Source organism: Vibrio paracholerae (assembly GCF_037672085.1).
In the GTDB taxonomy this organism is placed as follows: domain Bacteria; phylum Pseudomonadota; class Gammaproteobacteria; order Enterobacterales; family Vibrionaceae; genus Vibrio; species Vibrio cholerae.
The window spans coordinates 173,014-278,143 of record NZ_JBBHLM010000003.1 but is presented as its reverse complement, the minus strand read 5'-3'; the positions used below and the strand labels follow the sequence as shown (position 1 = coordinate 278,143).

Here is a 105,130-nt window from a genome sequence, read left to right as displayed (position 1 = left end):
ATGAAATGACCGAGATCAGCGACCGGACGTTACGTGCTAAAGGCCCTGCGTTGTTGTTTGAAAATCCGCTAGGTTACGACTTTCCAGTGCTAACCAATTTGTTTGGCACGCCAGAACGCGTTGCGATGGGCATGGGGCGACAGCAGGTTCAAGAGCTGCGCGATGTCGGTCAGTGGTTGGCTTATCTTAAAGAGCCAGAACCGCCTCGTGGTTTAAAAGAGCTGATTGAAAAGCTGCCCGTTTTTAAACAAGTGCTCAATATGCCAGTTAAGCGCTTGCGTCGTGCTCCTTGCCAAGAAATCGTGTGGCAGGGTGATGAGGTTGATCTCGATAAAATCCCTGTGATGAGCTGCTGGCCGGACGATGTTGCACCACTTTTAACTTGGGGTTTAACCATTACGCGTGGCCCACATAAAAAGCGCCAAAACCTTGGGATCTATCGTCAGCAAAAAATCGCCCGTAATAAAGTCATCATGCGTTGGTTAGCCCATCGCGGAGGGGCATTAGACTTGCGGGATTGGATGGAAAAACATCCCGGAGAGCCTTTTCCTGTCAGTGTGGCGTTTGGTGCCGATCCGGCGACCATTCTCGGTGCGGTAACGCCAGTCCCAGATACCTTATCTGAATACGCGTTTGCTGGACTGTTGCGTGGCAGTCGTACTGAAGTGGTCAAGTCGATCAGTAACGATCTGGAAGTGCCGGCGAGTGCTGAAATCGTGCTCGAGGGCTATATCGATCCTAACGAATTTGCAGATGAAGGTCCCTATGGCGATCACACAGGTTATTACAACGAGGTTGAGCGCCATCATGTGTTCACTGTCACTCATGTGACCATGCGTAATAAGCCGATTTATCACAGCACCTATACAGGGCGTCCGCCCGATGAACCCGCCGTGCTTGGTGTGGCGCTTAACGAAGTCTTCGTCCCTATCTTGCAAAAGCAGTTTCCTGAAATTGCCGATTTTTATCTGCCGCCAGAAGGCTGCTCGTATCGCATGGCGATAGTGACACTTAAGAAACAGTATCCGGGACACGCTAAGCGGGTGATGCTGGGTGTGTGGTCATTCCTACGTCAATTTATGTACACCAAGTTTGTGATTGTGTGTGATGAACAAGTGAATGCGCGCGATTGGCCACAAGTGATTGCCGCTATGGTCAATCACATGTCGCCTCTGCGCGATACTCTATTTATTGAGCATACGCCGATTGACTCGCTGGATTTTGCTTCACCAGTGGTCGGCTTAGGCTCAAAAATCGGTTTGGATGCCACCGTCAAATGGCCTGCAGAGCTAGTGCTTTCTAACTCTGACCTGAGTGACAAGACAACGGAACTTTCACTGGAAGTGCTAAAAGCCTGCTTGAGTGATGAAGCGGATGTGTTGGATGTTGCATTACCGGAGGCGGCGAATGGTAAGTTGGTTCTTCTACTTATTAATAAGCAGGAAGCTGGGCAGGCACAGCAACTGTTACAGCGTGTAGTCGATAAACTCAATGGTGACTCGCCGCTTAAGTTTGTGATCTTGTGCGATGATGACGTGAATATCCATGACTGGAATGATGTGATCTGGGCAATGACCACACGCATGGATCCGGCACGTGATAGCTTACGAATCGTTGGCCAAGATTTGATCTGCTTTGATGCAACCAATAAACTGCCTGACGAAGTCGAACGTGAATGGGGTACTCCGATTCGAAAAGATCCTAAGCTAGTCGCGAAAATCGATTCGTTATGGGATGAGTTAGGCATTGTATGACATATACCGTCCGCATCGTGCCTAATGATAGACAATTTATAATTCACTCAGGTGAAACGGTGCTTGATGCTGCGCTCAACCAGCAAATAGCCTTTCCCCACCGCTGCCGAATCGGCGCTTGTGCCGCTTGCTTATGTAAGTTGGTTGAAGGTGAGGTGGAGTATGAACTCGAACCGTTATTGACCGAACAAGAAAAAGCGACAGGGTGGATATTTGCCTGCCAAGCCTGCGCAATTACTGATTTAGTGCTGACTTTTGAAGAGTAAGCCAGAGGAAGTTCAATGATAATTCAATGTCAAGTTAAGTCTGTGCAGCCGCTCGCGACGCATACTTACCAAATCCTATTACAACCCGAGCACGCAGTGGCTTACCAAGCGGGGCAGTATTTAATGGTGGTGATGGGCGAAAAAGATAAGCGACCATTCTCACTTGCCAGTAGTCCTTGCCGTAGCAATGGCGAGCTTGAACTGCATATTGGTGCAGCGGATCACAGCGCCTTTGCCCACCAAGTCGTGGAAAAGTTTCAGCAAGCACATCTTAATCAGACATGGGTTGAAGTGGATGTGCCACATGGCAATGCCGCATTACAAGAAAGTGAGCGACCTCTACTCTTAATCGCTGGCGGGACCGGCTTTAGCTATGTGCGTTCGATCTTAGATCATTGCCTCTCGCAAGGTAAAACTCAGCCTATCTATCTGTATTGGGGCGCGCGTGATGCTGCTCAGTTGTACGCACTGAATGAGTTGCAAGAGCTTGCCAAGCAACATGCTCATTTGCAGGTTGTTCCAGTGGTCGAGCAAGCACAAGATGGCTGGGCTGGAAAGGTTGGCAATGTACTGCAAGCGATTAACAACGACTTTGCAAGTTTAGAAGCGTTTGATATCTATATAGCAGGTCGTTTTGAGATGGCTGGAGCCGCACGTGAGCAATTTACTCAAAACAAACAAGCTCGACGCGATCGAATGTTTGCCGATGCTTACGCCTTTATTTAACGCTCAGTTATAAACAAGATACAAGACAAAGCCCAACGCTAAATCGTTGGGCTTTTTTATGACTTTCTCTTTATAGATGGACTAGAACAAAAGCTTAAAAAGAATAACTCTGTGGATAAGTTGTAATCAAACTCTGAGTAAAGTGGGATAAATAAGCCCTTGCGCGCAAATGCAGCGGTTAAGCGTTATTTCTATCAATTTTCTCAAAAAACACTTGCCAGTGTGAAGCGGATCTCTATAATGCGCCCTCGTTGACGCAGCAAGGGCTCACAGCCAAAACGATGCCTCAACAGGCCAGAAAAGAAAATTGAAAAAAGTGTTTGACACGAAATCGATTCTCGCTAAAATGGCCGCCTCTTCTGAAGCAGACCGCCAAGAAGAACGCTCTTTAACAATATAAACCAATCAATCTGTGTGGGCACTCGTTGATGATAATCAAAAAAGATTTATCAATGAACTGAGTGACCATTTGAATGAGCAATCATTCAGCACAGTCAATTCAACATTACTTCGCTTTTTATTAAGCAAAGAATGTAATCAGTATTCATTGAGCCGAAGCGAAAGCTTCACAAAACTTTTAATTGAAGAGTTTGATCATGGCTCAGATTGAACGCTGGCGGCAGGCCTAACACATGCAAGTCGAGCGGCAGCACAGAGGAACTTGTTCCTTGGGTGGCGAGCGGCGGACGGGTGAGTAATGCCTGGGAAATTGCCCGGTAGAGGGGGATAACCATTGGAAACGATGGCTAATACCGCATAACCTCGTAAGAGCAAAGCAGGGGACCTTCGGGCCTTGCGCTACCGGATATGCCCAGGTGGGATTAGCTAGTTGGTGAGGTAAGGGCTCACCAAGGCGACGATCCCTAGCTGGTCTGAGAGGATGATCAGCCACACTGGAACTGAGACACGGTCCAGACTCCTACGGGAGGCAGCAGTGGGGAATATTGCACAATGGGCGCAAGCCTGATGCAGCCATGCCGCGTGTATGAAGAAGGCCTTCGGGTTGTAAAGTACTTTCAGTAGGGAGGAAGGTGGTTAAGTTAATACCTTAATCATTTGACGTTACCTACAGAAGAAGCACCGGCTAACTCCGTGCCAGCAGCCGCGGTAATACGGAGGGTGCAAGCGTTAATCGGAATTACTGGGCGTAAAGCGCATGCAGGTGGTTTGTTAAGTCAGATGTGAAAGCCCTGGGCTCAACCTAGGAGTTGCATTTGAAACTGACAAGCTAGAGTACTGTAGAGGGGGGTAGAATTTCAGGTGTAGCGGTGAAATGCGTAGAGATCTGAAGGAATACCGGTGGCGAAGGCGGCCCCCTGGACAGATACTGACACTCAGATGCGAAAGCGTGGGGAGCAAACAGGATTAGATACCCTGGTAGTCCACGCCGTAAACGATGTCTACTTGGAGGTTGTGACCTAGAGTCGTGGCTTTCGGAGCTAACGCGTTAAGTAGACCGCCTGGGGAGTACGGTCGCAAGATTAAAACTCAAATGAATTGACGGGGGCCCGCACAAGCGGTGGAGCATGTGGTTTAATTCGATGCAACGCGAAGAACCTTACCTACTCTTGACATCCAGAGAATCTAGCGGAGACGCTGGAGTGCCTTCGGGAGCTCTGAGACAGGTGCTGCATGGCTGTCGTCAGCTCGTGTTGTGAAATGTTGGGTTAAGTCCCGCAACGAGCGCAACCCTTATCCTTGTTTGCCAGCACGTAATGGTGGGAACTCCAGGGAGACTGCCGGTGATAAACCGGAGGAAGGTGGGGACGACGTCAAGTCATCATGGCCCTTACGAGTAGGGCTACACACGTGCTACAATGGCGTATACAGAGGGCAGCGATACCGCGAGGTGGAGCGAATCTCACAAAGTACGTCGTAGTCCGGATTGGAGTCTGCAACTCGACTCCATGAAGTCGGAATCGCTAGTAATCGCAAATCAGAATGTTGCGGTGAATACGTTCCCGGGCCTTGTACACACCGCCCGTCACACCATGGGAGTGGGCTGCAAAAGAAGCAGGTAGTTTAACCTTCGGGAGGACGCTTGCCACTTTGTGGTTCATGACTGGGGTGAAGTCGTAACAAGGTAGCGCTAGGGGAACCTGGCGCTGGATCACCTCCTTACACGATGATTATCGTGATGAGTGTCCACACAGATTGATTCGGTTTAGATTTGAGCATTAAGTGGGTCTGTAGCTCAGGTGGTTAGAGCGTACGCCTGATAAGCGTAAGGTCGGTGGTTCGAGTCCACTCAGACCCACCACTAACGATGGGGTTATAGCTCAGCTGGGAGAGCGCCTGCCTTGCACGCAGGAGGTCTGCGGTTCGATCCCGCATAACTCCACCATCTTTAAGCGTTTTCGCTGAGAATGTTTAAAAATGGTTTTCATCAGAAAATCTTGCTCTTTAACAATTTGGAAAGCTGACAAAACAACAATTTATTGTTGTTTGTAAAGTTCTCAATGTTTATCGAAAGATAAACACCAACAACACATTCAAGTGTGCTTGGTATCGAATAAGACTTCGGTCTTGTTCAAATTTGAGTCCGGCAAAATCTGTCTCGCACTCATGTAAATTAAACGCGAGACAACTTAGGTTGTTTAAACAGCAATCCGAAACTCCTTCGGGTTGTATGGTTAAGTGACTAAGCGTACACGGTGGATGCCTAGGCAGTCAGAGGCGATGAAGGACGTACTAACTTGCGATAAGCGCAGATAAGGCAGTAAGAGCCGTTTGAGTCTGCGATTTCCGAATGGGGAAACCCAACTGCATAAGCAGTTACTGTTAACTGAATACATAGGTTAACAGAGCAAACCGGGGGAACTGAAACATCTAAGTACCCCGAGGAGAAGAAATCAACCGAGATTCCGGTAGTAGCGGCGAGCGAACCTGGATTAGCCCTTAAGCACTCGGTGAAGTAGGTGAACAAGCTGGAAAGCTTGGCGATACAGGGTGATAGCCCCGTAACCGACGCTTCATCGAGCGTGAAATCGAGTAGGGCGGGACACGTGATATCCTGTCTGAATATGGGGGGACCATCCTCCAAGGCTAAATACTCCTGACTGACCGATAGTGAACCAGTACCGTGAGGGAAAGGCGAAAAGAACCCCTGTGAGGGGAGTGAAATAGAACCTGAAACCGTGTACGTACAAGCAGTAGGAGCACCTTCGTGGTGTGACTGCGTACCTTTTGTATAATGGGTCAGCGACTTATATTCAGTGGCAAGGTTAACCGTATAGGGGAGCCGTAGCGAAAGCGAGTCTTAACTGGGCGCTCAGTCTCTGGATATAGACCCGAAACCGGGTGATCTAGCCATGGGCAGGTTGAAGGTTGAGTAACATCAACTGGAGGACCGAACCGACTAATGTTGAAAAATTAGCGGATGACTTGTGGCTAGGGGTGAAAGGCCAATCAAACTCGGAGATAGCTGGTTCTCCCCGAAAGCTATTTAGGTAGCGCCTCGGACGAATACTACTGGGGGTAGAGCACTGTTAAGGCTAGGGGGTCATCCCGACTTACCAACCCTTTGCAAACTCCGAATACCAGTAAGTACTATCCGGGAGACACACGGCGGGTGCTAACGTCCGTCGTGGAGAGGGAAACAACCCAGACCGCCAGCTAAGGTCCCAAAGTATTGCTAAGTGGGAAACGATGTGGGAAGGCTCAGACAGCTAGGATGTTGGCTTAGAAGCAGCCATCATTTAAAGAAAGCGTAATAGCTCACTAGTCGAGTCGGCCTGCGCGGAAGATGTAACGGGGCTAAGCAATACACCGAAGCTGCGGCAATATCTTTTAGATATTGGGTAGGGGAGCGTTCTGTAAGCCGTTGAAGGTGGTCTGTAAGGGCTGCTGGAGGTATCAGAAGTGCGAATGCTGACATGAGTAACGACAAAGGGGGTGAAAAACCTCCTCGCCGGAAGACCAAGGGTTCCTGTCCAACGTTAATCGGGGCAGGGTGAGTCGACCCCTAAGGTGAGGCCGAAAGGCGTAATCGATGGGAAACGGGTTAATATTCCCGTACTTCTGACTATTGCGATGGGGGGACGGAGAAGGCTAGGTGGGCCAGGCGACGGTTGTCCTGGTTCAAGTGCGTAGGCTTAAGAGTTAGGTAAATCCGGCTCTTTCTAAGGCTGAGACACGACGTCGAGCTACTACGGTAGTGAAGTCATTGATGCCATGCTTCCAGGAAAAGCCTCTAAGCTTCAGATAGTCAGGAATCGTACCCCAAACCGACACAGGTGGTCGGGTAGAGAATACCAAGGCGCTTGAGAGAACTCGGGTGAAGGAACTAGGCAAAATGGTACCGTAACTTCGGGAGAAGGTACGCTCTTGATGGTGAAGTCCCTTGCGGATGGAGCTGACGAGAGTCGCAGATACCAGGTGGCTGCAACTGTTTATTAAAAACACAGCACTGTGCAAAATCGCAAGATGACGTATACGGTGTGACGCCTGCCCGGTGCCGGAAGGTTAATTGATGGGGTTAGCGCAAGCGAAGCTCTTGATCGAAGCCCCGGTAAACGGCGGCCGTAACTATAACGGTCCTAAGGTAGCGAAATTCCTTGTCGGGTAAGTTCCGACCTGCACGAATGGCGTAATGATGGCCACGCTGTCTCCACCCGAGACTCAGTGAAATTGAAATCGCTGTGAAGATGCAGTGTACCCGCGGCTAGACGGAAAGACCCCGTGAACCTTTACTACAGCTTGGCACTGAACATTGAACCTACATGTGTAGGATAGGTGGGAGGCTATGAAGACGTGACGCTAGTTGCGTTGGAGCCGTCCTTGAAATACCACCCTTGTATGTTTGATGTTCTAACTTAGCCCCATTATCTGGGGTGAGGACAGTGCCTGGTGGGTAGTTTGACTGGGGCGGTCTCCTCCCAAAGAGTAACGGAGGAGCACGAAGGTGGGCTAATCACGGTTGGACATCGTGAGGTTAGTGCAATGGCATAAGCCCGCTTAACTGCGAGAATGACGGTTCGAGCAGGTGCGAAAGCAGGTCATAGTGATCCGGTGGTTCTGTATGGAAGGGCCATCGCTCAACGGATAAAAGGTACTCCGGGGATAACAGGCTGATACCGCCCAAGAGTTCATATCGACGGCGGTGTTTGGCACCTCGATGTCGGCTCATCACATCCTGGGGCTGAAGTCGGTCCCAAGGGTATGGCTGTTCGCCATTTAAAGTGGTACGCGAGCTGGGTTTAGAACGTCGTGAGACAGTTCGGTCCCTATCTGCCGTGGGCGTTGGAAGATTGAAGGGGGCTGCTCCTAGTACGAGAGGACCGGAGTGGACGAACCTCTGGTGTTCGGGTTGTGTCGCCAGACGCATTGCCCGGTAGCTAAGTTCGGAATTGATAAGCGCTGAAAGCATCTAAGCGCGAAGCGAGCCCTGAGATGAGTCTTCCCTGACAGTTTAACTGTCCTAAAGGGTTGTTCGAGACTAGAACGTTGATAGGCAGGGTGTGTAAGCGTTGTGAGGCGTTGAGCTAACCTGTACTAATTGCCCGTGAGGCTTAACCATACAACACCCAAGGGGTTTTGTAGTGGACTCAAAGCTAAGCGCATAAGAATGTGTGTGAGAGAATGAAGACAGCTTTCCAGAATTGTTGGTTATCACTTTTTAAGAAAAAGTGAAATCAAAAAAGAATTTTGCTTGGCGACCATAGCGTTTTGGACCCACCTGACTCCATCCCGAACTCAGAAGTGAAACGAAACAGCGTCGATGGTAGTGTGGGGTCTCCCCATGTGAGAGTAGAACATCGCCAGGCTTTAACTTGTTGTTTTTAGATGTTTAAGAAAAATCTAAAGGCAAAAAAAGTAGACGAAATGTCTAACCAGACAGCGGAGCGGTAGTTCAGTCGGTTAGAATACCGGCCTGTCACGCCGGGGGTCGCGGGTTCGAGTCCCGTCCGCTCCGCCACTTATTACGAAACCCAGTCTTAGGACTGGGTTTTTTGCTTTCTGGAAGTTATTGAAAACCAGATTTAATTACCGCTTATCGTCTGTTCCTGTGTTCATCTTCTACGAAGTTTAACCATTCAAGACTCTCCGACGCTTCTCGTCGCTCTCTTTATCTTTCTCTTTTTGCGTTTATCCAACGAGTGCGCTTTATCCTCTTTATCGTCGAGAATATCCATCGGAATTACTCAATAAAGCCTCAGCCAGTAGATAGTTGTTTCGGATGGCTACATAGAGCAATAAAAAAGCCGATGCGGATGCATCGGCTGATAGTGAGAGTGTAGATCATAAGATTTGTTTGAGAATTCGATCGGCTTTTAGACGCATTATACGGCGTATTAAGCGTTGTACCTTTTCTGGGTAATGCTCGGGTTTTTCAATTTGCTTATAAGTGCAGATTAGCTGAGTATGCTGCAGAATATTGTCAATTTCAGCTTCAAATTTGGCGGTGAGGTGATGGTAGTCGTCACGAATTAAAATCGCGTTTTCGAGATCGAGCTTCCAAGCGCGTGGATTGAGGTTATTACCTGTGATGAGCATATAGCGTTTATCAACCCAAATTCCCTTGAGATGAAAGCTGTGATTCTCGTGCTTCCAGAGATGAATTGAGAGTTTGCGGCTTGCAATATGTGCTTCATTGGCTTTTGCAAAGCGGCGTAGATTAAGTTCATACAAATAAGGTAAACCACCAATAGCCTTGAATGGTTCTTCTGGTGCAATGTAGAAATCATTTGCGGTTTTATCACCAATCACGATATGTACTTTCACTCCACGTCGCAGAGATTTTTTTACCTCTTTAGCAATACTTGGTGGAAAGTTAAAGTATGGCGTACAAATAAACACTTCATCTTTAGCTGATGCCAATAGCTGGATAATACTTTGGTTCAGTCGATTTCTACGCCGACCGAGGCCAACTAAGGGGGTAACAGCGACTTGATCTTCATCCACTTTCTGTTTGGTGAATTGATAACTGGCTTGAGCAAGTGATGCTCGGAATTGGCGGATATCAGACTTAATCTCTTTCGTGGTGGGCTTGCTACCGCAAGCGAGATTATTCACAGCTTGATGAGCCAGCATTTCTTGTTGGATAAAATGCACCATGCTGTCGGCAAGCTCTGCATTCTCTAAGGTGTGGTAGCGATCGAAACGGTAACGGCCATGAAATTGTAGATAGACATTATTGAGGCTTGCACCGCTATAGATGACTTGATCATCAATAATAAAGCCTTTTAGATGTAGAACGCCAAAGACTTCACGCCCTCTAACGGGTATACCATAAACAGGAATACAGTGTTCATGTTGCTGAGCAAAGTCACGATACATGGCTGCATTGCCTTCGGATTCTGCCGCTCCGATCAATCCTCGCTGTGCACGATGCCAGTCAACACAAACATGAATCTCGAGTCCTGGGTTACGCTGCTTGGCGGTATAGAGTTCAGTAAGAATTTCACGGCCAGCATCGTCATTTTCTAAATAGAGTGCAACGAGGTAGATACGTTTGCGTGCCTGACGAATCGATTCAACCAAATGAGTTCGAAATTCTGCAGCCGAGAGCAGTACGCCAAATTTGTCAGGATCTTGCGCAATCGCTGGTAGTTGTTCGATTGGGTTTCTCCGAGCAATCATTGAGATGCATTACCTTGTTGTGTGCAAAATTGCGAGCAGTGGATATTACCAAAACTGGTTAAGAAAAGGCTAGAAATGGCGACCATTCTTGACATTACTTCGCTTGATATTGCATCGGAATGAGATCCTTACCAGATCTTGAGTACCGCTCAAAGAGTTGGTTGAGTTCTGCGGGTAAAGCATTAGGCGCTATTTGAAAAAAATGGCCTTGCTGATAGAAATGTTCGAGATGGCTATAAGCAAAACAAAAGGTTGTTGGACTTAGCCATTGCTTTTGACAGTAGTGGAGCAGTTGCTTGCCAATCCCTTGTTGACGGCTCTGGACTTCAACGGCCATACCAGTCAGTAGGCGATATTGACCAATCATACGAAAACGTACCACTCCCACAATCTCACGATCCTTGAGAGCAACAATCACCTGTTCATCACTTTTGGGTTTGCTACCCGGATAGTGGTTTTTATAAAAGCGTTTGATAAGCGGAAGCTTAATGGGTTCAAATTGCTGAAACTCTAACATTGGTCTTTCGTGCTTGTCGGCCATCTGAGGTAGAATATGGCCAGTTTAAGTTATCCAAAGACGACCATGCAAATTCAACTCGGTGCGAACCTCAAACCCTACCACACCTTTGGCATTGAACAGTCAGCTGCTCAATTGGTCGTGGCGGAATCGATTGACGATCTTAAGGCGCTCTATTGCTCTGCTGAATGGGCTAACCTACCTAAGCTTATTATAGGCAAAGGCAGTAATATGCTTTTTACTTGCCACTATACAGGTATGGTAGTGGTTAACCGCCTCAATGGTATAGAGCATCAACAAGATGATGATTACCATCGGCTGCATGTGGCCGGTGGTGAAGATTGGCCTTCACTCGTAAGTTGGTGTGTGGGTCAGGGGATCGGCGGTTTAGAGAATCTTGCTTTGATCCCTGGCTGTGCTGGCTCTGCACCAATCCAAAATATTGGTGCGTATGGCGTTGAGTTTAAAGATGTCTGTGATTACGTCGATTACTTATGCCTAGAGACTGGCACAGTGAAGCGTTTGACGATGGAAGAGTGTCAATTTGGGTACCGTGACTCGATTTTCAAACATCAGCTTTACCAAAAAGCAGTTGTGACTGCGGTAGGGTTAAAATTCGCTAAAGCTTGGCAGCCGATTATCCAGTACGGCCCACTGAAAGATTTGTCCTCGGACTGTGCTATTCACGATGTGTATCAGAGAGTTTGTGCTACGCGAATGGAAAAACTGCCGGATCCTGCTGTGATGGGGAATGCGGGCAGTTTCTTTAAAAACCCTGTGATCAGTGAGCAAGCCTTTGCTCGACTGCAAATTGAGCATCCTGATGTGGTGGCATATCCGGCTGAACAAGGGGTCAAGGTGGCGGCCGGATGGTTGATTGATCAAGCGGGTTTGAAAGGTCACCAAATCGGAGGAGCGAAAGTTCACCCTAAACAAGCTCTGGTGATCGTTAATACGGGTAACGCGAGTGCGAAAGATGTACTCATGCTGGCGGCTGATATTCAGCAGCGCGTGTTCAACTGCTATGGCATTGAACTTGAACATGAAGTGCGATTTATTGGCGAAAGTGAAGAAACCAATTTAAAGCAATGGACGAGTGAACAAGCATGAAAGAACACAGCGCTAAACTAGCCATACTCAAACAGTTAGCCGATGGCGATTTTCACTCCGGTGAAGTGTTGGGTGCTCAGCTTGGGATCTCGCGAGCAGCCATCAGTAAGCATATTCAGGGCATCCGTGACTGGGGTGTGGATGTGTTTCGTGTACAGGGTAAAGGGTATCAACTTGCTCAAGCGATGACGTTGCTCGATCAATCGGTAATCCAATCGCAAGTGAATAATCCTGTCGAGCTGCATCCGATTATTGGCTCGACCAATCAATATCTGCTCGATCATGTCGAGACGCTGGTATCGGGAACGGTCTGTTTAGCAGAATATCAAGCCAGTGGTCGGGGCCGGCGTGGTCGGCATTGGGTTTCTCCATTTGGCGCTAATCTTTATCTCTCGATCTATTGGCGTTTAGATGCCGGTATGGCAGCCGCAATGGGGTTGAGTTTAGTCGTTGGTGTGGCCATTGTTGAAGCGCTGGAAGCCATGGGAGTGGATGGTGTTAAACTCAAATGGCCAAACGATCTCTATTATCAAGATAAAAAGTTGGCGGGCATTTTAGTCGAAATGTCTGGTCAAGCTGGTGCGGCAGCACATTTAGTGATCGGCATGGGGATCAACCTTGCTATGCGCGATAACGAGGGCAATATCGATCAGCCTTGGATAAGTCTTGCAGAAGTGACTGGCCAAAGCCGGATTGATCGTAATGCTTTAGCGATTAATCTGATTGCTGCGCTAGATCGCACCTTACGCCAGTATGAAATTTCAGGTATGCAAAACTTTGTTGAGCGTTGGAATCGTTGGGATAACTTCATCGGTCGCCCAGTTAAACTGCTGATGGGGGCGAATGAGGTGCTCGGTATTGAGCGTGGGATTGATGAACACGGTGGCGTATTATTAGAAACCGAAGAGGGGTTGAAAAGTTTTATTGGTGGTGAGATATCCCTGCGTAAAAACGACTAGAGCAGAATAAAAGCCAAAACTAGAGCAGAATAAAAGCCAAATAAAGAGGCGCAAGCCTCTTTTTCTTGAGCGCTATTTACGAAGCAGAACTTCTTCTACCGTATGGTTAAGCCCTTTGCGTAAAATCAAATGTGCACGACCTTTGGTCGGTAAGATGTTCTCAACCAGATTTTTACCGTTGATGGTTTCCCAAATGGAACGTGCTTTCTGTTCAGCTTGGGCTTCAGTGAGTGCAGTGTAGTGGCTGAAATAGGAGCCGGGCTTTTTAAATGCACCTTGGCGAAATTTCATAAAACGCTCGACATACCATTTTTCTATCAGTTGACTATCGGCATCGACATAAATCGAAAAATCGAGGAAATCAGAGATAAACACTCGATGTGGGTCATGAGGGTAGTCCATACCACTTTGCAGTACATTTAAGCCTTCAATGATCAGCACATCCGGGCGGTCGACCACTTTCATTTCATCGGTAATATCATAAGTGAGATGTGAATAAACGGGGGCGGCCACATTGGGCTGGCCAGCTTTAACCTCAGAAACAAATTCCACCAAACGGCGAATATCATAAGATTCAGGAAATCCCTTCTTATGCATAATGCCACGCTCAGTCAGTACCTTATTGGGGTATAAAAAGCCGTCTGTAGTGATCAGCTCGACCTTCGGATGATTCTCCCAACGTGATAAGAGAGCTTTCAGTAAGCGAGCCGTTGTACTTTTACCGACGGCAACGCTGCCCGCAATCCCAATCACAAAAGGGGGCGCTGATTCGGTGTTACCCAAAAACTGATGCAGCACACCATTACGACTTTGACGCGCAGCCACATACAAATTCAGTAGACGAGCGAGTGGGAGATAGATTTCAACCGCTTCAGTCATCGAGAGATGGTCATTAATGCCCTGTAACTCTTTTAGATCGTTTTCAGAGAGCGTCATAGGTACTGAATTGCGCAATTGGGCCCAGTGTTGGCGATCAAAGGTTAAATAAGGGCTCATAATCGGTTCAATCATGCGGTTGAGAATAAGGAAAGCGAAAATACAATAAGCACAAGATAAAACAAAATAGAAAGATGCGAGAATTAGCGATTGCGCTCTAATTTGACTGAAAAAACAACGAACAAGCAAAATCCTTTGAAAATTGAGTTTTTTTTCAAGATAAGGGTTGCAACCCCTAAGTTCATTCACTAAAATGCGCACCACTTATGCCGACTTAGCTCAGTAGGTAGAGCAACTGACTTGTAATCAGTAGGTCACCAGTTCGATTCCGGTAGTCGGCACCATTTTCTCCACTAGCAGTGAAAATGGTCAAAAATTTGGAGGGGTTCCCGAGTGGCCAAAGGGAGCAGACTGTAAATCTGCCGGCTCCGCCTTCGATGGTTCGAATCCGTCCCCCTCCACCATATTCTTAAGGAAATAGCTCTCAGAGTTACGTGTTGCGGGCATCGTATAATGGCTATTACCTCAGCCTTCCAAGCTGATGATGCGGGTTCGATTCCCGCTGCCCGCTCCACTCATTTTAGAGTGCTGATATAGCTCAGATGGTAGAGCGCATCCTTGGTAAGGATGAGGTCGGCAGTTCGATTCTGCCTATCAGCACCAGCTCTAAGCCTCTAAGCAAAATATTCCTTTTGATATATACTTTACTACCGATATTTTTTGGTTGCGTGGTCATCTCAAAAGCCACCTAAATCCGTACCTAGAGGGACAACTCATGTCTAAAGAGAAATTTGAACGTACGAAACCGCACGTAAACGTTGGTACTATCGGCCACGTTGACCACGGTAAAACAACTCTAACTGCAGCTATCTGTACTGTACTTGCAAAAGTATACGGCGGTAAAGCTCGTGACTTCGCGTCAATCGACAACGCACCAGAAGAGCGTGAGCGTGGTATTACAATCAATACTTCTCACGTAGAGTACGATACTCCAAACCGTCACTACGCACACGTAGACTGTCCAGGACACGCGGATTATGTTAAGAACATGATCACTGGTGCAGCACAGATGGACGGCGGTATCCTAGTTGTAGCGGCAACTGACGGTCCAATGCCACAAACTCGTGAGCACATCCTGCTGGGTCGCCAGGTAGGTATTCCTTACATCATCGTATTCATGAACAAGTGTGACATGGTTGACGATGAAGAGCTTCTAGAGCTGGTTGAAATGGAAGTTCGTGAGCTGCTGTCTGAGTACGATTTCCCAGGTGATGACCTGCCAGTAATCCAAGGTTCAGCACTAGGCGCGCTAAACGGCGAAGCACAGTGGGAAGCGAAGATTGTTGAGCTAGCAGAAGCACTGGATTCATACATTCCAGAGCCAGAGCGTGCAGTAGACATGGCATTCCTGATGCCAATCGAAGACGTATTCTCAATCCAAGGTCGTGGTACAGTAGTAACAGGCCGTATCGAGCGCGGCATCCTGAAAGTGGGTGACGAAGTAGCGATCGTAGGTATCAAAGACACAGTAAAAACTACGTGTACAGGTGTAGAGATGTTCCGTAAGCTGCTTGACGAAGGTCGTGCAGGTGAGAACGTTGGTGCACTGCTACGTGGTACTAAGCGTGAAGAAGTAGAGCGTGGTCAAGTACTGGCGAAGCCAGGTTCAATCACACCACACACTAAGTTCGAATCAGAAGTATACGTACTGTCAAAAGACGAAGGTGGCCGTCATACTCCATTCTTCAAAGGTTACCGTCCACAGTTCTACTTCCGTACAACTGACGTAACAGGCAGCATCGAGCTTCCAGAAGGCGTAGAAATGGTAATGCCAGGCGACAACATCAAGATGGTTGTAGACCTGATTGCACCAATCGCGATGGACGAAGGTCTACGCTTCGCTATCCGTGAAGGTGGCCGTACTGTAGGTGCTGGTGTTGTAGCTAAGATCATCGCTTAATTATTTGACTAAGCACTACTAAAAAGGGCATCATTTGATGCCCTTTTTCTGCGCTGTGCAATAATGTGTCGATTTCTTGATCAAACGCAGTCAAAGTTGGGGGTTGAGAGAGTATTTTCTCGCTCTTTAGTAGTATGGAATCAGCGCATTGCGTTGACCGAATGGATTTGCCCTGCAACAGCGGGGCCGTTGTCGTCTAGAAGTCAGATTTGTGACAGGTTGGTTTATGAAAGCAAACAACGCTGAAGCTCCTGATAGCTCAAATGCAGCAGACACTCTAAAGTGGGTAGCCACTTTTGTTTTGCTGATTGCCGCTGTTGTGGGTAATTACCTGTATGGTGAACTGTCTGTGGTGGCTCGCGCCGCAGGTGTAATTGTTTTGATTGCTGCAGCATTTGGTGTTGCAGCGACAACAACAAAAGGCAAAGAAGCGATCGTTTTTGCTCGCGAATCTCGTATGGAGGTTCGTAAAGTAGTTTGGCCAACCCGCCAAGAAACTATGCAAACCACGCTGATCGTTTTGGCAGTAAGTATTGTAATGGCTCTGGCGCTTTGGGGTATTGACGGCATTATGGTCCGTCTAGTGGCCTTTGTGACCGGAGTATAGTAGAGGGTTTAATACATGAGTGAAGCTCCCAAAAAACGCTGGTATGTAGTTCAAGCCTTCTCGGGATTTGAAGGACGTGTTGCTCAGTCACTTCGTGAACATATCAAAATGCACGGTATGGAAGAGCTGTTTGGTGAAGTGTTGGTACCAACAGAAGAAGTGGTAGAAATGCGCGCTGGTCAACGCCGCAAAAGTGAACGTAAATTCTTCCCAGGTTATGTGCTAGTGCAGATGATCATGAATGATGAATCTTGGCACTTGGTACGTAGCGTACCTCGCGTGATGGGGTTCATCGGTGGTACATCAGATCGTCCAGCTCCTATCACAGATAAGGAAGCCGATGCGATTCTAAACCGTCTTGAAAAAGCCAGCGAAGCACCGCGACCAAAAACTATGTTCGAAGCAGGTGAAGTCGTACGTGTTAACGATGGTCCATTTGCGGACTTTAACGGTACAGTTGAAGAAGTTGACTATGAAAAGAACCGCGTGAAAGTGTCGGTTTCTATCTTTGGTCGCGCAACACCTGTTGAACTTGAATTTGGTCAAGTTGAAAAGCTTGATTAAAAAAGCGTCTCTTTAGGCTTGTCTGAGGCGTGGATTATGACTATAATTTCGCGCCTTTTTACGGGTTCTTTATGAAAACCGGGGAGCTGATCAATCGATTAGCGCTTGTACCCATAATTTAGGAAATATCATGGCTAAGAAAGTTGAAGCTTATGTAAAGCTGCAAGTTGCAGCTGGCATGGCAAACCCAAGTCCACCAGTTGGTCCTGCTCTAGGTCAACGCGGTGTTAACATCATGGAATTCTGTAAAGCGTTCAACGCACGTACAGAATCTCTAGAGAAAGGTCTACCAACACCAGTTGTTATTACTGTGTACAGTGACCGTTCTTTTACGTTCGAAACTAAGACTCCACCAGCATCTGTTCTTCTGAAGAAAGCAGCTGGCATCAAGTCTGGTTCTGCTCGTCCTAACACTGCTAAAGTGGGCACAATCACTGACGCTCAAATCCAAGAAATCGCTGCAACTAAAGCAACTGATATGACTGGTGCTGATATCGAAGCGATGAAGCGTTCTATCGCAGGTACTGCTCGCTCAATGGGCCTAGTGGTTGAGGGTTAAGACAATGGCAAAACTAACTAAACGCATGCGTACTATCCGCGCAAAAGTGGATGTAACTAAAGAGTACGACATCAACGAAGCTGTTGCGCTGCTGAAAGAGCTGGCAACTGCGAAATTCGTTGAATCAGTTGACGTTGCCGTTAACCTGGGTATCGACGCTCGTAAATCTGACCAAAACGTTCGTGGTGCTACTGTATTACCACATGGTACTGGCCGTGAAGTCCGCGTAGCGGTTTTCACTCAAGGTGCTAACGCTGAAGCGGCTAAAGCTGCTGGTGCGGATCTGGTTGGTATGGAAGATCTGGCTGACCAAGTGAAAAAAGGCGAAATGAACTTCGACGTAGTTATCGCATCTCCAGATGCAATGCGCGTTGTTGGTCAACTAGGTACTATCCTAGGCCCTCGCGGTCTGATGCCAAACCCGAAAGTAGGTACTGTAACTCCTAACGTTGCTGAAGCAGTTAAGAACGCGAAAGCTGGTCAGGTTCGTTACCGTAACGACAAGAACGGTATCATCCATACTACTATTGGTAAGGTAACGTTCGAAGCAGACCAACTGAAAGAGAACTTAGAATCTCTATTGGTTGCTCTGAAAAAAGCAAAACCATCTTCTGCGAAAGGTGTTTTCGTGAAGAAGGTAAGCATCTCTACTACTATGGGTGCTGGCGTTGCTGTCGATCAGGCTACTCTGAGCGCACAAGTTTAATGCATTTGCTTAGGCGTAGAATTTATGTATAATTCTGCGCCTAATATTTGTGGTTGGGGCTGAATATTTACCCTTGTGGTGAAAGGCCAGTCTCCGTCCAAGACCGTAGGCGTTATTTTCGGATAACTTAATAAAACCTACGTAGATGGTGCCCGAACTGACAGAAAGATCTACTTTTTAAGTTGCCTTTCTTCTGGGACTGCACCAAAAAAGCTCTCACTGTTGCTGATAATAGTGAGCGGTGTAACGACAACCAGGAGTTAATCCAAGATGGCTTTAAATCTTCAAGACAAAAAAGCAATTGTTGCTGAAGTCAACGAAGCGGCCAGTGGTGCACTTTCTGCAGTTGTTGCTGACTCTCGTGGTGTTCAAGTTGCTGCGATGACTAATCTGCGTAAACAAGCTCGTGAAGCGGGTGTTTACCTGAAAGTTGTTCGTAACACACTGGCACGTCGCGCAGTAGAAGGCACAGCTTACGAATGTCTGAAAGACGTATTCGTAGGCCCTACTTTGATCGGCTTCTCTAACGAGCACCCAGGTGCTGCAGCACGTCTTTTCAAAGACTTCGCTAAAGAGAACAAAGCATTCGAGATCAAAGCAGCTGCATTTGAAGGCGTACTGACTGACCCTGAAGTACTAGCGACACTACCAACTTACGACGAAGCGATTGCACGCCTGATGATGTGCATGAAAGAAGCTTCTGCTGGCAAGCTGGTTCGTACAATCGCTGCTGTCCGCGATCAAAAAGAAGCTGCATAAGCAAAATCGCTTTTGCCTTTTACTGGTTGCTAAATAAACTTATTGTTGACTTAAAAGAGAATTGTTATGTCTATTACTAACGAGCAAATCCTAGACGCTATTGCAGAAATGTCTGTAATGCAAGTTGTTGAACTGATCTCTGCTATGGAAGAGAAGTTCGGTGTTTCTGCTGCTGCTGCAGTTGTTGCTGGTCCAGCTGCTGCTGCTGCTGTTGAAGAGCAAACTGAATTCAACGTAATTCTGTCTGCTGCTGGCGCAAACAAAGTTGCTGTTATCAAAGCAGTACGTGGCGCAACGGGTCTAGGTCTGAAAGAAGCTAAAGCTCTTGTAGACGGCGCTCCAGCATCTGTTAAAGAAGCTGTATCTAAAGAAGAAGCAGAAGCACTGAAGAAAGAGCTTGAAGAAGCTGGTGCAACTGTTGAAGTTAAGTAATTCCTACTTAATTTCTTAGCCGAAAGGCTAATGGCTGGTGGTTTAATAACCACCGGCCTTTTTGCGCTGTAGGGTATGGGCGAATTTTCCCGCTGTTTAAGCGTTCCATATTCATGCAAATGAGTTCATTTCAACGCAATGAATTCACACTACAGTAAACAGCGATTAGTCACTGTCCTCACCCTTTTTAACCTGAAAGGCGGACAGTTTGGGTCACTTATCAGCGAGCTGAGGAACCCCATGGTTTACTCTTATACCGAGAAAAAGCGCATCCGTAAGGACTTTGGTACTCGTCCACAAGTGTTGGACATTCCATACCTGCTATCGATCCAGCTCGATTCGTTCGAAAAGTTCATCGAACAGGATCCTGAAGGACAATACGGTCTTGAAGCCGCTTTTCGTTCTGTATTTCCAATTCAGAGCTATAACGGCAATTCAGAGCTGCAATACGTTAGCTACCGTCTTGGTGAGCCAGTTTTTGACGTTAAAGAATGTCAAATCCGTGGTGTAACTTATTCAAAACCGCTACGCGTGAAACTGCGCCTAGTGATCTTTGATAAAGACGCGCCAGCGGGTACTGTCAAAGATATTAAAGAACAAGAAGTCTACATGGGCGAAATTCCGCTCATGACAGAAAATGGTACCTTCGTAATCAATGGTACTGAGCGGGTTATCGTATCCCAGCTGCACCGAAGCCCAGGCGTGTTCTTCGACAGCGATAAGGGTAAGACCCACTCTTCAGGTAAAGTTCTGTATAACGCACGTATCATTCCGTACCGTGGTTCATGGCTCGATTTTGAATTCGATCCAAAAGACAACCTGTACGTACGTATTGACCGTCGTCGTAAGCTACCTGCATCGATCATCCTGCGTGCTCTAGGAAAAACTAGCGCCCAGATCTTGGACATCTTCTTCGAAAAAGTGAATTTCGAAGTGAAAGATCAAACTCTAATGATGGAGTTGGTTCCAGAGCGTCTGCGTGGTGAAACTGCGACTTTCGATATCGAAGCGGATGGCAAGGTTTATGTAGAGAAAGGCCGTCGTGTGACTGCTCGTCACATCCGTCAACTTGAAAAAGATGGCGTGAACTTCATTGAAGTTCCGGTTGAGTACATCGTAGGTAAAGTATCTGCGAAAGATTACGTGAACGAAGCGACTGGCGAACTGATCATTACCGCGAACCAGGAAATCAGCCTGGAAGCGCTAGCGAACCTGTCTCAAGCGGGTTATAAAAAGCTAGAAGTCCTGTTTACCAATGATCTGGACCACGGTCCGTTCATGTCAGAAACCCTGCGTGTTGATAGCACGACAGATCGCATTTCTGCACTGGTAGAAATCTACCGCATGATGCGCCCTGGCGAGCCACCAACGAAAGAAGCGGCGGAATCGCTGTTTGAAAGCTTATTCTTCTCTGCAGAGCGTTACGATCTGTCGACTGTTGGCCGCATGAAGTTCAACAGCTCAATCGGTCGTGAAGATGCGGAAGAGCAAGGCACGCTGGATGAAGTTGACATCATCGAAGTGATGAAAAAGCTGATCTCGATTCGTAACGGTAAAGGCGAAGTGGACGATATCGACCACCTTGGCAACCGTCGTATCCGTAGTGTCGGCGAAATGGCAGAGAACCAATTCCGTGTTGGTCTGGTACGTGTTGAACGCGCAGTGAAAGAACGCCTAAGCTTGGGCGATCTGGACAACGTGATGCCACAAGACCTGATCAACGCGAAACCGATTTCTGCTGCTGTAAAAGAATTCTTTGGTTCTTCTCAGCTGTCTCAGTTTATGGACCAGAACAACCCGTTGTCAGAAGTGACGCATAAGCGTCGTATTTCTGCATTGGGCCCTGGCGGTTTGACTCGTGAGCGCGCTGGTTTTGAAGTACGTGACGTACACGTAACCCACTACGGTCGTTTATGTCCTATCGAGACACCTGAAGGTCCAAACATCGGTTTGATCAACTCGCTGTCTGCGTTTGCACGCTGCAACGAGTACGGTTTCCTAGAAACTCCGTACCGTCGCGTAGTGAACGGTGTTGTGACTGATGAAGTGGATTACCTCTCTGCGATTGAAGAAGGTCAATTCGTTATCGCTCAGGCTAACGCGAAACTGACAGAAGAAAGTGGTTTTGCCGATGAGCTGGTTACTGCACGTCAAAAAGGCGAGTCAGGTCTTCACCCACGTGAACACGTTGACTACATGGATGTTGCGACAAACCAAGTCGTATCGATCGCGGCATCGCTGATCCCGTTCTTAGAACACGACGATGCGAACCGTGCTTTGATGGGTGCGAACATGCAACGTCAGGCGGTTCCAACTCTGCGTTCAGAGAAACCACTGGTTGGTACAGGGATCGAACGCAACGTAGCGGTTGACTCTGGTGTAACAGCGGTTGCTAAACGTGGCGGTATGGTTCAGTCGGTTGATGCTTCTCGTATCGTAGTGAAAGTTAACGAAGAAGAGTTGATCCCAGGCGAAGCGGGTATCGACATCTATAACCTGACTAAGTACACCCGTTCGAACCAGAACACTTGTATCAACCAGCGTCCATGTGTGATGCCGGGTGAACCTGTAGCTCGTGGTGACGTGTTGGCTGACGGTCCTTCAACTGACCTTGGCGAACTGGCTCTTGGCCAAAACATGCGTATCGCATTCATGCCTTGGAACGGTTACAACTTCGAAGACTCGATCTTAGTGTCTGAGCGCGTAGTTCAAGATGACCGCTTTACCACTATTCACATTCAAGAGCTTTCTTGTGTGGCGCGTGATACTAAGCTGGGCGCAGAAGAGATCACGGCTGACATCCCTAACGTGGGTGAAGCGGCTCTGTCCAAGCTTGACGAATCTGGCATCGTTTACATCGGTGCAGAAGTGAAAGGCGGCGATATTCTGGTCGGTAAAGTGACACCAAAAGGTGAAACTCAGCTGACTCCAGAAGAGAAACTGCTGCGTGCGATCTTCGGTGAGAAAGCATCAGACGTTAAAGATACCTCTCTGCGTGTACCGAACTCAGTAGCAGGTACGGTTATCGACGTACAAGTCTTTACTCGCGATGGCGTAGAAAAAGACAAGCGTGCGCTTGAAATCGAACAAATGCAGCTGAAAGAAGCGAAGAAAGACCTGACTGAAGAGTTCCAAATTCTGGAAGGCGGTCTTCTGGCGCGTGTTCGTTCTGTACTGCTGGCAGGTGGTTACACCGAAGCGAAACTGGGTTCAATCGAACGTAAGAAATGGTTAGAGCAGACGCTAGAAAATGAAGATCTGCAAAACCAGCTAGAGCAACTGGCAGAACAGTACGACGAATTGAAAGCAGACTTCGATAAGAAGTTTGAAGCGAAGCGTCGTAAGATCACTCAAGGTGATGATCTGGCTCCTGGCGTACTGAAGATTGTTAAGGTTTACCTAGCAGTGAAACGTCGCATCCAGCCGGGTGATAAGATGGCGGGTCGTCACGGTAACAAGGGTGTTATCTCTAAGATCAACCCTGTTGAAGACATGCCATACGATGAAAACGGTCAGCCGGTTGACATCGTACTGAACCCACTGGGCGTACCATCACGTATGAACATCGGTCAGATCCTAGAGGTTCACTTGGGTCTGGCGGCGAAAGGTATCGGTGACAAGATCAACCAAATGATCAAGGAACAACAAGAGCTGGCGAAGCTGCGTGAGTTCCTGCAGAAGGTTTATGATCTGGGCGATACTCGTCAACGTGTTGATATCTCAGAATTGACTGATGACGATGTACGTACACTGGCGCATAACCTGCGTGCAGGTTTACCAGTGGCGACACCAGTATTCGATGGTGCTCCTGAATCGTCTATCAAAGCTATGTTGGAACTGGCGGATCTGCCAGCTTCAGGTCAGTTGACTCTGTTCGATGGCCGTACGGGTGACGCGTTTGAGCGTCCTGTTACCGTGGGTTACATGTACATGCTGAAACTGAACCACTTGGTTGACGACAAGATGCACGCTCGTTCTACAGGCTCTTACAGTCTGGTTACTCAGCAACCTCTGGGTGGTAAAGCTCAGTTCGGTGGTCAGCGCTTCGGTGAGATGGAAGTGTGGGCACTGGAAGCATACGGTGCTGCGTATACCCTGCAAGAGATGTTGACCGTTAAATCGGACGACGTGAACGGCCGTACTAAGATGTATAAGAACATCGTAGATGGCAATCACGCGATGGAACCTGGTATGCCAGAATCGTTCAACGTACTGTTGAAAGAGATTCGCTCGCTGGGTATCAACATCGAGCTAGAAGACGAATAATAAACCCTAAGGTTTCCCCGCAAGGGGAAGCCTACCGGTTTCGGTAGGAAGGTGCTCGTTGCCAATCGCAGCGAGTTCCTTTTAACTCCTTACAGGAGCTGAATGTGAAAGACTTATTAAACTTTCTAAAAGCACAGCATAAGACCGAAGAATTTGATGCGATCAAAATCGGTCTGGCTTCACCAGACATGATCCGTTCATGGTCTTTTGGTGAAGTGAAAAAACCTGAAACCATCAACTATCGTACGTTCAAACCTGAGCGTGATGGTCTGTTCTGTGCGCGTATTTTTGGCCCGGTAAAAGACTACGAATGTCTTTGTGGCAAATATAAGCGTCTGAAACACCGTGGTGTGATTTGTGAGAAGTGTGGCGTTGAAGTCACCCAAACTAAAGTTCGTCGTGACCGTATGGGCCACATCGAGCTGGCTTCTCCAGTTGCGCACATCTGGTTCCTGAAGTCTCTGCCATCTCGTATCGGTCTACTGATGGACATGCCTCTGCGTGACATCGAACGCGTACTGTACTTTGAAATGTACGTAGTGACTGAGCCAGGCATGACTGACCTTGAACGTGGTCAAATGCTGACTGAGGAAGAGTACCTCGACCGTTTGGAAGAGTGGGGCGATGAGTTCACCGCGAAAATGGGTGCTGAAGCGATCAAAGATCTGCTTGCATCGATGGATCTGCCTGCAGAAGCAGAGCAGATGCGCGAAGAGCTGGATACCACTAACTCTGAAACCAAACGTAAGAAACTGACTAAGCGTCTGAAGCTGGTTGAAGCGTTCGTTGCATCAGGTAACAAACCTGAATGGATGATCCTGACTGTATTGCCAGTTCTGCCGCCTGATCTACGTCCACTAGTTCCACTGGATGGCGGCCGTTTCGCAACGTCAGATCTGAACGATCTGTACCGTCGCGTCATCAACCGTAACAACCGTTTGAAGCGTCTGCTTGAACTGGCGGCACCAGACATCATCGTACGTAACGAAAAACGTATGCTGCAAGAGTCTGTAGATGCGCTGCTGGATAACGGCCGTCGTGGTCGTGCGATCACTGGCTCGAACAAGCGTCCGCTGAAGTCTCTGGCTGACATGATCAAAGGTAAGCAAGGTCGTTTCCGTCAGAACCTGCTGGGTAAACGTGTTGACTACTCAGGCCGTTCGGTTATCACCGTAGGTCCATACCTGCGTCTGCACCAGTGTGGTCTGCCAAAGAAAATGGCTCTTGAGCTGTTCAAACCATTCATTTACAGCAAGCTGGAAACTCGTGGCCTAGCAACGACGATCAAAGCGGCTAAGAAAATGGTTGAGCGCGAAGAAGCGGTCGTATGGGATATCTTGGATGAAGTGATCCGCGAACACCCAGTGCTGCTGAACCGTGCACCAACACTTCACCGTTTGGGTATCCAAGCGTTTGAACCGGTTCTGATCGAAGGTAAAGCGATCCAACTGCACCCACTGGTGTGTGCGGCGTATAACGCGGACTTCGACGGTGACCAAATGGCGGTACACGTTCCTCTGACGCTTGAAGCGCAGTTGGAAGCTCGTACCCTGATGATGTCAACCAACAACATTCTGTCGCCAGCATCAGGTGATCCAATCATCGTACCGTCTCAGGACGTGGTACTGGGTCTGTACTACATGACCCGTGAAAAGATCAATGCGAAAGGCGAAGGTATGTACCTGACTGGCCCTGCTGAGGCTGAGAAGGCGTATCGTACTAAGACGGCTGAGCTGCATGCTCGCGTTAAAGTACGTATTACCGAAACCATCAAGCATGAAAACGGTAAGTTGACCACTGAAACTAAGATGATCGACACGACCGTTGGCCGTGCCATGTTGTGGCAAATCGTACCGAAAGGTCTGCCATACAGCTTGGTGAACCAGAAGCTAGGTAAGAAGCAAATTTCTAACCTGCTCAACGAGGCATACCGTAAGCTGGGTCTGAAAGACACTGTTGTTTTCGCTGACCAAATCATGTACACCGGCTTCGCATACGCGGCACTGTCTGGTGTATCGGTTGGTATCGACGATATGGTTGTACCTGCGGCTAAATACACTGAAATTGCTGAAGCGGAAGAAGAAGTACGCGAAATTCAAGAGCAGTTCCAGTCTGGTCTGGTGACCGCTGGCGAACGCTACAACAAAGTGATCGATATTTGGGCATCAACCAACGATCGCGTAGCGAAAGCGATGATGGAAAACCTCTCTTCTGAGCAGGTGATTAACCGTCAAGGCGAACAAGAAAAACAAGAGTCGTTCAACAGCATCTATATGATGGCCGACTCAGGTGCTCGTGGTTCTGCTGCTCAGATCCGTCAGTTGGCGGGTATGCGTGGTCTGATGGCGCGTCCAGATGGCTCGATCATCGAAACGCCAATCACGGCAAACTTTAAAGAAGGTCTAAACGTTCTTCAGTACTTTATCTCAACGCACGGTGCTCGTAAGGGTCTGGCGGATACGGCACTGAAAACAGCGAACTCGGGTTACCTGACTCGTCGCTTGGTAGACGTTGCGCAAGACGTTGTAGTTACAGAACACGACTGTGGCACCTTAGAAGGCGTTGTGATGACACCGCACATCGAAGGTGGTGACGTTAAAGTTGCGTTGACTGAGCTAGCTCTGGGCCGTGTGGTTGCGGAAGATATCCTCAAACCAGGTACAGATGAAGTACTGATCCCACGTAATACACTGCTGGATGAAAAGTGGTGTAAGGTGATCAACGATAACTCTGTTGACCAAATCCAAGTACGCTCGGTGGTAACTTGTGACTCTGACTTCGGTTGTTGTGCGCAGTGTTACGGTCGTGACCTTGCACGTGGTCACTTGGTGAACCAAGGTGAAGCGGTTGGTGTTATCGCGGCACAGTCAATCGGTGAACCTGGTACACAGTTGACGATGCGTACGTTCCACATCGGTGGTGCGGCATCAACAGCAGCAGCAGAAAACAGCATCCAAGCGAAAAACAACGGTTCTGTGAAACTGCACAATGCGAAGTTCGTAATCAACAAAGATGGCAAGCTCGTTATCACTTCTCGTGCTTCTGAGCTGACTATCATTGACGAATTTGGTCGTACCAAAGAGAAACACAAACTGCCATACGGTTCTACGCTAAGTAAAGCCGATAGCGATGCAGTTGCAGCGGGTGAAACTGTTGCAAACTGGGAAGCGCATACTATGCCAATCATCACTGAAGTGGCTGGTCGCGTACAGTTTGTGGATATGATCGATGGCGTAACCGTTTCTCGTCAAACGGACGATCTGACCGGTCTGTCTTCAAGTGAAGTGACTGAAGCCGCAGCGCGTCCTGCAGCAGGTAAAGACATGCGTCCAGCCATTAAGCTGGTTGACGCAAATGGTAAAGATGTCCTGATCCCAGGTACTGATATGCCAGCTCAATACTTCCTGCCAGGTAAAGCGATTGTGAACTTGGACGACGGCGCTGAAGTGAATGTGGGTGATACACTGGCTCGTATTCCTCAGAAGTCTGGCGGTAACAAGGACATCACCGGTGGTCTACCACGCGTTGCTGACCTGTTTGAAGCGCGTAAGCCAAAAGAGCCTGCGATTCTGGCTGAGCACTCAGGTACCGTATCGTTCGGTAAAGAGACCAAAGGTAAGCGTCGTTTGATCATCACTCGTGACAGTGGTGACACTTACGAAGAGATGATCCCGAAACATCGTCAATTGAACGTGTTTGAAGGTGAGCGCATTGAGCGTGGTGATGTGATTGCAGACGGCCCAGAGTCGCCACATGACATCCTGCGTCTGCGTGGTATCCATGCAGTGACCACTTACATCGCGAACGAGGTTCAGGAAGTTTACCGTCTACAAGGCGTTAAGATTAACGATAAGCACATCGAGACTATCGTTCGTCAAATGCTGCGTAAGTGTACGATCACCTTCGCGGGTGACTCAGAGTTCTTGCCTGGCGAGACAGTTGAGTACTCACAAGTTAAGATCGCGAACCGTAAACTGGTTGATGAAGGTAAAGAGCCTGCTCGTTTCGAGCGTGAGCTGCTAGGTATTACCAAAGCATCTCTGGCGACTGAGTCTTTCATCTCAGCAGCATCGTTCCAAGAAACCACTCGCGTTCTAACGGAAGCAGCGGTATCTGGTAAGCGTGACGATCTGCGCGGTCTGAAAGAGAACGTGATCGTTGGCCGTCTGATCCCAGCTGGTACAGGTTTTGCGTACCACCAAGATCGTCAAGCCAAACGTGCGCAACAACAGCAAGGTCCATCGGCTGAACAAGCCACTGACAACCTCGCTGCACTATTGAATGCAGGTTTCTCTTCTGACGACGAGTAAGTCATCAAGCTATGAAAAAAGGCACCTTAAGGTGCCTTTTTTATTGGTCTATTTTTACATTCATCTTCGAGCGGAAATCACCGATTGAAAACGAGTGTTCTGCTAAGCACCCGGAGGTACAGCAAGGCTATCCGCAATTAACTGGATCAATTGATCTTCAAGAGAAAAGCGTAGCTCAAGCACTTCGCCAACTTTTGATAAGTCACGATCTAGATCGAGCAGCTCATCGTATTCAGTCACCGTTGCGTACTGATCATTAAAATTGAGCAGCGGTTCGGTGGTAGCAACGATTTTGCCGTAGACTTGATTGATCTCATCGGTCGCTTTAAAACCGGTGGCGTGCCACTTATCCATGACCATGTCATAGATTTTGAAATGGCCTTCAGAGATGTAATCCACTAATTCTTGGCAAAAATACAGCAGAGCCTGTGGAGATGGGAGTTCAGAAACCGCAGCTTTGGTTGTACAAGGTTGCAGTGCCGCCAGCTTACAATATTCAACGATCACATGCTGTCGTTTATCCAGCCAATGGTCAATGATATCGCTCGAACCACCCCATTGTTCTTGGACGTTTTTGAATTTTCTTAGCATGACCATGTCCTCATGATCGGATCGTCACTGACGATCGTTCCTTTGCCTTTTTAGTAATATCAATAAGATATCACTACTGCCCTCACAAAAAGTTATAGTCAATAATTCTTGTGCTGACAAATTGTGGTGTGAATTTAGATTGCCAGTAAAATGATCCGACTGCAAGCAATCAGGAGAAGCAGAGTGGAAAAGAGTGACGGCAAGAACGCTTATTGGTGTGTTGTTTCAGGCAGCGATCTTTGGCTGGTGGATGGCCAAATTCCTTATGGCAGCGCAGAGCAGTGGGATCTGCCACAAGAGAAGGCGATCTTGGTGGATCGTTACCAAAACTCCCCTGTCTACTGGCTGAATGCTGCAGATATTGAGCAGGATCGTCCGCTCAGTTCATTACGTGAGTTATTGGGTGTGGATGAGGCGCTGTTTCTTGCTGCAAGTAAAGCGGTGCAATATGGCCATATGAGCCAAACCATACGATTTTGTCCGCAATGTGGGGGACGTAACTATCTCAATCATCAGCAACTGGCAATGCAGTGCCACGATTGCCGAACGTTGCACTATCCGCGTATTTTCCCCTGCATTATTGTTGCCGTACGTAAACAGCAGCAAATTTTGCTGGCGCAGCACCCTCGCCATCGCAATGGTATGTACACCGTGATTGCCGGCTTTGTTGAGGTAGGGGAGACGCTTGAACAGTGTGTTGCGCGTGAAGTGTTGGAAGAGACAGGTATCGTCGTGACCAATATTCGCTACTTTGGCAGCCAACCTTGGGCATTTCCGTCGAGTATGATGATGGCGTTTTTAGCCGATTATGACACTGGTGAGCTTAAACCCGATTACAGTGAATTGAGTGATGCCAATTGGTTTGGTATCGAAAACCTTCCTCCTGTTGCACCGCGAGGGACGATTGCCCGCGCTTTGATTGAGCAGACGTTGGCCGATATTGCCCAAGATCAGGCTTAAAAGGCAAAAAAAACCCTCCGGTTAAGGAGGGGGTAAGTAAGATGTCGTTATGAGATGCTGAGTCGAGGACTCAGTTTATGATTATAGTTTTCGCTAGCGAACAAATTTTTAACACCGTTAAGGGTTGGACGCAATTTAAGCATTGATTTAAAAGTTAATAACTTGATCCCGCTTGCAAAGCCAACCGCTTTTGTGGGACAAACGATGTTAGAATACGCGCCAAAGTAAAGAAGCCGAAAAAGTGGGAATCACCATGACTGAATTAAAAAATGATCGCTACCTGCGTGCTTTGCTCAAGCAGCCAGTCGATTACACTCCTGTATGGATGATGCGCCAAGCGGGGCGTTATCTCCCTGAATACCGTGCCACTCGTGCTCAAGCGGGTGATTTTATGGCGCTGTGCAAGAATGCAGAGTTGGCTTCAGAAGTGACTTTACAGCCGCTGCGACGTTTTCCGCTTGATGCTGCGATCCTGTTTTCTGATATTTTGACGATTCCTGATGCGATGGGACTTGGGCTGCGTTTTGCGGCGGGCGAAGGACCGGTTTTTGAGCGTCCTATTACCTGTAAAGCTGATGTCGATAAGATTGGCATTCCCGATCCAGAAGGGGAATTGCAGTATGTGATGAACGCCGTGCGTCAAATTCGCAAAGATCTGCAAGGTGAAGTGCCGCTGATTGGTTTCTCTGGCAGTCCTTGGACGCTCGCCACTTATATGGTTGAAGGTGGCAGTTCAAAAGCCTTCACCAAAATCAAAAAGATGATGTACAGCGAGCCTGCCGTGCTGCATGCGCTGTTAGATAAATTAGCTGACAGTGTGATCAGCTACCTGAATGCTCAGATTAAAGCCGGCGCACAAGCGGTGATGGTATTTGATACTTGGGGCGGCGTGTTAACACCGCGTGATTATCAACAGTTCTCTTTGCAATACATGCACAAGATTGTCGATGGCTTGATTCGTGAAAACGAAGGCCGCCGTGTACCAGTCACTCTGTTTACCAAAAATGGTGGCATGTGGCTGGAGCAGATCGCGGCTACAGGTTGTGATGCTGTGGGTTTAGATTGGACAATCAATATCGCCGACGCTAAAGCGCGTGTGGGAGACAAAGTGGCACTGCAAGGCAACATGGACCCTTCCATTCTGTATGCTCCTGCCCCACGAATTCGTGAAGAGGTGGCGAGTATTTTGGCTGGATTTGGCCAAGGTGGTACTGGTCATGTGTTCAACTTGGGGCATGGTATTCATTTGGACGTGCCGCCTGAAAATGCCGGTGTGTTTGTTGAAGCGGTGCATGAGCTTTCGAAGCCGTATCATCTATAGTAAACGTGAAAAGCGTCTGCAGGTCAGACGCTTTTCACATCTTGAGCCCGACTGTTTTATACTTCGGTAATCCAGACAGAAAGACGAAGCGAATCATGATGAAAACTAAGGATCGCATAGTGCATACGGCACTTGAGCTGTTTAATCAGCAAGGTGAACGTAACATCACGACTAACCACATCGCTGCTCATATTGAGATCAGCCCAGGTAATTTGTATTACCACTTTCGCAATAAGCAGGAGATAGTGCGTGATATTTTTGCGCTCTACTCGGCGGAGCTGATTGAGCGTTTTACCCCGCTACAAGGTCAGTATGAGAGCCTTTCTCTACTCAAGCACTATTTGGATTCGATTTTCACTCTGATGTGGAAATACCGTTTTTTCTATGCCAATTTGCCGGAAATCTTGCAGCGCGATGAAGAGTTGCATGCGGACTACATTCGAGTTCAAGAACGATTACAGACCAATTTGATTGATATTGTGCGCAATTTTGTCAATCTGCAACTGCTGGAGTTGAATGAGGATGAGATGCCGAAACTGGTGCGAACTCTGCATCTGATTGCGTCTAGCTGGCTTGGTTATCAATCGGCGATGTCACACAAAACTCAGATCACTGAAGAGGTGATTCATCAAGGCATGTTGCAGATGATCTCGGTCGTTAAACCTTGTGCCACTAAGGCGGGGCGTGAGCAGCTTCAACTGCTTGAAGAAGGTGTGCGAGCTATGCATGCCTGAGCATGAGTTATAACCAATCTGTCTTGGGCATGGAGTCGATTCGTTGCTAACTTCCTGAACATTCCCAGCCAGAAAGGAAGCTTTACGTGGATTACGATGTATTTAATGGGGATGCTGATGGCATTCTTTCTCTTGTGCAATGGCGTCTAGCGCATCCTAAATCGACTCAGCTAGTCACGGGGGTTAAGCGCGATATTGCCTTACTCGATCGACTGACGGTAACGGCTGGTGATGAGCTGGTGGTATTGGATATCTCCATGGCTAAAAATCAGTTTGGCTTGCAGCGAGCTCTGCAAGCGGGAGCTCATGTATTTTATGCCGACCATCATCAGCCCGGCGATATTCCTGCCCATTCTGCACTGCAAGCACATATTGATACTGATGCAAATCTCTGTACGGCATTGATCATTGATCGTCTACTGAAAGGACGTTTTCGTGACTGGGCGATAACAGCAGCATTTGGCGATAACTTACACCGCGTGGCACACACTCTGGCTGAGGAAGCGGGATTCGATGCCGCGCAAACCGCAGAGCTTAGTGAATTAGGCACGCTGATTAACTACAATGGCTATGGCCGCACCGTATCTGAACTGCATTTCGCGCCCGATGCGTTGTATCAAACTTTACTCGCTTATCAAACACCGTGGGCTGTGCTGGCCGATCTCAACTCACCCTTCTACCAGCTACGCAGCGCTTATCAGCAAGATTTTGCTTTTGCCCTTGAGCAACCGACTTATTATCAGAGCTCAAGTTTAACCGTGGTGATATTACCTGATTGTGCAGCAGCGCAGCGCGTGAGCGGTGCATTCGCCAATCATCTTGCCAATCAGGATGTGCAACGTGCGCATTTGATTGTGACGTGTGCGGATGAGCAGCACTATACACTCTCTTTACGTGCTCCCTTGAGTGATAAGCGGGGAGCTGGCGCTTTGTGTGCTCAATTCCCTTCTGGTGGGGGGCGAGAATCAGCAGGGGGAATCAATCAACTCCCCCATGCGTTGCTCGATAAAGTGATTGAAGTTGTCGAAGCGTTTTACGCCTCTTAGCGTTGTAGCCACTGCGAAGGGTTTTCCGCGCGGCTATTACGACGGATTTCAAAGTAGAGGGCAGGGCGAGATTGACCGCCGGTATCACCCGCAAGGGCAATAGTTTCTCCGGTGGTAACTTTATCGCCCTCTTTTTTGAGCAGAGTTTGATTGAAACCATACAACGTCATGTCGCCTTTACCGTGATCGAGTAGCACGACAAGACCATAACCTCGCAGGTACTCGGCAAACACGATCGTTCCCGGATAAACCGCTTTGACCTCTTGGCCATAATTGGCATCAATCACTAAGCCTTTCCAGTCAATTTGCCCAGTTTGGCGCTCACCGAAGTTGTGTAACACACGTCCTTTCAGTGGCCACGGCAGCTTGCCACGCTGGCTGGCGATACCATTCATTAATACCGCGTTACGTTTAGCTGCTTTAGCAATTTCAGCTTTAAGACGAGTCTCATTACGCTGTAGTTCAGCAAGATACGTTTTATTACCAGAAATGCTGCTCTCAATTTTTTTTACGGTTTGCTTACGTTCACTTTGTGTTTTGGCCAGCTTATCTCGTTGCTGAGTTTGTTCAGCAAGCAGCTTTTCGATTTGCTCACGCTCTGTTTGTCTTTGTTTTTGGTTGCTGTTGAGCTCAGTTTGAGTTTTTTCTAGAGCCTCGATAGCTTGTGCGCGGCTTTTTGCCAAATGTTGATAGTACTGACTGATTCGGTCTTCATCGGCACTGCGATGAAAAAATTGACCATTCGTCAGTGAGCGTTTAGTGAGATAGTAGGTTTGCAGTAGGCGTTCGAGTTTATCGGCCTGTTGCTGTTTCTGAGTTTCCAGCGCCTGAATATTACTATTGAGCTGAGCAATGTTGCGATTGGCATTCTCCAGATCGTTTTTGGTTTTCGTGATCTGATTTTCGATACTGTTGATGCCAAGCTCTTGTTGTTTAAGGGCTTGTTGTAGTTGATCGAGTGATTTTTGTTGCTCGGCCAGTGATTGTTGTTGGCGAGATATTTCACTTTTTACCCCCGTTAACTCCTGTTGCGTAGCCGCAAAGAGCGGCGGCGTAACCATAAATAGCAGGCAGGCCAGCAGACGACGGGTCAAGGTTTTTCCTAGAAAGTCACTGAAAATCGCGTGCGGATCCTTTGCTGTCATTGAGTTTGGTCTAGTGTTAGTGAATAAAAACGGGTGCTTCAGTATACCCAAAGCTTGGCATCAGGCGAGCCTGTGATGTCAAAAGTTTGCAATTCTCATCGCACTCGGTGGGAAAAGCGTATAAAAAAGCCCTGAGTATTCAGGGCTTTCATCATCATCGAGTCAGCTTAGCTGTACAGCACTTGGCCTGACATGTCTGCTGGAATATCCAGATCCGACAGCGCCAACATGGTTGGAGCCAGATCCGATAGCTTTCCGCCTTCTTTTAGGCTGATCGCTTTGTTGCCGACATAGATAAGTGGTACAGGTAGGCTAGTGTGCGCTGTGTGTACGCCGCCCGTTTCTGGGTCAATCATCATTTCCGCGTTGCCGTGGTCAGCGGTGATCAGCAGTTGACCATCCACTTCTTTGATGGCTTCAACCACACGACCAATACACTCGTCTACTGCTTCACACGCTTTCACTGCAGCTTCGTAAACACCAGTGTGACCGACCATGTCGCCGTTTGGATAGTTACAGATGATCGCATCGTATTTGCCTGATTTGATCGCTGCAACCAGCTTGTCAGTCAGCTCTTTAGAGCTCATTTCTGGTTGTAGGTCGTAGGTGGCCACTTTGGGTGAAGCTACCAGTTGACGTTCTTCGCCTGGGAATTCATTTTCAACGCCGCCGTTGAAGAAGAAGGTTACGTGTGCGTATTTCTCGGTTTCAGAAATACGTAGCTGAGTTTTACCCGCTTTTGATAGCCACTCACCGTAAGTGTTTTCCAGTGATGCTGGACCAAATGCACACTTGAGTGGGATGTCTGCTGCGTATTGAGTCAGCATCACAAAATCCAGCGTTGGGAAGGCTTTGCGGCTAAAGCCTGCGAAATCAGGTACGAAAGTACGGGTGATTTGACGCGCGCGGTCAGCACGGTAGTTCATGAACAGTAGAGCATCGCCATCTTGCATCGCGGCAGACTCTTGACCCGCTGCACGGATTTCCGTTGCTTTCACAAACTCATCGTTTTCTTCACGAGCGTAAGCGGCTTGCAGTGCTTCAACCGCTGAGTCATAAGTAAACTCACCTTGCGCCAGAGTCAGCAGGTCATAGGCTTTTTCAACGCGCTCCCAGTTGTTGTCACGATCCATGGCGTAGTAACGGCCCACGATAGAAGCGATACGGCCTTTGCCCAGTTTGGCAAACAGATCTTGGAAGCGTTTCAGTGAGGCTTCTGCGCTACGTGGTGGCGTGTCACGTCCATCAAGGAAGCAGTGCAGGTAGATTTTTTCTGCGCCACGTGCGGCTGCCATTTCTACTGCTGCGTAGATGTGGTCTTCATGTGAGTGCACACCACCTGGAGACATCAGGCCCATCAGGTGCACCGCTTTGCCTGCAGCAACCGCTTTATCAATCGCAGCCACCAAAACTTCGTTTTGCTGGAATTCACCATCCATGATCGATTTGGTGATGCGAGTCAGGTCTTGGTAAACAATGCGGCCAGCCCCAATGTTGGTGTGACCTACTTCTGAGTTACCCATTTGACCATCAGGCAGACCTACGTCCATACCAGAAGCAGAAATCAGAGTGTGAGGGTTGTTGGCCATTAGGCTATCCATCACAGGTGTACGCGCATTATTGATCGCGTTATTTGCGTTGTCTTCGCGGTAACCCCAACCATCTAGGATCACCAGAGCCATTGGCTTCTTAGCTGACATAGTTCTAACCTCGTCAAAATCAAAATAACTGAAACGTAAAATTAGCGTAATTTTACTACAATCTAGACGCTTTGCATCCGGTTAAGATCAATGATTCTCTCTATCAATGCAAGTAAATGTAGCCTATTGATCAAAATCGAGTTTAAGACACCAATAAGCTGGTGCCCCCAACAGCAAGGATAGCCCCTAACCAAGCATAGCGGTTTGGGCACTGTTTAGTGTAGAACCAAAGCAGTGGTAGCAGCATGATGGGCGTGGTGGAGGAGAGCAGTGCGACCATGCCGACATTCCCCTCACGCAGAGCGTAGAGGATCAGCGTCATACCAACCGCCATGGCAATAAAGCCGTTGAGTGCCGTGACCAAAAAGATATTGAGCGTGATGGTTTGTGTAGGACGAGCAATGCGCACGCCAGTTAAACGCAGTAAAGAGTGAGCCGCAAAGGCTGTGATCATCCGCATCGCAGAGGCAGCAACCGGATCGATCTCTGTTTGCATCACGGGTTTGGCAATAATGCCCCCGAGGGCTTGGCATAAGGCGGCGGTTAAGCCGAGTCCAATGCCAACCCACACACTGCCATTGATGCTATCCAAACTAGGCCCAGTTTGCCCTCGGCGACCAAAGAAAATCGCCATCAGAACGCCGCCAAACACTAAAGTAGAGCCGAATAGCTCTTGCTTGGTCATGCTTTCACTAAACAGGAAATAACCGAGTACGGCAGAAAACACCGCATGACAGGAGAAGAGTAAGCCGGACTGCCTTGGCCCCATGCGATTCAGGCAAGCAAAAAGCGCGGTATCACCGATAAAGATCCCAATCAAACCAGACAACATCATGGCTGGAATCGCACTGCTTTGTACCGTTAACCAACCTCCGGTGAATAGGGCAATGGTGGTTAAGATGACGGAGGTACACCCCATACGCCAGCGGCTATAAGCAAAAGAGCCGAGGTGTTTCGCGGGTGTGATAGAAAGTAAACTGGCGATAGCCCAAAGACAGGCCGCAGCAAGTGCCAGCCATTCGTAACCCATTGCGTCATCCTTGCGGTTGGGAGTGATGAGGGTACTCAATATGCCATTAAGCAATCAGGAAAACAAAACCAATTTCTGTGCGATTAGAGGGTTCACACCTTACAGTATCAATAGTGACGACAAGGTGTGAAGGAGAGGTGAAAGAGGGAGTTTACCCGAGTAGGAACACCATCAGATAAACGATGCCAAGACCAATCACCCCGATGACCAAGCCTGTTTTGGCCATATCTTTGCTTTCGATAAGTCCTGTTGAGTAAGCGAGCGAGTTGGGCGGTGTCGAAACGGGCAAAATCATCCCCAGTGACGCGGAAAAAGCGACCACGACTAACAGCGCTTGTAAGCCGCCGACTTGCTCAAGGCTACTCATCGAAGTACCAATCGCTGCGGCAATCGGCATGATCAAGTTGGCGGTCGCCGTGTTAGACATAAAGTTGGCCATCAACCAGCACACCAGTGAAAGGGCAATAACAATCAACATAGGTGAGAGAGATTGATAGTCGATGGCGTGCGCTAACGCTTGGGCAAGCCCTGTCTGTTCAAGGCCGATACCAATCGCGATACCGCCGGCGACTAACCAAAGCACATCCCAGTTGATCTGTTTCAGCTCGTCTTTGCCCATGATGCCTGTAAGAGTGAACACGGCCAGTGGAATAATCGCCACTACATAAGTATTCATGCCGTGCCATGTGGTGGTCATCCATAACACTATGGTTAAAGCAAACGTGATGTAGACCAACATGGCACGCCAGCCGCGTTGAAATTCGCCTTTGAGTTTCAAGGTCATTGTGGCTTGTGAGGAGGGGAAAAGCTTTTGTAGCAAGAACCAAGCGATGGTCAGTTGTACCAGTACGAATGGCAATCCCATCATCATCCATGACAGAAAATCAATGCTGTTTGCCCCTGTTAAATACTGCAATGCGATAGCGTTAGGTGGCGTGCCGATCGGGGTTGCGATGCCTCCTGTGTTGGCCGCAATCGGAATGCACAGCACCAGTGCTTTGATGCCTAAATCCCCTTTGGGGGCAGAAGCAACAATAGGGCCAAGCAGCGCCAACATCATCACTGTGGTCGCTGTGTTGGACATAAACATCGAGAAAACCGAGGTGATCAGCATTAACCCGAGCATGATGTACTTAGGCTGGTGGCCAAAAGGTTTGAGTAGCACTCGTGCTAAGTTGTTATCCAATTCGTATTTAGATGCGGCGATGGCTAAAGCAAAACCGCCCATAAACAAAATGATAATGGGAGAGGAAAAGGCACTGAAAATATCAGTGTATTTAAGGAGTTCACCGAGCGGATGATGCGGGTCAGGAGCCCGAAAGCCATGCAAACCTTTATCGGAAATCATGATGAGTTCAAGGGCAATGATCAGAATCGATGTGGCAAACACAGGTACAGGTTCTAATACCCATAGTAGTGCGGCAAGAAGAAAAATGGCTAATAACCGGTGTTGAACCAAGGTGAGATCCTGAATTGGGATCGCATCAATTGGCATCAATAGTATGCCCAACGGCAGTAAGAAACAGATCAGAAGTTTGACGAGTAGACCTCGTTCCAGTTGCAGCATGGGCGTTCCCTCTTGGCTCAAATGAAAGCTTAGAGTAAGCGACTGAAATCTATGGGTCTTAGAGGGCGGTTGAATTTTTGATTTTTTGCTATCAGCGACAATACAGATGTGTGGCGAGCTTCAAAAGACAACATCCCAACCGAAGCTGGGATGTTGATTGTTCCGACTTGAAGCTGCATTGGTGTAGGCTGCAACTCTAACTCGTATATTAAGCTTGGTGTGCGTAGGGTTCACCCATGCGGGTTGGTGCACTCAGTGCCATGCTCTTATCAAAACGAATAGCTTGTTTGGCAAACAGGTTGATCACGGTCGAGCCCAACTTAAAGCGACCCATCTCTTCGCCTTTTTTGAGAACCACGGCTTGGTTACCGTTGGCTGGGTAGTCCCAACGATAAACGGTGTTACCACGCGGTGGCGTCACGGTGCCCGCCCAAACCAGTTCAATGCTACCAACAATCGTTGCACCCACTAGCACTTGTGCCATCGGGCCAAATTCGGTATCGAAAATGCACACCACACGCTCATTGCGAGCAAATAAATTTGGAACATTTTCCGCTGTCAGAGGATTGACCGAGAACAGATCGCCCGGTACATAGATCATTTGACGCAGTGTGCCATCGCAAGGCATATGCACACGGTGGTAATCCCGTGGTGAGAGATACAGAGTGGCGAAATCGCCATCACGGAATTCTTCCGCGAGCTTGGCATCACCACCTAGCAGCTCTTGGGCTGAATAAGTGTGGCCTTTGGCTTGGATAAGCTTACCGTCTTCAATCGCACCAAACTGGCTCACGCACGCATCGGCAGGATGAGTGATCACCTTTTCGCCTTCAGCGATAGGGCGCACGCCAGCTTTTAGCTCACGTACAAAAAATTCATTAAACGTCTTGAAGTGGGTCGGGTCAGAGTGCAGAGCCTCGTCCATGTTGACGTTATATTGCTTGATGAACCAGCGGATGATGGCCGTGGTCAGGCTGCCTGCACGCGCAGACGCCAACTTGCCAACCAAGCGGGTCAGGGCATGTTGTGGAATCCAATATTGCAGTCCAACTTTAATCTTATCCATGGTTTACATTCCAATAGAGTAGTGATGGGCGCGAGATGTTACTGAAAATCGCGCCTACTGTCAGTAGATGCTCTAAACTTGCTAACAATTTGCTCTTACAAATCGGCTTTTTTGCTGCGCGAATACTGCCGATTGGCTTTGTTTTCCGTCATGCTTTGTACAATACGATGGTAATTATCAAAACGCAGTGTACTGATTTCTCCCTTGCTTACGGCTTCACGCAACAAGCAACCTGGGTCATCCCCATGTTTGCAATCACGAAATTTACAGCCGCCTAAGTAAGAGCGAAATTCGACATAAGCTTTGGTGACATCATCGGTTTCTAAGTGCCACAAACCAAATTCACGTACTCCGGGCGAGTCAATTAAATTACCGCCACTTGGGATGTGATAAAGCCGAGCTGCTGTGGTGGTGTGTTGACCTAAGCCAGACGTTTCAGAAATTGCACCTTCTTCAACGCCATCTTCCAGCTCTGGGAGTAACGCATTGACTAAGCTGGATTTTCCAACCCCAGATTGACCCACAAATACGTTGGTGCGATCGCGCAGTTTCACTTCAAGATCCGCAATTCCTTCACCAGTCTTTTTACTGACGTAGAGCACGTCATAGCCAATGGCGCGGTAATCATTTAACCATGTTGTGTATTGTTCGCGTAGTTCGGGGCTGAGTAGATCAATTTTGTTGAGCACGATGAGTGGCGCAATGCCCAACGTTTCGGAAGCAATCAAGTAGCGATCAATAATATTCAGAGAGAGCTCGGGCAATACCGAGGACACGATCACCATTTGATCTACGTTTGCCGCAACAGGTTTGAGACCATCGTAATAGTCGGGGCGCACTAATACAGAGCTGCGCGCTTCCACCGCTTCTACTACACCGGAAATGCCTGCAAGAGTTTCAGCGCCCGGGCGCCATAGCACTTTATCGCCAGATACTAAACTTTCGATGCCTCGACGCAAGTTGCAGCGATGAATTTCCCCTGTTGCTGGATCCTCAATATCGGCATGTTGACCAAAGCGGGTAATCACTAATCCCGGTTGAGCATTGCCGAGCAAGGCCTCATCCCAAACGATAGACTCTTCTTGTTTGAGTTTTTTATGTTGGTTATTTCTAACCCGGCGTACTTGACCGTGTGTAAGCTTTTTCTTTTTTGCCACAGTGTTCTACTTACTCTCTGCTAGATATAAGGCGTATCAAATCTCAATTTGATACGTATCCTGTCGATCTGAATTTGGGTATAGTACCTCTTTTGTGAATAAACCCCTATAGGCGCACCATTATGTCTTTCAGTGACCAGAATCTGATTTGGATTGATTTAGAGATGACGGGACTTGACCCTGAGACGCACAAAATCATTGAGATGGCGACCATTGTCACCGACAGTGAGTTAAACATTTTAGCTGAAGGCCCAGTGATTGCGATTTATCAACCAGAATCTGAACTCGCGAAAATGGATGAATGGTGTACCACAACCCACACTGCGAGTGGCTTGGTGGCGCGAGTGCGTCAAAGTCAAGTAAGCGAAGACGAAGCGATTGAACAAACGCTCGCGTTTTTAAAACAATGGGTACCAGAAGGGAAATCGCCGATTTGTGGTAACAGTATTGGCCAAGACCGACGTTTCCTTTACAAACATATGCCGCGTTTGGAAGCTTACTTCCATTATCGTTATATCGATGTCAGTACCATCAAAGAGCTGACTCGCCGCTGGCAACCGGAAGTGCTGAAAGCGTTCAGTAAAACGGGTAGTCACCTTGCTTTGGATGATATTCGCGAGTCGATCGCCGAGCTTCAGTTTTATCGTAAATCGGTATTCAAGATCTAATACGATGCGCCCAATGCTATAAAAAGAGCAATTGTTCGACATCTTGCGTGCTTTTTCGGCAAACGAAAAAAAAAAGAGTTTTTTTCACGAGAAGCTCTTGCATCGCAAGAAAATGCTCTTATAATTCGCAGCCCTAAACGACGGAAAACGTTGTTGATGCGACACTAGCTCAGTTGGTAGAGCGCAACCTTGCCAAGGTTGAGGTCACGAGTTCGAACCTCGTGTGTCGCTCCAAATTAATAGTTGTCATCGTACTGAACGATGAAGTGCGACACAGGCTCAGTTGATGAGCAAACCTAGCTAAGGTTGAGGTCACGCCTTTTTGTTTTAAAGAAGGGAACCTAGTGTGTCGCTCCAAATTGATAGTTGTCATCGTACTTAACGATGAGATGCGACACTAGCTCAGTTGATGAGCAAATCTAGCCAAGGTTGAGGTCACGCCTTTTGTTTTAAAGAAGTGAACCTCGTGTGTCGCTCCTGATTGAAGTTGTCATCGTACTGAACGATGAAGTGCGACACTAGCTCAGTTGGTAGAGCGCAACCTTGCCAAGGTTGAGGTCACGAGTTCGAACCTCGTGTGTCGCTCCAGATTAATAGTTGTCATCGTACTTAACGATGAAGTGCGACACTGGCTCAGTTGATGAGCAAACCTAGCCAAGGTTGAGGTCACGCCTTTTTGTTTTAAAGAAGGGAACCTCGTGTGTGGCTCCAAATTAATAGTTGTCATCGTACTTAACGATGAAGTGCGACACTAGCTCAGTTGGTAGAGCGCAACCTTGCCAAGGTTGAGGTCACGAGTTCGAACCTCGTGTGTCGCTCCAAATTATTAGTTGTCACCGTACTTAACGATGAAGTGTGCCACACTCGCTCAGTTGATGAGCAAACCTAGCTAAGGTTGAGGTCACGCCTTTTTGTTTTAAAGAAGGGAACCTCGTGTGTCGCTCCAGTTTCATAGCCCTTATCGTGCTTAACGATAACACACGGACGCGGGGTGGAGCAGCTTGGTAGCTCGTCGGGCTCATAACCCGAAGGTCGTCGGTTCAAATCCGGCCCCCGCAACCAAATCTTTCGTAGATGCAGTAGCGTCACGACAAATGCGACACTAGCTCAGTTGGTAGAGCGCAACCTTGCCAAGGTTGAGGTCACGAGTTCGAACCTCGTGTGTCGCTCCAAATTAATAGTTTCATCGTACTTAACGATGAAGTGCGCCACACTCGCTCATTTGATGAGTAAAACCTAGCCAAGGTTGAGGTCACACCTTTTTGTTTTAAGGAAGGGAACCTCGTGTGTCGCTCCAGTTTCTTGCCTACTACAGAAAACTGAAGAAAAGATTTATTGCTTTAGCGATATATGGACGCGGGATGGAGCAGCTTGGTAGCTCGTCGGGCTCATAACCCGAAGGTCGTTGGTTCAAATCCAGCTCCCGCAACCAATTTCAAAGCTTTCACTGTGCTTAACAGTGACACAATATGGACGCGGGATGGAGCAGCTTGGTAGCTCGTCGGGCTCATAACCCGAAGGTCGTTGGTTCAAATCCAGCTCCCGCAACCAATTTCAAAGCTTTCACTGTGCTTAACAGTGACACAATACGGACGCGGGGTGGAGCAGCTTGGTAGCTCGTCGGGCTCATAACCCGAAGGTCGTCGGTTCAAATCCGGCCCCCGCAACCAATTCTTTAAAGAGAGACTGTGCTCATGCGCAGCTTTTTCTTTTTTAGGGTGTTTAGCATTTTGCTAAAGCTCTTTCTATAATGCTGTGAAGCATCATCCCCGCGAGTCATTCATTGTGCGTCAGCTCAATAATATCGCTCTCATGTATCAAATATTCTCTTTTCAAGCAGCCGAAAGTGTACCCGCTGATTACGGATTTCGCTTACTTTGTCGTCTTCATTAACAGAGTTATCCACAAAAAAAATCTGTGGATAAAACAGTTGATAAACTCTGTATCTTAGCTTTTCGAGTTGACTTCTCTGAGGATCTTTGCTTGCTTCCAAGGCTTGGCTTGGTGAGGGTTTCTAGTTAAGTTGTTGTTTTTTATTAATTTGTCATTTTTCGCTCTAAGCAGAAAATAGAGCTCTAAGATCATTGCAGTCTAAAAACTTGATCCTAGTCATTTACCTAGGTTGTGATTAACTTTTTTAAAGCGATAGAAAACAGCGTCTGATTAAAAATGTTGTCCACATAGCGCAAATTGGGATGGGCATCAAACAATCATTCTCTTAATTATGCAAGTTGCTCTGTTCATGCATCCCTTGGCAGCCCCTTTTCAATAATTCGAATCAGGCGAGCATGCTGGCGAGCTGTTGAGGTCTTTTGGTTTTGCTCATCCAAAGCCCAATGAATATGCTCATCAAGCAATTCACTTTGCCCCAGATGACGTTGGAGTGTATCGATAATCCGCGGAGAGTAAGGAGCGTTGCCCATAGCAATGATCAAATTGCGCCGCCACTGCTGATGACCAATGCGCCGAATGGCTGAACCTTCCATATTTTTCAGGAAAGCCGCCTCATCCCATTCAAATAACACCACTAAATCCGCATTGTTGAGACTTTGTCGGCGATGAAAGTCACTTTGCTGAGTTAAAGGGGCCAAGCGATTCCAAGGACATACGAGTTGGCAGTCATCACAACCGTAAATTCGGTTGCCCATTGCGCGTCGAAACTCCAGGGGGATAACCCCCGAATACTCAATTGTAAGGTAAGAAATACAACGTCGTGCATCTACCACGCCTTCGGCAACGATGGCATTGGTTGGGCAGCTTGTTATACAAGCGGTACACTTGCCGCATTGATTTTCGCTTGGTTCATCAACGGGTAAGGGAATATCAACCAATAATTCCCCCAAGAAGAACCAAGACCCGTTCTCTTTATCTAAAATCAGCGAATGTTTTCCTGTCCAACCTAATCCCGCTTTTTGTGCCAGAGGGCGTTCAAGAATCGGGGCGGAGTCGACAAAAGGACGGTAGCCCAGTTTTCCCACTTCTTGTTCGATTTTTTCCCCCAGTTTTTTGAGCTGATTTCGAACAAGTTTGTGGTAATCACGCCCTAAAGCGTAACGGCTGATATAAGCTTGGTTGGGATCGCTTAAGTTCGAAGCAAACTGCGCTTGTGGTGGGAGATAGTTGATGCGTGCACTGATCACTCTAAGCGTTCCGGGTAAGAGTTCTGCAGGGCGCGCGCGCATCATGCCGTGTCTCGCCATCCAATCCATTTCACCGTGGTAACCTGCGTCTAGCCAAGCCTGCAATGCTGGTTCATGTTCACTCAAATCGACGTCGCAAATCCCGACTTTTTCAAAGCCGAATTCGATCGCCCATTGTTTGATCTGATTTGCCAGTTGTTGGTAGTCCATGTCGGGTACTCACGATAAGGGGCGTGGATCTTAACGGATCTTTTTACCCTCTTCTAGCGTTAATCTTTGTGAGACTTTACAGGATCTACGATATTTTTCGCTTTGTTAACAGAACAGATCTTGTCTCCCAATTCCAACCCAGTTTACTATTCGAGTTCTTTTGATTTCTTTATAGTCAACAAAGACTCTGTCGAGAAAAGCGTAATGAACAGCAAGATTTTTCCCCTAAAAGATGAGCAAGCCACGATTGAATTAGGTCGTGCGTTAGCGCTGATATGTTCACAACAGACGACGCTTTATCTGCACGGCGATCTTGGAGCGGGAAAAACGACTTTCAGCCGCGGTTTTATTCGTGCCTTAGGTCATCAAGGTAACGTCAAAAGCCCAACCTATACACTGGTTGAACCGTATCAACTCGGTGCGTGGCAGGTTTATCATTTTGATCTTTATCGTTTACTGGATCCTGAAGAGCTCGAATTTATGGGGATTCGCGATTACTTTACAGAAGATGCGATTTGTTTAGTCGAGTGGCCAGAAAAAGGTCATGGGCTACTGCCGCATGCTGATCTTGATATTGATTTGCGTTACGACGGCGAGCAGCGGATCGCTACGCTGACAGCCAATAACCATTATGGATGCGACCTTTTGAGTCGGTTGGAGTTATGTTGAACGTTAGCCGTTTTGTATTCTTACTCTTTGGATTTGTTTTACTCGCGCTCGCACCTCAAACTTGGGCGAACGTTTTGGAAGGCGTGCGCGTGTGGCCTTCCCCTGATGAAACACGAGTGGTATTAGATGTCCAATCAGAGGTCGATTACAGCTACTTTACTCTCAGTTCTCCTGAGCGCTTGGTGGTTGACCTCAAACGGAGTACCTCGCGGGCTAAGCTGCCAGTTAATGTCACTGAAAGTGGAATTTTATCGAAAGTTCGTGCTTCATCTCCTCCTGAAAAAAGCACATTTCGTTTAGTGTTTGAGCTCAAACAAAAAACAGCGCCAACTTTATTTAAGCTAGCGCCTACACCCGGTGGTCAATATGGTCATCGTTTAGTCATCGATATGCCTCATGGCCGAGTGAGTGAGAGCTCTTCGGTCAGCGCGCCCAGTTCACCCGCTCAAGTGAGTAAAGATGCCTCTCAGCTATTAGGGAATGACGATATTGTGGTGGCGATTGACGCAGGACATGGCGGTGAAGATCCCGGTTCCATCGGCCCTACACGCAAATATGAAAAAGACATCACTTTGAGCGTGTCGAAAAAGTTAGCAGATCAACTTAATGCTGTGCCGGGGATGAAAGCCGTATTGACTCGCCGGGGCGATTATTTTGTTAATCTTAATAAGCGCACGGAAATCGCACGTCGCAGTAAGGCTCACTTGTTGGTTTCGGTGCACGCTGATGCCTTCCATACACCACATCCGCGCGGGGGATCGGTGTTTGTGCTTAATACCCGCCGTGCCAATACCGAAATTGCCCGTTGGGTGGAAAATCACGAGCAACAATCTGAATTGCTGGGCGGTGCTGGCGAAGTACTTTCGAAAGCCAATAACGATCGTAACGTGAGTCAGACCCTACTGGATCTGCAGTTTAGTCATTCGCAGAAAGAGGGCTATAAGGTCGCGACGAATATTTTGCGTGAAATGGGCAAGGTAGCGCATCTGCATAAAACCGAACCCGTTAATGCGAGTTTGGCTGTCCTAAAGTCACCAGACATCCCATCTGTACTGGTTGAAACGGGCTTTATCTCGAATCCATCAGAAGAACAGTTGCTGATTCAGCGCAGCCATCAAGATAAGTTAGCACGCGCTTTAGCAACAGCAATTGTGCAGTACTTTGAAGATAATCCGCCAGAAGGCACACTGTTTGCCAACCGAGGTAAAGCGCAGAAACACAAAGTGCAGCGTGGTGAATCGATTGGCCTGATTGCTAACCAATATGGGGTGAGTGTCGACGCTTTGAAAAAAGCCAACAACCTCAATTCCTCGACAATTTCAGTTGGGCAACTGCTGACCATTCCTGCTTCGTCAGCACCAAGACCTGTGCCTGTTCCTGTGCTGGCGAATCCTGTAGAAACCGAAACCATTACTCATGTTGTAAAAACGGGCGATTCTCTTGGTAAGCTTTCCTCTACTTATAAGGTTTCTGTGGCCTCGATAAAAAAAGAGAATAATCTGAAGTCAGATACTTTGGTGCTCGGGCAGAAGTTGAAAATCACTGTGAGTCTAAAAGATAAGCCGCTACGTAGGCACAAAGTACAGCGTGGTGAATTCCTGAGCAAAATTGCTGAACAATACAATGTTAGCGTTGATAGCATTCGCCAAGCCAACCAGCTACGCTCTGACCAGCTGTTGGTTGGGCAGCAACTGATTATCCCGAATAAATAGGCGATCATGACGATTCGAATCCTACCCGCTCGTTTAGCTAACCAAATTGCAGCGGGTGAAGTGGTAGAAAGACCGGCGTCTGTAGTTAAAGAGCTGGTGGAAAATAGTTTAGATGCCGGAGCCACTCGAATTGATATTGATATCGAGAAGGGGGGCGCTAAGCTCATTCGTATTCGCGATAATGGATCAGGTATTGATAAGGACGAACTAGGGCTTGCGCTGAGTCGTCACGCGACCTCTAAAATTCACACCCTCGATGATCTGGAAGCGATCATGAGCCTTGGCTTTCGTGGTGAGGCCTTAGCCAGTATTAGCTCTGTCTCACGGTTAACCCTCACTTCGCGCACGGTAGCGCAAGAAGAAGCATGGTCTGCCTATAGTGAAGGCCGCGATATGTCGGTCAAGTTACAGCCTGCAGCTCACCCCGTGGGCACGACAGTGGAAGTGTTGGATCTCTTTTTCAATACCCCAGCACGGCGTAAATTTTTGCGCACCGAAAAAACCGAATTTACCCATATTGATGAGCTGCTCAAACGAATTGCGCTGAGCCGTTTTGATGTCAGCTTTACTCTGCGCCATAACGGAAAAATCGTGCGTCAGTATCGCGCTGCAACGACTTTACCGCAGCAGGAAAAACGTTTAGCTGCGGTGTGTGGCAACCCGTTTGTGCAACATATGTTACGCATTGAGTTAGAGCACCAAGGGCTTAAACTGCATGGCTGGATCACGACGCCGGAAGGCGCGCGCCAGCAGAGCGATCTGCAATACTGTTACGTAAACGGCCGGATGATGCGCGATAAGCTGATCAATCATGCGATTCGCCAAAGCTACGAAACCAGCTTACGTGCCGATCAATTTGCTACCTATGTGCTGTTTATTGAACTCGATCCTCATCAAGTGGATGTCAACGTCCATCCAGCCAAGCATGAAGTGCGCTTCCATCAAGCTCGCCTCGTTCATGATTTCATCTATCAAGCCTTAAGCAGTGCGCTAGTACAAAGTGCGCAGGTGATGGCTCCGACCATTAATGAAGGGGCGTTTCATTTACCTCACTGCGCGGAAGAGGTGAATCCTCCGGTTGTGCCGATGATAGAGACCACGCAACAAGAAAGAGTGTGGCAAGCGGTGCAAAATACGCCAGATTATCCGCGTAAAGCTCCACGTGATAACGATAGGGATGAGAGCGATAATCAGCAGGTTAGAGAGCGAGCGGTCAGCAATCCTTGGGTGGCTTCACCCAAGACTGCAAGTACTGGCAAAGAAAGATATGGTTCGGCATCCGTCAGCAAAAAAGAGGCCGCGGTTTATCAAACCTTGATGCAAACTCCCGATTTATCGGATGAAGAACCGAATACTGCTTGTGCCGTTTCCCCATTCATTGAAGCCGTCAAGGCTAATACTGCTATCGAAAAACTGGGTAAAGCGATCCAAGTGGTGGCGGGACAGTACCTGTTGATGAGTAGCCCACAAGGCTGTGTGCTTATCTCGCTATACCAAGCTCAGCAACTCAAACTGCGTGGATTACTCAATGCTCAGCATGGTGCGCTGAAAGCGCAGCCACTGCTGGTGCCACTTGCGCTAAAACTGAATGAATCTGAATGGCAAGTGGCGCAGCGTCATTCATCGGCTTTGTTGCAACTGGGTATTGAACTGAAAACGCGCACCAATCACAGCATTATGGTGATGGCGGTTCCGCAGCCGCTGCGCCAGCAAAATTTACAGCAATTGCTGCCGGATCTGTTATCTTACGCGGCGAGTTGCTCGGAAAGCCAAGCCTTGAGCCATCAAGCGTTGGCGGATTGGTTAACTCAACGTATCGTTGTAGAAAAAAGAGACTACACTTTAGCCGAGGCGATCGGCTTGATCGCAGAGCTGGAGCAGCTCTGGCAAGGCAATTTGCCTTTGCAAGACCCGCATTTTATTACTTTGGTGGATTTTTCCGCCTCAATTACAGCATTACACTCATGACTCAAAAGTTACCTCTCGCCCTCTTCCTAATGGGCCCAACGGCCTCTGGCAAAACGGATTTAGCCATTCGCTTACGTCAGAAATATCCGGTGGAGATCATCAGCGTCGATTCGGCACTGATTTATCGGGGGATGGACATAGGTACCGCAAAACCTGATGCTCAAGAACTAGCACTCGCACCGCACCGTTTGATCGATATTCTCGATCCGAGCGAAGCGTATTCGGCTGCCGATTTTCGTCGTGATGCATTAAAAGAGATGGCGGATATCGTCGCTCAGGGCAAAATCCCACTGTTGGTGGGAGGCACAATGCTCTACTTTAAAGCCTTACTCGAAGGGTTATCACCACTACCTGCCGCGGATCCCGTGATTCGCCAGCAGATCGAACGGGAAGCTGAAACGCTGGGCTGGCAGGCGTTACATGATCAGTTACAACAGATTGATCCCGTCTCAGCACAGCGAATTCATCCCAATGATCCACAAAGATTGTCGCGGGCATTGGAAGTTTATCGAATTTCAGGTAAAACTCTTACTGAACTGACGCAAACCAAAGGGGAAGCAATTCCTTATCGGGTGCTGCAGTTTGCAATTGCTCCCAAGGAAAGGGCAGAACTCCATCGTCGGATTGAACTTCGCTTTGAGAAAATGGTCGAATCAGGGTTTGAAGAAGAGGTCAAAGCATTATATGCCAGAGATGATCTTCATCCGGATCTTCCTTCGATTCGCTGCGTCGGCTACCGACAGATGTGGGATTACTTAGACGGTCATGGAACCTTAGATGAAGCGATTTATCGCGGCATCTGTGCCACCCGTCAATTGGCCAAGCGACAGATCACCTGGTTACGCAGCTGGGATGATTTAACTTGGTTAGATAGCGAAAACGTTGATCAAGCCGTTGAAACGCTCTCGAATGCGATAGCTTCCAACGAAATAAGCTGTGTATAATGTGATCGCTTTTGCGTGATGTACCCCGGAAAGGATCCGCTATTGGTACTCTGTTGAGCATCGGTAGCAACGGGGATTTTGATTCGTTTAGCTCAGATGCAAGGCTGCATATAATTCTGCTGCACCGCTAGCTAAATAATTACTAGAAAAGACAAAATAAGGAAAAACAAAATGGCTAAGGGGCAATCTCTACAAGACCCATTTCTGAATGCACTACGTCGTGAACGTATCCCTGTTTCTATCTACCTTGTGAACGGCATTAAACTGCAAGGTCAGATCGAATCATTTGATCAATTTGTGATCTTGCTGAAGAACACAGTAAACCAAATGGTTTACAAGCATGCGATTTCTACTGTGGTTCCTGCTCGTCCAGTTAGCCACCACAGCGGCGACCGCCCAGCATCGGATCGTCCAGCAGAGAAGTCTGAAGAGTAATTCTTTGCACAATTATTTAAGGAGTTGATCGCTTGTTTGACCGTTATGAAGCCGGTGAGCGAGCCGTACTTGTTCATGTCAACTTCACGCAACGGGGTGAGTGGGAAGATCTGAGCGAATGTAAAATGCTCATTTCCTCCGCTGGGGTGACAACACTGCATGTGGTAACAGGCAGTCGTCAGACCCCTCACCCTAAATATTTCGTTGGTGAGGGTAAAGCCCAAGAAATCGCCGAAGCCGTGCAAATGCATGGCGCTAATGTGGTGATTTTTAACCACGCTCTTTCTCCTGCCCAAGAACGTAACTTCGAAAGACTGTGCCAATGCCGAGTCATTGATCGTACCGGTCTTATCCTTGATATCTTCGCTCAACGAGCTCGTACCCATGAAGGTAAGCTACAAGTCGAGTTGGCTCAGTTGCGCCATATCTCTACTCGCTTAATTCGTGGTTGGACGCACTTAGAAAGACAAAAAGGCGGGATTGGTTTACGTGGGCCGGGTGAAACCCAGCTTGAAACAGACCGACGTTTACTGCGTGAACGAATTAAAGCGATTTTGCGCCGCTTAGAAAAAGTGGCCAAACAGCGTGAACAAGGGCGCCGTGCTCGTAGCCGTGCAGAAATTCCAACCATCTCGTTGGTGGGTTATACCAACGCAGGGAAATCCACCCTGTTTAACCGAATCACTGAAGCCGGTGTGTATGCGGCGGATCAATTGTTTGCAACGCTCGATCCTACCTTGCGTAAAATCGATCTGGTGGATGTAGGGCCGGCCGTTTTAGCCGACACAGTAGGCTTTATTCGTCATCTTCCGCATGATCTTGTTGCGGCTTTTAAAGCGACGTTACAAGAGACACAAGAAGCTGACATTTTGTTACATGTTGTTGATGCCAGTGACGAACGCTTTCGTGAGAATATCCAAGCGGTAGAGACTGTTTTACAAGAGATTGATGCTCATGAAGTCCCCACTTTGTTGGTGATGAATAAGATAGATAATCTCGAAGAACAATCTCCACGTATAGAACGGGATGATGAAGGTGTTCCGAGAGTAGTGTGGATCTCTGCCATGCAGGGCACGGGTATTGAGCTACTCTTTGAGGCATTGAGTGAGCGTTTGGCTAGCCAAGTGGTGGAGCACCACTTACGTATTCCGCCGCGACATCAAGGACGTATCCGTAGCACATTTTTCCAAATGAACTGTATTCAACAGGAAGAGTATGATCCGGAAGGCAATTTACTGATCACTGTGCGGATGCAACAGGTCGATTGGGCTAGACTAGAAAAACGAGAGCAAGCAGATTTATGTGACTTTATAGTTACTTAAAGGACTGCTAGAGTATAACGTCATATCAAATGATGGAGTTTTCTAATGGCGTGGAATGAGCCTGGTAATAATAACGGCAACAATGGCCGCGATAATGACCCATGGGGGAACAACAATCGCGGTAATAATAAAGGTGGCCGAGATCAAGGACCGCCAGATTTAGACGAAGTATTTAATAAACTGAGTCAAAAGCTGGGGGGCAAGTTTGGTGGCAAAGGTGGTAAAGGCCCTTCGTTTTCCGGTGGCGGTGCGATTGGCTTCGGTGTCATTGCAGCTATCGCCGTTGCGGTTTGGTTCTTTACCGGTTTTTATACCATTGGTGAAGCTGAGCGCGGCGTTGTGCTACGCCTTGGCAAATACGACCGCATTGTCGATCCAGGTTTGAACTGGCGGCCAAGGTTTATTGATGAAGTGACACCTGTCAACGTGCAAGCGATTCGCTCACTACGCTCATCTGGCTTGATGCTGACCAAAGATGAAAACGTGGTGACAGTCTCAATGGATGTGCAATATCGTATTGCCGACCCTTACAAATACTTGTATCGCGTGACTAATGCAGATGACAGCTTGCGTCAGGCAACAGATTCGGCGCTTCGCGCTGTTGTTGGTGATGCATTAATGGATAGCATTTTGACCAGCGGTCGTCAGCAAATTCGCCAAAGCACGCAGCAGACACTCAACCAAGTCATCGATAGCTATGATATGGGCTTGATGATTGTTGATGTGAACTTCCAGTCGGCTCGTCCACCTGAGCAAGTTAAAGATGCCTTTGACGATGCGATTGCGGCTCGTGAGGATGAAGAGCGTTTCATCCGTGAGGCTGAAGCCTACAAGAACGAAATTTTGCCTAAGGCCACAGGCCGTGCTGAGCGTCTGAAGAAAGAAGCGCAAGGTTACAACGAGCGCACCATCAACGAAGCCCTTGGTCAGGTTGCTCAGTTTGAAAAGCTGTTGCCTGAATACCAAGCTGCGCCGAAAGTAACGCGAGATCGTCTCTATTTAGATTCAATGGAACAGGTGTATAGCAATACTTCAAAAGTGCTGATTGATTCTGAATCGAGCGGCAATCTGCTCTATCTGCCGATTGATAAGTTAGCAGGTCAAGACAATAAAGCAGGGGCGCAGCCACGTCCAAACAAGTCTTCATCAGCCTACGATCAAATTGAGCTTGAATCACAAACGACAGAAACGAATACCGACACTCAGTCGCGTAACACCACACGTCAAGGGAGATACTAAGAATGCGTAAGTTATTAATCCCTAGTATCGTTCTGATCATCGCTGCATTATTGATGTCGATGTTCGTGATCCCAGAGGGTGAGCGTGGAATCGTGATCCGTTTTGGTCGAGTGTTGAAAGACAATAACGATGCGGCGAGAATTTATGAGCCGGGCCTGCATTTTAAAATGCCATTATTTGATCGTGTAAAAACCTTAGATGCACGTATTCAAACCATGGATGGCCGTTCAGACCGTTTCGTGACATCTGAGAAAAAAGACGTGATCATCGATACTTATGTTAAGTGGCGTATCGAAGATTTTGGTCAGTATTACTTGGCAACCGGTGGCGGTAATGCGTTGACCGCAGAAGCGCTACTAGAGCGTAAAGTGACTGATGTCTTGCGTTCTCAAATCGGTGCGCGTGAAATCAAGCAGATTGTTTCGGGCCCTCGCAATGTTGCCGTATTACCTGACAATGCAGATTCTTCTGAATTGACGACGGAAGCGGCGAAAGAAGCGCTGGAGATCGATGGTCAGCGTGATCAAATCATGTCTGAAGTACTGAACGATACTCGTGAAAGTGCGATGAAAGACTTAGGGGTATACGTGGTCGACTTCCGTATGAAGAAGATCAACCTACCGGATGAGATCAGCGAGTCAATCTATCGCCGTATGCGTGCGGAACGTGAATCGGTAGCCCGTAAGCACCGTTCACAAGGTCGTGAAAAAGCGGAAGTGATCCGTGCGCAAGCAGAGCTTGAGGTAGCAACAATTCTTGCTGAAGCGGATAAGACGGCGCGTGTAACTCGTGGTACTGCGGATGCAGAAGCCGCGAAGATTTACTCGGATGCTTATAAGAAAGATCCTGAGTTCTTCAGCTTCTTGCGCTCACTGCGCGCGTACGAGAAATCGTTTAACAGCAAAAATGACATTCTGGTATTGGATCCAAAAAGCGAGTTCTTCCAATACATGAATAATGCGAAAGGCGCTGCCGCCAAGTAAGCATTAGTCAACCTTATTAAAGGCTCCGTAAGGGGCCTTTGTTATTTGGAGTCAATATGTCGCAGACACTTTGGATTGCATTAGGTTTAGTGTTGATCGTTGAAGGGCTAGGACCATTATTCGCGCCGAGAGGATGGCGTCAGATGGTGGCACAATTGAGCCTACAGCCGGATAACCAGTTGCGCCGCATCGGCGGTTGTTTGGTAGTGGCTGGCGCTGTAATAGCCTACGTTTTCGCTCGTTAAGGTCGGCGAATTACGTAGGCTATTAATAGAAAATGATTCTATCAGTAGTGTGGTGGCGGTGTTTCATGAGCAGGATCAGCCAGAGTGGAGGTATCCATATTTTTGACTTTACCGACCACGTATTTCATTTGATCTTGCATCTTGCTCAGTAGCAGTTGCTGCTGCGTCAAGGCGTCATTAAGAGTTTCGATGGTTTGCTCTTGAAAAGCTAATTTGCACTCTAAATCTTCAATGTGCTCTTGAAGTTGGGTTAGCGACATCTCTTGCATTCTCAGTTCTCCATTCGCCAAGCTTGAGCGATACCCGCAGAGCTGCCCGCTACGGCGCGCTGTTGGGCATCAAAAGCCGCATCATACACGACCGCTTGGGTAGGACCCTGATCTTTTTTGTTTCTCGACTCGAAACTGGCTATTTTCTTACCATCTTGCGTATTCCATACTTCGACTAATCCAGAAGGGGTTCCCGTGATCAGCTTTTTTCCATCATCAGAAAAACGAGCGGTGGAAAAAATCAGCTGGCGTCGGAAACTGTGCAACTGGATCGGTTTTCTGTCTACGGTGAGATCCCAAATGAGCGCTTGATTACCACCATCTGAAGTAAACGCCAGTTTGCCTTCTCGTTGTAACGTGACCCGATTGACTCGCTGCTCATGTTCAAATTGGCGAATGATTTGGCCAGTTTTGGTATCCCATAAATAAGCGTGGTAATCATTGCCTCCGGTTAGCGCATAGCGCCCATTAGCAGAGAGTGCGACAGAATTGACTTTTTCACGGTGAGCAAGGAACTCCATGCGACGACCGCTGACTAAGTCAACGTAAATCGCTTTACCATTGGTCACACCTAGCAGCACCTGTTCACCATCACTGGAGAGATCAACATCGCGGATCAACCCATCGGTAATCGACCAAAGTCCTTTGCCTTGGGTCCATGCAAGATCCCAAACTGCAAAGTTATTTTGGCTTGCGGTGACCGCGAAACGTTCACTATCAGCAATACGGATCAAGGATACGGGGTTAGCCTGTGGATCTTGCGCGCCAAGATCGGCAAGTTTTTTGTCTTGCAAGAGATCCCATAACACTAACTGTTGTTGTTTGGAGTAGATAAGGGCAAATCGGCCATCACGACTTAAGCCAAAAGCGGTTGAACCTTCAGGGGCTAAGACCCATTGTTGCTCTGCTTGGTTGGCAAAAAAACAACCACTTAACATTAAGATGACAAGCAAAGCGTAGAGTGAGTGATAAATTCTTCGCATCAAGTCGAATTATCCGTTTGTTGTGTAAAGACAATCATGAAACATATCGCTATATTGGTACAACTCTTTGTTGTGCACCAGTTGGTTGCTGGTTTTTGTGCACAACGCCAAAAGGATTACCTCATAATTGGAGAACCCGATGAAATCACTTTTTAAAGTGTCACTGCTGGCTGCGACGGTAATGCTCGCGGTTGGTTGTCAGAAAGAAGAAGCACCAAAAACCGAAACCACGCCTGCCGCACAAACCGCAGCAGCAAAAACGGTTGAGTTCAAGTCTGAAGATGATAAAGCGGCGTACGCAATTGGCGTATCGTTTGCAAACTATCTTAAAACCAGTATTGAGAAGCCAAGTGAAATTGGCATCGATCTGAACAAAGATCTGGTTCTGAAAGGTATTGAGCATGTGTTTGCTGGCAACCCAGAAATGAGCGAAGAAGAGACACGTGCTGCGCTTGAAGCGTTAGATAAGCGTGTGGCTGAAACCATGCAAGTCAAAGCCGCTGAAAAAGCAGCAGAGAACAAGAAGAAAGGTGATGAGTTCCGCGCCCAATTCGAGAAAGAGTCAGGTGTCGTGAAAACGCAATCTGGTCTGCTGTATCAAGTGATGACACCAGCAGAGGGTGATAAGCCAAAAGATACCGATACTGTGCAAGTTCATTACAAAGGCACTTTGACTGACGGTTCACAATTCGACAGCTCTTATGAGCGTGGCGAGCCTGCAACTTTCCCTCTCAACCGTGTGATCCCAGGCTGGACCGAGGGTGTACAACTGATGTCAGTCGGCTCTAAGTTTAAACTGGTTATTCCGCCTGAACTGGCTTATGGCGAACAAGATACGCCAACCATTCCAGCGAACTCAACTTTAGTGTTTGAAGTGGAATTGTTGAAAATTGAAAACGGCAAAGACGCTGCTCAGTAATCAATAATTCCGTGCTCGTTATTGAAACGAGAGGAATGAAAAAAGGCCTGACGTTGTGCAGGCCTTTTTTGTATGCGCAGATTCTAATAAGAACTTGTCCTAAATCACTTGTTGGTGATATTGCAGAATCGTGGTTTAAAATTTTCTGATAAACTTACAGCAATTTGTTGATTTTTCATTCTAAGGTTTAAGCACAGTGACAATGACAGAAACCATGAATGTCGATTTACTGCTTGAGATGGAATCGGTGCACGTAAAGCCGTTTACGGAGCACGATAAAGTGATTCTGCGCTCTTACGAGGCGGTAGTTGATGGCATCGCGAGCCTGATAGGCCCATTTTGTGAGATCGTTCTTCACTCGCTTGAAGATCTCAACACATCGGCGATCAAGATTGCCAACGGTGAAAACACAGGTCGTCAAGTGGGATCGCCAATTACCGATATGGCTTTGAAAATGCTGCGTGATATAGAAGGATCTGAGCGTAACTTCTCCCGCTCCTATTTCACGCGCGCCAAAGGCGGCGTGTTGATGAAATCAATCACAGTCGCTATCCGGAATGGTGAGAATCGAGTGATTGGTCTGCTGTGTATCAACGTCAACCTTGATGCACCGTTTTCGCAAGTGCTGAAATCCTTTATGCCGACTCAGGAAGCACAAGAAGCCGCCTCTTCAGTTAACTTCGCCAGTGATGTGGAAGAGCTGGTGGATCAAACGGTTGAACGTACCATCGAAGAAATCAACGGTGATAAGTCTGTTTCAAACAATACCAAGAATCGCCAAATCGTGATGGCATTGTTTGATAAAGGCATCTTCGATATTAAAGATGCAATCAACCGAGTTGCCGATCGACTGAATATCTCTAAACACACTGTGTATCTCTACATTCGTCAACGTAAAACTGAGGATGATGAGAAGTGAAACCACTCACTTACACCTTAGTGGTGAACGGGCCACAATACGGCACGCAATCGGCCCGCAACGCCTATCTGTTTGCTAACGCGCTGATTGAGAAAGGACATATTTTAAAAAGCGTGTTCTTTTATCAAGACGGTGTGCTTAATGGCTCGGCGACGCATGTACCAGCCAATGATGAGTTTAACTTGTTACAAGGTTGGCAATCCCTTGCTAAATCCCATCAAGTACAACTTGAAACTTGTGTCGCAGCAGCGCTGCGCCGTGGTGTCGTTAGTGAGCAAGAAGCGTCGCAACACGGCTTAGCTAGCCATAACCTCGCCACTCATTTCACTCAAGCGGGACTGGGCAGCTTGGCACAAGCATTACTGGAACAAGATAGGGTGGTGCAGTTTTGAATAAAGTCGCATGGCTATTTCATACGCCGCCTCATGGTAGCGCGGCAGGGCGAGAAGGCTTAGATGCCATTCTTGCGACTTCAGCCTACAGTGAAGAACAAGCCCTATTTTTTGTTGGCGAAGGTGTGTTGCAGTTGGTCAATCATCAGCACCCCGAATCGATTTTAAGTCGTGATTATATTTCGGCATTCAAGCTTTTGGATCTCTACGACATTGAAGCGCGTTATGTCTGCCAACAGAGCTTGGCTGGCTGGGGGCTGAGTGAACAAGATTTACTGATTGAGGTGGAAGTGGTTGATACCAAAGAACTGGCGCAGTTACTGCACCACTACGATCAGTTACTGACTTTCTAAGGAGCTCCTATGCTACATATTGTTAAGCACTTAGAAAAACTCCCTTTGCTTAGTGCTTATTTACTCGATGGTGATGTTGTTCTATTGACGGAGAATGCCATCTATGCGGCGGCGGTACACTCACCATATCGAGCGAGTATTAATGATCAGAACCTATGGTTGGTGCTTTATGAGGATCTGCACGCGCGTGGTTGGCTAGAAAAATGCGATCCGCGTATTTCGGTTGTCACCATGAGTGATTTTGTTGATTTGACAATAACCCATGAAAAATCAATAACCTGGTAGGTTTGCTTTTTCTAATCATCCTGAGCGGAACAAAGCTCACACAGGATCAGCAAAAAAGATCTGTATATTTCTTGACACACATCCCACTGCTGCATAGAATTTTGCGTCCCTATTTGTGCAAACTGTTTGCATGGAAGGGATAGATTTTTCACAAGCTTACTTTAAGTAAATCAGGAGCTAGTTAATGGCAACTATTAACCAGTTGGTTCGTAAGCCACGTGCTAAGCAAGTTGTTAAAAGCAACGTGCCAGCACTAGCTGCGTGCCCACAAAAACGTGGTGTATGTACTCGTGTTTACACAACTACACCTAAAAAACCTAACTCAGCACTTCGTAAAGTATGTCGTGTACGCCTAACTAACGGTTTTGAAGTTACTTCATACATCGGTGGTGAAGGTCACAACCTACAAGAGCACAGTGTTGTTCTGATCCGTGGTGGTCGTGTTAAAGACCTCCCAGGTGTTCGCTACCACACTGTTCGTGGTGCACTTGACTGTGCAGGCGTGAATGACCGTAAACAAGCTCGTTCTAAGTACGGTGTGAAGCGTCCTAAGTCTTAATTCCCTTCTTTCTTATGAAAGAAGCGTTAAGTAAGGCCAAACACTAAAATTAAATTTTAATTTTGAAAAAACTGAAAAGTTTTGGATAACCTGAAGAAGACAACGGAGAATATTCCATGCCACGTCGTCGCGTCATTGGTCAGCGTAAGATCCTTCCAGATCCAAAGTTCAAATCTGAACTGCTGGCAAAATTCGTTAACATCCTTATGGTTGACGGTAAAAAATCTACTGCAGAGAAAATCGTTTACACTGCACTAGACACCATGGCTGAAAAGTCTGGTAAAAACCACTTAGCCGTATTTGAAGAAGCTCTTGAAAACGTTCGCCCAGCGGTAGAAGTTAAATCTCGCCGTGTTGGTGGTTCAACTTACCAAGTGCCAGTTGAAGTACGTCCAGTACGTCGTAATGCTCTGGCAATGCGTTGGTTGGTTGAAGCTGCGCGTAAGCGTGGTGAAAAATCTATGGCTGCTCGTCTAGCTGCTGAAATGCTAGACGCATCCGAAAACAAAGGTTCTGCTGTTAAGAAACGTGAAGACGTTCACCGTATGGCAGAAGCGAACAAAGCGTTTGCTCATTACCGCTGGTAATACCTTCTGTGCTGCGAGGTTCTCTCGCAGCACATTTCTATTTTCTAAGGTTGACCTTAGTAAGAGGATACAATCGTGGCTCGTAAAACTCCTATTGAGCGCTACCGTAACATCGGTATCTGTGCTCACGTAGATGCAGGAAAAACAACCACTACTGAGCGTATTCTGTTCTACACTGGCCTCTCTCACAAAATTGGCGAAGTTCACGACGGTGCTGCGACTATGGACTGGATGGTCCAAGAGCAAGAGCGTGGTATTACCATAACCTCTGCTGCCACCACCACCTTCTGGCGTGGTATGGAAGCGCAATTCCAAGAACATCGCATCAACATCATTGATACCCCTGGACACGTTGACTTTACGATCGAAGTAGAGCGTTCACTTCGTGTGCTTGATGGTGCAGTGGTCGTATTCTGTGGTACATCAGGTGTTGAACCTCAGTCTGAAACCGTTTGGCGTCAAGCTGACAAATACGGCGTTCCACGCATGGTATTCGTCAACAAAATGGACCGTGCTGGTGCAGATTTCTTACGCGTAGTAGGCCAAATTAAACATCGTCTTGGTGCGACTCCTGTTCCAATCCAACTCAATATTGGTGCAGAAGAAGAGTTCAGAGGTGTCATCGACCTTATCAAGATGAAAGCCATCAACTGGAATGAAGCCGATCAAGGCATGAGCTTCACTTATGAAGAAATTCCTGCGGATATGCTTGAGCTTGCCCAAGAGTGGCGTAACCACCTTGTGGAAGCCGCAGCCGAAGCCAGTGAAGAGTTGATGGAAAAATACCTTGAAGATGGTGAACTTAGTGAAGTAGAGATCAAACAAGCTCTGCGTCAGCGCACCATCAACAACGAAATTGTTCTCGCTACTTGTGGTAGTGCATTTAAGAACAAAGGCGTACAAGCAGTATTGGATGCGGTGATTGAGTTTCTGCCATCACCTACTGATGTCCCTGCGATCAAAGGTATTGATGATCGAGAAAACAGTGTTGAGCGTCATGCTGACGATAACGAACCGTTTTCTTCACTCGCGTTTAAGATTGCTACCGATCCTTTTGTTGGCTCGCTGACCTTTATTCGCGTCTACTCTGGAGTGGTTAACTCGGGTGATGCGGTTTATAACTCAGTGAAGCAAAAGAAAGAGCGCTTTGGCCGTATCGTACAGATGCATGCTAACAAGCGTGATGAAATCAAAGAGATTCGTGCGGGTGACATCGCTGCGGCTATTGGCCTGAAAGATGTGACTACGGGCGATACTTTGTGTGATCCGAATCATGTTGTGATTCTGGAGCGTATGGAGTTCCCTGAACCAGTAATTCAGATCGCAGTAGAGCCTCGCTCTAAAGCTGATCAGGAAAAAATGGGTATTGCTTTAGGTAAACTCGCAGCAGAAGACCCATCATTCCGCGTTGAGACTGACGCTGAGACGGGTCAAACGCTGATTTCTGGTATGGGTGAGCTTCACCTAGATATTATCGTCGATCGCATGAAACGTGAGTTTGGTGTCGATTGTAACGTAGGTAAACCTCAGGTGGCTTACCGTGAAACCATTCGTGGTAAATCGGAAGTGGAAGGTAAGTTCGTTCGTCAGTCAGGTGGTCGTGGTCAATACGGTCACGTATGGCTGAAAATTGAACCTGCTGAGCCTGGTCAAGGGTTTGTCTTCGTTGACGCAATCGCGGGTGGTGTGATTCCAAAAGAATTTATCAACCCAGTTGCGAAAGGTATCGAGGAGCAAATGAACAACGGTGTGTTAGCGGGCTATCCAGTGCTGGATGTCAAAGCTACCCTGTTTGATGGTTCATTCCACGATGTCGACTCCAGCGAAATGGCGTTTAAAATCGCTGGTTCTATGGCATTCAAGAAAGGTGCGCTTGAAGCTCAACCTGTTCTTCTTGAGCCGTTAATGAAAGTTGAAATAACCACTCCAGAAGACTGGATGGGTGATGTTGTGGGTGACTTAAACCGTCGTCGTGGCATCATCGAAGGTATGGATGAAGGCCCTGCGGGACTGAAAATCATCCACGCTAAAGTCCCACTGTCTGAGATGTTTGGTTATGCAACTGACCTGCGTTCTGCCACACAAGGCCGTGCTTCTTACTCTATGGAGTTTGCTGAGTACGCTGATGTGCCGAAAAATATTGCTGACGCAATTATCGCAGAGCGTGGTTAACCGTTGTTTGGTTAATAACGAATCTATTGCGCTGACGTGAGTTGGCGCATAAAATAGCAATTTCTGGCGCGCCTTGGGTACTGCTTACCCAAAGCGAATCATAACTAGGAAGGAACACGATCGTGTCTAAAGAAAAATTTGAACGTACGAAACCGCACGTAAACGTTGGTACTATCGGCCACGTTGACCACGGTAAAACAACTCTAACTGCAGCTATCTGTACTGTACTTGCAAAAGTATACGGCGGTAAAGCTCGTGACTTCGCGTCAATCGACAACGCACCAGAAGAGCGTGAGCGTGGTATTACAATCAATACTTCTCACGTAGAGTACGATACTCCAAACCGTCACTACGCACACGTAGACTGTCCAGGACACGCGGATTATGTTAAGAACATGATCACTGGTGCAGCACAGATGGACGGCGGTATCCTAGTTGTAGCGGCAACTGACGGTCCAATGCCACAAACTCGTGAGCACATCCTGCTGGGTCGCCAGGTAGGTATTCCTTACATCATCGTATTCATGAACAAGTGTGACATGGTTGACGATGAAGAGCTTCTAGAGCTGGTTGAAATGGAAGTTCGTGAGCTGCTGTCTGAGTACGATTTCCCAGGTGATGACCTGCCAGTAATCCAAGGTTCAGCACTAGGCGCGCTAAACGGCGAAGCACAGTGGGAAGCGAAGATTGTTGAGCTAGCAGAAGCACTGGATTCATACATTCCAGAGCCAGAGCGTGCAGTAGACATGGCATTCCTGATGCCAATCGAAGACGTATTCTCAATCCAAGGTCGTGGTACAGTAGTAACAGGCCGTATCGAGCGCGGCATCCTGAAAGTGGGTGACGAAGTAGCGATCGTAGGTATCAAAGACACAGTAAAAACTACGTGTACAGGTGTAGAGATGTTCCGTAAGCTGCTTGACGAAGGTCGTGCAGGTGAGAACGTTGGTGCACTGCTACGTGGTACTAAGCGTGAAGAAGTAGAGCGTGGTCAAGTACTGGCGAAGCCAGGTTCAATCACACCACACACTAAGTTCGAATCAGAAGTATACGTACTGTCAAAAGACGAAGGTGGCCGTCATACTCCATTCTTCAAAGGTTACCGTCCACAGTTCTACTTCCGTACAACTGACGTAACAGGCAGCATCGAGCTTCCAGAAGGCGTAGAAATGGTAATGCCAGGCGACAACATCAAGATGGTTGTAGACCTGATTGCACCAATCGCGATGGACGAAGGTCTACGCTTCGCTATCCGTGAAGGTGGCCGTACTGTAGGTGCTGGTGTTGTAGCTAAGATCATCGCTTAATTGCGTTAATCTTGCCGCGCAACGCTGCATCGGAAAAGGGAGGCTTCGGCTTCCCTTTTTCATTTTTGGTTATAAGTCATCTTAGGCTTATATCTTCTTTTGGCTTTATCCCGCTAATAATCAAAACAACACATTAGCTTCATCCAAATAACCTGAGCGTTAGCGCTGTACTTTCAGTTGGGCGCTTCTCTTTCCCATCGCCATTTTCTTATAACAATCCGATCTGAGCAAAATAGTAAACGCAGTAGAAATAAGAGTGATTCTCTTTTATGATTTGTGCATAACAGATTCGAGGTTGATTTATGTACGTTTGTTTGTGTCATGGTGTCTCAGACAAAAAAATCAGGAGATTGATTACCGAGCAAGGGATCACAGATATTAAAGGCATCAAACGCTGTACAGCACTGGGTTCTCAGTGTGGTAAGTGTGTGCGCCAAGCTAAAGAGATCATCGAAGAATCGCTGATTGCTCAGTTTAAACTGGCAAGTTAATCACAGCTTCTTTTTGACTCTCCTCTAATTGGTTCTACAGTTAATAGAGCCAAAGAGGAGGGCTATGCTATGAAAGGTGATCCAGTCATAATTCAACATCTCAACAAAGTACTGGCTAATGAGCTCATCGCCATCAATCAATACTTCTTACATGCGCGCATGTACAAAGATTGGGGCTTGAAGCATCTCGCCGATAAGGAATACCACGAGTCGATTGATGAGATGAAACACGCCGACCATATTGTGGAAAGAATCTTGTTCTTAGAGGGACTCCCCAATCTGCAAGATCTTGGCAAACTGATGATTGGTGAAGATGTGCAAGAGATGTTGGAGTGCGATCTTAAACTTGAGTTGATAGCGATTCCCGACCTCAAAGAGGCGATCGCTTACGCCGAAAAAGTACGTGACTACGTTTCTCGTGATCTGTTCCAAGCAATCTTGGAAGACGAAGAAGAACATGTTGATTGGTTAGAAACTCAACTTGGTCTTATTGATATGACGGGTATCCAAAATTATCTGCAAGCTCAGTTTGTTGATGACGAATAATTCCCCGCATGAACACATATCATTCCTAGGCAGAAAACGCGGTTTTCTGCCTAACCGCTTCCTGTTTCTCTCTCGATAATTTCCTTGCTAAAGCTGCTTCCTTTCTGTACTATTCCCGCTCCTTAATTCTCGGTCAATTATCATTAGTTCCTTGCTTCCTCTGGATGACCGGGCCAACTCTGGAAGCTGAATAATCCGTAAGGAGCAAATAATGCGTCATTACGAAATCGTATTCATGGTGCACCCAGATCAAAGCGAGCAAGTTGCTGGCATGATCGAACGTTACACTGGTTCAATCACTGAAGCGGGCGGTAAAATCCACCGTTTAGAAGATTGGGGCCGCCGTCAACTGGCTTACCCAATCAACAAACTGCACAAAGCTCACTACGTTCTGATGAACGTTGAAGCTGACCAAGCAGTCGTTGATGAGCTAGAAACTGCTTTCCGTTTCAACGATGCAGTTCTGCGTAACATGATCATGCGTACTAAAGCTGCTATTACTGAACCTTCAATCATGCTGAAAGCTCGTGAAGAGCGTGTAAAGCGTGACGAGATGAAGTTCGACGCAGATATTGAGTAATGGTTTGATGACCAATCGAATCGAGTTAGGTGGCATTGTCGCTAAAGCTCCGGTTCGAAGCCAAAGTCCATCGGGTGTTAAACATTGCCATTTTTGGCTAGAGCATCGCTCTACGATGGTTGAAGCTGACCTCCCAAGACAAGTTTTTTGTCGATTACCTGTGGTGGTGAGTGGGGCGCGGTCAGATGCTTTAACTCAAAACTTAGTACAAGGCAGTAGCATTTTGGTAAGTGGCTTTTTAGCTTACCAAACCAGCCGAAATGGCGTAGGTAAATTAGTGCTGCATGCCGACAAAATTTCTCAAATATAGATCAGGAGATAGCCCATGGCTCGTTTCTTCCGTCGTCGTAAATTCTGCCGTTTTACTGCAGAAGGCGTACAAGAGATTGATTACAAAGACGTAGCAACTCTCAAGAACTACATTACTGAAGCTGGTAAAATCGTTCCTAGCCGTATCACTGGTACAAGTGCTAAATATCAGCGTCAGCTAGCTCGTGCAATCAAACGCTCTCGCTACCTAGCTCTACTGCCATACACTGACAAGCATCAGTAATTGGCACCGTTTATTAAGAAAGAGGATTAAGCAATGCAAGTTATTCTACTTGATAAAATCGGTAACCTAGGCAGCCTTGGCGATACTGTAAACGTTAAATCTGGTTACGCTCGTAACTTCCTTATCCCACAAGGTAAGGCAGTAATGGCAACTAAAGCTAACGTTGCAATGTTTGAAAGCCGTCGTGCGGAGTTGGAAGCAAAAGTTGCTGAGCAACTAACTGCTGCTCAAACTCGTGCTGACCAAGTTAACGCTCTTGAAGCAGTAGTTATTGCTTCTAAAGCGGGTGATGAAGGTAAACTGTTCGGTTCTATTGGTACTCGTGATATCGCTGATGCAATCACTGCAGCTGGCGTTAAAGTATCTAAGAGCGAAGTTCGCCTACCTGAAGGCGCTCTGCGCAACGTTGGTGCTTACGAAGTTAGTGTTCAACTTCACTCTGAAGTGTTCGCGACTGCAAAAGTACAAGTTGTTGCTGAGTAATTTCAGTTACTGACGAATATGAAAACACCAGCTTCGGCTGGTGTTTTTTTATGGTCAAAATTCGAAGAGCAGGTTAACGGAGAAAACACTGTCAACTTTGCTTCTGCCTTCTGGTGCTCGACTGTGTAATTGACGAGATTGGCGGATTTTTAAGGCAATATTGTCTGTTATATTGTTTGAAAGACTAAGATTACTGTCGATGCTGGTATTGCTTTGACCGGAGATAAGGTTGAACTCACTTCCTAGTCGTAAGTTATTGATGACTTGCCACTCGACTTTTAAGTTACTGCGAAAAATCGGTTCATTGACCGGTTCGTTATGTACTGAACCATCCAGTTTTTCTAAATTTGGTTTCTGATAACGAAATCCAGGGCCCATTTCTAACTCGATCACTTTATCTTTGGTATACAGAAATTGGTAACCGAGACCACTCGATAAGGTGTGATCTTTGCGGTAGGCACTGTAACGAGAGTTTATCCCGTAAAAACTGGTGTATAAATAAGTTTTGGTTGAGAGTTTGTAGTCGCTCTGTAAGGTAAATGTGGACTGTCGTTTGTCTTCTTTATTGTTCTTATCTAATCGATAAAACTTCCATTCACCATAGCTACGATGTCGCCCTGATTTATATTCAGTTCGAACTCTTGAATTGAGAGATTCTGACTCGCTATTCCCCGAATGTGCTTGATAACCTAATTCGACCTGATTATTCCAAGGGGAAGCTAGCACGATATCAAGCTCTGGCTCGGTTTTCTTCTCAGCAAGTACAGGAATGCTAAGTAATATACTCGCCAAAGTTAACCATTTCTGAAACACAATAATTTCTCTTATGTCTGAGGGAAGAGGATAGTAAAAACTCTGCGCTTAACTTGGGTCAATCCTAGGTCAATTCTGGTTAGAAGGCACACAAACTTTCGTTGCTTTAATTACAAATGACGGATTCTCGTTATAATGACGGACATTCAAATGTTACTTAAAGCGAAGTCATGGCAGATCCACGTACTGATAATCGAAACCGTAAAATTCCCGACGCACAAGTCGATGCAATTAAAGTCCCACCGCATTCATTAGAAGCTGAGCAATCCGTCATTGGTGGACTGCTTCTCGACAATGAACGTTGGGATACGGTTTCTGAGCACGTGATGACTCAGGACTTCTACAGCCGCCCGCATCGTTTGATTTTTGACGGGGTAAAATCGATTTTGGAGGCGGGTAAACCGCTCGATCTCATTACCTTGTCCGAATATCTTGAGCAGCGTGAGCAGTTGGAAGATGTCGGTGGCTTTGCCTATTTGGCTGATTTGGCCAAAAACACGCCCAGTGCCGCCAACATTAATGCCTATGCGGAGATTGTGGCCGAACGGGCTTTGGTGCGTAACCTGATCGGCGTTGCCAATGAGATTGCCGATGCGGGATACGATCCCCAAGGGCGTAACGCTGAAGATTTGCTGGATCTGGCGGAAAGTAAAGTTTTTGCGATTGCCGAAGCACGTACCAGTGAAAACGAAGGCCCGAAAAACGTGGATAGCATTCTAGAGCGCACGCTAGAGCGGATTGAGCTGCTCTACAAAACGCCGCAGGATGGGGTTACTGGGGTAAACACGGGCTTTACCGACCTGAATAAAAAGACGGCTGGTTTGCAAGGCTCTGATTTGATCATCGTCGCAGCGCGTCCTTCGATGGGTAAAACCACTTTTGCGATGAACCTATGTGAAAACGCCGCGATGGAGCAAGATAAACCTGTGTTGATCTTCTCGCTGGAGATGCCCGCCGAACAGATCATGATGCGTATGCTGGCCTCGTTATCTCGTGTCGACCAAACCAAAATTCGTACCGGTCAACTGGATGATGAAGATTGGGCGCGCATCTCTTCCACTATGGGTATTCTCATGGAGAAGAAGAACATGTACATCGATGATAGCTCAGGCTTAACCCCCACCGAAGTTCGTTCGCGTGCCCGACGCATTGCTCGTGAACACGGAGGCTTGTCGCTTATCATGGTCGACTATTTACAGCTGATGCGTGTACCGGCATTGACCGATAACCGTACACTGGAAATTGCTGAAATTTCACGCTCGCTCAAAGCGTTAGCCAAAGAGTTGAATGTGCCCGTGGTTGCGCTTTCGCAGTTGAACCGTTCTTTGGAGCAGCGTGCGGATAAGCGTCCAGTCAACTCGGATCTGCGTGAATCGGGTTCGATTGAGCAGGATGCTGACTTGATCATGTTTATCTATCGAGATGAGGTGTATCACCCAGATAGTCCGCTAAAAGGCACGGCGGAAATCATTATTGGTAAGCAACGTAACGGCCCGATTGGTTCGGTGCGTTTGACTTTCCAAGGCAACTATTCTCGTTTCGACAACTATGCTGGACCTGCATTTGACGATGAGTAATTCGATGAACTATATGAAGGCGGCCACCGCCTACATCAATTTAGAGGCGTTGCAGCACAACTTGCAGCGCGTTAAGCAGCAAGCGCCAGAGAGTAAAATCATGGCGGTGGTGAAAGCCAATGGTTATGGACATGGGCTGCGCCATATCGCACGTCACGCCCTAGGGGCGGATGCCTTTGGCGTGGCGCGTATTGAAGAGGCTTTACAGCTGCGCGCCAGTGGCGTAGTGAAACCCATTTTGTTGCTTGAGGGATTTTATTCTCCCGGTGATTTGCCAGTATTGGTTACCAACAACATCCAGACCGTCGTGCATTGTGAAGAGCAATTACAAGCGCTGGAGCAAGCTCAGCTAGAGACTCCGGTCATGGTATGGCTGAAAGTCGACAGCGGGATGCATCGGCTAGGGGTTCGCCCTGAACAATATCAAGATTTCGTGGCTCGTTTGCACCAGTGTGAGAATGTGGCTAAACCACTGCGTTACATGAGCCATTTCGGCTGTGCCGATGAGTTAGATAAATCGACGACGGTAGAGCAAACGGAACTGTTTTTATCCCTGACGCAAGGCTGTCAGGGTGAGCGTTCGCTGGCCGCTTCTGCCGGATTATTAGCTTGGCCGCAAAGCCAGCTTGAATGGGTAAGGCCGGGAATTATTATGTACGGCGTTTCTCCCTTTGTGGAAAAGAGCGCGGTTCAGTTAGGTTACCAGCCAGTGATGACCTTAAAGTCGCACTTGATAGCTGTCCGCGAAGTGAAAGCGGGGGAGAGTGTCGGTTATGGCGGTACGTGGACTAGCCAGCGAGATACCAAAATTGGTGTGATTGCGATTGGTTATGGTGATGGCTATCCACGCACTGCGCCGAATGGGACGCCAGTGGTCGTCAATGGTCGTCGGGTGCCGATTGCTGGGCGAGTATCTATGGATATGTTGACGGTAGATTTAGGGCCGGATGCCTGCGATCGCGTCGGTGATGAAGCCATGCTCTGGGGTAATGAGCTGCCCGTAGAAGAAGTGGCTGCGCATATTGGTACGATAGGGTATGAGTTAGTGACGAAACTCACCTCGCGAGTGGAAATGTCTTATTCTGGAGCAGACGTTTAGCCTGCTTTGTGTTGTCCGTGCATGACCACTGCTTATCGCTGTGGTCATGCATGTCACTCTTCTTCTCTTGTACTCCTTGGGCGTTACTCGCCTTGAATGGTCGCAATCACCCTTCTTATTCCGCCGTGATTGCGATGCTCACCCAAATAGATGCCTTGCCAAGTACCGAGCGCTAACCTGCCTTGTTGAATGGGAATACTGACGCTACATCCAAGTAGTGAAGACTTGATGTGCGCGGGCATATCATCATCGCCCTCATCAATGTGCCGATAATAAGGCGCCCCCTCAGGCGCGGCGCGGTTAAAATGGGCTTCCATATCTTGGCGCACCGTCGGGTCGGCATTCTCATTGATGGTGAGACTGGCCGAAGTATGCTGTACAAATAAATGTAATAAACCGACATTTAGTCTTTTGATTTGCGGCAATTGTTGTTCAATTTCATCAGTGATCAGATGAAAACCACGTGCTCGTGGGCGTAACTGGATGGTGTGCTGATGCCACATAAAGCCCGTTCCTTAAGTGTATTGGCAAAGTGAAGGTTTAAGGGTAAGGTGAGCGACAGAAATTACCAGACAAAAATGAGTGACGGTCGGTGTTTACGTGACCTATCGCAAAGTGGGTGTTAATGAGTTCGCTCATAATGATGCACTGAAAATTAATTACATGTGATTCCGGCGCGGAATACTCATTTTTAACCTATTCTTTTTGCTTAAATCGGGGATTCCAACGTTAAAGCTCCGCCTTTAGCGTACTGGAATAAAACCACAGTAACATCGGGATAGATGCCATGTTGAAAAATATCAATCCAACGCAAACCCAAGCTTGGAAAGCGCTGACCGCGCATTTTGAATCTGCTCAGGATATGGACCTCAAAGCACTTTTTGCGCAAGACAGCGAGCGTTTTGCCAAATACTCTGCGCGCTTTGGTCAGGACATTCTGGTCGATTATTCGAAAAACTTAGTGAATGCGGAAACGATGCAACACTTGTTTGCGTTGGCCAAAGAAACGGATCTGCAATCTGCCATCACCGCGATGTTTAAAGGTGAAGCGATCAACCAAACAGAAGATCGTGCGGTACTGCACACCGCGCTGCGTAATCGTAGCAATTCACCTGTGTTGGTTAACGGTGAGGATGTAATGCCTGCAGTAAACGCTGTGTTGGCGAAAATGAAAGCATTCTCTGAGCGTGTGATTGGCGGTGAGTGGAAAGGTTTCACCGGCAAGGCGATTACTGATGTCGTTAATATCGGCATTGGTGGATCTGATCTCGGTCCTTACATGGTCACGGAAGCTCTGGTGCCTTATAAGAACCATTTGACCATGCACTTTGTGTCAAACGTCGATGGTACACACATGGCGGAGACACTGAAAAACGTCGATCCTGAAACCACCCTCTTTTTAGTGGCTTCCAAAACCTTCACTACCCAAGAAACCATGACCAACGCCCACACGGCGCGTGATTGGTTCTTGAAAGCGGCAGGAGACGAAGCACATGTTGCCAAGCACTTTGCAGCGCTATCAACCAATGGTAAAGCGGTGGCTGAGTTTGGTATCGACACCGACAACATGTTTGAATTCTGGGATTGGGTAGGCGGTCGTTACTCACTGTGGTCAGCGATTGGTTTGTCTATCGTGCTGTCTATCGGTTATGACAACTTTGTTGAGTTGCTGGCGGGGGCGCATGAAATGGATCTGCATTTCGTGAACACGCCGTTTGAAAGCAATATTCCGGTCATTCTGGCGCTGATTGGCATTTGGTATAACAACTTCCATGGTGCTGAATCTGAAGCGATCCTGCCTTATGATCAGTATCTGCACCGTTTTGCCGCTTACTTCCAACAGGGCAACATGGAATCGAACGGTAAGTATGTTGACCGCGATGGTAACCCAGTGACTTACCAAACGGGCCCAATTATTTGGGGTGAACCCGGTACGAACGGCCAGCACGCTTTCTATCAGCTTATCCACCAAGGCACTAAGCTGATCCCATGTGATTTTATCGCGCCAGCGGTGAGTCATAATCTGGTTGGCGATCATCACCAAAAGCTGATGTCTAACTTCTTCGCGCAAACCGAGGCCTTAGCCTTCGGAAAATCCGCGCAAGCTGTGCAAGCGGAACTCGAAAAAGCGGGTAAATCGGCGGCAGAAATCGCAGCGTTAGTGCCGTTCAAAGTGTTTGAAGGTAACCGCCCAACCAACTCGATTCTGGTTAAGCAAATTACGCCACGCACGCTGGGTAACTTGATTGCGATGTACGAGCACAAAATCTTCGTACAAGGTGTGATTTGGAACATCTTCAGTTTCGATCAATGGGGCGTGGAACTGGGTAAGCAACTGGCTAACCAAATCCTGCCAGAGTTAGCGGATAGCTCAGCAGTGACGTCACATGACAGCTCGACCAACGGTCTGATCAACGCCTTTAAAGCGTTTCGCGCCTAATTACGCCGAATAACCAATTGATAGAAAAGGCCTTACCTTTGCAGTAAGGCCTTTTTCTTGTCTTTGAGTTTCTCTGTACGTGGCGAAGTCCCTTCTTTGTATTGCCATTGAAAGTTCATTTTTCCTACCGATTTGGTCATAAAACAGACACGCAGCAAGGTTTAACTAAATGCACTGTCAGAGTGATAGGGCTTATGCTGGTATGTCAGAAACGGCCATTCAGACTAAAACACAAGCACGTCAACGCAAGGTGTTTTCTCACCACCATGTTCAACACTATCGCTCGCAATTAGAGCGCCGGATCTCCAAATCACCTCAATTTCGAGATGGCAAAGTGATCAACGCTATGCCTCATATTACCGCTACGCCATCATGGTGGCAGACAGCTTGGAGTTACTTTGGGGGGCGAGCTCAGCTTAAGCCTAATGTTCAGTTGCCCGTAGTACCTCTCAACCTGCAAACGTTGCAAACACGCAGCCAGGCACTTCGAGTCACTTGGCTTGGCCACTCTAGTTTATTTATTGAAGTTGATGGGCTACGAGTATTGACCGATCCGGTTTTTGACTATGCTTCGCCTTGGATTGCGAAAGCGTGGTTTGCCAGAAACCTACCGAATAGTGGTATTCGGGAGCAGTTACCGCTGCCGGATGTGATTGTGATCTCTCACGATCATTATGATCATTTAGAGCAGGCGAGTGTTGCCTATTATGCCGCGCATTCGGTCACCTTCTATGTTCCGCTGGGTGTTGGGCAGCATTTGATTCGCTGGGGAGTCTCACCTGAACGAATTATCGAATTCGATTGGTGGGAGCAGATCAAACGAGAAGGCGTCGAGTTTATCTGTACTCCAGCTAATCATAATTCGGGGCGTTATTATCTCGATCATAATGCGACCTTGTGGTGTTCATGGGTCATAAAAGGCCATCAAGAAACACTCTATTTCAGTGGTGATAGTGCCTATGATGCACATTTTGCAAAGATTGCTGAGCGCTGTGGACCGATTGATTTGGCTTGTCTAGAAGTGGCCGCCGATGTTAAGCAGCACCAAGGTTATCCCGTTGAAAATTGGGGACACATGCAGGCGAAACACACAGTTCAAGCTTTCCGCGACTTACAAGCCAAAAAACTGCTGCCGATTCACTGGGCGACTTATGAGTTGTTTACCCACCAATGGGATGAGCCGATTGCCGATCTGGTTAAGCATTGCCAAGAGCAGTCGATCACTTTGCTAACCCCAATGGCAGGAGAAAGCCTAACCATGTCAAACCACAGCGCAAGCCACGCTTGGTGGCAAGGTTTAGAAACTGAGCCCACGATTGGTGCTCGATATTGGCAAATGGGCTTAGCGTGTTCTTTATTATTGCTGCTGATGGTGGTGTAAATGTTACCCCCAGTGCTCGGGGATAGCAGAGAAAACAAAACCGGACAAATATGTCCGGTTTAATCAAGATCATTGAGAGCGATGAACTAACAGTGGCTGCCAACGTGAGCGCTGAATTACTCGAAACAGATTTCGATAAACGCATTGCCCCAAGGAGAAGAAAACGGCATCAGTATGATTGCCCCTTCACACTTATGACGAATTGTGTGTCCTCGGCCGGAGACGACAACGGGGGTCGCCATATCAAAATCAAAGCCGCTTTCTGCCAAAATTCGCTTCGCTCCACCTGTGACCATATTGGTGATCTCGCCGACCATATCAGTCACTTCTTCATTTAAACCATTCGGACGCTCACCCAGCATATTTTGCATGATTTCCAAAGCAAGGCTCTCGTCAAAAGTGATCGACATAGAACCGCGCGTTGTTGGACCAATCATGCCGATCAGACCAGAAACATCGCCGCGAGCGATTTCGTCTTTTTTAATCCGTGGTTTTTGTGGCTTCAACTCAAGGGAAGCCATGGTTTTCAACACGTTCATTAAAGACGCTAAAAACGGGTTTACAAATTCAGCGCGCATAACCTTCTTCTATTGTTGCTTCTTCTCTTTCGAGAGACAGGTCTGACAAACCCCATGTGATTCGATGACATGGTTGCTTATCGTAAAACCGTGTTTCTCCGCGTTACTCGCTAGCAAGGCTACCAGACTATCATCCCGAGATTCAATCACGTTACCGCACTGGTCACAAATCAATAGATGTGAGAAATGCTTATGAGCGTTACATGAACAGCAAGAGATAAAGCTGTTAGTCGACTCTACTCGGTGAATAAAGCCTTGTTCTAGCAAAAAATCCAGTGCTCGATATACAGTTGGAGGTTTAGCTTGCGGTTCACTTTTTTTCAGATCCTCCAGCAGTTCATACGCACTTGATGAGCGTTTGCTGGCACAGATCAGCTCAAACACAGTTTTACGCTGTGATGTGAGGCGAACCCCTCTTGCTGCACATATTTCTTCAATTTGCTTGGTTAGCTTGTTGTCCAAAACCATCACCATCACTGTTGGACTTTAGTAATAATATACTATGTCGAGATGAATATCGTTGACCGACAAAATAAAATCCACATGAAAGTAGATGCGAGGTCAACTCATCCTGTTGAATAGACGTAAATTACCTTATCTTGCTCAAAAACGATACTGTTAAGCTTATTAGTTGTGGTAAGGAAATCGTGGCAAGCTGACTAGGATCAAGCTTATTTGGCTCACGAAACCAGCTGGTTGTGCCCATTTACCGTAAAAGCGATTTACTCAACAAGGCATGGCGCTCACGCTAAGTTGCGATTAAAATGCCGGACTTCGATTTTTTCGCCACCGTGCGGTGGTTGTTTTTGACTGAAATGGGGACGTTCACCTATGACTCACTCATGCAGACTCTCAGTCGCTCCGATGCTCGATTGGACCGACCGCCACTGCCGTTATTTCCACCGTCTGCTCTCTGCGCAGACTCTGCTGTACACCGAAATGGTGACGACTGGTGCGATCATCCATGGTCGTGGCGATTTTCTGGCGTATAACCAAGAAGAGCATCCTGTAGCGTTACAGTTTGGTGGTTCCAATCCTAAGGATTTAGCGCATTGTGCCAAGCTGGCTCAAGAGCGAGGCTATGATGAAATTAACCTCAACGTCGGCTGTCCATCCGATCGGGTGCAGAATGGTCGCTTTGGTGCTTGTCTGATGGGTGAGCCGGATTTGGTGGCGGAATGCGTCGCCGCCATGCGTGCGGTCGTCGACATTCCGGTGACGGTCAAAACGCGTATCGGTATTGATGATCAAGACTCGTACGAGTTTTTAACTCAGTTTATCGCCACAGTTGCGGAAAAAGGTGGCTGTGAGCAATTTACTATCCATGCGCGTAAAGCTTGGTTAAGTGGTCTGAGCCCGAAAGAAAACCGTGAAATTCCACCACTGGATTACCCACGAGCGTACCAGATCAAACGTGATTTTCCGCACTTAACCATTGCAGTTAACGGTGGGGTGAAGAGCTTGGAAGAAGCGAAACTTCATCTGCAACATCTTGATGGTGTGATGATTGGGCGTGAGGCGTATCAAAATCCGTATTTGCTGGCTGAAGTGGATCAGCAGATTTTTGGCTTAGAAACGCCTGTGAAAAAGCGCTCACAAGTCATCCATGAAATGATGCCTTATATTGAGCGTGAACTTTCACAAGGCACCCATCTTGGTCATATGACTCGCCATATGTTAGGACTGTTCCAAAATATGCCGGGTGCACGCCAATGGCGACGCCATATCAGTGAGAATGCGCACAAGCCTGGAGCGGGATTGGAAGTGGTTGAACAGGCGTTGGCTAAGATCCCTTACCAAGAGTTAGGTGTGTAAAAAACACCAAATATTAGCGAAAATGCTTACTGTTATTTTGATAAGTCAAGTGAGATGACGTCGCTTGGCTTATTTTTTCTATCTTAATCAAACGGTTGGCTTCTTTGTAAAGTTGGCGTGAAAACTGCAAATTAATAATGAATGACGCAGAGGAGTGCTGATGATGTTTGAATTAATCTTTATTTTTGTCTTTGCCGCTACACTATTGGTCACAGGCATCACTTTAATGAGTGTATTCGGTGCGATGGCGTTGGCTTTTTTGATCATGGCGCTGTTTGGCATGTTGGGCATAGTATTAAAGTTACTGCCTTGGTTACTGGTGGTGTTGGTGGTGATTTGGCTGATGCGCGATAAAGCGAAGGCTTCACGTTAGGAGATGACAAAACCCTATGTCGAGATTAGGTTTGTGTTACCATCGCCCCCTCAAAAATATTGAATTGAAATCGAACGGAGCATAGTTCATGAACCGAACTGCATCGGCGGCGCTAGTCACCGCTCTGATGGTCATGCCTTTATCGGCCTCTGCCGCTGAATCATTTTATACCGCGTCTGTGGGCGCTGAGATGTGGTTAGCGAGCACGAAAATTGATAACACTCGTCGTGATGATGCGAACGCGCCCAACCTTTACTTTACGTTTGAGCACGGTTTTCCTTACCTGCCGAATGTGGGATTGCGTTATACCAATTTAGATGCGGATTTCGCTTCGTTCGATAAGATTGATTACACCTTTTATTATCCATTGCTCAATCGCGAATTGATGAAGTTCGATGCGGGTATCACTCTAACCCAATATGCCAATAGTGATTACCGTGCGCCAGATGCCCGTCGCTACGATTTTGATCAAACCACGTTTAACTGGTATGCCAGCGCCGAAATTACCATTCCTCATACGCCTTTTGATGTGATTGGCCAGTTTGATTTTGGTAACAACAGTGACCTGAAATCGTCCGATGTGATGGCTGGCTTGCAATACCATCTGCCGATCCGAGCGGGAGATCTCGCATTCAAAGCGGGCTATCGAGTGGTAGATCTTGAGTTCACTGAACTGGCCAAGCAGTCGACCGATGTAAAGCAATCTTTTGTTTTTGCCGATGGTTGGTTTGTGGGGGCACAATTTAGCTTCTAATGAACTTCTCATTATTGAGTTTTTTGCTAACCAATACGTTTTAAATGAGCCACAAGTTGGCTCATTTTTACTATTTGGACCATGCTTAGTTTTATCAATAAGCCAAGGATGGAAAGCAAAATGACGATTCCGGAGTTAAGAGAGCTATATCAAACCCAGCAGCTCGTTGAGGCCATTATTGAGCCCTCCTTTCAAGAGGGAGAATGGATTGTCGAATTTCGCCATCAAATGGGGGGATTTGTGCTGCTCACCGATGAAAATGGCGAAGAGTGTCGTTATATCGATCTCGATAGCGCTTCGCAATCCGCCATGGCGGTTGGGTTTCGTCAAGTTCGAATTGAAAACCAGTAGCGCGATGGTTAAGTCAAAAAGTTATAAAACATTCACATCTATTCTTTCTTGTTATTAAAAAGAGTGATTAATCTATCGTCATGCAATGAATAGGGAAGTCGTGACGATGTCTACAGGAAACACTTTACCCCCGGCGCTAGCGGCACTCGCTAGTCCGTTAAATGATGCACAGCTCAATCAACTCCAACAAACCGTAACCCAACTGAATGCTCAGCAATTAGCGTGGGTCAGTGGTTATTTCTGGGGACTGAGCCAATCCAATGCATTGAGCGTTCCACACATTTCCGCAGGGCAGACTGCGTCTGCTGCTTCGGGTAAGCTGACGATCATTTTCGCTTCGCAAACGGGAAATGCGAAAGGCGTTGCTCAAGCGTTATTGAAAGAAGCGCAAGCTGCAGGCATTCAGGCCCAGTTATTTGACGCGAGCGATTACAAAGGCAAAGACTTAGCCAAAGAAACCCATGTAATTTTTGTCGCCTCAACCAATGGTGAAGGTGAAGCGCCGGATAATGCACTGGCACTGCATGAGTTTCTCAAATCCAAAAAAGCCCCCAAGCTGCCTAATCTTAAATACGGCGTCTTAGGATTGGGGGATTCCAGTTATCAGTTTTTCTGCCAAACCGGCAAAGACTTTGATCAGTTTTTAGAAAACCTTGGGGCGCAACGTCTGGTTGAGCGCTTAGATGCGGATGTCGATTATCAGGCTGCAGCGACTGAGTGGCGCAAGCAAGTACTGTCTATTTTGAAAGATGAGCTGACAGGAGCCGCGGCAGTGACGAGCGTGGCTACTTTCGCAGTGAGCCAGACAGCTGAGAGTCACTACAGTAAAGAGCAACCTTACACGGCGAGCTTATCGACGAGCCAAAAAATTACTGGCCGTGATTCAGGCAAAGATGTACGCCATATCGAAATTGATTTGGCCGATTCTGGCATCACATACCAACCGGGTGATGCATTGGGTGTGTGGTATGAAAACCGTCCACAACTGGTTAATGCCCTACTCGATAGCGTAGGACTTTCTGGTCATGAAGAAGTACAAGTGGATGGCGAAACGCTTTCTCTGCATTTGGCACTGACTCATCATTATGAAATTACTGCAGCCAATCCGCAGTTGGTGGCGCAATTTACTGAGCTGGCACAAAGCCAAAAGCTCACCTCTTTAGCCGAAGATAAAGAGGCACTCCGTGAATACGCGACGCGTACACAAGTGATTGATGTGTTGCGCGAAGAAAAAGTCACCCTTTCTGCGACTCAGCTGTTATCACTTCTCCGTCGTTTAACGCCGCGTCTTTATTCGATTGCCTCTAGTCAAACTGAGGTGGGGGAAGAAGTGCATCTGACGGTTGGGGTGGTCGAATATGAGTATGAGGGAGAGCAACGCTTGGGTGGTGCATCCAGCTTCTTAGCTCATCAATTAGAAGAGGGTGCTCCGGTTAAAGTCTTTGTTGAGCACAATAACAACTTCAAATTGCCGAGTGATGATAATGCGCCGCTGATCATGGTTGGCCCCGGAACGGGAATTGCTCCTTTCCGTAGCTTCATCCAAGAGCGCGAAAACCGTGGTGCAGCAGGGAAAAACTGGTTGCTGTTTGGTGACCGCACCTTTACCCAAGATTTTCTCTACCAAGTCGAGTGGCAAAAGTACCTCAAGTCTGGCGTGTTAAATCGCTTAGATGTGGCTTTTAGTCGCGACCAGCACGAAAAGGTGTATGTGCAGCATCGCCTGTTAGAGCAAGCAGAGTTGGTATGGCAATGGTTACAAGAAGGCGCTTACTTCTACGTGTGTGGTGATGCATCACGCATGGCGAAGGATGTGCACCAAGCATTAATTACTGTCGTCGAGCAGCAAGGTGGCTTGAATCGTGAGCAAGCTGAAGAGTATGTGAGTGAACTGCGTAAAGCAAAACGTTATCAAAGGGATGTCTACTAATGAGCGCAAATCAAAACCCATCAGTACAAGAGGTGCTTGGCGAAGTGCTCGGCCCATGGTCGGATAATGAACGCCTAAAGCGCGAAAGTCAGTTTCTACGCGGGACTATCGAGCAAGATCTACAAGATCGCATTACTGGCGGCTTTACCGCGGACAACTTCCAACTCATCCGCTTTCATGGCATGTATCAGCAAGATGATCGTGATATCCGTGCTGAGCGAAGCAAGCAAAAACTTGAGCCTTTACACAATGTCATGCTCCGTGCGCGTATGCCGGGAGGGATCATCACTCCTCACCAGTGGCTCGCGATCGATAAGTTTGCAACTGAACATACTCTGTACGGCAGTATTCGTTTAACCACACGACAAACGTTTCAGTTTCACGGTGTACTCAAGCCGAATATCAAACTGATGCACCAAACCTTAAACAGCATTGGTATCGATTCGATTGCGACCGCAGGGGATGTGAACCGTAACGTATTGTGCACCTCTAACCCCGTGGAATCTGAACTGCATCTGCAAGCCTACGAGTGGGCAAAAAAGATCAGTGAACACCTACTACCGAAAACACGCGCTTATGCCGAAATTTGGTTGGATGGTGAAAAGATCGAAGGACCCGATGAAGAGCCTATTTTAGGTTCAAACTATTTGCCTCGTAAGTTCAAAACGACCGTTGTGATCCCGCCACACAATGATGTGGATGTGCACGCCAATGACTTGAACTTTGTCGCGATTGGTGAAAATGGCCAGTTGGTCGGTTTTAACGTGTTGGTGGGTGGGGGCCTTGCGATGACGCACGGCGATACTTCAACCTATCCGCGTCGTGCCGATGACTTTGGTTTTATTCCTCTGGAAAAAACCTTGGAGGTGGCGGCTGCAGTCGTGAGCACGCAACGCGATTGGGGTAACCGTTCTAACCGTAAAAATGCCAAAACCAAGTACACCTTAGATCGTGTCGGGGTTGAGGTATTTAAAGCCGAAGTTGAAAAACGCGCGGGAATTACGTTTGCGCCAAGCCGGGCTTATGAGTTTACCAGCCGTGGCGATCGGATTGGTTGGGTCGAGGGCATCGATGGCAAACATCATTTAACCCTGTTTATTGAAAATGGCCGCTTATTGGATTTTCCGGGTAAGCCACTGAAAACGGGTGTCGCTGAAATTGCTAAGGTGCATCAAGGCGATTTCCGGATGACGGCTAACCAAAACCTAATTGTGGCTGGTGTGCCAGCGGATCAGAAACAGCACATTGAGCAGCTCGCACGCAGTCATGGTTTGATCGATGATGGTGTGAGTGAGCAGCGCATCAATTCTATGGCGTGTGTGGCCTTCCCAACTTGTCCATTGGCGATGGCGGAAGCCGAGCGTTTTCTCCCTTCTTTTGTCACAGAAGTGGAAGGTATTTTGGCAAAACATGCGTTACCAAAAGAAGAGAACATCATTTTGCGTGTGACGGGCTGCCCGAATGGGTGCGGTCGAGCCATGTTGGCTGAGATTGGCCTAGTCGGTAAAGCACCGGGTCGCTATAACCTCCATTTAGGCGGCAATCGAAATGGAACGCGCATTCCTAAGATGTATAAAGAGAACATTACCGACACGCAAATCCTTCAAGAAATTGATGAGTTGGTGGGACGCTGGGCTAACGAGCGTCTGGAAGGAGAAGGATTTGGTGATTTCACCATCCGCGCAGGCATTATCGAAGAGGTCATTATCTCGAAGAGGGATTTCTATGCCTAACCATACCGTGCCAACACTAGAAGAGTTACTAACGTTAAATAAGGTGCAGCAAACGCTGCGCCTAACGGAAGTCAATCAACATCTGGAATCCCTCAGCGCGCAAGAGCGCGTCGTATGGGCTCTAGAAAATCTGCAAGGCAATCATGCACTGTCATCGAGCTTTGGTATCCAAGCCGCAGTGATGCTTCATTTACTGACTTCAGTGAAGAGTGACATTCCCGTCGTTTTAACCGATACCGGCTATCTGTTCCCCGAAACCTATCAGTTTATTGATGAGCTGACTGAGCGCCTCAATCTGAACTTAAAAGTTTACTCCGCGCCTGTATCAGCGGCTTGGCAAGAAACTCGCTATGGAAAACTATGGGAGCAAGGTGTTGAGGGAATCGAACGCTACAACCAGATTAATAAAGTAGAACCGATGCGTAGAGCATTAGATGAACTCAACATTGGCACTTGGTTCTCGGGCTTACGACGTGAACAGTCACAATCACGAGCAAGCCTACCGATTCTATCGGTACAAAATGGCGTGTTTAAATTCCTGCCAGTGATCGATTGGACCAATAAAGAGGTGCACTATTATCTCAAGGATAACGATCTGCCTTACCACCCACTTTGGGAACAAGGTTATCTTTCGGTTGGTGATACACACACCACACAGAAATGGCAGCCGGGAATGAATGAAGAGCAAACTCGCTTCTTTGGTTTAAAGCGTGAGTGTGGGTTACACGAAGATAATAACGATACACATCAATAAACGCGTTCATTTTCTATTTACACATAATAAAGAGAGGCTGCCGTGATGCAGCCTCTTGCTTTATCTCAGCCTACAAATGAATAACTCTGTGGATAAGTTGTCATCAAGGTCTGAGCAAAGTGGGATAAATAAGCCATTGAGCGCAAATGCAGCGGTTAAGCGTTATTTCTATCAACTTTCTCAAAAAACACTTGCCAGTGTGAAGCGGATCTCTATAATGCGCCCTCGTTGACGCAGCAAGGGCTCACAGCCAAAACGATGCCTCAACAGGCCAGAAAAGAAAATTGAAAAAAGTGTTTGACACGAAATTGATTCTCGCTAAAATGGCCGCCTCTTCTGAAGCAGACCGCCAAGAAGAACGCTCTTTAACAATATAAACCAATCAATCTGTGTGGGCACTCGTTGATGATAATCAAAAAAGATTTATCAATGAACTGAGTGACCATTTGAATGAGCAATCATTCAGCACAGTCAATTCAACATTACTTCGCTTTTTATTAAGCAAAGAATGTAATCAGTATTCATTGAGCCGAAGCGAAAGCTTCACAAAACTTTTAATTGAAGAGTTTGATCATGGCTCAGATTGAACGCTGGCGGCAGGCCTAACACATGCAAGTCGAGCGGCAGCACAGAGGAACTTGTTCCTTGGGTGGCGAGCGGCGGACGGGTGAGTAATGCCTGGGAAATTGCCCGGTAGAGGGGGATAACCATTGGAAACGATGGCTAATACCGCATGACCTCGTAAGAGCAAAGCAGGGGACCTTCGGGCCTTGCGCTACCGGATATGCCCAGGTGGGATTAGCTAGTTGGTGAGGTAAGGGCTCACCAAGGCGACGATCCCTAGCTGGTCTGAGAGGATGATCAGCCACACTGGAACTGAGACACGGTCCAGACTCCTACGGGAGGCAGCAGTGGGGAATATTGCACAATGGGCGCAAGCCTGATGCAGTCATGCCGCGTGTATGAAGAAGGCCTTCGGGTTGTAAAGTACTTTCAGTAGGGAGGAAGGTGGTTAAGTTAATACCTTAATCATTTGACGTTACCTACAGAAGAAGCACCGGCTAACTCCGTGCCAGCAGCCGCGGTAATACGGAGGGTGCAAGCGTTAATCGGAATTACTGGGCGTAAAGCGCATGCAGGTGGTTTGTTAAGTCAGATGTGAAAGCCCTGGGCTCAACCTAGGAATCGCATTTGAAACTGACAAGCTAGAGTACTGTAGAGGGGGGTAGAATTTCAGGTGTAGCGGTGAAATGCGTAGAGATCTGAAGGAATACCGGTGGCGAAGGCGGCCCCCTGGACAGATACTGACACTCAGATGCGAAAGCGTGGGGAGCAAACAGGATTAGATACCCTGGTAGTCCACGCCGTAAACGATGTCTACTTGGAGGTTGTGCCCTAGAGGCGTGGCTTTCGGAGCTAACGCGTTAAGTAGACCGCCTGGGGAGTACGGTCGCAAGATTAAAACTCAAATGAATTGACGGGGGCCCGCACAAGCGGTGGAGCATGTGGTTTAATTCGATGCAACGCGAAGAACCTTACCTACTCTTGACTTCCAGAGAATCTAGCGGAGACGCTGGAGTGCCTTCGGGAACTCTGAGACAGGTGCTGCATGGCTGTCGTCAGCTCGTGTTGTGAAATGTTGGGTTAAGTCCCGCAACGAGCGCAACCCTTATCCTTGTTTGCCAGCACGTAATGGTGGGAACTCCAGGGAGACTGCCGGTGATAAACCGGAGGAAGGTGGGGACGACGTCAAGTCATCATGGCCCTTACGAGTAGGGCTACACACGTGCTACAATGGCGTATACAGAGGGCAGCGATACCGCGAGGTGGAGCGAATCTCACAAAGTACGTCGTAGTCCGGATTGGAGTCTGCAACTCGACTCCATGAAGTCGGAATCGCTAGTAATCGCAAATCAGAATGTTGCGGTGAATACGTTCCCGGGCCTTGTACACACCGCCCGTCACACCATGGGAGTGGGCTGCAAAAGAAGCAGGTAGTTTAACCTTCGGGAGGACGCTTGCCACTTTGTGGTTCATGACTGGGGTGAAGTCGTAACAAGGTAGCGCTAGGGGAACCTGGCGCTGGATCACCTCCTTACACGATGGTTATCGTGATGAGTGTCCACACAGATTGATTCGGTTTAGATTTGAGCATTAAGTGGGTCTGTAGCTCAGGTGGTTAGAGCGTACGCCTGATAAGCGTAAGGTCGGTGGTTCGAGTCCACTCAGACCCACCACTAACGATGGGGTTATAGCTCAGCTGGGAGAGCGCCTGCCTTGCACGCAGGAGGTCTGCGGTTCGATCCCGCATAACTCCACCATCTTTAAGCGTTTTCGCTGAGAATGTTTAAAAATGGTTCATCTTTTCTTTAAATAGAAAGGGAATCTTGCTCTTTAACAATTTGGAAAGCTGACAAAACAACAATTTATTGTTGTTTGTAAAGTTCTCAATGTTTATCGAAAGATAAACACCAACAACACATTCAAGTGTGCTTGGTATCGAATAAGACTTCGGTCTTGTTCAAAATTTGAGTCCGGCAAAATCTGTCTCGCACTCATGTAAATTAAACGCGAGACAACTTAGGTTGTTTAAACAACAACCCGAAACTCCTTCGGGTTGTATGGTTAAGTGACTAAGCGTACACGGTGGATGCCTAGGCAGTCAGAGGCGATGAAGGACGTACTAACTTGCGATAAGCGCAGATAAGGCAGTAAGAGCCGTTTGAGTCTGCGATTTCCGAATGGGGAAACCCAACTGCATAAGCAGTTACTGTTAACTGAATTCATAGGTTAACAGAGCAAACCGGGGGAACTGAAACATCTAAGTACCCCGAGGAGAAGAAATCAACCGAGATTCCGGTAGTAGCGGCGAGCGAACCTGGATTAGCCCTTAAGCACTCGGTGAAGTAGGTGAACAAGCTGGAAAGCTTGGCGATACAGGGTGATAGCCCCGTAACCGACGCTTCATCGAGCGTGAAATCGAGTAGGGCGGGACACGTGATATCCTGTCTGAATATGGGGGGACCATCCTCCAAGGCTAAATACTCCTGACTGACCGATAGTGAACCAGTACCGTGAGGGAAAGGCGAAAAGAACCCCTGTGAGGGGAGTGAAATAGAACCTGAAACCGTGTACGTACAAGCAGTAGGAGCACCTTCGTGGTGTGACTGCGTACCTTTTGTATAATGGGTCAGCGACTTATATTCAGTGGCAAGGTTAACCGTATAGGGGAGCCGTAGCGAAAGCGAGTCTTAACTGGGCGCTCAGTCTCTGGATATAGACCCGAAACCGGGTGATCTAGCCATGGGCAGGTTGAAGGTTGAGTAACATCAACTGGAGGACCGAACCGACTAATGTTGAAAAATTAGCGGATGACTTGTGGCTAGGGGTGAAAGGCCAATCAAACTCGGAGATAGCTGGTTCTCCCCGAAAGCTATTTAGGTAGCGCCTCGGACGAATACTACTGGGGGTAGAGCACTGTTAAGGCTAGGGGGTCATCCCGACTTACCAACCCTTTGCAAACTCCGAATACCAGTAAGTACTATCCGGGAGACACACGGCGGGTGCTAACGTCCGTCGTGGAGAGGGAAACAACCCAGACCGCCAGCTAAGGTCCCAAAGTATTGCTAAGTGGGAAACGATGTGGGAAGGCTCAGACAGCTAGGATGTTGGCTTAGAAGCAGCCATCATTTAAAGAAAGCGTAATAGCTCACTAGTCGAGTCGGCCTGCGCGGAAGATGTAACGGGGCTAAGCAATACACCGAAGCTGCGGCAATATCTTTTAGATATTGGGTAGGGGAGCGTTCTGTAAGCCGTTGAAGGTGGTCTGTAAGGGCTGCTGGAGGTATCAGAAGTGCGAATGCTGACATGAGTAACGACAAAGGGGGTGAAAAACCTCCTCGCCGGAAGACCAAGGGTTCCTGTCCAACGTTAATCGGGGCAGGGTGAGTCGACCCCTAAGGTGAGGCCGAAAGGCGTAATCGATGGGAAACGGGTTAATATTCCCGTACTTCTGACTATTGCGATGGGGGGACGGAGAAGGCTAGGTGGGCCAGGCGACGGTTGTCCTGGTTCAAGTGCGTAGGCTTAAGAGTTAGGTAAATCCGGCTCTTTCTAAGGCTGAGACACGACGTCGAGCTACTACGGTAGTGAAGTCATTGATGCCATGCTTCCAGGAAAAGCCTCTAAGCTTCAGATAGTCAGGAATCGTACCCCAAACCGACACAGGTGGTCGGGTAGAGAATACCAAGGCGCTTGAGAGAACTCGGGTGAAGGAACTAGGCAAAATGGTACCGTAACTTCGGGAGAAGGTACGCTCTTGATGGTGAAGTCCCTTGCGGATGGAGCTGACGAGAGTCGCAGATACCAGGTGGCTGCAACTGTTTATTAAAAACACAGCACTGTGCAAAATCGCAAGATGACGTATACGGTGTGACGCCTGCCCGGTGCCGGAAGGTTAATTGATGGGGTTAGCGCAAGCGAAGCTCTTGATCGAAGCCCCGGTAAACGGCGGCCGTAACTATAACGGTCCTAAGGTAGCGAAATTCCTTGTCGGGTAAGTTCCGACCTGCACGAATGGCGTAATGATGGCCACGCTGTCTCCACCCGAGACTCAGTGAAATTGAAATCGCTGTGAAGATGCAGTGTACCCGCGGCTAGACGGAAAGACCCCGTGAACCTTTACTACAGCTTGGCACTGAACATTGAACCTACATGTGTAGGATAGGTGGGAGGCTATGAAGACGTGACGCTAGTTGCGTTGGAGCCGTCCTTGAAATACCACCCTTGTATGTTTGATGTTCTAACTTAGCCCCATTATCTGGGGTGAGGACAGTGCCTGGTGGGTAGTTTGACTGGGGCGGTCTCCTCCCAAAGAGTAACGGAGGAGCACGAAGGTGGGCTAATCACGGTTGGACATCGTGAGGTTAGTGCAATGGCATAAGCCCGCTTAACTGCGAGAATGACGGTTCGAGCAGGTGCGAAAGCAGGTCATAGTGATCCGGTGGTTCTGTATGGAAGGGCCATCGCTCAACGGATAAAAGGTACTCCGGGGATAACAGGCTGATACCGCCCAAGAGTTCATATCGACGGCGGTGTTTGGCACCTCGATGTCGGCTCATCACATCCTGGGGCTGAAGTCGGTCCCAAGGGTATGGCTGTTCGCCATTTAAAGTGGTACGCGAGCTGGGTTTAGAACGTCGTGAGACAGTTCGGTCCCTATCTGCCGTGGGCGTTGGAAGATTGAAGGGGGCTGCTCCTAGTACGAGAGGACCGGAGTGGACGAACCTCTGGTGTTCGGGTTGTGTCGCCAGACGCATTGCCCGGTAGCTAAGTTCGGAATTGATAAGCGCTGAAAGCATCTAAGCGCGAAGCGAGCCCTGAGATGAGTCTTCCCTGACGGTTTAACCGTCCTAAAGGGTTGTTCGAGACTAGAACGTTGATAGGCAGGGTGTGTAAGCGTTGTGAGGCGTTGAGCTAACCTGTACTAATTGCCCGTGAGGCTTAACCATACAACACCCAAGGGGTTTTGTAGTGGACTCAAAGCTGAGCGCATAAGAATGTGTTGAGAGAACGAAGACAGCTTTCCAGAATTGTTGGTTATCACTTTTTAAGAAAAAGTGAAATCAAAAAAGAATTTTGCTTGGCGACCATAGCGTTTTGGACCCACCTGACTCCATCCCGAACTCAGAAGTGAAACGAAACAGCGTCGATGGTAGTGTGGGGTCTCCCCATGTGAGAGTAGAACATCGCCAGGCTTTAATTTATTTTCACTTTTTAAAAGTGAAGACAAAAGCTCCGACTAGTCTAGCAATAGACGAGTCACCATAAAGTTCTAAAAATTTAGAGTTTTATGTTGACTTTCAAAGTGGGCAGCGTATTATACGCACCTCGCTGACGTGCTAAGGCACTGAAAGCCAAGCTCTTTAACAATATAAACCAATCAATCTGTGTGGGCACTCGTTGATGATAATCAAAAAAGATTTATCAATGAACTGAGTGACCATTTGAATGAGCAATCATTCAGCACAGTCAATTCAACATTACTTCGCTTTTTATTAAGCAAAGAATGTAATCAGTATTCATTGAGCCGAAGCGAAAGCTTCACAAAACTTTTAATTGAAGAGTTTGATCATGGCTCAGATTGAACGCTGGCGGCAGGCCTAACACATGCAAGTCGAGCGGCAGCACAGAGGAACTTGTTCCTTGGGTGGCGAGCGGCGGACGGGTGAGTAATGCCTGGGAAATTGCCCGGTAGAGGGGGATAACCATTGGAAACGATGGCTAATACCGCATAACCTCGTAAGAGCAAAGCAGGGGACCTTCGGGCCTTGCGCTACCGGATATGCCCAGGTGGGATTAGCTAGTTGGTGAGGTAAGGGCTCACCAAGGCGACGATCCCTAGCTGGTCTGAGAGGATGATCAGCCACACTGGAACTGAGACACGGTCCAGACTCCTACGGGAGGCAGCAGTGGGGAATATTGCACAATGGGCGCAAGCCTGATGCAGCCATGCCGCGTGTATGAAGAAGGCCTTCGGGTTGTAAAGTACTTTCAGTAGGGAGGAAGGTGGTTAAGTTAATACCTTAATCATTTGACGTTACCTACAGAAGAAGCACCGGCTAACTCCGTGCCAGCAGCCGCGGTAATACGGAGGGTGCAAGCGTTAATCGGAATTACTGGGCGTAAAGCGCATGCAGGTGGTTTGTTAAGTCAGATGTGAAAGCCCTGGGCTCAACCTAGGAGTTGCATTTGAAACTGACAAGCTAGAGTACTGTAGAGGGGGGTAGAATTTCAGGTGTAGCGGTGAAATGCGTAGAGATCTGAAGGAATACCGGTGGCGAAGGCGGCCCCCTGGACAGATACTGACACTCAGATGCGAAAGCGTGGGGAGCAAACAGGATTAGATACCCTGGTAGTCCACGCCGTAAACGATGTCTACTTGGAGGTTGTGACCTAGAGTCGTGGCTTTCGGAGCTAACGCGTTAAGTAGACCGCCTGGGGAGTACGGTCGCAAGATTAAAACTCAAATGAATTGACGGGGGCCCGCACAAGCGGTGGAGCATGTGGTTTAATTCGATGCAACGCGAAGAACCTTACCTACTCTTGACATCCAGAGAATCCTGCGGAGACGCGGGAGTGCCTTCGGGAGCTCTGAGACAGGTGCTGCATGGCTGTCGTCAGCTCGTGTTGTGAAATGTTGGGTTAAGTCCCGCAACGAGCGCAACCCTTATCCTTGTTTGCCAGCACGTAATGGTGGGAACTCCAGGGAGACTGCCGGTGATAAACCGGAGGAAGGTGGGGACGACGTCAAGTCATCATGGCCCTTACGAGTAGGGCTACACACGTGCTACAATGGCGTATACAGAGGGCAGCGATACCGCGAGGTGGAGCGAATCTCACAAAGTACGTCGTAGTCCGGATTGGAGTCTGCAACTCGACTCCATGAAGTCGGAATCGCTAGTAATCGCAAATCAGAATGTTGCGGTGAATACGTTCCCGGGCCTTGTACACACCGCCCGTCACACCATGGGAGTGGGCTGCAAAAGAAGCAGGTAGTTTAACCTTCGGGAGGACGCTTGCCACTTTGTGGTTCATGACTGGGGTGAAGTCGTAACAAGGTAGCGCTAGGGGAACCTGGCGCTGGATCACCTCCTTATACGATGATTATCGTGATGAGTGTCCACAGAGATTGATTCGGTTTAGATTAGAGAAGAGTATCTTAGTGTCCCGTTCGTCTAGAGGCCTAGGACACCGCCCTTTCACGGCGGTAACAGGGGTTCGACTCCCCTACGGGATACCACTTCCGTTGTGAAGTTAGGGGGTCGTTAGCTCAGTCGGTAGAGCAGTTGACTTTTAATCAATTGGTCGCAGGTTCGAATCCTGCACGACCCACCACTCTCTTCCTCCACAGGAAGTAAAAACATGTGGGCGATTAGCTCAGTTGGGAGAGCACCTGCCTTACAAGCAGGGGGTCACTGGTTCGAACCCGGTATCGCCCACCACTCTTTAAGTATTTTTGGAATAAATTTCCAAACCACCCAACACTGCGTGGTTCGGATTTTTGCCGCCGAAAGTCCTTAAAAAGTGGCTCTTAGTGATAAGAAGTACTTTGCTCTTTAACAATTTGGAAAGCTGACAAAACAACAATTTATTGTTGTTTGTAAAGTTCTCAATGTTTATCGAAAGATAAACACCAACAACACATTCAAGTGTGCTTGGTATCGAATAAGACTTCGGTCTTGTTCAAATTTGAGTCCGGCAAAATCTGTCTCGCACTCATGTAAATTAAACGCGAGACAACTTAGGTTGTTTAAACAGCAATCCGAAACTCCTTCGGGTTGTATGGTTAAGTGACTAAGCGTACACGGTGGATGCCTAGGCAGTCAGAGGCGATGAAGGACGTACTAACTTGCGATAAGCGCAGATAAGGCAGTAAGAGCCGTTTGAGTCTGCGATTTCCGAATGGGGAAACCCAACTGCATAAGCAGTTACTGTTAACTGAATACATAGGTTAACAGAGCAAACCGGGGGAACTGAAACATCTAAGTACCCCGAGGAGAAGAAATCAACCGAGATTCCGGTAGTAGCGGCGAGCGAACCTGGATTAGCCCTTAAGCACTCGGTGAAGTAGGTGAACAAGCTGGAAAGCTTGGCGATACAGGGTGATAGCCCCGTAACCGACGCTTCATCGAGCGTGAAATCGAGTAGGGCGGGACACGTGATATCCTGTCTGAATATGGGGGGACCATCCTCCAAGGCTAAATACTCCTGACTGACCGATAGTGAACCAGTACCGTGAGGGAAAGGCGAAAAGAACCCCTGTGAGGGGAGTGAAATAGAACCTGAAACCGTGTACGTACAAGCAGTAGGAGCACCTTCGTGGTGTGACTGCGTACCTTTTGTATAATGGGTCAGCGACTTATATTCAGTGGCAAGGTTAACCGTATAGGGGAGCCGTAGCGAAAGCGAGTCTTAACTGGGCGCTCAGTCTCTGGATATAGACCCGAAACCGGGTGATCTAGCCATGGGCAGGTTGAAGGTTGAGTAACATCAACTGGAGGACCGAACCGACTAATGTTGAAAAATTAGCGGATGACTTGTGGCTAGGGGTGAAAGGCCAATCAAACTCGGAGATAGCTGGTTCTCCCCGAAAGCTATTTAGGTAGCGCCTCGGACGAATACTACTGGGGGTAGAGCACTGTTAAGGCTAGGGGGTCATCCCGACTTACCAACCCTTTGCAAACTCCGAATACCAGTAAGTACTATCCGGGAGACACACGGCGGGTGCTAACGTCCGTCGTGGAGAGGGAAACAACCCAGACCGCCAGCTAAGGTCCCAAAGTATTGCTAAGTGGGAAACGATGTGGGAAGGCTCAGACAGCTAGGATGTTGGCTTAGAAGCAGCCATCATTTAAAGAAAGCGTAATAGCTCACTAGTCGAGTCGGCCTGCGCGGAAGATGTAACGGGGCTAAGCAATACACCGAAGCTGCGGCAATATCTTTTAGATATTGGGTAGGGGAGCGTTCTGTAAGCCGTTGAAGGTGGTCTGTAAGGGCTGCTGGAGGTATCAGAAGTGCGAATGCTGACATGAGTAACGACAAAGGGGGTGAAAAACCTCCTCGCCGGAAGACCAAGGGTTCCTGTCCAACGTTAATCGGGGCAGGGTGAGTCGACCCCTAAGGTGAGGCCGAAAGGCGTAATCGATGGGAAACGGGTTAATATTCCCGTACTTCTGACTATTGCGATGGGGGGACGGAGAAGGCTAGGTGGGCCAGGCGACGGTTGTCCTGGTTCAAGTGCGTAGGCTTAAGAGTTAGGTAAATCCGGCTCTTTCTAAGGCTGAGACACGACGTCGAGCTGCTACGGCAGTGAAGTCATTGATGCCATGCTTCCAGGAAAAGCCTCTAAGCTTCAGATAGTCAGGAATCGTACCCCAAACCGACACAGGTGGTCGGGTAGAGAATACCAAGGCGCTTGAGAGAACTCGGGTGAAGGAACTAGGCAAAATGGTACCGTAACTTCGGGAGAAGGTACGCTCTTGATGGTGAAGTCCCTCGCGGATGGAGCTGACGAGAGTCGCAGATACCAGGTGGCTGCAACTGTTTATTAAAAACACAGCACTGTGCAAAATCGCAAGATGACGTATACGGTGTGACGCCTGCCCGGTGCCGGAAGGTTAATTGATGGGGTTAGCGCAAGCGAAGCTCTTGATCGAAGCCCCGGTAAACGGCGGCCGTAACTATAACGGTCCTAAGGTAGCGAAATTCCTTGTCGGGTAAGTTCCGACCTGCACGAATGGCGTAATGATGGCCACGCTGTCTCCACCCGAGACTCAGTGAAATTGAAATCGCTGTGAAGATGCAGTGTACCCGCGGCTAGACGGAAAGACCCCGTGAACCTTTACTACAGCTTGGCACTGAACATTGAACCTACATGTGTAGGATAGGTGGGAGGCTATGAAGACGTGACGCTAGTTGCGTTGGAGCCGTCCTTGAAATACCACCCTTGTATGTTTGATGTTCTAACTTAGCCCCATTATCTGGGGTGAGGACAGTGCCTGGTGGGTAGTTTGACTGGGGCGGTCTCCTCCCAAAGAGTAACGGAGGAGCACGAAGGTGGGCTAATCACGGTTGGACATCGTGAGGTTAGTGCAATGGCATAAGCCCGCTTAACTGCGAGAATGACGGTTCGAGCAGGTGCGAAAGCAGGTCATAGTGATCCGGTGGTTCTGTATGGAAGGGCCATCGCTCAACGGATAAAAGGTACTCCGGGGATAACAGGCTGATACCGCCCAAGAGTTCATATCGACGGCGGTGTTTGGCACCTCGATGTCGGCTCATCACATCCTGGGGCTGAAGTCGGTCCCAAGGGTATGGCTGTTCGCCATTTAAAGTGGTACGCGAGCTGGGTTTAGAACGTCGTGAGACAGTTCGGTCCCTATCTGCCGTGGGCGTTGGAAGATTGAAGGGGGCTGCTCCTAGTACGAGAGGACCGGAGTGGACGAACCTCTGGTGTTCGGGTTGTGTCGCCAGACGCATTGCCCGGTAGCTAAGTTCGGAATTGATAAGCGCTGAAAGCATCTAAGCGCGAAGCGAGCCCTGAGATGAGTCTTCCCTGACAGTTTAACTGTCCTAAAGGGTTGTTCGAGACTAGAACGTTGATAGGCAGGGTGTGTAAGCGTTGTGAGGCGTTGAGCTAACCTGTACTAATTGCCCGTGAGGCTTAACCATACAACACCCAAGGGGTTTTGTATTGGACTCAAAGCTAAGCGCATAAGAATGTGTTGAGAGAACAAAGACAGCTTTCCAGAATTGTTGGTTATCACTTTTTAAGAGAAAGTGAGAACAAAAACAGAATTTTGCTTGGCGACCATAGCGTTTTGGACCCACCTGACTCCATCCCGAACTCAGAAGTGAAACGAAACAGCGTCGATGGTAGTGTGGGGTCTCCCCATGTGAGAGTAGAACATCGCCAGGCTTTTAATCTCGCTGATAGTGTCACCACGCTATTAGCACACAATTTGCGGAGAGATGGCTGAGTGGTTGAAAGCACCGGTCTTGAAAACCGGCGATGGTTAATAGCTATCCTAGGGTTCAAATCCCTATCTCTCCGCCACTATTAAGAAAGGCCGCTGATAACTCAGCGGCCTTTTTGCATTCTGTCATTTTGATTTTCAATATCTAGGTTATCGATACAGTACCGATAACCTATTCTTCTAAAGTTCTTTATTTATCAACAACACTTTTCTTTGCCGAAACGACCCGCCATAGTGCTTGGACAAGCGGGTTATCTAACTGTGAACGCTTGCAGCAAACGCCGAGCATAAAGGGTTTGATGGGGGGGACGCTTAAGCGCTGGATCTTGTCACGTACAGGGCTGTTATTGATAACCACATCCGGAGCAATCCCTACTCCACATCCAAGAGCCACCAAGCTAACAATCGCTTCATGTCCTGCGATCTGAGCGTAGATATTGGGCTTTATCTTCATTTGCTTAAACCAGGTATTGGCTCTATCGCGCGCGGTTCCCGACTCCGGAACAATAAAGGGTATTTCATTCCAATCAGGTTGCTCTTTTTGTAGCTCATCCATAAAGCTGCTGATCCCAAGTGGTGCGATGACGGAAAGAGGGATCTCACTGATTGTGGCGAATTCAATGCGGCTTGGCAGTTGTTCAGGCATCGCAGAAATTGCTATATCCGCTTCATCGTGCAGGATTTTATCGATCGCTTGTGCCGGATCGCCTGTTAGCAGTTTAAATTCGATATAAGGATGCTTGAGGCGAAATGAGCTAAGAAGCTCAGGTAAGTGGCTATAACTGGCCGTAACCGAGCAGAACAGCTTTATCTCTCCTCGCAGTTCTTGGCTGTGATCGTTGAGTTCGGTAGTGAATTGTCGCCAATCGTGAATGATGCGTGCCGCAACAGGCAGTAATTGGTGGGCTGCGGGAGTGAGTTCAACACTGCGGTTGTCGCGCAGAAAAAGTGTATGACCTAAATCTTGCTCCAGCTTCTGTATCTGCCGACTGAGTGCGGAAGGGCTGAGATGCATTGCAGAAGCGGTTTTACTGAAATTTTTGCAGTCACATAGATGCATGAATAGCTGCAGAGTTTTGATGTTCACAAAAGTTCCTACGTTGCATTTGTTGCAATAACTAGTTGTGAATATATCACTTTGCGCAATTTTGTCTCTGGCTTAGTATGAGTTTATTCGGTCATATCGCACCGACTTAACGGAATCACTTATTAAGGAGCATCCTCATGGCGAATTATTTCAATACGCTGAACCTGCGTGAACAGTTGGATCAACTTGGTCGTTGTCGTTTTATGGCGCGAGAAGAGTTTGCAACCGAAGCTGACTACCTAAAAGGTAAGAAAGTGGTGATCGTGGGCTGTGGGGCTCAAGGCCTAAACCAAGGCCTCAATATGCGTGATTCAGGTTTAGATGTTTCTTACGCTCTACGTCAGGCTGCGATTGATGAGCAACGTCAGTCATTTAAGAATGCCAAGAATAATGGCTTCAACGTGGGTAGTTATGAACAACTCATCCCAACCGCAGATTTGGTGATTAACTTGACGCCAGATAAGCAGCACACCAGTGTGGTCAATGCGGTGATGCCTCTGATGAAGCAAGGTGCAGCCTTGGGTTACTCACACGGTTTTAATATCGTTGAAGAGGGCATGCAAATCCGTAAAGACATCACGGTTGTGATGGTGGCACCAAAATGTCCGGGTACGGAAGTTCGTGAAGAGTATAAGCGCGGTTTCGGCGTTCCTACTCTCATCGCAGTACACCCTGAAAACGATCCGCAAGGTGAAGGTTGGGAAATTGCTAAAGCGTGGGCTGCGGCAACGGGTGGCCATCGTGCGGGCTGTTTAGCTTCTTCTTTTGTGGCGGAAGTGAAATCCGATTTGATGGGTGAGCAAACCATTCTCTGCGGTATGCTGCAAGCGGGCTCTATCGTTTGTTACGAGAAAATGGTTGCTGATGGCATCGACCCTGGTTATGCGGGCAAGCTTTTGCAATTTGGTTGGGAAACCATTACCGAAGCACTCAAGTTTGGCGGTATTACTCATATGATGGATCGCCTGTCTAACCCTGCAAAAATCAAAGCGTTTGAGCTGTCTGAAGAGTTGAAAGATCTGATGCGCCCGCTGTACAACAAGCATATGGATGACATCATTTCTGGCCACTTCTCTAGCACCATGATGGCGGATTGGGCGAATGATGATAAAGACTTGTTCGGTTGGCGTGCAGAAACCGCTGAGACGGCGTTTGAGAACTATCCAACAACCGACGTAAGAATTGCTGAGCAAGAATACTTTGATAACGGTATTTTGATGATTGCCATGGTGCGTGCTGGGGTTGAGTTGGCGTTTGAAGCGATGACGGCTTCAGGCATCATCGATGAATCGGCTTACTATGAATCGCTGCACGAACTCCCACTGATTGCCAATACGGTAGCGCGTAAGCGTCTGTATGAAATGAACGTGGTAATCTCTGACACTGCTGAGTACGGTAACTATCTGTTTGCCAATGTGGCGGTACCACTGCTACGTGAAAAGTTTATGCCGAAAGTGGGCACCGATGTGATTGGTAGAGGATTAGGCGTGGTCTCTAATCAAGTTGATAACGCGACGCTTATCGAAGTAAACAGCATCATCCGTAACCATCCGGTTGAGTATATCGGTGAAGAGCTGCGTGGCTACATGAAAGACATGAAGCGCATCGCCGTGGGTGATTAATCCCTAAATTGATTTCCAAAGCAAACACAACAACACACTATAATAAAAACCAAGAAGGCTTAGTCGTATGACTAAGCCTTTCTTTATTGGGTTTTCAGAGATTGAACTCTTACGTATTTACTGTATGAACTCAGCGCTTATTTATCCGCTAATTTGGCTTCAAGCTCAGCCATTTTCTGCTCTAACTCAGTGAGCTTTTGACGAGTGCGTAACAGCACTTGAGTTTGCACATCAAACTCTTCGCGGCTGACCACATCCAGTTTATTGAGTTGGCCTTGAATGACCTGACGCACTTTCTGTTCTACATCAGCACCCAGTTCTTTGACGGGTTGTGGCATGGCTTCATGGATTTGCTTGGCGATCTGCTCGAGTTTTTTTGCATCAAACATAGTAATTCTCCTGTTAAGTTGCCAACATTCTATGCAATTCAGCTAGGGATGTCGTTAGATTGGATAATAAAAAAGGCCATCGAAATGGCCTTTTGTGATGAGACTGAATATTGGATTACAGCTGACGATGAGCCGCTTTGGCTTCATCAATGCGGGCCAATTTCTCCAGATCTTTATCCTCAACAAACACCGGTAGTGGTTTGTGTTTCTCTGCCAGGTAGCTGTAAATCACCGGCAGTACAAACAGAGTAAACAAGGTACCAATTGCCAGACCAGAGACGATAACAATACCGATACTGAAGCGCTGCGCAGCCCCTGCGCCAGTGGCGTACATCAGTGGGATTAGGCCTGCGATCATCGCTGCAGTGGTCATTAGGATTGGGCGCAGACGCACTTTAGCGGCATGCATGACAGCCTCAATCCGGCTGAGTTTGTTGTGTAACTGCTCCTCTTTGGCCACTTCACAGATCAAAATACCGTGTTTAGTGATAAGACCGACCAGTGTGATCAAGCCAACCTGCGAGTAGATGTTCATGGTTGCCGTACCCCAAGCCAGTGCGATCAAGGCACCACAAATGGCGAGTGGTACAGAGACCATGATAACCAAAGGATCTCTGAGAGATTCAAACTGAATCGCCAACACCAAGAAAATGATCGCCAGCGCTAGGCCAAATGTGGCATACAGCGCGCTACCTTCGGTCACATACTGACGAGCTTCACCCATGTAGTCATGGCTATAGCCTTTAGGCAGTTTGCTGCTTGCCAAATTCTCAAACCAGTTGATGGCATCCCCCATAGCCGTGCCCGGTGCTGGCACCGCACCTACGGTGGCAGAGTTGAGCTGGTTGAAGTGGGGTAGCGAGCGAGGTTCTGCAACCACATCAATCGTAACTAGGCTACCGAGTGGGATCACTTTGCCATCTGCCGCGCGAACGTAGTAGCTGTTCATCGATTCAGGGTTGAGACGCCATTTACGTTCCACTTGCGGGATCACTTCGTAAGAGCGGCCGTTGAGGTCGATACGGTTAACATAACCGTCGGCCATCATGGTGCTGAGCGTGATGCCAATATCTTGCATGGTCACGCCGTAGGCACCGGCTTTATCTTTATCGATATTGATCTTCATCGTTGCGGAATCGAAGTTGAGATCCAGATCCGAGTAGACGAACATGGGATTGGCTTTGACTTCGGTCAGCACATCGGTGGCGATGGTAAACAAGCTTTCAAAGTTGCTTGGCGTGGTGATCACAAATTGGATCGGTAAGCCAGAGCCTGCACCAGGCAGTTCTGGCATCTGGAATGCCGTTACCGCCATACCTGGGATATCTTGTACCAAGGTACCCACGCGGTTGGTTACTGTGGCTTGGCTAGCTTCACGCTGGCTCCATGGCACCATTGACGCAATACCAAACGCCTGGTTTGAGTTAGGAACACCAGTAAACACCTGAGCGAACTGAACTTCTGGCTGATCAGACAGAATTTTATTCACATCATCCATCGTATTCGCCAGATAATCGAGGTTGGCATTCGATGGGCCTGTACCCATCAGCATGATTACCCCTTTATCTTCCGACGGTGCAAGCTCACTTGGAATGAACTTAAACAGCATTGGTAAACTTGCAAAAACGATAAACGCAAAGGCAATAACCACAGGGCGATGAGCCATCACCGCGGTCAGCATGCGTTCATAGCGTGCCGTCATGCGATCCAGTAAATGGTGCACTTTCAGTTCAAATTTGTTCGGCGCTTCATTGGCTTTGAGCATCTTTGAACACATCATCGGCGACAGAGTCAATGCAACAATCCCGGACACAAAAACGGAACCAGCCAGTGTGAGCGCAAACTCTTTAAACAGTGAGCCGGTGATACCGCCCATCAAGGCAATCGGCGCATAGACCGCACCCAACGTCAGCGTCATCGCAATAACTGGGATGGCAATTTCACGGGTACCGATGATCGCCGCGCGGAAAGGGGATTCCCCTTCTTTGATATGGCGGTCAACGTTCTCTAGAACGACGATCGCATCGTCAACCACAAGGCCGATCGCCAGAACCATCGCCAGTAGCGTCATTAGGTTCCAAGAGAAGCCCATCATCTGCATCACCATAGCAACACCAATCAGTGAAAGCGGGATAGTGACAATCGGGATGAGTACGGCACGCAGTGAACCCAAGAACAGAGTGATGACCACAAGAACGATCAGCGCCGCTTCTAGGATGGTTTTGATAACCTCGTGGATCGATTCATTGATCGCAACCGTTGAGTCATACAACACGTTCATTTCAATGTTGCTTGGCATGTTTTTCTGCAGCTCAGGCAGCATCTCAAGCACATCTTTGGCGATGTTGATAGGGTTCGCACTTGGGGCAGCGTTAATCGCGGCAACGACCGCTTCACGGCCATTTGCACTCGCGCGATAGGTATCATGACTCTTAGCTAAGGTGACTTTAGCGATATCACCTAGGCGAGTCACGGTACCTTTCTCGGCTTTCACCACCAGATTTTCTAAGTCTTCCACTGTGGAGACTTGGGTATCGGCGCTACCGTTATAAAGAACGAATTCACCAATCGCCTGACCGGTAGCCGACTGATAGTTGTTGGCATTAAGAATGCTCATCACATCCGCTGCGGAGAGGTTTAGTGCCGCCATTTTGGCTGGATCGAGCCATACGCGGAGCGCGTATTTCATACCGCCGTACAGATCGATACTTGATACACCATTGACTGCGTAAAGCTGTGGATTAACCACGCGCTCTAAGTAATCAGTGATTTGGCTGGATGCCAATTCATCACTGGTGAAACCAATATACAGAACCGCGGTGGTTGAACCTGTCGACATGGTGACGGTCGGATCTTCCGCTTCTTTAGGCAACTGCGAGCGAACCGAGTTGGTCTTGGCCAGAACATCAGATAACGCGGCGTTCGGATCCGTATTCAATTTCATGGTCACTGTGATGGTCGAGCGACCCAACACGGACTGTGACGTCATAAAATCAATGTTATCCGCCTGTGCTACCGCTTGTTCCAAGGGTTGAGTAATAAAACCTTGAATCAAATCGGCACTGGCACCGTAATAGCCGGTGCTTACCGTAATTACGGTGTTAGTCATTTCAGGGTATTCACGCACCTGCATTTTGAAAATGGCTTGTAGACCAAGCAACACAATCAAAAAGCTGATCGATACCGCTAAAACTGGACGTTTTATAAAAACATCAGTAAAGCGCATGATGCCTCCGCTTACAGCATTGGGGTTTCTGCTGGTGGTGTAGTCGCATCACTTTCGACGATACGAACTTTAGCACCGTTACTCAGACGTACTTGACCTGTTGTGACAACCACATCACCCGGTTTTACGCCTTCCAGAATGTGAGCAATAGATTCAGAGCGCTCACCTACTTTCACCACATGTTGCTGGACGCGCTTTTCACCATTTTCTTCGCTGACAATGTAAACATTGTCACCGTAGAGGGTATAGGTAATCGCGGTTTGTGGCAGAGTGATTTGGTTTTCCAGCTTAGGCAGAATGATGTTGGCACGTGCGAACATGCCGCTTCGCAGTTTCCCATCACTATTGGGGATATCCGCTTGCACTTGGATCAGGCCGCTTTGTACGCTCACTGCAGGTTCAATCGCCGAGATGGAGCCTTTAAATGAGGTTTGTGGATAAGCATCCACAAAAATATCGACTTCTTGATTCAGTGAAATACGCGAAATATCTCTTTGCGGCACAGTAAAACGCAGACGCATGACGCTGGTATCTTCCAAACGTACAATGTCTGTACCCGGTTGCAAATATTGACCTAAGAACACATTACGAATACCGATCACACCAGCAAAAGGCGCTTTGATTTCACGGCGAGCAATGGTGGCTTTTAGGCTTTCAATATCAGCGGAGAGCGCATAGTAGCTCGCTTCTGCTTCATCATAAGACTCTTTAGAGATAGAGCCTTTGGCGAATAAGCCTTTGTAGCGTTCATATTTTGCTTTCGCTGCTGGTAGGCGCGCTTCCGTACTTTTTAAATTGGCTCGTTCTACTGCTGAATCTAATAGCACTAGGGGTTGGTTTTTTGCGACTTGCGTACCTGATTCAAAAGTGATTTGGTCAATCACTCCAGCTGTTTCGGTCGTTAACGTCACACCTTGATTCGGTTCAATAAAGCCGATCGCTTCAATCACGGGTACCCAATCAACCGGATTGGCGGTGACCACTGTGACCGGAAATTCTGGTTCAGGGCGATTGGCGAGGTACTCGGCAATTTTCTGTTGTTTGAAAAGATTGAAACCTATCACGCTGCCAAACAGCAGGATCGCGATAAGTAACATAAAAAATGTCCACTTTTTCATTCTGGTGCGAACTCCAAATTAGTGTTGAGTAATTGCATCCCAACTGGCTTGAATCATTGCATCGAGAGTTGAATCATCCAGTTGATAAAAACCTAAAGCGTATTGACGAGCAAGAGTGACGGTTGTTTCAAAACTCAACGCAGAAAGAAGATGGTTATCGAGAGGTTTGAAAATTCCCTGTTGTTTTCCTTGGTCGAACAACAATTCGACTTTGGCAAACATTTTTTTCTCTAGTTCCCTTACATTGCAACAAGTTGTTGTTGGTAAAGACTCATACTGCACTCGATTGCTGATAATGTCACGACAAGAGCCAGCCAACGTCCAAATATTCAGCCACATAGTACGGAAGCGTTCTTGCAAAGACATGCCATCTCTTAGATTGGCTTGTACGGCTTCGGCGATTTTTTGACTAACGTGCAGACGCACTTCAATCAAAAGATGGTCTTTATCGCGGAAGTAACGATAAATCGTTCCGGTTGCCATATTCGCTGCTTTCGCCACTTTATGCATCGAGAGCCCTTGAAAGCCCTGTTCTGCAATCAGTTTTTCAGCCGCGATAAGGATTTGGAGCTGTTTATCGCCGTACACTATTTCAGACATCACATTTCTCTGCAAATGAACGGTTGTTCATTATAGCGGCTAATACCCCCTATTTTGCAATACACTTGTGCAGTAAATTTTTGTAAAGGCAGTTTCTTTGTTGGTAATCCTCGGTGAGCGGATTATTATTGGCGGCTAAATAAAGAGGATTGAGAGCGCCATGAAGCTGAACCCAAGACAAGATGAAGCGGTCAAGTACGTCTCCGGACCCTGTCTGGTATTGGCGGGGGCGGGTTCGGGCAAAACACGCGTCATCACCAATAAAATTGCCTATTTGGTTCAGCAATGTGGCTATAAAGCACGCAATATTGCTGCGGTTACGTTTACCAATAAAGCGGCGCGTGAGATGAAAGAGCGGGTTGCTCAAACACTTGGTAAAGGTGAGTCGCGCGGCTTAATGGTGTCGACCTTCCATACTCTTGGCTTAAACATCATTCGCCGTGAGTTTAAAGCTTTGAGCCTCAAAGCGGGCTTTTCACTGTTTGACGACCAAGATCAGCTCGCGTTACTTAAAGAGCTGACCGAAAAGCAGCTCGACGGCGATAAAGATCTGCTGCGCTTGCTACTGAGCACCATTTCCAACTGGAAAAATGACATGCTGACTCCGCCGCAAGCCAAGGCAATGGCGAAAGGGGAACAGCAGCAGCTTTTTGCACACTGCTTTGAGCTTTACCAAAAACAGATGCAGTCTTACAACGCACTCGATTTCGATGATTTGATCTTGCTACCGGTGTTACTGCTTCGCAGCAATGAAGAAGTACGCCAACGCTGGCAAAATCGAATTCGCTATCTGCTGGTGGACGAATATCAAGATACCAACACCAGCCAATATGAGTTGGTCAAACTCTTAGTGGGTGAGCGTGGCCGTTTGACTGTGGTGGGAGATGATGACCAATCCATTTATTCATGGCGCGGTGCAAAACCACAAAACTTGGTGTTACTTGGGGAAGATTTTCCGAGTTTAAAGCTGATTAAGCTCGAACAAAACTACCGCTCGACCAGCCGCATTTTGCGTGCGGCGAACATCTTAATTGCCAATAACCCCCATGTTTACCAAAAGGCGCTCTTTTCTGAGTTAGCGGAAGGGGAAAAGCTCAAGGTCATTTTGGCCAATAATGAAGATCATGAAGCAGAGCGAGTGACCGCAGAAATCATCGCCCATAAGTTTCTCAATCGAACCGAATACCGAGATTACGCGATTCTTTATCGCGGAAACCATCAATCGCGACTGATTGAAAAATCGCTGACTCAAAACCGTGTGCCGTACAAACTTTCCGGCGGCACTTCGTTTTTTGCGCGCGCAGAGATCAAAGACATCATGGCTTACCTGCGAGTGCTGGTTAACCCTGATGATGACAACGCATTTTTGCGCATTGTGAATACGCCGAAGCGCGAAATCGGCCCAGCTACGCTCGAAAAGTTAGGCAGTTACGCCAATATGCGTGGTAAAAGTCTATTTACCGCCAGTTTTGAGCTCGGTTTAGATCAGCATTTGAGCGGGCGAGGGCTTGATAACTTACGCCGCTTCACCGAGTGGTTGGTGGCGATTGCCGATAATGCTGAGCGTGGTAACACGGTGGAGGCCGTACGCTCCTTGGTGCGTGATATTCGTTATGAAGATTGGCTGTATGAGACATCTGCCAGTCCGAAAGCGGCCGAAATGCGTATGAAAAACGTCTCCGATCTCTATTCATGGATAGTCGCGGATTTAGAAGGCGATAATCCCGATCAGCAAGAAAAATCGCTGAAAGAAGTAGTACAGCGTTTAACTCTGCGCGACATGATGGAGCGTGGCGAAGAGAACGATGACAGTGATGCGGTACAACTGATGACACTGCATGCCTCAAAGGGCTTAGAATTTCCGTACGTGTATTTGATTGGCGCTGAAGAGGGCATTTTGCCGCATCAAACCAGCATTGATGAAGAGAACGTCGAGGAAGAGCGGCGCTTAATGTATGTCGGTATCACTCGCGCGCAGCGTGAACTGACCTTTATGGTGTGTAAAGAGCGCCGCCAGTTTGGTGAGCTGATTAAACCTTCCCAAAGCCGTTTTCTAGATGAGCTACCGCAAGAAGATATTGAGTGGGAAGTGAAGAAAAAGCCCGTTACTCAGGAAGAGCGAATGGCCAAAGGCCAAGCGCATATCGCTAATTTAAGAGCGATGTTTAAAAAGTAAGATAAAGAAGGGCTTGTTTTCACAAGCCCTTCTTTATTATCGGTTGACGGAATGGCAAACCCGCTTATTACATGCCAGCAATCATATGCTCAATCGCAGCAACGATTTCATCGTCCGAACAATCCATACAGGTGCCTTTGGCTGGCATAGCATTGAAGCCATTAATCGCATGGTTTTTCAGCACGTCTTTACCTTGGGCGATACGTGGCCCCCAATCGGCAGCATTGCCGGTTTTCGGTGCACCGGAGAGCCCAGTTGAGTGACAGGCGGTACAGAAAATACCGTAAACTGTTGCACCATCACGAGGACCCGTAGGGGCGGCTTGTACGGGTTCGCTACCCGCCAGATACACATCACCTACCGGCTTAATGCGTTCAGCAATTGCATTTTTATCGGCTTCTGTTAAAGCAAACGCTGCAGTAGAAAATGTTAGAGCAGCGAACAGTACGCTTAAGAGTGATCGAGACATATCCATTAACTCACTTTACATTCCGAAGGTAAGTGCTGCTTACCTATTATTTTTAGAGTGTTTCAATTTAACGGGCGGTAATTGCTGTTAAATCAATGTAAATTTTGGGTGATTATATCCTGAGAAGTTGTTGCAATAAACAACAAGTTGCGATCTTCCGGCGGTGAGTCACATCCTTTATAAGGGAATAGTAGCAAGCATCTGATGAAAAAGGCGTCAAACAGTAAAAAAAGTAAAAAAAGTACTAGACGCCCTAATGTGATATACGTATTATTCCACTCCGCCGATAGGGCATGCGCCCGTAGCTCAGCTGGATAGAGCGTTGGCCTCCGGAGCCAAAGGTCGAAGGTTCAAATCCTTTCGGGCGCGCCATTTCGCCCGGGGAATATCGGTAAAGAATTTCAGTGGTGGCTATAGCTCAGTTGGTAGAGCCCCGGATTGTGATTCCGGTTGTCGTGGGTTCGAGCCCCATTAGCCACCCCATTTATTTCGGTGATACTGAGTTATCCCCAGTCTTAAGAGAAAATCTTGAGCAAAATTAGTCGGTGAATAGCGCAGTTTGGTAGCGCATCTGGTTTGGGACCAGAGGGTCGGGGGTTCGAATCCCTCTTCACCGACCACTTATTTAAAGACTAGGCAAGAGCGTAGTCTGAAATAACGGCAGACAAGCGGTTATTACAACTTTCAGTGGTGGCTATAGCTCAGTTGGTAGAGCCCCGGATTGTGATTCCGGTTGTCGTGGGTTCGAGCCCCATTAGCCACCCCATTTATTTCGGTGATATTCAGTTATCCCCAGTCTTAAGAGAAAATCTTGAGCAAAATTAGTCGGTGAATAGCGCAGTTTGGTAGCGCATCTGGTTTGGGACCAGAGGGTCGGGGGTTCGAATCCCTCTTCACCGACCACTCTTCAAAGCCTCAGCATTTGCTGAGGCTTTTTGCATTTTATCTCTTTGAAACTCATGCTTCCTCGCCAAGTCGTCCTGCATTGACCCTGTCTACCGATGTCCGCTTTTTCATCATTACATTGTTGGGCATATTTCTCTCTAGTAAATTGCGATCTTACCGATAATTCATCGATATTTCCCCGCTAAGACATCTGTTCACGACTATGGTTACTGAAGTGCTCAGTATGGCTCAATGAACTATTTTTATGATTTATCTGAGTTAAATTGGGAGTTTTTTGGTTTTTATGACTGGATAGATGCTTATCATCCAGAGTTTTGCTTTGTTGTTTACACTCAAAATTTGGCAATTGTTTCCTATTTGTTAATTGTTCAATTTTTGCGTGGAGAAAATTTATGCGTTGATTATTTTATCTCCTGTTATGAATCACGTCGTTTACAGTAACAAATACCAACCGTACCGTGATTTCTTCAATTTTTTAAAAATGGTAAGACCAATAATATATGTGATTTTTTTGCATATTAAGCGATTTGTGGAAATTGTTTCTGGGTTAAGGCGCTTTTTTATCCTCTCTTTGTTGCTTTTGTGTGAAAGATTTGCCAAATTGAGAACCTTATAAATTGTCAGAATATTGTTCTGATTCGAATGGATGCAAAATGTACATCAGTCTCGCCTTGTTCGCTGATGTGCTTCAGACAGGGCAGAATGCTGCCACAGCAGTAGAGGTCTGATGGAATGTCACTTTTAGAAGTCAAAAATCTTAGAATTGAATACCCTTCTCGTCACGGTGTGCACGCGGCGGTGAAATCACTCACTTTAGATATTCAACGTGGTGAAATTGTCGGTGTGGTTGGGGAATCGGGAGCTGGAAAATCGACCGTGGGTAATGCGGTGATTGATCTGCTCAGCCCTCCGGGAACCATTGCGGGTGGTGAGGTGTATTTAAACGGCGAGAAGATCTCTGGTCTTTCTCCGCAAGCAATGCGTGAAGTTCGTGGTAGTAAAATTGGCTTTATTTTCCAAGATCCCATGACCTCGCTCAATCCGCTGTTTACCGTCGAACATCAGTTGACCGAAACCATTCATGCCAACATGCAGGTGAGTGCCGAAGAAGCGTATCAACGTGCTTTATCTTTGATGAAG

Annotated in this window: 82 protein-coding genes, 26 tRNA genes and 9 rRNA genes (1 of these 117 cut by a window edge); 93 read left to right on the top strand and 24 right to left on the bottom strand. The window is 47.8% G+C overall.

Annotated features, from left to right (window positions below; genetic code table 11):
• The 9 genes from ubiD to R4537_RS18620 all read left to right on the top strand — a co-directional run.
• Window positions 1-1,754 (top strand): 4-hydroxy-3-polyprenylbenzoate decarboxylase (gene ubiD, locus R4537_RS18660; protein WP_340101579.1); only part of this gene is annotated, 1,754 nt, incomplete at its 5' end.
• On the top strand, window positions 1,751-2,020 hold the full coding sequence (locus R4537_RS18655; protein ID WP_000222789.1) for a 2Fe-2S iron-sulfur cluster-binding protein: 270 nt from the start codon (window positions 1,751-1,753) through the stop codon (window positions 2,018-2,020). The genes ubiD and R4537_RS18655, both read left to right, overlap by 4 nt.
• Before the next feature lie 15 nt (window positions 2,021-2,035).
• Window positions 2,036-2,746, top strand: coding sequence for an NAD(P)H-flavin reductase (gene fre / locus R4537_RS18650; protein ID WP_071178628.1), 711 nt, complete (start codon window positions 2,036-2,038; stop codon window positions 2,744-2,746).
• A gap of 578 nt (window positions 2,747-3,324) precedes the next feature.
• Window positions 3,325-4,867 (top strand): 16S ribosomal RNA (locus R4537_RS18645).
• A gap of 62 nt (window positions 4,868-4,929) precedes the next feature.
• A tRNA-Ile gene (locus R4537_RS18640) sits at window positions 4,930-5,006 on the top strand.
• 8 nt (window positions 5,007-5,014) lie between these two features.
• Window positions 5,015-5,090 (top strand) — tRNA-Ala (locus R4537_RS18635).
• Window positions 5,091-5,377: 287 nt separating this feature from the next.
• A 23S ribosomal RNA gene (locus R4537_RS18630) occupies window positions 5,378-8,264 on the top strand.
• A 131-nt stretch (window positions 8,265-8,395) separates the two neighbouring features.
• A 5S ribosomal RNA gene (gene rrf / locus R4537_RS18625) occupies window positions 8,396-8,511 on the top strand.
• The 16S, 23S and 5S rRNA genes sit together here with 3 tRNA genes alongside, the layout of an rRNA operon.
• A gap of 75 nt (window positions 8,512-8,586) precedes the next feature.
• Window positions 8,587-8,663 (top strand) — tRNA-Asp (locus tag R4537_RS18620).
• Between the two features lie 323 nt (window positions 8,664-8,986).
• Here the strand turns inward: R4537_RS18620 and pssA are convergent.
• Together pssA and R4537_RS18610 are read right to left on the bottom strand one after the other, a co-directional pair.
• The gene (gene pssA / locus R4537_RS18615) at window positions 8,987-10,327 is read right to left on the bottom strand and encodes a CDP-diacylglycerol--serine O-phosphatidyltransferase (protein WP_071178881.1); all 1,341 of its coding nucleotides are present in this window, start codon (window positions 10,325-10,327) and stop codon (window positions 8,987-8,989) included.
• A gap of 94 nt (window positions 10,328-10,421) precedes the next feature.
• Window positions 10,422-10,844: a GNAT family N-acetyltransferase gene (locus tag R4537_RS18610; protein ID WP_071178882.1), complete on the bottom strand. Its 423-nt coding sequence runs from the start codon at window positions 10,842-10,844 to the stop codon at window positions 10,422-10,424.
• Between the two features lie 36 nt (window positions 10,845-10,880).
• Here R4537_RS18610 and murB point away from each other — a divergent pair, with 36 nt between their 5' ends.
• On the top strand, window positions 10,881-11,954 hold the full coding sequence (gene murB / locus R4537_RS18605; protein WP_071178883.1) for a UDP-N-acetylmuramate dehydrogenase: 1,074 nt from the start codon (window positions 10,881-10,883) through the stop codon (window positions 11,952-11,954).
• Window positions 11,951-12,913 carry a bifunctional biotin--[acetyl-CoA-carboxylase] ligase/biotin operon repressor BirA gene (birA, locus tag R4537_RS18600; RefSeq protein WP_071178884.1) on the top strand — a complete coding sequence of 321 codons (963 nt, stop codon included), beginning with the start codon at window positions 11,951-11,953 and terminating at the stop codon, window positions 12,911-12,913. Before murB ends, birA begins: the two co-directional genes overlap by 4 nt.
• Before the next feature lie 72 nt (window positions 12,914-12,985).
• Here the strand turns inward: birA and coaA are convergent, their stop codons facing one another.
• Window positions 12,986-13,909: a type I pantothenate kinase gene (gene coaA, locus R4537_RS18595; protein WP_071178885.1), complete on the bottom strand. Its 924-nt coding sequence runs from the start codon at window positions 13,907-13,909 to the stop codon at window positions 12,986-12,988.
• 208 nt (window positions 13,910-14,117) lie between these two features.
• Here coaA and R4537_RS18590 point away from each other — a divergent pair.
• The 13 genes from R4537_RS18590 to rpoC all read left to right on the top strand — a co-directional run bounded on the left by R4537_RS18590 (window position 14,118) and on the right by rpoC (window position 28,012).
• Window positions 14,118-14,193 (top strand) — tRNA-Thr (locus tag R4537_RS18590).
• Between the two features lie 35 nt (window positions 14,194-14,228).
• Window positions 14,229-14,313, top strand: a tRNA-Tyr gene (locus R4537_RS18585).
• A gap of 35 nt (window positions 14,314-14,348) precedes the next feature.
• Window positions 14,349-14,423, top strand: a tRNA-Gly gene (locus R4537_RS18580).
• Between the two features lie 13 nt (window positions 14,424-14,436).
• Window positions 14,437-14,512: transfer RNA gene (locus R4537_RS18575), tRNA-Thr, on the top strand.
• Window positions 14,513-14,624: 112 nt separating this feature from the next.
• Entirely contained in the window at window positions 14,625-15,809 is a 1,185-nt protein-coding gene (tuf, locus tag R4537_RS18570) for an elongation factor Tu (protein WP_000031640.1), read from the top strand.
• Window positions 15,810-16,035: 226 nt separating this feature from the next.
• Complete coding sequence (gene secE / locus R4537_RS18565) at window positions 16,036-16,416, top strand: preprotein translocase subunit SecE (RefSeq protein WP_000646628.1); 381 nt, start codon at window positions 16,036-16,038, stop codon at window positions 16,414-16,416.
• Between the two features lie 15 nt (window positions 16,417-16,431).
• Window positions 16,432-16,980, top strand: a complete 549-nt coding sequence (gene nusG, locus R4537_RS18560; RefSeq protein ID WP_001287509.1) for a transcription termination/antitermination protein NusG — start codon at window positions 16,432-16,434, stop codon at window positions 16,978-16,980.
• A gap of 130 nt (window positions 16,981-17,110) precedes the next feature.
• The gene (gene rplK / locus R4537_RS18555) at window positions 17,111-17,539 is read left to right on the top strand and encodes a 50S ribosomal protein L11 (protein WP_001085799.1); all 429 of its coding nucleotides are present in this window, start codon (window positions 17,111-17,113) and stop codon (window positions 17,537-17,539) included.
• 4 nt (window positions 17,540-17,543) lie between these two features.
• A complete protein-coding gene (gene rplA, locus R4537_RS18550) occupies window positions 17,544-18,245 on the top strand; it encodes a 50S ribosomal protein L1 (RefSeq protein WP_001096672.1) in 702 nt (233 codons plus the stop codon).
• Between the two features lie 270 nt (window positions 18,246-18,515).
• Complete coding sequence (rplJ, locus tag R4537_RS18545) at window positions 18,516-19,004, top strand: 50S ribosomal protein L10 (RefSeq protein WP_001207198.1); 489 nt, start codon at window positions 18,516-18,518, stop codon at window positions 19,002-19,004.
• Between the two features lie 66 nt (window positions 19,005-19,070).
• The gene (gene rplL / locus R4537_RS18540; RefSeq protein ID WP_000028970.1) at window positions 19,071-19,436 is read left to right on the top strand and encodes a 50S ribosomal protein L7/L12; all 366 of its coding nucleotides are present in this window, start codon (window positions 19,071-19,073) and stop codon (window positions 19,434-19,436) included.
• A gap of 240 nt (window positions 19,437-19,676) precedes the next feature.
• A complete protein-coding gene (gene rpoB / locus R4537_RS18535; protein ID WP_029628274.1) occupies window positions 19,677-23,702 on the top strand; it encodes a DNA-directed RNA polymerase subunit beta in 4,026 nt (1,341 codons plus the stop codon).
• 104 nt (window positions 23,703-23,806) lie between these two features.
• The gene (gene rpoC, locus R4537_RS18530; RefSeq protein ID WP_000653997.1) at window positions 23,807-28,012 is read left to right on the top strand and encodes a DNA-directed RNA polymerase subunit beta'; all 4,206 of its coding nucleotides are present in this window, start codon (window positions 23,807-23,809) and stop codon (window positions 28,010-28,012) included.
• Window positions 28,013-28,114: 102 nt separating this feature from the next.
• Here rpoC and R4537_RS18525 read toward each other — a convergent pair whose 3' ends face one another.
• Window positions 28,115-28,603, bottom strand: a complete 489-nt coding sequence (locus tag R4537_RS18525; protein ID WP_001911830.1) for an Rsd/AlgQ family anti-sigma factor — start codon at window positions 28,601-28,603, stop codon at window positions 28,115-28,117.
• Between the two features lie 183 nt (window positions 28,604-28,786).
• Here R4537_RS18525 and nudC point away from each other — a divergent pair, with 183 nt between their 5' ends.
• The 4 genes from nudC (at window position 28,787) to R4537_RS18505 (ending at window position 32,664) form a co-directional block, all read left to right on the top strand.
• Window positions 28,787-29,563 (top strand): NAD(+) diphosphatase, encoded by a 777-nt coding sequence (gene nudC / locus R4537_RS18520; RefSeq protein ID WP_000415640.1) that lies wholly within the window; start codon window positions 28,787-28,789, stop codon window positions 29,561-29,563.
• Between the two features lie 253 nt (window positions 29,564-29,816).
• Complete coding sequence (gene hemE / locus R4537_RS18515) at window positions 29,817-30,884, top strand: uroporphyrinogen decarboxylase (RefSeq protein ID WP_000137604.1); 1,068 nt, start codon at window positions 29,817-29,819, stop codon at window positions 30,882-30,884.
• A 98-nt stretch (window positions 30,885-30,982) separates the two neighbouring features.
• A complete protein-coding gene (locus R4537_RS18510) occupies window positions 30,983-31,618 on the top strand; it encodes a TetR/AcrR family transcriptional regulator (protein ID WP_071178697.1) in 636 nt (211 codons plus the stop codon).
• A gap of 86 nt (window positions 31,619-31,704) precedes the next feature.
• Window positions 31,705-32,664, top strand: a complete 960-nt coding sequence (locus R4537_RS18505) for an acetyltransferase (RefSeq protein WP_071178692.1) — start codon at window positions 31,705-31,707, stop codon at window positions 32,662-32,664.
• Here R4537_RS18505 and R4537_RS18500 read toward each other — a convergent pair.
• The 6 genes from R4537_RS18500 to rsgA form a co-directional block, all read right to left on the bottom strand.
• Window positions 32,661-33,809 (bottom strand): murein hydrolase activator EnvC family protein, encoded by a 1,149-nt coding sequence (locus tag R4537_RS18500; protein ID WP_071178693.1) that lies wholly within the window; start codon window positions 33,807-33,809, stop codon window positions 32,661-32,663. The genes R4537_RS18505 and R4537_RS18500 overlap by 4 nt on opposite strands.
• 167 nt (window positions 33,810-33,976) lie before the next feature.
• Window positions 33,977-35,509 (bottom strand): 2,3-bisphosphoglycerate-independent phosphoglycerate mutase, encoded by a 1,533-nt coding sequence (gene gpmM / locus R4537_RS18495; protein ID WP_071178694.1) that lies wholly within the window; start codon window positions 35,507-35,509, stop codon window positions 33,977-33,979.
• Between the two features lie 142 nt (window positions 35,510-35,651).
• Window positions 35,652-36,539 carry a DMT family transporter gene (locus R4537_RS18490; RefSeq protein ID WP_071178695.1) on the bottom strand — a complete coding sequence of 296 codons (888 nt, stop codon included), beginning with the start codon at window positions 36,537-36,539 and terminating at the stop codon, window positions 35,652-35,654.
• Window positions 36,540-36,690: 151 nt separating this feature from the next.
• A complete protein-coding gene (locus R4537_RS18485) occupies window positions 36,691-38,106 on the bottom strand; it encodes an SLC13 family permease (RefSeq protein ID WP_000939669.1) in 1,416 nt (471 codons plus the stop codon).
• 208 nt (window positions 38,107-38,314) lie between these two features.
• Window positions 38,315-39,172, bottom strand: coding sequence for an archaetidylserine decarboxylase (gene asd / locus R4537_RS18480; protein ID WP_071178696.1), 858 nt, complete (start codon window positions 39,170-39,172; stop codon window positions 38,315-38,317).
• A 95-nt stretch (window positions 39,173-39,267) separates the two neighbouring features.
• Window positions 39,268-40,329: a small ribosomal subunit biogenesis GTPase RsgA gene (gene rsgA, locus R4537_RS18475; RefSeq protein WP_001075109.1), complete on the bottom strand. Its 1,062-nt coding sequence runs from the start codon at window positions 40,327-40,329 to the stop codon at window positions 39,268-39,270.
• Window positions 40,330-40,451: 122 nt separating this feature from the next.
• Here rsgA and orn point away from each other — a divergent pair, with 122 nt between their 5' ends.
• The 9 genes from orn to R4537_RS18430 all read left to right on the top strand — a co-directional run bounded on the left by orn (window position 40,452) and on the right by R4537_RS18430 (window position 42,667).
• The gene (gene orn / locus R4537_RS18470; protein ID WP_057643701.1) at window positions 40,452-40,997 is read left to right on the top strand and encodes an oligoribonuclease; all 546 of its coding nucleotides are present in this window, start codon (window positions 40,452-40,454) and stop codon (window positions 40,995-40,997) included.
• 158 nt (window positions 40,998-41,155) lie between these two features.
• Window positions 41,156-41,231, top strand: a tRNA-Gly gene (locus R4537_RS18465).
• A 278-nt stretch (window positions 41,232-41,509) separates the two neighbouring features.
• Window positions 41,510-41,585 (top strand) — tRNA-Gly (locus R4537_RS18460).
• Window positions 41,586-41,742: 157 nt separating this feature from the next.
• Window positions 41,743-41,818 (top strand) — tRNA-Gly (locus tag R4537_RS18455).
• Between the two features lie 164 nt (window positions 41,819-41,982).
• Window positions 41,983-42,059, top strand: a tRNA-Met gene (locus R4537_RS18450).
• Between the two features lie 34 nt (window positions 42,060-42,093).
• Window positions 42,094-42,169, top strand: a tRNA-Gly gene (locus R4537_RS18445).
• A gap of 183 nt (window positions 42,170-42,352) precedes the next feature.
• A tRNA-Met gene (locus tag R4537_RS18440) sits at window positions 42,353-42,429 on the top strand.
• A 42-nt stretch (window positions 42,430-42,471) separates the two neighbouring features.
• Window positions 42,472-42,548: transfer RNA gene (locus tag R4537_RS18435), tRNA-Met, on the top strand.
• Between the two features lie 42 nt (window positions 42,549-42,590).
• A tRNA-Met gene (locus R4537_RS18430) sits at window positions 42,591-42,667 on the top strand.
• Window positions 42,668-43,237: 570 nt separating this feature from the next.
• Here R4537_RS18430 and queG read toward each other — a convergent pair.
• Complete coding sequence (queG, locus tag R4537_RS18425) at window positions 43,238-44,347, bottom strand: tRNA epoxyqueuosine(34) reductase QueG (RefSeq protein ID WP_071178709.1); 1,110 nt, start codon at window positions 44,345-44,347, stop codon at window positions 43,238-43,240.
• A gap of 204 nt (window positions 44,348-44,551) precedes the next feature.
• Here queG and tsaE point away from each other — a divergent pair, with 204 nt between their 5' ends.
• The 9 genes from tsaE (at window position 44,552) to R4537_RS18380 (ending at window position 53,864) form a co-directional block, all read left to right on the top strand.
• A complete protein-coding gene (gene tsaE / locus R4537_RS18420) occupies window positions 44,552-45,016 on the top strand; it encodes a tRNA (adenosine(37)-N6)-threonylcarbamoyltransferase complex ATPase subunit type 1 TsaE (RefSeq protein WP_001085083.1) in 465 nt (154 codons plus the stop codon).
• Window positions 45,010-46,728 (top strand): N-acetylmuramoyl-L-alanine amidase, encoded by a 1,719-nt coding sequence (locus tag R4537_RS18415; protein WP_000935820.1) that lies wholly within the window; start codon window positions 45,010-45,012, stop codon window positions 46,726-46,728. Before tsaE ends, R4537_RS18415 begins: the two co-directional genes overlap by 7 nt.
• Window positions 46,729-46,734: 6 nt before the next feature.
• Window positions 46,735-48,696 (top strand): DNA mismatch repair endonuclease MutL, encoded by a 1,962-nt coding sequence (gene mutL / locus R4537_RS18410; RefSeq protein ID WP_071178710.1) that lies wholly within the window; start codon window positions 46,735-46,737, stop codon window positions 48,694-48,696.
• Window positions 48,693-49,640: a tRNA (adenosine(37)-N6)-dimethylallyltransferase MiaA gene (gene miaA, locus R4537_RS18405; protein ID WP_000192302.1), complete on the top strand. Its 948-nt coding sequence runs from the start codon at window positions 48,693-48,695 to the stop codon at window positions 49,638-49,640. The genes mutL and miaA overlap by 4 nt, the downstream gene beginning before the upstream one ends.
• Window positions 49,641-49,811: 171 nt before the next feature.
• A complete protein-coding gene (gene hfq, locus R4537_RS18400; protein WP_001051872.1) occupies window positions 49,812-50,075 on the top strand; it encodes an RNA chaperone Hfq in 264 nt (87 codons plus the stop codon).
• A 32-nt stretch (window positions 50,076-50,107) separates the two neighbouring features.
• Complete coding sequence (gene hflX, locus R4537_RS18395; RefSeq protein ID WP_071178711.1) at window positions 50,108-51,397, top strand: ribosome rescue GTPase HflX; 1,290 nt, start codon at window positions 50,108-50,110, stop codon at window positions 51,395-51,397.
• A 45-nt stretch (window positions 51,398-51,442) separates the two neighbouring features.
• Window positions 51,443-52,636 (top strand): FtsH protease activity modulator HflK, encoded by a 1,194-nt coding sequence (gene hflK, locus R4537_RS18390; RefSeq protein WP_057645127.1) that lies wholly within the window; start codon window positions 51,443-51,445, stop codon window positions 52,634-52,636.
• A 2-nt stretch (window positions 52,637-52,638) separates the two neighbouring features.
• Window positions 52,639-53,619: a protease modulator HflC gene (gene hflC / locus R4537_RS18385; RefSeq protein WP_001228765.1), complete on the top strand. Its 981-nt coding sequence runs from the start codon at window positions 52,639-52,641 to the stop codon at window positions 53,617-53,619.
• A gap of 56 nt (window positions 53,620-53,675) precedes the next feature.
• Window positions 53,676-53,864, top strand: coding sequence for a DUF2065 domain-containing protein (locus tag R4537_RS18380; RefSeq protein WP_000084199.1), 189 nt, complete (start codon window positions 53,676-53,678; stop codon window positions 53,862-53,864).
• A gap of 41 nt (window positions 53,865-53,905) precedes the next feature.
• Here the strand turns inward: R4537_RS18380 and R4537_RS18375 are convergent, their stop codons facing one another.
• Both R4537_RS18375 and R4537_RS18370 read right to left on the bottom strand, forming a co-directional pair.
• Window positions 53,906-54,124: a SlyX family protein gene (locus tag R4537_RS18375; protein ID WP_002020406.1), complete on the bottom strand. Its 219-nt coding sequence runs from the start codon at window positions 54,122-54,124 to the stop codon at window positions 53,906-53,908.
• Between the two features lie 11 nt (window positions 54,125-54,135).
• Window positions 54,136-55,071, bottom strand: a complete 936-nt coding sequence (locus R4537_RS18370; protein ID WP_175463848.1) for a WD40 repeat domain-containing protein — start codon at window positions 55,069-55,071, stop codon at window positions 54,136-54,138.
• A gap of 184 nt (window positions 55,072-55,255) precedes the next feature.
• Here R4537_RS18370 and fkpA point away from each other — a divergent pair, with 184 nt between their 5' ends.
• From fkpA to rplI, 15 genes are all read left to right on the top strand, one after another.
• Entirely contained in the window at window positions 55,256-56,035 is a 780-nt protein-coding gene (gene fkpA, locus R4537_RS18365) for an FKBP-type peptidyl-prolyl cis-trans isomerase (protein WP_000838244.1), read from the top strand.
• A gap of 202 nt (window positions 56,036-56,237) precedes the next feature.
• A complete protein-coding gene (locus R4537_RS18360; RefSeq protein WP_000140991.1) occupies window positions 56,238-56,954 on the top strand; it encodes a helix-turn-helix transcriptional regulator in 717 nt (238 codons plus the stop codon).
• A complete protein-coding gene (tusD, locus tag R4537_RS18355) occupies window positions 56,951-57,346 on the top strand; it encodes a sulfurtransferase complex subunit TusD (protein ID WP_071178712.1) in 396 nt (131 codons plus the stop codon). Before R4537_RS18360 ends, tusD begins: the two co-directional genes overlap by 4 nt.
• Window positions 57,343-57,699 (top strand): sulfurtransferase complex subunit TusC, encoded by a 357-nt coding sequence (tusC, locus tag R4537_RS18350; RefSeq protein WP_001044892.1) that lies wholly within the window; start codon window positions 57,343-57,345, stop codon window positions 57,697-57,699. The genes tusD and tusC overlap by 4 nt, the downstream gene beginning before the upstream one ends.
• A 9-nt stretch (window positions 57,700-57,708) precedes the next feature.
• A complete protein-coding gene (gene tusB, locus R4537_RS18345) occupies window positions 57,709-57,984 on the top strand; it encodes a sulfurtransferase complex subunit TusB (protein WP_000902445.1) in 276 nt (91 codons plus the stop codon).
• 184 nt (window positions 57,985-58,168) lie between these two features.
• Window positions 58,169-58,543 (top strand): 30S ribosomal protein S12, encoded by a 375-nt coding sequence (rpsL, locus tag R4537_RS18340; protein ID WP_000201237.1) that lies wholly within the window; start codon window positions 58,169-58,171, stop codon window positions 58,541-58,543.
• A gap of 116 nt (window positions 58,544-58,659) precedes the next feature.
• On the top strand, window positions 58,660-59,130 hold the full coding sequence (gene rpsG, locus R4537_RS18335; protein WP_001138052.1) for a 30S ribosomal protein S7: 471 nt from the start codon (window positions 58,660-58,662) through the stop codon (window positions 59,128-59,130).
• Window positions 59,131-59,205: 75 nt separating this feature from the next.
• Window positions 59,206-61,302, top strand: a complete 2,097-nt coding sequence (gene fusA, locus R4537_RS18330) for an elongation factor G (RefSeq protein ID WP_071178713.1) — start codon at window positions 59,206-59,208, stop codon at window positions 61,300-61,302.
• A 122-nt stretch (window positions 61,303-61,424) separates the two neighbouring features.
• A complete protein-coding gene (gene tuf, locus R4537_RS18325; RefSeq protein WP_000031640.1) occupies window positions 61,425-62,609 on the top strand; it encodes an elongation factor Tu in 1,185 nt (394 codons plus the stop codon).
• A gap of 302 nt (window positions 62,610-62,911) precedes the next feature.
• Window positions 62,912-63,100: a (2Fe-2S)-binding protein gene (locus R4537_RS18320; protein ID WP_000289078.1), complete on the top strand. Its 189-nt coding sequence runs from the start codon at window positions 62,912-62,914 to the stop codon at window positions 63,098-63,100.
• A 69-nt stretch (window positions 63,101-63,169) separates the two neighbouring features.
• The gene (bfr, locus tag R4537_RS18315) at window positions 63,170-63,646 is read left to right on the top strand and encodes a bacterioferritin (protein WP_029628266.1); all 477 of its coding nucleotides are present in this window, start codon (window positions 63,170-63,172) and stop codon (window positions 63,644-63,646) included.
• Between the two features lie 211 nt (window positions 63,647-63,857).
• Window positions 63,858-64,226, top strand: coding sequence for a 30S ribosomal protein S6 (rpsF, locus tag R4537_RS18310; protein ID WP_001216667.1), 369 nt, complete (start codon window positions 63,858-63,860; stop codon window positions 64,224-64,226).
• Window positions 64,227-64,233: 7 nt separating this feature from the next.
• The gene (priB, locus tag R4537_RS18305) at window positions 64,234-64,536 is read left to right on the top strand and encodes a primosomal replication protein N (RefSeq protein WP_000184777.1); all 303 of its coding nucleotides are present in this window, start codon (window positions 64,234-64,236) and stop codon (window positions 64,534-64,536) included.
• 15 nt (window positions 64,537-64,551) lie between these two features.
• Window positions 64,552-64,779, top strand: a complete 228-nt coding sequence (gene rpsR / locus R4537_RS18300) for a 30S ribosomal protein S18 (protein ID WP_000090472.1) — start codon at window positions 64,552-64,554, stop codon at window positions 64,777-64,779.
• Between the two features lie 33 nt (window positions 64,780-64,812).
• Window positions 64,813-65,262 carry a 50S ribosomal protein L9 gene (gene rplI, locus R4537_RS18295; RefSeq protein ID WP_001196055.1) on the top strand — a complete coding sequence of 150 codons (450 nt, stop codon included), beginning with the start codon at window positions 64,813-64,815 and terminating at the stop codon, window positions 65,260-65,262.
• 54 nt (window positions 65,263-65,316) lie between these two features.
• Here rplI and R4537_RS18290 read toward each other — a convergent pair whose 3' ends face one another.
• Window positions 65,317-66,075: a DUF481 domain-containing protein gene (locus tag R4537_RS18290; protein ID WP_071178714.1), complete on the bottom strand. Its 759-nt coding sequence runs from the start codon at window positions 66,073-66,075 to the stop codon at window positions 65,317-65,319.
• 170 nt (window positions 66,076-66,245) lie between these two features.
• On the opposite strand from R4537_RS18290, the gene R4537_RS18285 reads away from it, so the two are divergent.
• Window positions 66,246-67,652 (top strand): replicative DNA helicase, encoded by a 1,407-nt coding sequence (locus R4537_RS18285; RefSeq protein ID WP_000774911.1) that lies wholly within the window; start codon window positions 66,246-66,248, stop codon window positions 67,650-67,652.
• 13 nt (window positions 67,653-67,665) lie between these two features.
• On the top strand, window positions 67,666-68,751 hold the full coding sequence (gene alr, locus R4537_RS18280) for an alanine racemase (RefSeq protein ID WP_071178722.1): 1,086 nt from the start codon (window positions 67,666-67,668) through the stop codon (window positions 68,749-68,751).
• A gap of 83 nt (window positions 68,752-68,834) precedes the next feature.
• Here the strand turns inward: alr and R4537_RS18275 are convergent, their stop codons facing one another.
• Window positions 68,835-69,254 (bottom strand): secondary thiamine-phosphate synthase enzyme YjbQ, encoded by a 420-nt coding sequence (locus R4537_RS18275; protein ID WP_000264692.1) that lies wholly within the window; start codon window positions 69,252-69,254, stop codon window positions 68,835-68,837.
• Between the two features lie 284 nt (window positions 69,255-69,538).
• Here R4537_RS18275 and pgi point away from each other — a divergent pair, with 284 nt between their 5' ends.
• Together pgi and R4537_RS18265 are read left to right on the top strand one after the other, a co-directional pair.
• Complete coding sequence (gene pgi / locus R4537_RS18270) at window positions 69,539-71,191, top strand: glucose-6-phosphate isomerase (RefSeq protein ID WP_071178715.1); 1,653 nt, start codon at window positions 69,539-69,541, stop codon at window positions 71,189-71,191.
• Between the two features lie 202 nt (window positions 71,192-71,393).
• On the top strand, window positions 71,394-72,572 hold the full coding sequence (locus tag R4537_RS18265) for an MBL fold metallo-hydrolase (RefSeq protein WP_071178716.1): 1,179 nt from the start codon (window positions 71,394-71,396) through the stop codon (window positions 72,570-72,572).
• 116 nt (window positions 72,573-72,688) lie between these two features.
• Here R4537_RS18265 and R4537_RS18260 read toward each other — a convergent pair whose 3' ends face one another.
• Together R4537_RS18260 and zur are read right to left on the bottom strand one after the other, a co-directional pair.
• Window positions 72,689-73,150, bottom strand: a complete 462-nt coding sequence (locus R4537_RS18260; protein WP_001200951.1) for a chemotaxis protein CheX — start codon at window positions 73,148-73,150, stop codon at window positions 72,689-72,691.
• A 9-nt stretch (window positions 73,151-73,159) separates the two neighbouring features.
• On the bottom strand, window positions 73,160-73,624 hold the full coding sequence (gene zur, locus R4537_RS18255; protein ID WP_000245564.1) for a zinc uptake transcriptional repressor Zur: 465 nt from the start codon (window positions 73,622-73,624) through the stop codon (window positions 73,160-73,162).
• Window positions 73,625-73,981: 357 nt separating this feature from the next.
• On the opposite strand from zur, the gene dusA reads away from it, so the two are divergent.
• The 20 genes from dusA to R4537_RS18155 all read left to right on the top strand — a co-directional run bounded on the left by dusA (window position 73,982) and on the right by R4537_RS18155 (window position 92,477).
• Window positions 73,982-74,965: a tRNA dihydrouridine(20/20a) synthase DusA gene (gene dusA, locus R4537_RS18250; RefSeq protein ID WP_001884460.1), complete on the top strand. Its 984-nt coding sequence runs from the start codon at window positions 73,982-73,984 to the stop codon at window positions 74,963-74,965.
• A 160-nt stretch (window positions 74,966-75,125) separates the two neighbouring features.
• Window positions 75,126-75,338, top strand: a complete 213-nt coding sequence (gene pspG, locus R4537_RS18245; RefSeq protein ID WP_000971083.1) for an envelope stress response protein PspG — start codon at window positions 75,126-75,128, stop codon at window positions 75,336-75,338.
• A gap of 88 nt (window positions 75,339-75,426) precedes the next feature.
• On the top strand, window positions 75,427-76,092 hold the full coding sequence (locus tag R4537_RS18240) for a TIGR04219 family outer membrane beta-barrel protein (RefSeq protein ID WP_071178717.1): 666 nt from the start codon (window positions 75,427-75,429) through the stop codon (window positions 76,090-76,092).
• A complete protein-coding gene (locus R4537_RS18235; protein WP_071178718.1) occupies window positions 76,058-76,216 on the top strand; it encodes a Fe3+ hydroxamate ABC transporter substrate-binding protein in 159 nt (52 codons plus the stop codon). Before R4537_RS18240 ends, R4537_RS18235 begins: the two co-directional genes overlap by 35 nt.
• Window positions 76,213-76,443: a hypothetical protein gene (locus R4537_RS18230; RefSeq protein WP_000154955.1), complete on the top strand. Its 231-nt coding sequence runs from the start codon at window positions 76,213-76,215 to the stop codon at window positions 76,441-76,443. Before R4537_RS18235 ends, R4537_RS18230 begins: the two co-directional genes overlap by 4 nt.
• Before the next feature lie 106 nt (window positions 76,444-76,549).
• Window positions 76,550-78,373 carry an assimilatory sulfite reductase (NADPH) flavoprotein subunit gene (locus R4537_RS18225; protein ID WP_071178719.1) on the top strand — a complete coding sequence of 608 codons (1,824 nt, stop codon included), beginning with the start codon at window positions 76,550-76,552 and terminating at the stop codon, window positions 78,371-78,373.
• On the top strand, window positions 78,373-80,106 hold the full coding sequence (gene cysI, locus R4537_RS18220) for an assimilatory sulfite reductase (NADPH) hemoprotein subunit (protein WP_071178720.1): 1,734 nt from the start codon (window positions 78,373-78,375) through the stop codon (window positions 80,104-80,106). The genes R4537_RS18225 and cysI overlap by 1 nt, the downstream gene beginning before the upstream one ends.
• Window positions 80,099-80,860, top strand: a complete 762-nt coding sequence (locus R4537_RS18215) for a phosphoadenylyl-sulfate reductase (RefSeq protein WP_071178721.1) — start codon at window positions 80,099-80,101, stop codon at window positions 80,858-80,860. Before cysI ends, R4537_RS18215 begins: the two co-directional genes overlap by 8 nt.
• Before the next feature lie 555 nt (window positions 80,861-81,415).
• Window positions 81,416-82,958: ribosomal RNA gene (locus R4537_RS18210) — 16S ribosomal RNA — on the top strand.
• Between the two features lie 62 nt (window positions 82,959-83,020).
• Window positions 83,021-83,097: transfer RNA gene (locus R4537_RS18205), tRNA-Ile, on the top strand.
• A gap of 8 nt (window positions 83,098-83,105) precedes the next feature.
• Window positions 83,106-83,181: transfer RNA gene (locus tag R4537_RS18200), tRNA-Ala, on the top strand.
• Window positions 83,182-83,483: 302 nt separating this feature from the next.
• Window positions 83,484-86,370: ribosomal RNA gene (locus R4537_RS18195) — 23S ribosomal RNA — on the top strand.
• Between the two features lie 130 nt (window positions 86,371-86,500).
• Window positions 86,501-86,616 (top strand): 5S ribosomal RNA (gene rrf / locus R4537_RS18190).
• A gap of 358 nt (window positions 86,617-86,974) precedes the next feature.
• Window positions 86,975-88,517 (top strand): 16S ribosomal RNA (locus R4537_RS18185).
• A gap of 68 nt (window positions 88,518-88,585) precedes the next feature.
• Window positions 88,586-88,661, top strand: a tRNA-Glu gene (locus R4537_RS18180).
• Window positions 88,662-88,680: 19 nt separating this feature from the next.
• Window positions 88,681-88,756: transfer RNA gene (locus tag R4537_RS18175), tRNA-Lys, on the top strand.
• Between the two features lie 31 nt (window positions 88,757-88,787).
• Window positions 88,788-88,863 (top strand) — tRNA-Val (locus R4537_RS18170).
• Between the two features lie 342 nt (window positions 88,864-89,205).
• A 23S ribosomal RNA gene (locus R4537_RS18165) occupies window positions 89,206-92,092 on the top strand.
• 131 nt (window positions 92,093-92,223) lie between these two features.
• Window positions 92,224-92,339 (top strand): 5S ribosomal RNA (gene rrf, locus R4537_RS18160).
• Between the two features lie 47 nt (window positions 92,340-92,386).
• A tRNA-Ser gene (locus R4537_RS18155) sits at window positions 92,387-92,477 on the top strand.
• Window positions 92,478-92,587: 110 nt separating this feature from the next.
• Here R4537_RS18155 and ilvY read toward each other — a convergent pair.
• Complete coding sequence (gene ilvY, locus R4537_RS18150) at window positions 92,588-93,484, bottom strand: HTH-type transcriptional activator IlvY (protein ID WP_001022813.1); 897 nt, start codon at window positions 93,482-93,484, stop codon at window positions 92,588-92,590.
• A 137-nt stretch (window positions 93,485-93,621) separates the two neighbouring features.
• Between ilvY and ilvC the strand changes: the two genes are divergently transcribed.
• A complete protein-coding gene (ilvC, locus tag R4537_RS18145) occupies window positions 93,622-95,106 on the top strand; it encodes a ketol-acid reductoisomerase (protein ID WP_071178723.1) in 1,485 nt (494 codons plus the stop codon).
• 137 nt (window positions 95,107-95,243) lie between these two features.
• On the opposite strand, the gene ubiK is transcribed toward ilvC, so the two are convergent.
• From ubiK to vexR, 4 genes are all read right to left on the bottom strand, one after another.
• Window positions 95,244-95,495, bottom strand: a complete 252-nt coding sequence (gene ubiK / locus R4537_RS18140) for a ubiquinone biosynthesis accessory factor UbiK (protein WP_000458935.1) — start codon at window positions 95,493-95,495, stop codon at window positions 95,244-95,246.
• A 115-nt stretch (window positions 95,496-95,610) separates the two neighbouring features.
• On the bottom strand, window positions 95,611-98,721 hold the full coding sequence (gene vexB, locus R4537_RS18135; protein ID WP_071178724.1) for a multidrug efflux RND transporter permease subunit VexB: 3,111 nt from the start codon (window positions 98,719-98,721) through the stop codon (window positions 95,611-95,613).
• An 11-nt stretch (window positions 98,722-98,732) separates the two neighbouring features.
• A complete protein-coding gene (gene vexA / locus R4537_RS18130) occupies window positions 98,733-99,839 on the bottom strand; it encodes a multidrug efflux RND transporter periplasmic adaptor subunit VexA (RefSeq protein ID WP_000759351.1) in 1,107 nt (368 codons plus the stop codon).
• An 18-nt stretch (window positions 99,840-99,857) separates the two neighbouring features.
• Window positions 99,858-100,439 (bottom strand): TetR family transcriptional regulator VexR, encoded by a 582-nt coding sequence (gene vexR / locus R4537_RS18125; protein WP_071178725.1) that lies wholly within the window; start codon window positions 100,437-100,439, stop codon window positions 99,858-99,860.
• 160 nt (window positions 100,440-100,599) lie between these two features.
• Here vexR and rep point away from each other — a divergent pair, with 160 nt between their 5' ends.
• A complete protein-coding gene (rep, locus tag R4537_RS18120) occupies window positions 100,600-102,615 on the top strand; it encodes a DNA helicase Rep (RefSeq protein ID WP_071178726.1) in 2,016 nt (671 codons plus the stop codon).
• Window positions 102,616-102,682: 67 nt separating this feature from the next.
• Here rep and R4537_RS18115 read toward each other — a convergent pair whose 3' ends face one another.
• Entirely contained in the window at window positions 102,683-103,090 is a 408-nt protein-coding gene (locus R4537_RS18115) for a c-type cytochrome (RefSeq protein WP_071178727.1), read from the bottom strand.
• 289 nt (window positions 103,091-103,379) lie between these two features.
• On the opposite strand from R4537_RS18115, the gene R4537_RS18110 reads away from it, so the two are divergent.
• From R4537_RS18110 to R4537_RS18090, 5 genes are all read left to right on the top strand, one after another.
• Window positions 103,380-103,456, top strand: a tRNA-Arg gene (locus tag R4537_RS18110).
• Window positions 103,457-103,491: 35 nt separating this feature from the next.
• A tRNA-His gene (locus R4537_RS18105) sits at window positions 103,492-103,567 on the top strand.
• Between the two features lie 60 nt (window positions 103,568-103,627).
• A tRNA-Pro gene (locus tag R4537_RS18100) sits at window positions 103,628-103,704 on the top strand.
• A 70-nt stretch (window positions 103,705-103,774) separates the two neighbouring features.
• A tRNA-His gene (locus R4537_RS18095) sits at window positions 103,775-103,850 on the top strand.
• A gap of 60 nt (window positions 103,851-103,910) precedes the next feature.
• A tRNA-Pro gene (locus R4537_RS18090) sits at window positions 103,911-103,987 on the top strand.
• Between the two features lie 184 nt (window positions 103,988-104,171).
• Here the strand turns inward: R4537_RS18090 and R4537_RS18085 are convergent.
• Entirely contained in the window at window positions 104,172-104,363 is a 192-nt protein-coding gene (locus R4537_RS18085; RefSeq protein WP_316245832.1) for a TetR family transcriptional regulator, read from the bottom strand.
• A 359-nt stretch (window positions 104,364-104,722) separates the two neighbouring features.
• On the opposite strand from R4537_RS18085, the gene R4537_RS18080 reads away from it, so the two are divergent.
• Window positions 104,723-105,130, top strand: partial view of a dipeptide ABC transporter ATP-binding protein gene (locus tag R4537_RS18080; protein ID WP_071178124.1) — the 5' portion only. The gene runs 1,308 nt beyond the window's last position; only the first 408 of its 1,716 coding nucleotides appear in the window; the start codon lies at window positions 104,723-104,725; the stop codon falls past the right edge of the window.

Excerpts from the sequence above, each read along its gene's own strand:
- R4537_RS18655 (WP_000222789.1), top strand. The coding sequence starts at position 1,751 with ATGACATATACCGTCCGCATCGTGCCTAATGATAGACAATTTATAATT.
- fre (WP_071178628.1), top strand. The coding sequence starts at position 2,036 with ATGATAATTCAATGTCAAGTTAAGTCTGTGCAGCCGCTCGCGACGCAT.
- pssA (WP_071178881.1), bottom strand. The coding sequence starts at position 10,327 with ATGATTGCTCGGAGAAACCCAATCGAACAACTACCAGCGATTGCGCAA.
- R4537_RS18610 (WP_071178882.1), bottom strand. The coding sequence starts at position 10,844 with ATGTTAGAGTTTCAGCAATTTGAACCCATTAAGCTTCCGCTTATCAAA.
- murB (WP_071178883.1), top strand. The coding sequence starts at position 10,881 with ATGGCCAGTTTAAGTTATCCAAAGACGACCATGCAAATTCAACTCGGT.
- birA (WP_071178884.1), top strand. The coding sequence starts at position 11,951 with ATGAAAGAACACAGCGCTAAACTAGCCATACTCAAACAGTTAGCCGAT.
- coaA (WP_071178885.1), bottom strand. The coding sequence starts at position 13,909 with ATGAGCCCTTATTTAACCTTTGATCGCCAACACTGGGCCCAATTGCGC.
- tuf (WP_000031640.1), top strand. The coding sequence starts at position 14,625 with ATGTCTAAAGAGAAATTTGAACGTACGAAACCGCACGTAAACGTTGGT.
- secE (WP_000646628.1), top strand. The coding sequence starts at position 16,036 with ATGAAAGCAAACAACGCTGAAGCTCCTGATAGCTCAAATGCAGCAGAC.
- nusG (WP_001287509.1), top strand. The coding sequence starts at position 16,432 with ATGAGTGAAGCTCCCAAAAAACGCTGGTATGTAGTTCAAGCCTTCTCG.
- rplK (WP_001085799.1), top strand. The coding sequence starts at position 17,111 with ATGGCTAAGAAAGTTGAAGCTTATGTAAAGCTGCAAGTTGCAGCTGGC.
- rplA (WP_001096672.1), top strand. The coding sequence starts at position 17,544 with ATGGCAAAACTAACTAAACGCATGCGTACTATCCGCGCAAAAGTGGAT.
- rplJ (WP_001207198.1), top strand. The coding sequence starts at position 18,516 with ATGGCTTTAAATCTTCAAGACAAAAAAGCAATTGTTGCTGAAGTCAAC.
- rplL (WP_000028970.1), top strand. The coding sequence starts at position 19,071 with ATGTCTATTACTAACGAGCAAATCCTAGACGCTATTGCAGAAATGTCT.
- rpoB (WP_029628274.1), top strand. The coding sequence starts at position 19,677 with ATGGTTTACTCTTATACCGAGAAAAAGCGCATCCGTAAGGACTTTGGT.
- R4537_RS18525 (WP_001911830.1), bottom strand. The coding sequence starts at position 28,603 with ATGCTAAGAAAATTCAAAAACGTCCAAGAACAATGGGGTGGTTCGAGC.
- hemE (WP_000137604.1), top strand. The coding sequence starts at position 29,817 with ATGACTGAATTAAAAAATGATCGCTACCTGCGTGCTTTGCTCAAGCAG.
- R4537_RS18510 (WP_071178697.1), top strand. The coding sequence starts at position 30,983 with ATGAAAACTAAGGATCGCATAGTGCATACGGCACTTGAGCTGTTTAAT.
- R4537_RS18500 (WP_071178693.1), bottom strand. The coding sequence starts at position 33,809 with ATGACAGCAAAGGATCCGCACGCGATTTTCAGTGACTTTCTAGGAAAA.
- gpmM (WP_071178694.1), bottom strand. The coding sequence starts at position 35,509 with ATGTCAGCTAAGAAGCCAATGGCTCTGGTGATCCTAGATGGTTGGGGT.
- R4537_RS18490 (WP_071178695.1), bottom strand. The coding sequence starts at position 36,539 with ATGGGTTACGAATGGCTGGCACTTGCTGCGGCCTGTCTTTGGGCTATC.
- R4537_RS18485 (WP_000939669.1), bottom strand. The coding sequence starts at position 38,106 with ATGCTGCAACTGGAACGAGGTCTACTCGTCAAACTTCTGATCTGTTTC.
- asd (WP_071178696.1), bottom strand. The coding sequence starts at position 39,172 with ATGGATAAGATTAAAGTTGGACTGCAATATTGGATTCCACAACATGCC.
- orn (WP_057643701.1), top strand. The coding sequence starts at position 40,452 with ATGTCTTTCAGTGACCAGAATCTGATTTGGATTGATTTAGAGATGACG.
- queG (WP_071178709.1), bottom strand. The coding sequence starts at position 44,347 with ATGGACTACCAACAACTGGCAAATCAGATCAAACAATGGGCGATCGAA.
- tsaE (WP_001085083.1), top strand. The coding sequence starts at position 44,552 with ATGAACAGCAAGATTTTTCCCCTAAAAGATGAGCAAGCCACGATTGAA.
- R4537_RS18415 (WP_000935820.1), top strand. The coding sequence starts at position 45,010 with ATGTTGAACGTTAGCCGTTTTGTATTCTTACTCTTTGGATTTGTTTTA.
- mutL (WP_071178710.1), top strand. The coding sequence starts at position 46,735 with ATGACGATTCGAATCCTACCCGCTCGTTTAGCTAACCAAATTGCAGCG.
- miaA (WP_000192302.1), top strand. The coding sequence starts at position 48,693 with ATGACTCAAAAGTTACCTCTCGCCCTCTTCCTAATGGGCCCAACGGCC.
- hfq (WP_001051872.1), top strand. The coding sequence starts at position 49,812 with ATGGCTAAGGGGCAATCTCTACAAGACCCATTTCTGAATGCACTACGT.
- hflK (WP_057645127.1), top strand. The coding sequence starts at position 51,443 with ATGGCGTGGAATGAGCCTGGTAATAATAACGGCAACAATGGCCGCGAT.
- hflC (WP_001228765.1), top strand. The coding sequence starts at position 52,639 with ATGCGTAAGTTATTAATCCCTAGTATCGTTCTGATCATCGCTGCATTA.
- R4537_RS18380 (WP_000084199.1), top strand. The coding sequence starts at position 53,676 with ATGTCGCAGACACTTTGGATTGCATTAGGTTTAGTGTTGATCGTTGAA.
- R4537_RS18375 (WP_002020406.1), bottom strand. The coding sequence starts at position 54,124 with ATGTCGCTAACCCAACTTCAAGAGCACATTGAAGATTTAGAGTGCAAA.
- R4537_RS18370 (WP_175463848.1), bottom strand. The coding sequence starts at position 55,071 with ATGTTAAGTGGTTGTTTTTTTGCCAACCAAGCAGAGCAACAATGGGTC.
- fkpA (WP_000838244.1), top strand. The coding sequence starts at position 55,256 with ATGAAATCACTTTTTAAAGTGTCACTGCTGGCTGCGACGGTAATGCTC.
- R4537_RS18360 (WP_000140991.1), top strand. The coding sequence starts at position 56,238 with ATGACAGAAACCATGAATGTCGATTTACTGCTTGAGATGGAATCGGTG.
- tusB (WP_000902445.1), top strand. The coding sequence starts at position 57,709 with ATGCTACATATTGTTAAGCACTTAGAAAAACTCCCTTTGCTTAGTGCT.
- rpsL (WP_000201237.1), top strand. The coding sequence starts at position 58,169 with ATGGCAACTATTAACCAGTTGGTTCGTAAGCCACGTGCTAAGCAAGTT.
- rpsG (WP_001138052.1), top strand. The coding sequence starts at position 58,660 with ATGCCACGTCGTCGCGTCATTGGTCAGCGTAAGATCCTTCCAGATCCA.
- R4537_RS18320 (WP_000289078.1), top strand. The coding sequence starts at position 62,912 with ATGTACGTTTGTTTGTGTCATGGTGTCTCAGACAAAAAAATCAGGAGA.
- bfr (WP_029628266.1), top strand. The coding sequence starts at position 63,170 with ATGAAAGGTGATCCAGTCATAATTCAACATCTCAACAAAGTACTGGCT.
- rpsF (WP_001216667.1), top strand. The coding sequence starts at position 63,858 with ATGCGTCATTACGAAATCGTATTCATGGTGCACCCAGATCAAAGCGAG.
- priB (WP_000184777.1), top strand. The coding sequence starts at position 64,234 with ATGACCAATCGAATCGAGTTAGGTGGCATTGTCGCTAAAGCTCCGGTT.
- rpsR (WP_000090472.1), top strand. The coding sequence starts at position 64,552 with ATGGCTCGTTTCTTCCGTCGTCGTAAATTCTGCCGTTTTACTGCAGAA.
- rplI (WP_001196055.1), top strand. The coding sequence starts at position 64,813 with ATGCAAGTTATTCTACTTGATAAAATCGGTAACCTAGGCAGCCTTGGC.
- R4537_RS18285 (WP_000774911.1), top strand. The coding sequence starts at position 66,246 with ATGGCAGATCCACGTACTGATAATCGAAACCGTAAAATTCCCGACGCA.
- alr (WP_071178722.1), top strand. The coding sequence starts at position 67,666 with ATGAAGGCGGCCACCGCCTACATCAATTTAGAGGCGTTGCAGCACAAC.
- R4537_RS18275 (WP_000264692.1), bottom strand. The coding sequence starts at position 69,254 with ATGTGGCATCAGCACACCATCCAGTTACGCCCACGAGCACGTGGTTTT.
- pgi (WP_071178715.1), top strand. The coding sequence starts at position 69,539 with ATGTTGAAAAATATCAATCCAACGCAAACCCAAGCTTGGAAAGCGCTG.
- R4537_RS18265 (WP_071178716.1), top strand. The coding sequence starts at position 71,394 with ATGTCAGAAACGGCCATTCAGACTAAAACACAAGCACGTCAACGCAAG.
- R4537_RS18260 (WP_001200951.1), bottom strand. The coding sequence starts at position 73,150 with ATGCGCGCTGAATTTGTAAACCCGTTTTTAGCGTCTTTAATGAACGTG.
- zur (WP_000245564.1), bottom strand. The coding sequence starts at position 73,624 with ATGGTGATGGTTTTGGACAACAAGCTAACCAAGCAAATTGAAGAAATA.
- dusA (WP_001884460.1), top strand. The coding sequence starts at position 73,982 with ATGACTCACTCATGCAGACTCTCAGTCGCTCCGATGCTCGATTGGACC.
- pspG (WP_000971083.1), top strand. The coding sequence starts at position 75,126 with ATGATGTTTGAATTAATCTTTATTTTTGTCTTTGCCGCTACACTATTG.
- R4537_RS18240 (WP_071178717.1), top strand. The coding sequence starts at position 75,427 with ATGAACCGAACTGCATCGGCGGCGCTAGTCACCGCTCTGATGGTCATG.
- R4537_RS18235 (WP_071178718.1), top strand. The coding sequence starts at position 76,058 with ATGGTTGGTTTGTGGGGGCACAATTTAGCTTCTAATGAACTTCTCATT.
- R4537_RS18230 (WP_000154955.1), top strand. The coding sequence starts at position 76,213 with ATGACGATTCCGGAGTTAAGAGAGCTATATCAAACCCAGCAGCTCGTT.
- R4537_RS18225 (WP_071178719.1), top strand. The coding sequence starts at position 76,550 with ATGTCTACAGGAAACACTTTACCCCCGGCGCTAGCGGCACTCGCTAGT.
- cysI (WP_071178720.1), top strand. The coding sequence starts at position 78,373 with ATGAGCGCAAATCAAAACCCATCAGTACAAGAGGTGCTTGGCGAAGTG.
- R4537_RS18215 (WP_071178721.1), top strand. The coding sequence starts at position 80,099 with ATGCCTAACCATACCGTGCCAACACTAGAAGAGTTACTAACGTTAAAT.
- ilvC (WP_071178723.1), top strand. The coding sequence starts at position 93,622 with ATGGCGAATTATTTCAATACGCTGAACCTGCGTGAACAGTTGGATCAA.
- ubiK (WP_000458935.1), bottom strand. The coding sequence starts at position 95,495 with ATGTTTGATGCAAAAAAACTCGAGCAGATCGCCAAGCAAATCCATGAA.
- vexB (WP_071178724.1), bottom strand. The coding sequence starts at position 98,721 with ATGCGCTTTACTGATGTTTTTATAAAACGTCCAGTTTTAGCGGTATCG.
- vexA (WP_000759351.1), bottom strand. The coding sequence starts at position 99,839 with ATGAAAAAGTGGACATTTTTTATGTTACTTATCGCGATCCTGCTGTTT.
- vexR (WP_071178725.1), bottom strand. The coding sequence starts at position 100,439 with ATGTCTGAAATAGTGTACGGCGATAAACAGCTCCAAATCCTTATCGCG.
- rep (WP_071178726.1), top strand. The coding sequence starts at position 100,600 with ATGAAGCTGAACCCAAGACAAGATGAAGCGGTCAAGTACGTCTCCGGA.
- R4537_RS18115 (WP_071178727.1), bottom strand. The coding sequence starts at position 103,090 with ATGGATATGTCTCGATCACTCTTAAGCGTACTGTTCGCTGCTCTAACA.